Raw genomic sequence first — 110068 nt, 5'->3', positions numbered from 1 at the left:
CTCGTTGCCGGTGTTGTTTTGCAGCTTGTTGATGACGGCAAAACCGCCGTTGTCCAGCACCAGAACAATCAGTTTCTTTTGGCTGAGAACGGACGAATAAAGATCCGAATTCATCATCATGTAGGAGCCGTCGCCGATGAAGACGATGGTGTCCCGATCCGGCTCGCGTTCGCATTGGGCAATGCGAGCGCCCCAGGCGCCGGAGATCTCGTAGCCCATGCAGGAAAAGCCGAATTCCACATCGACAGTGCCGATATCGAGAGTGCGCCAGTTGGCAGTCACCTCGGCTGGCAGGCCGCCGGCAGCAGCCACAACCCGGTCACGCGTGTCACACAAATCGTTCACGACACCGATGGCCTGTGCATAGGAATTGGGGCGATTGCCGTGAGCAACATTGCTGGCGACATAGGCATCCCAATTCTTGCGCTCCTCCTGCGCCTTTGCAGTCCAGTCCTTGGGCGTCGAATACTCCAACGCCGCGCCAAGGATCTGGAGCGACAGTTTGGCGTCACCGACAACAGGCAAGGACCTGTGTTTGCCCGCGTCATGACGAGCTGCGTTGATGGAGATGAAGCGGGCGTCCTTGGAAAATGCGGTCCAGGATCCGGTCGTGAAATCCTGCAGTCTTGTGCCGACTGCCAGGATCACATCTGCGCTTTCTGCGATGGCGTTGGCGCTGTCAGATCCGGTTACGCCGATGGGGCCGATGTTGAGGGGATGGTTTGCAAGCATGTTGGCGCGGCCGGCGATGGTCTCGACCACGGGGATCTGATGTTTCTCGGCAAAGGCAGTGAGCTCTGCAACAGCTCTGGAGTATTGCACGCCGCCGCCGGCGATGATCATTGGCCGCTCGGCGCGTTGCAGCAGCGCGACCGCATCCTTGATTTCTTCAGCGTCAGGGCTGATCCGGCGAATGCGGTGGACCTTTTTCTCGAAGAAGGCGTTTGGATACTCATACGTCCAGCCTTGGACATCCTGCGGCAAGCCAATGAAGGCTGGGCCGCAATCGGCTGGATCCAGCAGTGTGGCGAGGGCAGCGGGCAGCGATTGAATGACCTGAGCCGGATGGGTGATGCGGTCCCAGTAGCGCGACACAGGCTTGAAGGCGTCATTTACGCCGAAGGTCGGGTCGCCGAAGTTTTCCATCTGCTGCAGAACCGGATCGGGCAGGCGCGTCAGGAACGCATCGCCGCAGAGCATCAGCATGGGCAACCGGTTGGCATGGGCAAGACCGGCTGCTGTCAGAAGGTTTGCCGTGCCGGGACCCGCGCTCGCGGTGCAGAACATGAAGCGCTGACGCAGCCATTGCTTGGCATAGCCTGCTGCAGCAAATCCCATACCTTGCTCGTTCTGGCCGCGGTAAAGCGGCAGCACGTCCTGAACCCCGTAGAGCGCCTCACCGAGGCAGGTCACATTGCCATGGCCGAAGATACCGAAGCCGCCCCCGCAGACACGCATTTCCCGACCGTCGATCTCGATGAACTGGTTGGAAAGCCAACGGATTATGGCTTGAGCCGTGGTTAGACGGATGGTGTCAGCTGTTGTCGTCATATCAAATCCAACCCTGTGGGACTCTCGTCTGTTTTGCTGAATGCAGCTTGCGAGATTTCGATTCACACGATACAACGTTTGCAACCGGTTGCAAACCGTATTTCAAAAATTGGGACCGCGTATCAATGGCTCAGATCGGAATCGGCATTCTTGGTGGTGGCTATATGGGCAAGGCCCATGCAGTTGCCATGTCCGCAGTTGGTGCGATTTTCAACACGGCTCTGCGCCCGCGTCTGGAGATGGTTTGTGCTTCATCGTCTGAGAGCGCCGAACGCTATCGCGTTGCCTATGGCTTTGAACGGGCGACAGACGACTGGCGTGTTCTCGTCCAGGATCCGAAGGTGGAAGCGATCATCATCGCGTCGCCTCAAGAGACGCACCGGGAGGTCGCCGAAGCTGCGTTTGCGCTTGGGAAGCCTGTTTTTTGTGAAAAGCCCTTGGGGGCATCACTGGCAGACAGCGCGGCGATGGTTGCGGCCGCCGAATCCTCCGGCTGCGTGAATATGGTGGGCTTCAATTATATCCGGACCCCGGCGAGCCAGTTTGCACGCAAACTGATCGCCGAGGGTGAAATCGGTGATGTCACCTGGTTTCGGGGTGAGCACACTGAAGACTTTTATGCCGATCCTGAAGCCCCGGCGACCTGGCGCACGACCGGTGATGCCAATGGCACCATGGGTGATCTTGCCCCGCATATGATCAATGCAGCGCTGGCCCTGCTTGGCCCGGTCAACCGGGTGATGGCAGAGGTGGAGACGGTTCACGCCAGCCGCCCTGGAGGTGAGGTGACCAACGACGATCATGCGCAGATGATGTGCCGCTTTGAAAACGGTGCCATGGGGCACATGTATTTCAGCCGCGTCGCGACCGGTCGAAAGATGGGCTATGCCTATGAAATCACGGGTACAAAAGGCGCCATTCGGTTCGATCAGGAAGATCAGAATGCGCTCTGGTTTTACCGAATGGACGAGCCTGAGGCGACGCGGGGTTTCCGCAAGATCCTGACCGGCCCGGCGCATCCCGACTACCTGCCGTTCTGTCAGGGACCGGGACACGGGACGGGCTATCAGGATCAGATCATCATTGAAGCCCGCGACTTTCTGCGCGCAATCGAAACCGGAAAGGCCATCTGGCCGACTTTCCGTGATGGCCACGACGTCAACCGCGTGATCGCGGCGGCCATGACTTCATCAGGCAGCAAGACCTGGCAAGACATCAAAGCTTTTTGAGCATTAGTGAGGAAAACCATGTCAATCAGAATTGGCAACGCGCCCTGTTCGTGGGGCGTCGAATTCGCGCAGGATCCGCGCAATCCGTCCTGGCAGTCGGTTTTGAAGGACTGTGCCGAGGCGGGTTACAAGGGGATCGAGCTGGGGCCTGTCGGTTTCATGCCCGAAGATCCGGCCGTTCTGGCGGACGCATTGGCTGAACACGATCTGGAGTTGATCGGCGGCGTGGTGTTTCGGGCATTCCACGACCCTGCGGCCTGGGAGGATGTGCAAGATGGTGCGGTGCGGACCTGCAAGGCGCTCAAGGCACATGGTGCAAAACACCTCGTTCTGATCGATTCCATCTCTCCCCGGAGGGCGCCGACAGCCGGACGCGCCAATGAAGCGGAACAAATGGACCTTGCCGAATGGACAGCCTATCGCGACCGGATTGCGACGATCGCAAAGATGGGCGCCGAGGACTACGGGCTAACCGTTGGCATTCACGCTCATGCGGCCGGTTTCATGGACTTTGAACCCGAGCTTGAGCGGCTGCTCGATGATGTCGATGAGACGATTCTGAAAATCTGTTTTGATACAGGACATCATTCCTTTGCCGGATTTGATCCGGTGGCCTTCATGAAGCGCCATATGGAACGCATTTCATACATGCATTTCAAGGATATTGCGCCGGATGTTAAAGCGGATGTGATCGCCAAGCGGACAGGGTTCTACGATGCCTGTGGCCAGGGGATCTTCTGTAATCTTGGTGACGGTGATGTGGACTTCCCTGCGGTCCGGCAGCTGCTTGTGGACTCCGGTTTTGAAGGCTGGTGCACTGTCGAGCAGGACTGTGACCCGCTGCTTGACCCCGATCCGCTGGGTGATGCGCGCAAGAACCGTGAATACCTTGAATCCATTGGCTTTAACTGAGGGCTGCAGCGATGGCTAAATTGAGATGGGGCATGATCGGCGGCGGCGAAGGCAGCCAGATCGGACCCGCCCACAGGTTGGGTGCGCAGGCCGATGGTCTGTTCGAATTGACGGCGGGGGCGCTGGATCATCGGGCCGATGTTGGCCGTGAGTATGCACAGCGCCTGGGCGTTGCTGAAGATCGGGCCTATGGCGACTGGCAGGAAATGCTGGTTGGCGAGAAGGATCGCGAGGATCGAGTCGATCTGGTCACCGTTGCGACACCGAACTCCACGCATTTCGAAATCACCAAGGCTTTCCTGGAGGCCGGCTTCAACGTCCTGTGCGAAAAGCCGATGACCATGAACGTTGAAGAGGGTGAGGAGATCGTTCGGATCGCGGAGGCGACCGGAAAGGTCTGTGCGGTGAACTATTGCTACTCGGCCTACCCGATGATTCGGCAGGCGCGGGCCATGGTGCGCGCCGGAGAAATTGGCAAGGTAAGGCTGGTGGTGACGAATTTCAGCCATGGGCATCACGGTGATGCAGGCGATGCAGACAACCCGCGGGTTCGCTGGCGCTACGACCCTGCAATGGCCGGTGTTTCAGGGCAGTTCGCCGATTGCGGCATTCATGCTCTGCACATGGCGAGCTTCATCTGCAACGACCAGGTGGAAAAACTGTCGGCCGACTTTGCCTCGACCATTTCCAGCCGGGAGCTGGAAGACGACGCCATGGTCAACTTCCGCCTGTCCGGCGGGACTGTTGGCCGGCTTTGGACTTCGTCAGTCGCCATCGGGCGTCAGCATGGGTTCGATATTCAGATCTTCGGAGAAACGGGTGGTTTGCGTTGGGCATCCGAGCAGCCGAACCAGCTGATTTACACGCCTGTCGGCGGTCGCACCCAGATCATCGAAAAAGGTGAGGATGGTTTGCACGAGGACGCGCAGCGTCTGTCTCGTGTTGCGATTGCGCATCCGGAAGGTTTCCCGCTGGCGGTCGCCAACATCTATTGCGATCTCGCCGATGCCATTCGTGGGGAGGCGAGGGACGGGTTGCCCAACGCGGAGGATGGGGTGCGCTCCATGGCGGCGGTGCACATGGCTGTTGCCTCGGCGAAGGAAAATGGGGCCTGGGTTGACGCCCGCCCGCCGATTTTCCGCACGTGAGCGTAAAAGGAACCGGGCGTTCAGCCCGGTTCTCATGACCTTCACGGTTTATGTCGTGATGGGCTTCAGCGTGCCGCGTTCCACGACCGAGCAGGGGAAAATCCGAGCCTCAGGATAGCGGTCCGGTTCGTCGAGCATGGCGACCATGAGCTCAATGGACGACGTGATGATCTGGCGGATCGGCTGATGAATTGTGGTCAGGTTGATGTTTTCCCAGCCGGCCATTTCCATGTCATTCAGTCCAAGGATGCCGATGTCGTTCGGTACGCTCAAGCCGCGCTCCCTGATTGCCGAAAGTGCACCAATGGAAAGAACGTCATCGCCGCAAAAATAGGCTTCCGCGTGGGTCGGTTGTTCCAGAAGGCGGAGCATCTCGTGACGGCCTGCCTCAAATGAATAGGCATTTGCATAGGAGTAGGCCGCCTTGATCTGGGGATGCTGAGCGACCTCCTGCATGAAGCCCGCCAGACGATCCTGCGTTGATGTCGCCGTTTCAGGCCCCCCCAGAAACGCGATTTTCCTGTGGCCCCGGGCGGCCAGTTCCCGCACAGCAATGCGACCGCATTCCATATTGTCGATGCCGACCACATGAACCTGGGGCGCGCTTGAGTACCGGCCAAAAGAGTGAACCACCGGAACCTGTGCGTCGCGAAAGGCCTTGGCAAAGCCTGGCGGCAGCGTGGAGGATGCGACCACGACACCATCAACAGAATACTGGCGCAGCATCCGAACCGAGTTTTCCGGATCGGTTTCGTCGGTCAGATTGACCAGCAGTGGTCGCAAGCCCCGATCCTGCAGGCCGCGGGTGAAGAGGTCGAAGACTTCCAGGAAGATCGGGTTATGAAAGTTGTTCGAGACCAGGCCGATCAACTTGGTGCGTCCCGTGGTCAGGGACGAGGCTAGGGCGTTCGGGCTGTAGCCAAGTTCCCGGGCCGCCTTCTCCACCTTTCGGCGCATCTTGTCGGAGACGGAAGCGCCGTCGGTAAAGGCTCTGGACACGGCTGAGCGTGAAACGCCCGCCCGTTCTGCAACCTCTTTCAATGTCACTACCATTGTCGTCCGATCCCCAGATCCGCCCTTCGGATCTTTTAGCCAGTTTCTCGCATCAGCGCAGCATCAAACCTTAACAGAAGATTTGCAACCGGTTGCAAAAACTCGGCAGGTGTGTTTTAGTCAGACTCGAAGTGACGGGGAGGAGCCGTTCTTCCGCCACATCCTGGCGAATTCTGGGAGGATTATAATGACATCACTAATGAAGAAGATGGCGTTGGCGCTGACTGTTGCCGCTGCGCCGCTGATGGCAGTTTCTGGCGCCTCGGCCGAAGGCGAGAAATACATTCTGGTGAGCCACGCACCTGACAGTGACAGCTGGTGGAACACCATCAAGAACGGTATCGCGCTTGCAGGTGAGCAGATGGATGTTGAGGTCGAGTACCGCAACCCGCCGACCGGCGACCTTGCCGATATGGCGCGCATCATCGAACAGGCTGCTGCGAGCGGCCCGAACGGCATCATCACCACGCTCAGCGACTATGACGTTCTGTCCGGCCCGATCAAGGCCGCAGTGGACGCTGGTATTGACGTGATCATCATGAACTCCGGTACCCCTGACCAGGCCCGCGAAGTCGGCGCCCTGATGTATGTGGGTCAGCCTGAATATGACGCAGGTCATGCCGCCGGTCTTCGCGCAAAGGGCGATGGCGTTGAGAGCTTCCTGTGTGTCAACCACTACATCAGCTCGCCGTCTTCCACTGAGCGCTGTCAGGGCTTTGCGGATGGTCTCGGTGTAGAGCTGGGCAACCAGATGATCGATTCCGGCCAGGATCCCTCGGAAATCAAGAACAAGGTCCAAGCTTACCTTTCGGCCAATCCGGAAACAGATGCAATCCTGACGCTCGGCCCGACGAGTGCGGACCCGACGCTTCTGGCACTGGATGAAACCGGGCTGGCTGGTGACATCTACTTCGGCACGTTTGATCTGGGCGAGGAAATCGTCAAGGGCATCAAGGCCGGTGTGATCAACTGGGGCATCGACCAGCAGCCGTTCCTGCAGGCCTATCTGCCGGTTGTCGTCATGACGAACTACCATCGCTACGGCGTTCTTCCGGGCAACAACATCAACTCCGGCCCGGGTTTCGTGACCGCGGACGGACTTGAGATGGTCGAAAAGTTCGCGGGCGAATACCGCTAAGAACCTGCCAATTGTGGGCGGCCAGAGCATATCTGCCGCCCTTTTTCCATGTTGAACCGGACCAGCTAAGGCAATCACCATGTCTGAAGTTCAAGCCCCCACAACCGTCGAGGACGAGCGGGTCATCCAACGCTCACGCCTTCGCGAAAGTCTGATTCGCCCGGAGCTGGGCGGGATCGTGGGTACCGTCATCGTCTTTACCCTGTTTGCGCTGTTTGCTTTCGACAGCGGCATGTTCAACAGCCAGGGTGTCATGAACTGGAGCCAGGTCTCGGCGCAGTTCATGATCATCGCCGTCGGGGCCTGCATGCTGATGATCGCCGGTGAGTTTGACCTGTCGGTCGGCTCCATGATCGGCTTCTCCGGCATGATGATCGCGATTTTCAGTGTCACCCTTGGCTGGCCGGTCTGGCTGGCCATCATCGTGACCTTCGCTCTGGCTCTGTCCATTGGTGCGCTGAACGGGATCATCGTGGTGCGCACGGGACTGCCCAGCTTCATCGTCACCCTCGCGTTCCTGTTCATCTTGCGCGGCTTTACGATCTTCTTCCCGCAGACCATCGAGCGGAAGACCATCATCGGCGGCATCAAGGACGCGGCAGAGGGAGATTGGCTGGCGCCTGTGTTCGGCGGCAAAATCCTGACCGGCCTGTTCCAGTGGATGGGCGAGGCGGGCATCATCGCGGTGTTCGAACGTGGGACCCGTCAGGGAATGCCTGTGGTTGAAGGCGTTCCGATGCTCATCGTCTGGGCTCTGGTTCTCGTTGTTTTTGGTCATGTGGTTCTGACCAAGACGCGGTTCGGCAACTGGATTTTTGCGGCGGGAGGAGACGCTCAGGCAGCACGCTATGCAGGCGTTCCGGTGAACCGGGTCAAGATCCTGATGTTCATGTTCACCGCTTTCTGCGCCACTGTTTTCGCGACCTGTCAGGTTATGGAATTTGGGTCGGCGGGGGCTGACCGCGGGCTGCTGAAGGAGTTCGAAGCGATCATTGCGGTGGTCATCGGCGGCGCGCTGCTGACGGGTGGCTACGGCTCGGTAATTGGTGCTGCGCTCGGGGCGTTGATCTTCGGCGTGGTCCAGCAAGGCCTGTTCTTTGCCGGAGTGGAGAGTTCTCTCTTCCGCGTGTTCCTGGGTGTGATCCTGCTCTTCGCGGTGATCCTCAACACCTATGTTCGCCGCATGATCACCGGGGAGAAATAAGATGACGACGGAACATGCGCCCATCGTTCAGATGAAGAACATCGAGAAGCATTTCGGCTCGGTTATTGCGCTCGCCGGCGTCTCGGTTGAAGTCTTTCCCGGTGAATGTCATTGCCTGCTTGGCGACAATGGTGCGGGCAAATCAACCTTCATCAAGACCATGTCCGGTGTGCATAAGCCGACCAATGGCGACATTCTTTTCGAAGGCACACCGATGAATTTCGACCGTCCGCGCGACGCGATGACGGCCGGAATTGCGACAGTCTATCAAGATCTTGCGATGATCCCGCTGATGTCTGTCAGCCGCAATTTCTTCATGGGCAATGAGCCCTTGCGCAAGTTCGGGCCGCTGAAGTTCTTCGACCATGATCACGCCAATGAAGTGACCATGGCCGAGATGCGCAAGATGGGGATCAACCTGCGTGGTCCCGATCAGGCTGTCGGGACGCTCTCTGGTGGCGAACGTCAGACAGTGGCGATTGCCCGTGCTGTCTATTTCGGTGCCAAGGTGCTGATCCTGGACGAGCCGACTTCCGCGCTCGGTGTTCGCCAGACAGCCAACGTTCTGGCCACTATCGACAAGGTTCGCAAGCAAGGGATTGCGGTCGTGTTCATCACCCACAACGTCCGCCATGCGATGGCGGTGGGGGACAGGTTCACAGTGCTGAACCGGGGCAAGACCCTCGGCACGGCGCAGCGTGGCCAGATCACACCGGAAGAGTTGCAGGACCTGATGGCGGGCGGTCAGGAATTGGTCGCGCTGGAAGGCAGTCTCGGCGGAACCGTCTAGACTGCTGCAAGACTGAAAACAGAACACTTACCGGAGTTGCCCTGATCGGCAGCTCCGGTTTTCCTGTTCAAGGCACTTCAGAAGGTACTGCTCGCATTTCAAGAGTTTCGAATTTGGCCCGTCATTTGATCTATGTCTGCGTCGGGCTTTCGTGCGGCGACTAAGTTTCTCGTCATGACCGCCGTATTGCCATTATGAGCTGGCGTTTCATCGGCATGGGCGGTGTTGCGCCCCAGATCAAAGAGCGAGACTGAAATCATGGTAGATGCACGAAAAATTCTTCAGGACCTTGAAACGACGCGCGACGAGATACGCCTCAAGATCCATCTCGGCAGCATGGAAGCCCGACAGGAGTTCGAGGAGCTGGAAGAGAAATTCCAGAAGTTCAAGTCGGAGGCACGTCTGGATGATGCAACCGAGGATGTCGGGGAGGCAGCCAGCGATCTTGCGAGCGAGATTTCAAAGGCCTACGCAAACATCAAGAAGGCGCTCTAGGCGCTCCTCGCATGCGAACGGCGACGGCGGCAGGTGTCTTGTTCGTGGGACCTGTCACCGTCTTGAAGTTTCAGTCCTTTTTCTTGCTCATGGACTTGATGAGCAGCGTCAGGATCGGCGTCAGCAGCCCGGCGAGAGCGCCGTCGAGCGGGTTTTTGGCAAAGGACGTCAGGCTGTTCTTGAGGCCGATCAATTCGTCTCGTGTCCGCTCGATTTCGTCCTGAAGATCCTCGGCTTTTGCCTCCAGTTCTTCAAGACCGGCATCGCGTACTTCCTTTGCAAGTTCGAGTTCCGGGCCGGTTTTCAGTCCCGATGCCCACAGCAGAAGGATGACGGCCACGAGAAAATCGACGCCGGCGACAGCAAGAGCGGCGTAGCTTGGGCCCCATACCTCTTCCAGCGCAAAGAAACCGGCGACATTCAACATCGCCAAACCGAAAACGAGCACCAGACCGGCAAAGGCCGTGGCGCCGATCTTTTTGGCGGCGACCTGAAGCTTCGCCTCGATGATCAGAAGTTCGGCGCGCCAGATGATGCGCAGGTTGCGAACGGTGCTTTCCATGGTGCGCTCCTATCGGCGTAATGTGGCCCCAACGATGATCCCGAGCGCAAAGGCGCCCAAAACCACACGGACGGGATGTTCCTGAATTTCGTGCTCTGCACTTTCGACGAGCGTGCTGAGCTGTTCCGACAGTTGCGTCAGATCCAGATGAGCAGCTGATGTCTCTTCGGCTACGGCTGCGGCCGACGCCTCGATATATGGCGCGTCAGATGCCTGAGTGGCAGTTTGTGCCGTGTCTTCGGTGACAACTTCACCCGTGGGCGGTGCCGCTTTGGACGCCGCCTTGGCTGCTGGCTGGCGCTTGCGGCGGCGCTTGGGTTTCGTTGTTTCCGCCTTCAGGGCGTGGATTTCGTCTTGCAAGTCACGAGACATCGCCATTCGAAACCTCCTTGATTGCACGTGTTGATTTCTTGGCCGCATGAACGCACAAAAATGGCCCCGGCGCGAGGGAAATTGAGGAACGCCGGAGCCTGTTGAATGCAGACGAAGAGGCAAAAGGAAAGGTCATCACCAGACCTGTCCCTCGTGCATCCTTGCTTTATGCGCCAAATATGTCGGTGGTGATGCCCTTGTACCAGCCAACTGATTCCTCGTAGGTTTCCTGCCGGACCCCGCTGTCTTCCCCGGTCTGGCTGATGAATTTCGAGGTCGAGGCGATCTTCTCGTCCGTTGCCGCATATTGCGCGCCGACCTTCACGCCGTCATTGCTTTCAATCAAACTCCAGCAAGTGTTTGAATATTTGGCGGGAAAGACCTTGGAGCCGATGAGGTCGCCGCGCACGGCCATGGCCGCCACCTTCGCCTGGCTGTTGGCGGAGAAGCCGGATTTCGGCATGTCGCCGGCAATACAGGCATCACCAATCACGAAGACATTGTCGTCGACCCTGGACCGCATTGAATAGGGATCGATGGCGCAAAAGCCGCTTTCGTTGGCAAGACCGGCGCTGGCCGCGATCATACCGGCCTTTTGCGCCGGAATGACGTTGACCAGATCGCCCTGGAACGTGTCGAGATCCGTCTCGACTTGCCCGCTCGCCGGATCCACACTGGCGATGCCGCCATGAACGTCCGGTCCGTACCATTCGATCATGCCTGGATAATGCTTGTCCCAGCCTTCCTGAAACAGGGCCTGTTTCGAGAATTTCGATTTGGGGTCAATGATGGTGATCTTGCTGTCGGTGAAGCCCTTTTCCTTCAGCACATGGGCGAACATGGAAACGCGCTCATAGGGGCCGGGAGGGCAGCGATACGGATTGGGCGGGGCGACCATGACGATCTGCTGACCGTTTTCGATCGCGTCCAGCTTTGCCTTGAGCAGTTTGGTCTGCGGGCCTGCCTTCCAGGAATGGGGCATGACTTCAGCGGCTTCTTCCGAATAGCCGGGCACGCTGTCCCAGATCAGATCGATGCCGGGGGCAACGATCAGCCGGTCATAATCGACCTTGGAGCCATCGGCCATCGTCACGGTTTTCGCCTCACGGTCGATGGTCTGGGCGTAGCCGTTTACGACAGTTATGCCGTAGTTGGAGGCGAGTTTGTCGTAACTGTGGGTGATTGATTCAAATGTGCGGTAGCCACCCAGATAGAGGTTGGAGAAGAAACAGGTGGTGTAGGTCGCGTTGGCCTCGATCAGGGTCACGTCAATGGCGTCGCCTGCGTCCTTGGCGATGTAACGCGCTGCAGTTGCGCCACCAGCGCCGCCGCCGATGATCACGACCTTGGGTTTGCCCTGGGCACGGGCGTAAAGGGGCAGCGCGAGGGATGCGGCTCCTGCGCCTGCGAACAATCCAAATGTACGTCGGGAAATTTGGGTCATCACGTTTCCTTCCAGTTTTCGATTATTGCGGATCTATGGAGCCGAAGTAGGCCGCAAGGGCCGCTATTTCCTCATTGCCGAGGTTTGCGGTCATGTTCTGCATGACCTGATGGCTGCGGACGTTGGTCTTGTAGTCGAAGAGGGCCCGGATGAACGCAGCCTTGGGCCAGCCGATGATGGAGGGAATGCCGTCTGCACGTCCGGACAACTGATGGCAGGTCACGCATTCGCTTGAGAGATATTCGCCGTAGTCGGGGTCCCCGGTGAGGGCCATCGCCTCGGCGCCGATTTCAGGATGGGCCGGCTTTGGAATGTCCGGATGTGCGGCCGGGTCGCGGTCGGAGGCCTCGCGGAGATAAGCAATCAGGTCATCACGGTCCTGCTGCTTTTTCATGCCGCGGTAGGACATGCGAGTGCCGCCGACAAAGGCGCGTGGTTTTTCCAGGTAGGCGTCGAGGGTTTCCTGCGTCCATTCAAGACCGGCGCCGCCCCGGATGCGCATGACGGAAGAATACTTGAAGTTCTCGATGGAGCCAGCAGTGCGGCCGAACAGTCCGTCCAGATGGGGGCCGACGCCGTTGCGGGCGTCTACGCCGATTTCGTGACAGGCCTTGCAGGCTCGGTAGAGTTTCTGGCCACGCTCGGCATCGGCAGGTTGTTCTGCGAGGGAAGGCGTCGTCAGCGTTGCCAAGGCGCACAGAAACGCGAGGGCGAAAATGGAGATCGGTCGATGCCAAGCTGGAACACGCCGGTTCAGACGGTGGTCGCCCACCGTTCGCCGGTTCTTCGTTTGAGTTCCCGTTTCTGCCATCGTCCGACCTCCCTTCGGTCCGCTGCAAGTTTTCGCGCCGGATCCTAATCCACGGTACCGGCTCCGGCATTGTCATCGCCGCTGCCCGGTGTCACATCCAGGATGAGGGCATGCATGGTGATCTCGACAGGCTTGTCGGTGCAGTTTTCCATGCAAGGCTCTCCCCTGGAGGCGAAATGCGCTTCGGTCTCACGGCCATCTGTAATGAAGTTTTCTTCATTTGGCAGGCGTACTTCGAGAAAATTCTTGTCAGATAACTCGAAGCCTTCATCGTCCACCAGATCATTGAGATAGAGCAGGTAGGCGGTGATGGCATAAACGTCGTCGTCGGACAGGGAGCGGGCGTTGCCATAAGGCATCGCGCGGCGCACGTAGTCATAGACCGTTGACAGATAGGGCCAGTAGGAGCCGATGGTCTTTTCCGGGCGTTCTTCCGTCAGCGTGTCCTGTCCACCTGCCAGCACCGGCCAACGCCCCACACCTTCACCAAAGTCGCCGTGACAGACCGCGCATTGGTCGGTGAAGAGCTCTTCACCAACTGCGACAGTGCCGGAACCGACAGGAAGACCGGCGCCATCCGGACGGATGTCGATGTCCCAGGCTGTGACTTCCTCATTGGTCGCCACACGACCCAGGCCAAAGACCTTGCCCGCGCCTGCTGCGGAGACTGTTGCGGCCGTCGCTGGTTTGGAAACAGCAGCCGTTTCGGTTTTTTCCGGAACTGGCGCTGCTGCGCTGTCGTCTGAGGGCGCGCTGGCCGGGGCCTCGGCAGAGAATGTCGCCAGATAGGCGATGACGTTGTCGAGGTCCTTGTCCTTGCGCAGTCCGGCAAAGGCCATCTTGGTGCCCTTGATCATGGCCCTCGGTTTTTTGAGGTAGGTCGCCATGGTTTCATTGTCCCAGACGAGGCCTTCCTCTCCGGTCTTGATCATGGCCTTGGAGTATTTATAGCCGTCGAGACCGCCGGCCGTGCGGCCGAAGATGTCGTTAAGTTGCGGGCCGACCTTGTTTTTCGCGCCGTCGCCAACTGCGTGGCAGGCCGCGCATTTCTTGAACACCTTCTTGCCGGCGACCGCGTCACCTTCGGCCAGAGCCGATGTGGCAAGGACGGGCAGGGACAGAAGGGCTGCCGTCAGGGAGAGAGATTTAAGCAACTTCGACATTTTCAACCGTCCCGTCTCCTTTGACATGCCAGGTCTGGATGCCGTTGTTGTGGTAGATGGAGTTTTCGCCGCGGGCGATGCGCAGCTCGTCCTTCGTGGGCTGGAAGAAACCTTCCTCATCCATGGCGCGGGACTGGAGCAGCAGCTCCGAACCGTCCCAGTCGATGTCCAGGTAGAAGCGGTGCATCGCCTTTGGCAGGCTCGGCCCGTCGAGACGTGCGGTCTTCCAGTTCCGGCCGCCATCGATGGAAACATCGACGCGGGTGATCTTGCCGTTGCCGGACCAGGCGACGCCGGAAATGACCAGCGGACCCTTGCCGTGGGGGATCGGCGCCTGCGGGCTCGGGTTGGTGACAACGGACTTGGCATCCATGACCCAGGTGAAGCGCCGGGCTTTTCCGCTGGCCAGAAGATCCGTGTATTTCGACGTTTCTTCCCGCTGGTGCCAGGGCTGGTCGCCGACTTCGAGCCTGCGGAGCCACTTGACCCACATGTTGCCTTCCCAGCCAGGAACGACGAGGCGGAGCGGATAGCCTTGCTCGGGGCGCAGGGCTTCGCCGTTCATCTTGAAGGCGACCAGACAGTCGTCCAGTGCCTTTTCCATCGGGATAGATCGGGTCATTGCGGAGGAGTCTGCACCCTCGGGCATCACCCATTTGCCGGTGGTTTTGACGCCGGCTTCCTCAAGCAGGTATTTCAGCGGCACGCCGGTGTACATGACGCAGTGGATCATGCCGTGGGTGTATTGGCAGCCGTTCAGCTGCGCGCCGCGCCATTCCATGCCGGAGTTGGCTGCGCATTCCAGGAAGTAGATCCGATTTTCGCGTGGAAACCGCTTCAGGTCCTCCATGGTGAAGACCAATGGCGTGTCGACCAGGCCGTTGATCATCAGTCGATGGTCAGCCGGGCTGATCTCGGCAACGCCGCCGTGGTGGCGCTCGAAGCACAGGCCGTTCGGCGTCAGGATCCCGTCGAGCTCATGAAGCGGTGTGAAGTTGATCGAACTTTCGGTCGAGGCGGTCAGCCACTCCACATCGCGGCGAACCACATGAGACTCGAATTCCGACGGCATGCCATAGGGATTGGCCTGAACGCCATCGCCCAGGTAGCGGTTCCAGTCCTGGATCTCGGTGATCAGGCGATCGCTGTCGGCCATGGCTGCGCCGGAGAGGGCGGCTGCGCTGGCGGCGGCACCACCGGTGGCAAGACCTGCTTTCAGCAGCGTCCTGCGGTTCATGTCCGGACCGCTGTCCTTGGGAGGCTGTCCCGAAGCCTTTTTGTCACTCATCTCAATTCCTCGGGTTACTGGCAAATGTCATGCTGGTTCTTTGGTGGTCTCAGATAGGCCCAGGTTCAGCCGACCACTTTCACGGACTGATTGTCCGGGAGCTTGACGGTCGGGTGCTTGCTCAGGTGGTTTTCGACGACGTCCCAGATCGCGGGACCTTCGGTGTCTTCATTGACCGAGGCCCAACCGGCGACCGTGTAATCCTTCGCCGGATCAATAGCTTCGCCTGTCGCCAGCAAGGTCATGCCGGAGATGCGCTCTCCGATTTCCTTGTTGGGGTCGATCGTGTAGCCCATGCCGCCGACGCGAACCATGTCGCCGCCCTGCTGGTAGTAGGGATCCTTGTTGAAGAGGTTGTCGCCAACGTCTTCCAGGATGTCCTTGATGGTCTGACCGCTCATCTGCGAGCGGTAGGCTGACGGATAGGTCATGGCGCAGGCGTTGTGGAGATCCTCGACGGTGATGTCCTGGCCCGGCAGAAGGCTCGTGCCCCATCTGAAGCCGGGCGACAACGAGATCTGGGCGTCGCGCTCTTCCAGCAGTGCCTGGCAGATCAGGTCATCGAAGGTGCCGTTGAAATTGCCGCGGCGGTACAGAAGGCTCTCGGTCGTGCCGATCTTGCGGGAGAGTTCGTCCGCAAAGGGCGCACGCACCTCGTCGATCAGCGCCGCCATGTCCGCATCAGGCGTAATGACATCGGAGAAGACCGGGATGAGGCGATAGCCATAGCCGGTCACCTTGCCGTCTTTCACGTCGAGGTCGACACGGGAGACGAATTTTCCGTTTGAACCCGAAGCAATCACCAGCGTGCCGTTGACGATCACCGGTTCGGGCAGGGCATCGTGGGTGTGGCCCGTCAGGACCACATCGATACCATCGACGCGCGAAGCGAGCTTACGATCCACATCGAACCCGTTGTGGGAGAGAAGCACGACGATTTCCGCCCCTTCGGAGCGGGCTTCCTCCACATGCTTGGCAATGTCTTCCTCGCGGATGCCAAAGGACCAGCCGGGGATCATCCAGCGCGGATTGGCAATCGGCGTATAGGGGAAGGCCTGACCGATCACGGCGATCTTGGATCCGCCGCGCTCGAACATCTTCCAGGCCTCGAAGGCCGGTTCGTCCCATTCGTTGTCGTAGATGTTGGACCCGAGGAAGGCGAAGGGCAGGGCGTCGATGACTTCCTGAACCCGGGCCGTGCCGAAGGTGAATTCCCAGTGGCCGGTCATGGCGTCCGGCTCCAGGGCGTTCATGACGGTGATCATGTCTTCACCGAGGGTCTTGTTTGCGGTGTAGCTGCCCTGCCAGGTGTCGCCGCCGTCCAGCAGCAGGCAGTTGTCGGCCCCGCGCTCTGAGCGGATGCGCTTGATGATCGTCGCGACCCGGTCCATGCCGCCCATGCGGCCATAGGTCTTGGCAAGGGAAACAAAGTCTTCCGACGTCAGGGCATAGGCATCGGGCGAGCCGGGCTCGATGTCATAGAGCTTCAGGAAGTCCGCGCCTGTCACATGGGGGGGAAGACCGTTGACGTCGCCAATGCCCAGATTGATCGAGGGCTCGCGAAAATAAAGCGGCTTGAGCTGGGCATGGATATCGGTGATGTGCACAAGGGTCACATTGCCCGTCGGCTCCATCGACAGCAGCGTGTCCTCGCTCAGGCCTTGCTGGGCCATGAGCTTTGACCAGCCGCCGGCCATGCCGGAACCGAGCAGGGCGCTCGTTGCGGTTGCGGCCATCAGGAACTCGCGACGTGAAAACATGTCTACCTCCAGCTCATCGGCAGATGCGTTGGCACCAGCAGCGATCAGGCAAGGTTATCCCGTTGGCACACGACGACCGTGCACCGGAGCCTGGCTTGCCGATGATATTAAAATCGTGGGACGTCTTACTTCGTCCCGGTAAAAAGGTGCGGCGATCACCCGCCGCACCTGGTCTCATGCGTCGCCGCTACTGGCGAACCGCAGGTGTCTCGACCGACAGGCCGGTGCCGCGCCAGGTCACATAGACCTCCAGAGCCATCAGCTCGTCGGAAAATGCTGCCGGGAACTCGGCGCGGGTGTCGCGAATGCACCCTCGGAAACGATTGTGCAGGGAGACCATGGCCGACTGCTTGAGCCGGTAGGTCGGGAAGCCGTTCACATTGCCCTGGCTGAGGTGATCAGCGCGTATATAGTTACCGTTGTAGTCCTCATGGCAGGTCGCGCAGGCAAGGTTCAGCTGACCGGTGCGGGTGTAGTAGGTTTCCTCACCCTTCTTCCACCACTCCTGCATCTCGCCCTGGGTCAGATCGATCTCGACCGGCATGCCTATGGACTGATGCTTGATGTAGGTGACAAGGGCCTTCTGGTCTGCGGCATCGAACTTGTAGGGCTCGGCCTGCATGTTCGCTTCGCGGCACTGGTTGACCTGAAGCTCCAGGTTGAACGGCTTGTTCGCGTCCGCATTCCACTTGGGATAGTTCGCGCCGATCCCCTTGAGGAATTCCTCGCCGTCACCATGACAGGACGCGCAGGACTTGCCGGCATCGCCTTCCACGGTATTCCAGATTTCCTCACCGCGCTCCACATAGAGCATTCCCGGATTCTGGAAGCTGTCAGCTTCCAGTTCCCGCGTTTCCTTGGTGCGATAGTGCCAGCCGGAAATCACTTCATCGAGCGGATGCCCCTCGGGAGCCGCCGTCCGCGTAATGATCTCAAGCTCCTCATCGATCACCAGCTTTTCGTCCACTGGTCCGCCGGCAAGGGCCGCGCTGCTCATGCCCGCGGTCAGCAGGCCGGCAAGCAGTACGCCTGTCTTATGTATCTTGGCCAAATCGTCTCCTCCCGATTTGCGCGATTGCGGATTGCTCCGGCTATCGCTTATTCGACCGCAAGCTTCTTTTCGGTGGTGTAGACGCTGCCGTCATCGTCCACCCAGGTGAACTTGAACGTGCCGCTGTCCTCCACCTTGGCGGTGAACTCCAGGTAGGGGTTCGCCGAGACGGCCGGGTCCATGTCGCATGAAAAGACGACCTGTCCGTTGTATTCGCAGGTGAACTTGTTGATGATCTTGCGCGGGATCGGGTTGCCCTGCTTGTCCTTGCGCTGACCGGATTCCATCGGGTGGCTGATCAAAGTCTTCAGCGTGACCACTTCGCCCTTGGAAGCCTTTTTGGGGACCTTAACGCGCGGTTTCGGTGCTGCCATTGTGTCTATCCTTCTGCCCGATCAGCCGCCGCAGCCGCCGATGGTGACCTTGACTTCTTTCTTGTCCATGAATGTCGTGCCGTCGCTCATTTTGGCGACCGCAATCACATTCTGCGTCTTGGCAAGACGGATCCGCGTCTTGGCAGCCGCTTCGCCGCTCATGGCTGTGAAGTGGAATGTGGCAACGGCCGGGCTGGGGTTGCCCTCGGCCAGAATGAGAACCGATTCAACATAGTTGTCGGCGGTCATCGGACTGTCGACGGAGACAGAAACGGGAACCGTATTGCCGTTTTCTGCAATTTCCGGCGCATCCAGGCTGATCTTGCCGCTGGCGGGCATCGATCCGCCGGAAAAGGCCTTGATGGCTTCCTCCGTTTCGGCAGCTGCTGCATAGGCAAGCTGTCCGCCGAAGGTGATGAAGGCAGCGGCGCCTGCGGTCAGGCCGAGCGCTTCGCGTCTGGTAAGGGACATCCCTTTCTCCTTGGTCTTGAAAGGCTATTCGGTAAGCGTCGTGAGATAGGCGACCACATCTTCCACGTCCTGAGCGGACAGAATGGTCTGGCCCTTGTGCTTTTCCGCGACGTTGACCCCGACCTTCATGGTGTAGAAGCCGGGCATGATGCTCTGTTCGCCGAAGACCTCCTTGCTGTTGATCACGATCGCGCGCAGTTCCTGCGCGGTCCAGCGATCACCAACCCCGTCAAGGGGAGGGCCGACTTCACCGTGGAACAGCTGGTCGCTGAGATCCGCGTTGACGTGGCAGGCAAGGCAGTTGCCTTTCTTGCGATCAGCGAATGTCTCTCGGCCGATGGTCGCGTCGCCCGGTTTTCCGGTCAGGGAGGCGGTGACCTCCATGTCGACGATCTCGACGTCGTCCGGTGCGAGCGTCTCGGCAAATGCCGATCCGGCAAGCGCGAAAGACGCAGCCGCAAATATGATTGTTAAGCCCTTGGTCATCGCGTCGGCTTTCCTCCTCTTTCGGAACCGGTGGGCCCGGTCCTCAAGCCGGAACGTTTTGGCGTTCCGACCTCCTCCTCGAAAAAAATATATGATTTTCTGCATGTGTTGCCAATAGGTCTTTTGCAAGACATTCAAAACATCACTTGATTTCACGCCTCCTAGTCATTTCCGAGACGGCCGGATTCTCGTAAGTCATTGATGATACGAGCATGATACTTCTGAAAATGCTCATCGCCGGCGTAGCCTTTTTCCTGGACCCAGCGGAACATGTTCAAGAAAGTCCACTTGCCGAAGGCTCCGGGCATGGTGGCGACAGCGGCTTGAGCGACCGTTTTGCCCTCCGGAACGGATTCGGGCAGGAACACGATTGTCGGGGTGAAAACGTAGTCCCATTTGCGGGCTGCCGATTTTTCGGTGAGCGTGTCACCGTCCAGATCGATCACTTCCTCATCACCGAACATGTTGTATTGAACAACCATGAAGTTCGCCTTGATGTAGTCGGCGACCTCCGGGTCGGAGAGGATCTTCTCGTGCATCGCGCGACAATAGATGCAGCCGCGCTGTTCAAAGATGATCGCGAGGCGTTTTCCTTCATCGGTGGCGGTCTCTATGTCTTCTGCCATGTCGCGGAAGGTGATGGTGAACCAGTCCTGCTTGTGCAGCCCGTCTTCGCCCACTTCGGCAGCGAGTGTTACAGGCGCCGAGAGCACTCCAAGAAGCCCAACCAGAACGAGGGATCTGAGTAATCTGATCATGATGTCCTCCATGTATGTGCCACCCTCTAGCCGATCTGGCTGAAGACGGGGAATGCTTCCAGGAGCCAGAAGGCGATTGTCGACATCTGGCCGGTGACGAAGAGAAGGCCGGTCAAAACGAGGAATGCACCCATGACTTTCTCGACGGTGCCCATATGCTTTCGAAACCGCGAGGCCCATCCGAGGAACTGGCTGGCGAAGGCAGCGGCCAGAATGAAAGGGATGCCTATGCCAAGAGCGTAGGCGGCGAGCAGCAGCCCCCCTTGACCCGTGCTGCCTGTGGATCCGGCCATGAACAGGATTGCTGCCAGAACCGGACCGACACAGGGCGTCCAGCCAAAGGCAAAGGCGAGCCCCATGACAAAGGCGCCCAAAAGACCGGGCGGTTTGCGCTCCACCTGGACGCGGGCTTCGCGAAACAGCAAGGCAATCCGGAAAAGGCCAAGAAAATGCAGGCCCATGATGATGATGATGATCCCGGCGATGATCGACAGGGTGTCGAAGTAGCGGGCAATCGATTGACCGATCACGCTGGCGGTCGCGCCAAGTGCGACGAAGACAACCGAGAAGCCAAGCACGAAGGCGACGGACGACAACACGATGCGGCGACTTGTTGCTGCCGTGGCCGTTTCACCCTTTAGCTCGGCGACGCTGACACCGGCCAGATAGCACAGGTAGGGCGGTACGATTGGCAGGACGCAGGGGGAGACAAAAGACAGCAAGCCGGCCAAAAAGGCGGCGCCGATCGACACGTCGAGCATTTCTCTCCTCCCTCTGGGCGATGCCTGGATCCTGGCTCCTCCCATGATCCGTTCACCGACTGGTGATTTAAAATATTCAAAACTTGATATATATTGCAATCAGAGAATTTGATGAGGTGACGGGTGCGCACGAAAATCACAGTGCTTATGAGACGTCTGGCCCCAGCTTTGATGCTGGCCCTGACGATGCTGAGCGCGCTTTTTGCTGCTGAATTGCCTGCGCGGGCAGCCGAACTGGTGATGCTTGAACAGCCGGGCTGTTCCTGGTGCAAGCGTTGGAACGAGGAGATCGGGACGGCCTATCCGAACACGCAAGAGGGCCAGCTTGCGCCTTTGCGCCGGGTTGATATCACCCAGGGGTGGCCGGCTGATCTTGAGCGGGTTCCCCGCGGACGTCTGACGCCGACCTTCATTCTGGTGGAGGATGGCGAAGAGGTGGCCCGGCTGCGCGGCTACCCGGGTGCGCATTTCTTCTGGCCGGTGCTCAACGACATGCTCTCGAAATTGTCATCGACATCGATCAACTGAGATCAGCCGCCGCTTTCATTGCGGGCTAATCTGGTATAACTGCGGCCAACGTGGCCACACAGTCTTTCAAACGGGAATGCAGACGATCATGAACCTTCCGATCCTGACAGCAGGAACCGATCCGGAGGAATTCCAGCTTCTGGTCGAGCAGGCACGCAAGGCCAGCGATCTGCTGAAGTCGCTGTCTCATGAAGTGCGCTTGCTGATCCTTTGCCTCTTGTCCGAGGGTGAGAAATCGGTGTCGGAGCTTGAAGAGATTCTGACCATGCCTCAGGCCGCTGTTTCCCAACAATTGGCGCGTTTGCGTTCGGACGGGCTCGTTGCGTCGCGCCGTGAGGGGCGGATGATTTTCTACAGCCTGACCGACAGCGAGGTCCGCGATATCATCGCCGCGCTTTACAACTTGTTCTGCAAGGACGCGCGCCCGGATCAGGACTAGGAGCGCCGGATCAGCAGTTTATCAGTCTTGGTGAAGGTCAGCGGTTTCATCCGGGACCGTTTTTACTCTAGGCTGACAGAAAGCTGGCAAAGACCAGCACATATGGCTTTGGGAGGAGAAAGCCGATGGGAGACCTGGATCCACTGGTTCTCTTGCCGTTCCTCGGGCTTGCAGCTGGTGCAGTGCTCGGGTTCGTGGCAAGGGTGAACCGTTTTTGCACCATGTCGTCGCTCGAACGCTATTGGTATGCAGGCGATGCCACGGGCTTGCGGACGTGGGTGCTTGCGGCGACCACCGCGCTTGCCCTGACCCAGGCGTTGAGTGCCACAGGACTGGCCGCCATCGACCAGTCGTTTTATCTGGATGCTTCCTTGCCCTGGACGGGCGCAATTCTCGGCGGCACTCTCTTCGGGCTTGGCATGGCTCTCGTCGGAACCTGTGGCTTTGGTGCGGTTGTCCGCCTTGGCGGTGGCAGCCTGCGGGCCCTAGTGGTCCTGATTGTGCTCGGCCTTTCGGCCCTGGCGGCACAGCGCGGACTGATTGCGCAGGGCCGGGTGTTCATTGTCGATAACCTTGCGCTCGACCTTTCCTTTGCAGGAGACCAGTCGCTCGGCAGTCTGATCTCTGCGTTGGTCGGGGCGGATGTGCGCGCACCTGTCGTCCTGGCTGTTCTCGCTGCGCTGCTGTTCTGGATCTTTCGTAATTCTCATTACCGCCGTAACAGCCTTCAGATTGTGACTGGCGTTGTCATCGGCGTGGCCATTGCTTTTGGCTGGTGGGCAACGACATTGGTCTCCCGCGAGGCGCTTGCCCCGGTTCAGATCGAGGCGGGGTCGTTCGTCGTGCCGGTCGGCGACACGATCCTGCAGTTTGTGACCTATACGGGTACGTTGCCGGACTATGGCGTCGGCCTGATCCTGGGAACCTTGCTGGGTGCGATCGCCGGCGCGCGGTGGCGGAAGGACACCCGGTGGGAAGCCTGTGACGATGCGCGGGAACTCTCCCGCCATCTTTTGGGCGCTGCGCTCATGGGCGTGGGGGGCGTTTTTGCCATGGGCTGCACCGTAGGGCAGGGCATCACGGGATTTTCGACCCTCGCTGTGTCCGTGCCGTTGGTGATGGTGTCCATGGCCTTTGGTGCCCGTATCGGCCTTGCGATCCTGGTTGAAGGGTCGGCCCTTGCCGCCTTCCGTCGGAACGATGTCGGGTCCGGCGGACGGACGGCTGGCTAGCCTTCGGCGACAAACCTGTAGGCGTTTCCAGCCCTTTCGGCGCGGCCAATGCCTGGATGGGACAGGTGATAGCCGATGATCCTGGTGTGATCTCCGGCGATCCGGTCCAGCAACGCCTTGCGGGTCGCCACGCCTTTATCGCGGTCCTGATCGGCGCCGGAGCGCCACTCGGGCTTTTCAAAAGAGATAACCGCGTTGGCAAGGGCGTCGCCGACCACCAGCATGGTTTCAGAGCCGCCATGGAGCACATAGGACATGTGACCTGGCGTATGACCGGAGGTGTCGATGGCCTCGACGCCGGAGATGACTTCCATGCCTGGCCGGATCATCTCGACCTGGTCGGCGATGGCGTCAAACCGGCTCTGCGCGCCAACGACAAAGCTTTTGCGTTCCTCCGGCGTGTTCGCCAGGGTGTCATCGGCGCGCCAATAGTCCCACTCTGCCTGCGGTAACCAATATTGGGCTTCTGAAAACAGCGGGTCATCGAAGTCATCCAGAACGCCCCATAGGTGGTCGGGATGGCCGTGCGTGAAGATAACATCGGTGACCTCTGTGGGATCTATGCCGGCGTCTTCAAGATGTCCGACCAGATCCCCCGCGCTGGGCTGAAAGTTTGCGCCGGCGCCGACATCAAACAGAACCAGCCGGTCGCCCGTGCGATAGAGGGTAACATTGCAATCGGGAGCATATGTGTCGCTCGCCAGTCCGTGTGGTTCCAGGAGTGTCCGGATTTCTTCCGGGCTCTGTTCCGGCAGAACGAAGTTCATCGGAAGGCTCAGGTTGCCGTCGGACAACACCTGAACCTCTGCATTGCCGAGCTTGACCGGGTTCGCCTGCGCGGCCTTGGCGACAAGCCCCGTGCCAAGGGAAAGGGCCAATGCGGCGGAGCCCTTCAGGACGGAGCGGCGTGATGGATCGGCCAGCAGAACGGACGGTCGTGACATGATTTTCCTCCACATATGCAATTTTTTGAATTTATCCTCTCTTCCTTGAGCAACGTCAATGCGCGAGTGCGTCAAGCCACGCGAGGACTACCAGCGAAAAGGCCCGAAAATCGGGAAAATTCCTGCTGTCCAAGCAGAGAGGGAGACGTGCCATGGACCTGAGCTTTCTTCTCGAGCGCGTGCCCGAACCGCTGATCCTCGCGACGGGTGGACTTCTGGTGGGCATGATGTTTGGCGCATTCGCACAGCAAAGCCGGTTTTGCCTGCGGGCTGCGGCGCTGGACTTCGCACATGGCATTTTCGGCGTGCGGTTGTCAGTCTGGCTGTTCGCCTTTTCCGCCGCGCTGGTGGCGACGCAAGTTCTGGCTGGCCTCGGTCAGGTGCAGACCAATGAGGCGCGCCAGCTGGCCTCGCCCCAAAGTCTTTCCGGGGCGGCTATCGGCGGTCTTTTGTTCGGGTCGGGCATGGTGCTGGCACGTGGTTGTGCCAGCCGCCTTCTGGTGTTGTCGGCGACCGGCAATCTCCGTGCGTTGCTGTCCGGCCTCGTCTTTGCGGTGATCGCCCAGGCAAGCCTCAGAGGCATTTTGAAACCCGGTCGTGAGTGGATTGCAGGCTGGGTGACGACTGCGGATGTCGGCGGCAATGATCTGGTGGCGATGCTCGGCGCATCTAGCGCGGCGACGTTCGGTTTCGGACTGCTCTGGTTGGCTGCAGCGCTCGTTTTTGCGATCAGGTCTCGTGCGTCGATCTGGCAAATGGTGGCGGCGGCCGGGACAGGGCTGGCGATACCGCTCGCGTGGTGGTTCACCTCTTCCATGGCCCGCCAGGCCTTTGAGCCGGTGCAGGTGGAAGGTGTGACCTTTACCGGTCCGTCCGCAGACACCTTGATGTTGTTTCTGTCGCCTCCGGGTTCGCAGCTCGACTTCGACATCGGTCTGGTGCCAGGTGTTTTTCTCGGGTCCTTTCTGGCCGCGTTCCTGACGCGCGAACTGGCGCTTCAGGGGTTCGAGGGTGGCAAGTCCATGGCGCGGTACATCGTTGGCGCGGCCATGATGGGCTTTGGCGGTATGCTGGCAGGAGGCTGCGCGGTCGGTGCGGGTGTCACCGGAGCCTCGATCTTTGCTCTCACCGCATGGATTACCCTGACGGGCATCTGGCTGTCTGCGGCCCTGACCGACAAGGCTCTGTCTTTCACTTAGAACAGAAACGGTGCTGCCGGACCAACAGTCGTTCAGGAACATCCCTGCATTGCGGGCAACATTCAGATCGGCAAATCGCGGCTGTCGGCGATGGCCTCCATGGTCATGTAAGAGGTCACGGTTTCCAGATCGATCTTGTCGATCAGCTTCTGATAGATCCGGTCAAAGGCGTTCATGTCCTCGGCCATGATCTTCAGCATGTAATCATAGTCTCCAGCGACCCTGTAGAAATCGATTACGTTGGGAATGGACGACACCTCCTGGCGGAATTGTTTCAGCCATGTTCTGGAATGGTGCCGTGTGCGGATCATGACGAAGACCGTCAGGCCGAGGCCAATGTCGGCGGGATCCAGCCGGATCGTGTGGCCCTTGATCAGGCCGCTTTCGCTGATGGCCTTGAGCCGACGCCAGCAAGCATTTTGCGACAGACCGACTCTATCCGCGATTTCTCGCTGCGATCGGCGAGAGTCTTCCTGCAGCTCTTTCAGAATTTTTCGATCAATACTGTCCAATTTATAGGTCATATTCGTTCATATGACACATTTTGGCAGCCTTGGCGATGGATTCAGGTGAGGTAATCCCATCGCTGCCTGTCATAGCATTCTCCCGAGCCCAGATGTTCTGATCCAATCGGGAATGAAAGATGACCAGAGACCGTGCCGCCTTCGAGGATTTTACAAGCTGTCTGCAAGGACCGGATTCGGTCGATCGGTTGCGTGCAGGGCTTATCGGCGAGGGGGCAATGATCGAAGGCCCATTTGGTGCCAAGCCATTGATCTATGCAGATTATGTCGCCTCGGGTCGGGCCTTGCGGCAGATCGAGGACTTCATTCTTACCGAAGTGCTTCCCTATTATGCCAACAGCCATACGGAAGCGTCCTGGTGCGGGTCGCACATGACCCGGCTGCGGGCGGCCGCCCGTTCTGAGATCGCACGGCTCTGCGGAGCGAAAGAAGGATTTGCAACCATCTTTGCAGGATCGGGCGCGACGGCCGGGCTGAACCGCCTGGTGCACCTCCTTGGCGTTTCAGATGCCGTAAGTGAGGAAGGCCTGAAGCCGCTGGTTCTGATTGGGCCCTATGAACATCATTCCAACATTCTGCCCTGGCGGGAAAGCGGTGCGGAGGTGATCGAAATCGGCGAAGCTGCCCACGGTGGACCTGACCTGGAAGACCTTGAAGCCGTGCTGCGTGAGCAATCAGCCGACCGTCTGACGATCGGGTCGTTCTCGCTCATGTCAAATGTGACCGGTATCGTCACCGACGCAGATCAGGTCACCCGGATCCTGAAGCGCCATGGCGCACTGGCGGTCTGGGATTGCGCGGGCGGTGGTCCTTACCTGCCGATTGACATGAAAGCTGGCACCGACGCTGAAAAGGATGCGATTGTGGTCTCACCGCACAAGTTCATCGGTGGACCCGGCGCATCCGGCGTGCTGATCGTGCGTGAAGGCGCGGTAAGGAGGCGTGTGCCTGTGCATCCGGGAGGCGGCACAGTGCGTTTCGTCTCGCCTTGGGGCCATGACTACAGCGATAGCCTTGCTGCACGTGAAGAGGCTGGCACCCCCAATGTGGTTGGCGATATTCGCGCCGCGCTTTGCTTTCTGGTCAAGGATGCTTTGGGTCAGGCGTTTCTGGATGAGCAGCATGAGGCCCTGCGCCAGGCGGCTATCAGCCGTTGGCGAGAGAACGAAAACATCGAAATCCTGGGCAATCCTGATGCGATCTACAAGGTGCCGATGTTCTCTTTCAGGGTCCGCGACCGGCTGAAGGGGGGCTACTTGCACCAGCAACTGGTCACCCGCATGCTGTCGGATCTTCACGGCATTCAGGCGCGTGGCGGATGTGCCTGCGCCGGGCCTTATGCCCATCGGCTGCTGGGTTACGATCAGGATACGTCAAATGCCATGCGCGCCAGCATCCTGGCTGGCGAAGAGCTGGAGAAACCGGGCTGGACCCGGCTAAATCTCTCTGCGTTGATGAGCCCGGAAAAGGTCGAGATCGTGCTAAAGTCCGTCGACGATCTGGCGCGCAATCCCTATCCCATGTGCGAGGCCTATCAATGTGATGAGACTACAGCTCGCTTCAAGGCACAGGGGGAGGCTGCCTGATGTGCCGTTGGGCTGCCTGGAGCGGTGCGCCAAAGTTTCTGGAAGAGCTGATCTGCGATCCGGAACATTCGCTTATCCATCAAAGCCGCAATGCCTTTTCCTGCAAGACGCAGGTCAATGCGGACGGGTTTGGACTTGCCTGGTACGACAGCCGCAAGGAGCCTTGCGTCTACAAGGATGTGCGCCCTGCCTGGGCTGATGCCAATCTGTTGCAGCTGGCCCATCATGTGCGCTCGCCCTTGTTTCTGGCCCATATTCGTGCCTCGACAGGTACGGCGACCAGTCATGACAATTGCCACCCCTTTACTCATGGCCGCTGGAGTTTCATGCACAATGGCCAGATCGGCGGCTACGGCCTGATCCGCAAGCGGCTCGATGCGATGATCCCCGATCACCTCTATCAATACCGAACGGGTGCGACAGACAGTGAGGCCTTGTTTCTGATCGCTGTCGGATACGGTCTCGAGCATGATCCGGTGGGGGCAATGCGCCGTGCCGTTCTGGAGGTGGAAGACGTTGCGCGGAGACATGGTCAACTTCCCTACATGCGCTTTGCGGCGGTTTGGTCAGATGGCCGGCATCTGTTTGCCGCGCGCTACGCCTCTGACAATCGCGCGCCCAGCCTTTTCTACCGGAGCTTTGTCGATGGCACCTCGGTGGTGTCCGAACCCCTGGATGAAGCGCCCGAGGCCTGGACGGAAGTAACGTCCGGCACGATGATCCAGCTTGCCGATGGTTCCATGGAAGAACAGCGCTTCAACACTTCAATTGTGTCTGCGGCCTGACGTTGCTTCCAGAGAGCCGATTTTGAAAAAAAGGTCCGCAAACGCGGCCCTTTCTGCGTTTGGACCTCCGGTTTGGATCCGAATGATTGATCCTGCTCGGTAGATTTGTGAATTTTAAACTCAAGAAAGTTAAGCTGCGCTGGAACCAATTCCAGCGAGCCACGTTATCTTCTTGCGCCCCATTGCGTCGTCTGGTGTGATTGACTGGACGCATGATTGTCTATCTCGTTTTGAGGACCCAAGCCAAATTGCAACGGAACATCGACCAAGCCCATGCAAACAAGCAATGGCCATCGCGCTGCGGGCTTCGGCTGCAAGGCGAAAAATGATCATGTCAGAAACTGTTCAAAAAACTTCGCCTGTTCGCTTTTATCTGGCAGAGCAAACAAGGGCCTCACACGAGGGGGTGGACAAGCGCGCAGAGGCGTTTGATCTGACGCTCGCAGAGGGGGTGACCCAATTTCTTCGATTTATGTATCGTGGTATCTCGGCCATTGAAGCGGGCCTGGATGAAAGCCAAACAGCACGCATCTTCCCGCTCTGGTCAGAGCGTAAACGGGCCGCGATGATTGGTGCTGAGTTGGCTGAAACAGCGCTGGCGTATTCTGAAGACGAGGCGACGCAGCAGGCGTTGGACTTTCGCTCTGAAGCAGAGGTCTGGGGGGCGCTCTACGTGCTGGAGGGCTCCCGGCTGGGCGCGCGCATTCTGGTCAACCGCAGCGAACTGATGAGCAAATCCGACTTCTTTCAGGAAACCGCGCGCTGTCGCTATTGGCCCGAATTTCTCGTGCAACTTGAGCAGGCGGATATGCGGCTGGATGATCGTGTCGGGATGGCGGAGGGCGCGTGCCGGGCGTTCGCTGCGTTTCCTGGATGAGGCCCGGAAAACCGGGTTTCGCATCTAAAACCGTCGGAATTTGGCCTGCGCTGGGCTGGCGAAATTTGGTTTGAGTCTTGGTAGATAATCGCAGATATTTGGAATTGCGACAATTGACAGCACTTAGGGGAGTCCTGTCGGCAGTGACGGTGAATTTGAGCGTTCGGGATGTTTTGGGCGCATCCAAGCGGCGCATCACCTTCCCGCCAGCAGCCCCCTTCGAAGAACAATCAGCCGCTTTTGGACGACGTGTCCGGGCTAAGACGCGTGTTAGAGTAACGGAAACTCATGACAACTGTAGACCTCACCAATTGTGACCGGGAGCCGATCCAGTTTCTGGGCGGCGTTCAGGCGTTCGGCTGTCTCCTTGCCTTTTCCAACGATTGGTTGTTGGCACATGTAAGCGAGAATTGCGTTGCCTTCACCGGCCGGACACCTGAGGAACTTTCGGGCGTTCAGGCGGTCCACCTTCTGGGCGCCTACGCTTTTCAGGAGATCCGTGGACGGCTGCAATGGCTGCAATACAGCGATGCGACCGAGCGTCTGTTTGGCCTGGACCTTTTTGGCGACGGCAAGAGCTATGACGTTGCCCTGCATCGCTCCGGGGATTTGATCATTCTGGAGTGCGAGCCCTCCGAGATGACGAACCGCCTCGATGCGATCTCTGCGGTCCGTTCCATGATGGCCCGGATCGATGCGGCCGAGGAGTTTGACGAGTTTCTGTCGGACGCTGCGCGGCAGGTCCGCACGGTGACCGATTTCGACCGGGTCATGGTCTATCGCTTCATGGACGATGGGTCGGGCCAAGTGGTTGCCGAAAGCCGCGCTCCTGGCGTGGATTCCTTCCTCGGTCTGCGGTATCCGGCAAGTGATATTCCGGTCCAGGCGCGCCAGCTCTACATCCGCAACCAGTTTCGCATCATCAGCGATGTGAACGGAAAGGTGGCGCGGATCGTCCCGGCGATTACGACCACCGGAGAACCTCTGGATCTGTCGCTCAGCGTGCTGCGTTCGGTTTCGGAAATCCATCTTGAATACCTTCGCAACATGGGCGTTGGCGCCTCTCTGTCAATCTCGATCATTGTGGATGGAAGACTCTGGGGCCTTTTCGCCTGCCATCACTACAGCCCGAAGCAGATGAGTTTTGACCGTCGGACCACGGCTGAACTGTTCTCACAGATGTTTTCGCGGGATCTGGCCAGGCGCCTTCAGGATGAGGTGCTCAATCATGAAGAGCGCGCGCGGGTTCTGCATGATCGGATCATGTCGTCGATCTCGGTCGAGGGTAGTGTTTTTCAGAACCTCTCCAGCTATATGGAACCCTTCATGGATGTGGTCTCCTGCGATGGTGTGGCGGTGCTGGTGGATGGTCAATACACCAGCCTCGGTCTTGCTGCCCGCGAAGGGGAACTGGATGAATTCGTGCCGTTTTTGAACCGGACCGCCGCCAGCAAGCTTTTTTCGACACACATGTTTTCGAAATTCCTGGGCGAGAGCGATTTCACCAGGCGCATTCCCGGCTTGCTTGCCATTCCGGTTTCGCGGCGACCGCGCGACTATCTGCTGTTTTTCCGTGGCGAGGTGGTGCAATCCGTCACCTGGGCGGGCAATCCGGAAAAACCGGTTGAGCTTGGGCCAAACGGGCCGCGCCTGACACCGCGCAAGAGTTTCGAAGCCTGGAAACAGGACGTTGTTGGTCAGTCGGCCAAATGGACCGCCGCCGAGCTGAAAATCTGCGAGTCCCTGCGCACCACGCTTCTGGAGGTCATTCTGCGCTCGGTGGATGTCAACGAGAAGCTTCAAAAGGAAGCGAATGAGCGCCAGGACACACTGATTGCCGAGCTGAACCACCGGGTTCGCAACATCCTGACCCTGATTCAAGGGCTTGTCTCGCGCACCATGGAAACCGCTGAGAGCACCGAGCATTTTACCAAATTGCTGGATGGGCGGATCAAGGCGCTGGCGCGGGCACACGATCAGATCACGCAAGATCAGTGGTCTCCGGCGCCGCTGAAGTCGCTCTTCACCAATGAGCTCACGGCTTTTTCCCCGACCTACGGTGACAGCGCGCGCCTTCTTGGGCCACATGTGATGATCGCGCCACTCGCCTTTTCGACGATGGCGCTGGTGGTCCACGAGATGGTCACCAACTCGGCCAAACACGGTGCTTTGTCAGCGTCAGGCGGTTTTTTGACCGTCGAATCGACGCCGACACCGGAGGGGGATCTGGAGATCAGCTGGGTTGAAGCCGGTGGACCACCGGTGGTGCCGCCAAGCCGGCGCGGGTTTGGCTCGACCATCATTGAACACTCCATTCCCCATGAGCTGAATGGGGAGGCCGCCATCGAGTATCTGCCGGAGGGCGTTCGTGCGTCCTTCCGGATTCCGGCGGATTACGTCGAGCTGGACAAGCTTCCAAAGCCGCCGACCATTGTACGTCCCGTGAGGCGGAACGCGGTTCAGGTGCCTCGGTCCAAGGCGTTACTCGTTGAAGATAACATGATCATTGCTCTCGACAATGAGGACATGTTGCGCGAGATCGGTTTCGTCGATGTGGCGTTGGCGAAGGACGTTGAAACCGGTCTGGAGGCGATCGCGGCTGACAAGCTTGATTTCGCCCTGCTGGACATCAACCTTGGCCGGGAAAACAGCATTCCGATTGCGCAAAGGCTCAGGGACATGGGCGTGCCCTTCATCTTTGCAAGCGGCTATGAAGACACATCGCTGCTGGATGAAAGCTTCAGGGATGTGCCGGTCGTCATCAAGCCGTTCAGCAGGGAAAAACTTGAAGAGCTTGTCAGTCTGAAGATGGACGACGTTTAAGGGTGATACGCATCGCTCCAAGAAAAAAGCCCGCCGTCCGGCGGGCTTTTCGTTTTCGGGGGCAGCCTGGAATATGACCGCTCAGACCTGTTCCAGAGCCTGATCAAGATCGGCAATGATGTCCGCGGCGTCTTCAATGCCGATGGACAGGCGAACCACTTCCGGTCCTGCGCCTGCAGCCGTTTTCTGTTCGTCCGTCAGCTGGCGGTGTGTCGTCGACGCCGGGTGAATGATCAGGGAGCGTGTGTCACCGATGTTGGCCAGGTGGGAAAAGAGCTGGACGTTCGACACCAGCCCGACACCGGCGTCATAGCCGCCGTCCAGACCGAAGGTGAAGACCGCGCCGGCGCCCTTTGGACTGTACTTCTGCTGAAGCGCATGGTTCGGATCTTCCGGCAGCGCTGCATAGGAGACCCAGGACACTTTCGGGTGAGCCGACAGATGCAGGGCCACCTTCTTGGCATTGTCGCAATGGCGCTGCATGCGAAGGGGCAATGTCTCGATGCCGGTGAGGATCTGGAACGCGTTGAAAGGCGAAATCGCCGGACCCAGATCGCGCAGGCCAAGCACGCGGCAGGCGATTGCAAAGGCAAAGTTGCCGAAGGTCTCATGCAGGACCACGCCCTGATATTCGGGCCGCGGCTCGGACATCAGCGGATAGCGACCGTTCGCGGACCAGTCAAAGCTGCCTGCATCAACGATGATGCCACCCATGGAGTTGCCGTGGCCGCCCATGAATTTTGTCAGGGAATGAAGAACAACATCAGCGCCATGCTCGATCGGGCGGCAGAGGTAGGGCGTTGCCATGGTGTTGTCGACGACCAGCGGAATGCCCTTTGCCTTGGCGATGGCGGAAATGCCGGCAATGTCGACGACAATGCCGCCAGGGTTCGCGAGGCTCTCGATGAAAATCGCCTTGGTGTTCTCGTCAATCGCCGCCTCGAAGGTCGACAGATCGTCCGGATTTGCCCATTTGACGGCCCAGCCGAAGCTCTTGAACGAATGGTTCAGCTGGTTGATGGACCCGCCATAAAGCTTGTTGGCAGCGACAATGTTGTCACCCGGCTGCATCATTGTGTGGAAGGCGAGAAGCTGGGCCGAATGCCCGGAGGCCGTTGCCAGTGCTGCCGTGCCACCTTCAAGCGCTGCGACGCGTTCTTCAAGCACTGCCGTCGTCGGGTTGGTGATGCGGGTGTAGATGTTGCCGAAGGCCTGCAGCCCGAAAAGGGAGGCTGCATGGTCCACATCATCAAATACGAAGGATGTGGTCTGGTAGATCGGTGTGGCGCGCGCGCCCGTGGCTGGATCCGGCTGAGCGCCTGCGTGAATCGCCAGTGTCGAAAATCCCGGTATGCCGTCGCTCATTTGAGCCTCCTCCAAGTCAGTTTTGCGCATACTGGCGGAAGGCTGCGAAGGCGTAAAGGCAAGATCTTGCGTTCGCGGTTCGGTTTGCCAAAAGGCGTTTCAATGCCCGCGCGCTGGATGCAACGCTTGCAGTGTCCTGCTACGGTTCGGCCAGCACAAAACTCGCCGCAGGATATCTCCCCGGCGTTTTGGCTGTTCGGTTTCCCGCCAGAGACGGGATGGCAGGCGCTCCGGACTTGCCGGGAACGGTTGGGAAAGTGGGATGTGCAAGGCCGTCACGCCTGCCCAGGTTCCGTGTCCCAAGTGACTGAGCGTGCGCCTTTCTCTTTTCTGCGCGCCGGAAGTAGAGCGTCCTCCGGTTTGCCAGATACGAGACGCACCTGAGAGAAGCGGCGTCACTCCCCGCTGCAGGTTCAGGCTGCCAGTCACCGGACGAAGGCACGGTCCGTTACACCGAACTTCATCCTCGAAACCCGGTCCCCACCACCGCGAACGGACGGTCCGCACTCGGCCCCGTGATGGCAGGAACACCATGGATGATACGACAGGTTCCGAAGGGGAGGATAAGTTTCGGCTATTCATAGGCGGTGAGTGTGTTTTCAATGCCTTGAGAGGGGTCTATCCCCACCGAAATGAGGGATTAGCTCTGTTTAACGCTCGGCCCTACCACACCCACCGCCGTCATCCTCGGGCGTGTCCCGAGGATCCATAGCGTGGGTCTCTACCGTGCGGCTCTTTGGATTGCCGGGACAAGCCCGACAATGACGAACGCGGGGGTCTGGTCAGCGGGACTGGGTAGTGATCGCTAGCCTCAGCCCTCCGTCGTCATCGCATATTTTGAATTCACTTCCCCCCCTCGGTCGTCATTGCAGGACCGGATCCTGCAATCCATGCCGTTTCGTGTCTTCAGATCGAGGTGGTCCTGCGTGGCAAGGTCACGGCATGGATGCCATGGTCAGGTCATGGCATGACAGAGGGGACGATAGGTTTAGCCTTTGGCGGCTGCTGCATATCGGGTGTGGGAAGAGCATGGCGGTGCCGCTCTCGGCCTTCGCTCCGTAGGCAGGGATTCCCTAAATGCAGCTGGACCTGCGCAGGGCGCCTTTCCTAGCTTTTCAACCCCCGGCGCTGGAAGCCGTCGCGGAGGGTGGGGCGCTTGGAGGAGAGGGTGCGGGAATTGACGCCGGCCCAGCCGATTTCGCCGGAAAGCCTGCCGTATTCGATCTTGGGGCAGCGGTCCATGACGACCTTGATGCCGGCGGCTTCTGCACGGGCGGCGGCTTCGTCATTGCGGACAGACAATTGCATCCAGATTGCCTTCGGCAGATTATTGGAGGCGATTATATCGTCCACAATCTTGGCGGCTGCGTTGGAGTTTCGGAAGATGTCGATCATGTCCGGAGGCTCTGGCAGGTCCTCCAGGCTGGCGTATGTCATCTGACCGAGGATTTCCTTGCCTGCATGACCCGGGTTGATCGGCCACACACCATAGCCTTTCGACAGCATGTATTTCAGGACGAAGTAGGACGGGCGCACGGTGTTGGCGCTGGCGCCGACCATGGCAATGGTCCGGGTCTCGTCCAGAATGCCCTTGATGTAGGCGTCAGAATAGCTGTCGTGGTTCATGGGTCCCCCGATTGGACTGCTCGCCTGGCACTGACACTGGATGCGGCGTTGAGCGCGTGAACTGGCTTTTTACCTAGTCGTCCAGGGGCACGTTGGCAAGCTGGACACCTGGCCCAGCCTGCCATGGTTTTTCGAGCCTCAGGCGGCCTTGCCGGCGTGGACGGCGCCTTCATGCATAAAATAGGTTTTCGAGAAGAGCGCGAGATCGACGGGGTTCGGCAGGCGAACGTCTGACAGGTCGGGTATCTCCCGGCAGGCAGCCTCAAAACGGCGGTCGATCTGAGACAGCATAATGATGATGAGGCCTTGTTGACCAGCCCATGCCTTGAGTGATTGCAGCTGAGTATCCAAATCCGGGTGCGCTCGCTTCTGGTCCAGAAGCTGGAGGTAATCAACGACCACGAGCGTCCCGGCTGGTGCACTCGATGTTTGCTCGATGATGTGATCTGCGCAGATCAAATCGGATGTGTCGATCAACAGGTCGCAGGGACCTTCGAGAGCCGAAGTGCCCAGCTTTTTCAGACGTTCCGCTGCCCCGTCTTCGGTGTATTCCAGCGTGAAGAAACAGCCCATTTTGCCTTCGCGAATTGTCTCTAGCAGAAGCTCGAGTGCGAACAGGGTTTTGCCATGCCCGGGCCTGGCGCCCAACAGCACCAGTTCGCCGTGTTTGAGAGTGGGCAGGAGACGTTGTGCAGGGCTCAGCCGGGCGAATTGGGCCGCCAGATGGCTCCAGGTGGCGTAACCTTCGTCGCGCGCAATTTTGTCAAGCGCCACACTCAGAGGCGATCCGGTTTCGTCAGCGAGCTGGCGTGCGCGGCGTTTCAGGGTGAATATGGGGGCTGTGAGTTTCATGTGACTTGCCTTGTATCCAGGGCGAGTGCCGCAATCCCTCCTGATGCGTTTGCCCTGAAAATACCAGGTTCACAAGATGACTGCCCTGCATGTCGATTGCTTCCCCGAGTGGAGGGAGGAAGCTTGGGCAAAGCCTTCCAGGAAGCGTATGGAAGCGGAACGCGATTCGCAAGTGAACGGCGTTGGCTGCCCGCCGAGAGGCGCGCGCCTCTGCAGGTGGATCTGCTTCTCGTTGGCGTGGTTTGTCGCAGAAGACCAATGGCCGGGGCAGGTCCGCAGCGGCATGTGCGGCTCCCTTTGCCGTTGTGCGGGGTCCGGGTGGTTCCCCTACCAATCCGTGCCATCGGGATATTCGGCAGGGCCCTTGATCTCGATCTTGTTGCCGAAGGGATCCCGGACATAGAACGAATGCCCCATGCCCCGGGCGCCGCCGTGCATGGCCTCGCGGATGATCTCGACGTGGTGGCTTTTCAGATGGGATCGCAACTCGTCGTGGTCGAAGGGGCTTGTGGCAATGCAGATGTGATCGACATTGCGTCCGCCGGGAACTGGTGGAACCGCGTCCTTCGCGCCCGGGTGCGTTATGTCCCACAGAACGATCAAGGCTGCGCCGCACCAGACTTGTTCCATGCCGAGCGTCGGATAGAAATAGCCGCGCTGGCAACCCAGGACGTCCTGGTAAAAACCGAGTGCCTTTTCCATGTCGTCGACAATGAAAACCACATGGTCGATCCCGACGAGCGAGAAGGGAATTTCTGTTCCTGCCATGGATCAGTCGTCCGTCCATTCGGGTTTGCGCTTCTGAAGGAAGGCGTTGATGCCTTCCTGCGCGTCGTTTGCCATCATGTTGTCGACCATGGTCTGGGCGGCGAAGTTGTATGCTTCCGACAGGGGCATTTCGAGCTGACGGTAGAAGGCTTCCTTGCCGATTTTAAGCGTGTGGGCTGATTTTGAGGCGATGACCTCCGCGTATTTCTGCACCACCTGATCAAGATAATCGCGCGGCACGATGCGGTTGATCAGGCCGAAATCCTTGGCAGTGGATGCGTCGATGCTTTCGCCGGTCAGAAGCATTTCCATGGCCTGTTTGGGGGCGACGTTTCGGCTGAGGGCGACCATGGGCGTTGAGCAGAACAGGCCGATGTTGACGCCGGGTGTACAGAAGGTCGCCGTGTCGACGGCCATGGCCAGATCGCAGGAGGCGACGAGCTGGCAGCCGGCGGCTGTGGCGACGCCTGTGACGACGGCAATGACCGGCTTGGGCAGGCGGACAATCTGCTGCATCAGGTCCGAGCATTGGCGCATAACGGCTTCATAGGTGGCCTTGCCGCCATCCGCTTCCGCGCGGGCTGCTGTCAGCTCTTTCAGGTCATGGCCGGCACAAAAGACCTTGCCTTCCGCACCTAGTACGACGACGCGCACGTCCGGATCTTCAGCCGCCTTGGTCAGTTCGGCAGACAGTGCGCTCATCATCTCGCGGGAAAGCGCATTCATTTTCTCCGGGCGCTGCATGACGATCCGGTAGACACCCTGATGCAGGAGCGTTGCAAGCAGGGGCTTGCTGTTGGCGTCGGAGGCTGCGGTTTCTGGCGTGGCGGAGGCGGACATGGCGTTTTCCCGGATGTGATTACCAAATGGCTTTTGGGCTCGGTTATCTCCGAGCCTTGCACTCAGCCGATCAGTACAATGTCCGGGCGGCCGCCTCCAGCCGAAATGCGATGCCTAACTCAGCAATTTGTCCAATTTTGCCGCGCAGATGAAGTCGTTGCCTGTCAGGCCGCCCAATTCGTGGGAGGTGAAGACAAGGGTGCAATAGCCCCAGCCAAAGCTGACGTCCGGGTGATGGCCCTGCTGGTCCGCGAGAAAGGCAGCCACGTTGGCGGTGTAGACGGCCTTGGCGAAGCCCTTGAAGCGAAGGGTCCGCGTGATTGCAGTGGCGTCGTCATTCAGCGACCAATCCTCGTGCAAGGAGGCCATCTGGGCCGTGGCCTCTTCCACGCTCAAGGTGCCGCCGATGCCCTGACAGGGCTCACAGGTCATATCGGCCAGGGTCTTTTTTTCGGTGCTAGAGGACGTCATGGCTCAGGCTTCCTGTTTTTCTGGATAAAGCGGGGCAAAGAGGCCCTTGGACTGTGCGGTTCGGATGTCGGCGACAAGATCGCGCTGCGCAGCCTCGAACAGGTCGTCGACCTTGTCGAGGACGAAATAGACCGGTTGGTGGATGTCGATCCGATAGGGAGTCCTGAGAATGTCGATGACGTCGAAGGGGCGACGCAGGGCGTCCGGGCTTTCAACGCTGTAGGGAAGTTCCGTGGGCGATGAGGCAAGGCCGGATCCGAGGGCCTTGTAGGTGTCATCTTTCCGCGTCAGGCCGAACTCGATGGTGAACCAGTAGAGCCGGATCAACCAGGAAAAGTCGCGCGGCTCAAGCTTTGCGCCGGCTTCGCCGATGGCTTTCGAGAAATTGGCGAAACGCTCGTCAGTCAACAGCGGCGTGTGGCCGAAGATCTCGTGAAAGATGTCCGGTTCCTTGATGTAGTTGAAGTCCTCGCGGCTGCGGATGAACGACGCGGCCGGAAAGGTCCGGTCGGCGAGCATGGCGAAAAAGCGGGAAAAGCCGATCAGGGCCGGAACCGGTTCAACGCGCCAGCCGGTCAGGCTGCCGAGAACCTCGGAGATCTCGGCGCATTGGGGAACGTGGTCTGACGGCAGGGCGAGGCGGTCGAAGCCTGCGATGTATTCGGGCGCGGACCATTTGCGGATGTTGGGCTCCTGCTGGGCGTAGAGATCGCGCCAGACCAGGTCCTCGGAGCTGCTGTAGGTGATGCGGCCGTCGGGGCCGGGGGTCTTTGCCGTATAGGCGCTGGTTTTAGCCATGGTCTTCTCCTCCTGAAGAAAGATTACGACCGTATGGCGGGAATTAACGTTCCATTTGTTCGATATTTCTGCAAATCTGGCAAAGAAATTGGCTTATTTAGAATTCAATGGGAAGAATCATCCAATGACCTTACCTGCCGCGATCGATTCAACCGACCGGAAGCTTTTGGAACATTTGCAAAAGGATGGCCGGATCAGCACCAAGGATCTGGCAGAGGCTGCGAATATGTCGGTGTCACCCTGCTGGCGGCGGGTGAAGCGTCTGGAAGAAGTCGGCGTCATCGAGAAATACGTTGCGGTTCTCAACCGCAAGCAGCTCGGGCTGAATGCCATGGCCTATGTGCATGTCTCTCTGGTGGATCACACGCGCGACACCATCGAGGCCTTTGACGGTCTGGTGCAGAGTGATGATCAGGTGATCGAGTGCAGTTCGATCACGGGTGAGAGTGATTACGTGCTGAAGGTGGTGGCGCGGGATCCGGAAGAGCTGGAGACCTTCATCATGAAGCGGCTGCTTGGCCCCGGCCTGGTGCGTGCATCCATGACCAATTTCATCCTGCGCAACACGAAGTCAGGCCTGGCACTGCCGCTGGAGTGAATTCTCAAACCTTTGGAAGATGCGCTGCCATATTGCACTTGGCGATGCTGACGTTTACGTAAGATTTCAGCAAAATAACGAGGCAGGTCAGGGGAGTGGCCTGCCGGCGCAGCAGTCTGGGAGGACAAGCCACATGATACCCGTGATGAATTCGCAGGAGGTCTCGGCGTTTTTGGACGAGGTCTTTCCGCAGATCCATGCGGGTGGGCGAGCCTATGGCGTCGACAGCATCTCGGAGGGCGTCGCTGTTGTCCGTCTGAGCGCGACTGAGATGCATCTGAGGCCGGGTGGCACGGTTTCGGGGCCTGCGATGATGGCGCTGGCAGATCTCGCTGCCTATGTGGCGATCCTGGCTCACATCGGTCCGGTGGCGCTGGCGGTGACCACCAATCTCAACATCAACTTCCTGAGAAAGCCCGAGCCGGGCGATCTTCTGTGCACCTGCCGGATCCTCAAGCTCGGCAAGAGGCTGGCCGTGGTTGATTGTGCGATTGCCGGTGAGGGGGAGGAAGACTACGTCGCCCACGCAACAGCAACCTACTCGGTTCCGCCAAGGTGAGGGTTGGCAAGCGTGTCTGCTCAGGCAGTTGCGCCGGACGCCGGGTCTGGTGAGGTTTCGCCGTCAGCCCTTTCGTCCGGGCGGGAAAAATGCGTCGCCTTTTCGCCGAGTTCGGGCTCATATTCCACTGCCTGGTCGCGGCCGCGCCGCTTGGCTTCATAGACTGCCAGGTCGGCCGCATGAAGGGCGCTGCGTTTTGTGTCTTCGGCTTGTGCCACATAGGCGCCAATGCTGAGGCTGGTGACGAACGCGGTTCCGTGACAGTCGATGGGCCGGCGCACGCTTGCGCGCATTTGCGAGTAGACCGCGCGCAGATCGTCCATGGTCGCCTGCGGGCAAAGCACGAGGAACTCGTCGCCGCCGTAGCGTCCGACCACGTGTACGTCGCCATGACCGTCGCCGGGCAGATTTGCCTTCAGTGCCGCGGCGGTGTGTTTGAGAACCTGATCGCCGCATTGATGGCCGAACCGGTCGTTGACCTGTTTGAAGTTGTCGACGTCGATGAACAGGATGCCCAGACCTGCGGGGTCTTTGCCTGGTCCGAAATGGGTATCGAGCACATCCGATATCGCGTTGCGATTCAAGACGCCAGTCAAGCGATCGAAGCGGTTTAACTCCAGCTTCTGCTTGTCCGCACGGATCACCTGCCAAGCTCGGAAAGCAAAAGCTGCGACCGGCACGAGAACGATGAGCAATGTGCCGACGATAAGATATTCGCCAACTTCATGGAAGGTCATCTCCAGCGATTCCATGAGATGGCTCACGTCGACGTTGACCTGGATCACACCCTGCAGCTCACCAGAGGGCGAATAGGCAGGCAAAAAGGCCTGGGCAAAGGCGTGCGGGATTTCGCCGCTCTCATGCTCGCCAAGATCGCCGTGGGTCTCATGCCCATCACGGGCGTCGTGGGCATCCAGGTTGGCAATCTCTGGCAAATGATCGAGCTCTTCTTGATCAGAATGATCCATGTGAAAGAGTTCAACAATTGGCTGTTGATGCTCAAGCACCTTCAGAGCGTTTTCCGTTTGGGCGCGGCTCGGATCGAAGTTCGAATGGCCGGTCACGAACGTCGGAACGCCGTCCTTGTTGAACAGCTGCAGATGCAAGATCCCTCCCAGAAGAATGGGGTCGCTGATCCGGCGGATGTCCTCTTCCGAGGCTGCGCCCTCGGCGATCATGCTTGTGGCCGATGGGGTCGTGCTGAGAAAGCGGTCTGTCCAATTGAAGGCGTGCGCCTGCGCATTCGCACGAACCGAGGTGGTGATCTTGGATTGCAGCAAGTCCTCGACGGCCGCTGCGAGCAAGAGGGCACTACAAATCATCGCCCCGACAACCGCTGCCGCCGAAAGCCCATGTCTGAGAAAGGTTTCCCTGATCACGACGCTCAAAGTCTGTTCCCTCAACGCACTGTTTCGCGCGTAGTGTCCGGGAAATATGTTTATTTGCCGTAAAGCGGTATCAGTAAAAAATAGTACTTACCCCTCTGTAATTATTGTCAAAAGTGCGGATTATATATCCTAGCGTCAGGTGCGTGTGACCTATCAGTAGGGCACGCTTAGCGCTTGCCGAACTTGCGGGCTGAAACGCGGCGTTGGTTAAAGTTGCAGTGGATTGTCAAAATCCGTAGCGTCTCCTGCAAAAGCTGGAGCACATCGTTAGTTCGCCTTCAACGATAAGCTATAAATAGAAGCCCGTCAGAGGTTGACGGGCTTCAAATGGGTGACGACAGGCTTCAAACCGTCGTTACGCCGCCTTGTAACGGCGGCGCAAAGCTTCCTCGTGGCTACCTATGTGAAGCTTCCCAGTATTTACCTCTGACACGCGGCCCTGATTGGCGCCAAAATGCGCGGCAATGCGACTTTGGTACCAGCCGTCCATAGTCATTAAATGGATCTGCACGGCGTCTTCAAAAGTGAGCTTATAGCTCGTCTGCTTATCAACGGTCATGGTGTTGCCTTTCGACCTATTTAGCGTCGGAAGGCTTGACCACGTGCAAAATTTCTGACCCTATGGCCCGTGTAAGAACTGCCCGTGCCCCGCACCTTCCGACAGGTGAGCGGAGTGCAAGTTTGAAACCGTCGCAATCCTAGCCGGGTGTCGCAATCTTGGCTGGGCGCGGCGGTTTTTCACTTGGTGGAGCAAGTAGGCCGTCATCTGCCGCCAACGTCAAGTGCTCAGCGGTCACGGGAAATAGCTCCGTTAACTGTCTGTTAACAGATTTTGATTTTTCATTCTTTTATTACAAGAGCTTAGCGTCCCTCGTTGCTAACCGATAAATGTATCCTCTCCACGGGTAGCTCAGCCAAGTTATTGCGATTCTGAAGAAAATGCAAAGATGAAATCGAAATGTGGTGGAATCACTCATGTTTCTAGTTGTTGGGTTCTTCTATCGTCAGTGAAATTGGCTGCCGGTAGATCAAATGAGGGTCGCGTCAAATATGATGCTGTTCATATTTTGCGGTAATATAATACCGTTTTTCTAAGCTATTGTTTTTGCTCATTTATTTTTGCTGGTGGATGAATAAACGTGCTTGACCGGCGTTTTTCGCTGGCGTATAAGCTGCCTCGACGAATGTGAAGTCCGTCTTGCCTCCCAAAAAGGGAGTGCGGCGGGCTTTTTGTTTCAAGACCAAATCATGGATCGAACACATGAAGACCTTCTCTGCCAAGCCGGCTGAGGTCGAGAAAAAGTGGATCTTGATCGACGCTGAAGGCATGGTCGTAGGCCGTCTGGCTGCCTACATCGCCAACCATCTGCGCGGCAAGCATCTGCCGACCTACACGCCTCACGTTGACACCGGCGACAACATTGTCGTGATCAACGCCGAGAAAGTGGTTCTGACCGGCCGCAAGTACGACAACAAGAAGTACTACTGGCACACAGGCCATCCGGGCGGCATCAAGGAGCGCACAGCGCGCGCCATCATCGAGGGCAAGTTCCCCGAGCGCGTCCTGGAAAAGGCCGTGCAGCGCATGATGCCGGGCGGTCCGCTGTCCAACAAGCAGCTGAAGAACCTGCGCGTTTACGCCGGTTCCGAGCATCCGCATGAAGCACAGGCGCCGACCTTGGTCGACGTCAAGAGCCTCAACGACAAGAACGACGGCAAGAGGGCTTAACGATGGCTGAGCTGCAATCCCTGGAAGAACTGGGTGGCGCTGTCGAAACCGCCGCTCCCGAAGCGCCTGTATACGTCCAGAAGCTGGACGCACAGGGCCGTGCCTATGCCACTGGCAAGCGTAAGAACGCAATCGCACGCGTCTGGATCAAGCCGGGCACAGGCAAGATCATCGTCAACAAGAAAGAATACGCCGAGTATTTCGCTCGTCCGGTTCTTCAGATGGTTCTGCGTCAGCCGCTTATGCTGACAGATCGCCTGACCCAGTTTGACATCATCGCAACTGTTGTCGGCGGTGGCCTGTCTGGCCAGGCTGGTGCGGTTCGTCACGGCATTTCGAAGGCTCTGACCCACTATGAGCCGGATCTGCGCGCTCCCCTGAAGAAGGGTGGCTTCCTGACCCGCGATAGCCGTGTTGTTGAACGTAAGAAGTTCGGCCGCGCGAAAGCCCGCAAGAGCTTCCAGTTCTCCAAGCGTTAATCGCTGGAAGCAACTGGTTTCAAATTGGAAAACCCGCCGGAACGATCCGGCGGGTTTTTTCGTATTTTGGGGCTGCGGCGCTTGTTTTGACCGAAATGAAGTGCTGTTGAAGGCCTAGGCGCCTTTTCGTGGCTCTCCCGCCACGTAAGTCTCGACCACACTGCGATCATCGCCGAGGGTCTGCAGCAGGAAGAGTTCTTCCGGCAGGGTCTCGACCGTTTCCATTCGCAGCGCCATAGGCTGTGTAGCGCCTGCGTTCAGGACGATGACATCGGCGTCCGTGCCGGCTTCCAGCGTGCCGATACGGTCGGATAGGGACAGCGCCTCGGCGTTGCCCTTGGTCGCCCAGTAGAAGGTTTCGAGCGGATGCAGGCGCTGGCGCTGCAGCTGCAGGATCTTGTAGCCTTCGTCCAGCGTGCGCAGCATGGAATAATTCGTGCCGCCACCGACATCGGTCGCAATGGCGGTGCGAATGCCGGCCCCCTCCAGACGGGCCTTGTCGAACAGACCACTGCCGAGAAACAGGTTCGAGGTTGGGCAGAAGACGGCGATGGAGCCGGTCTCCTTCATCACACCAAGCTCCCGCTCATTCATGTGAATGCAGTGGCCGAGAAGGGTCTTGGGACCCAGCAGACCGAAATCCTCATAAATTCCGAGATAGTCGGCTGCTTTCGGATAGAGCTCCTTGGTCAGCTCGATCTCGTTGTGATTCTCGTTGATGTGGGTCTGCAGATGGCAGTCCGGATGTTCCTTGAGCAGCGCGCCGGCAGCCTCAAGCTGGGCCGGAGTGGAGGTGATGGCGAAGCGCGGGGTGACGGCATAGTGCGCGCGCCCGCGGCCATGCCACTTTTGCAGCAGGGCCTTGCTGTCGTCATAGGAGGATTGTGCCGTGTCGCAGAGCGCGTCGGGCGCATTGCGGTCCATCATGGTCTTGCCACCAACCATCAGCATGCCGCGGTCTTCGGCTTCCTCGAAATAGGCGTCGACCGAATTGGGGTGGCTGGAGCAATAGGCGACTGCCGTCGTCGTTCCATTCGCCAGAAGGGCGTCGTAGAAGCCCTTCGCAATGCGGGCGCCATGGACCTTGTCAGCGAAACTCTGTTCAGCTGGAAAGGTGTAGTCATTCAGCCAGTCGAGCAGCTGATCCGCCCAGGAGGCGATCACCTGTGCTTGCGGAAAATGGATGTGCGTGTCGATCAGACCGGGCAACAGAAGGTGAGGGCGGTGATCGACCTCCTGCGCCGTTGGTGAGGCGGCAGTGAGGACCTCGGCATAGATCCCGCTTGCAACGATCTTGCCGTCACGAATCAGAAGCGCGCCGTCTTCCTCATAAGTATAGGCAGATGTGTCGTCAGGGCCGGAGGGTGCGGATTTGAAGGACAGAACGCGTCCGCGCAGCAGCTTTTCGGTCTTGTTGTCCACGTCGTGGCCCTTTCGGCGCGAGAGGAAGAGGCTGCCAATACGGCAAACCTGCGCGGTTTAAACGGCCTTGGCGGCGAGAGCAAGGTTCTAGGGCTTGTTACTTGAGCGGCCGGGTGCGCTCGGCTTTCCGGCTTTTGCGGCTCGACGCCGGGTGCCGATTTGGAGCAACTTTTGAAACTTGCCGCAGTCCATGTGGGACGGGTGCGGACATTCGGCCACGTGCTTGACGGCTTCGCGCAGCTTTTGCAGGCGCTTGATCTGATCGTCAAGTTCTGCCACCCGTTCGAACAGCTTGTCGCGCGAGATCTTCGGTTGGCCGTTCGCCCCGATCATGCCCTTGATGTCTTCCAGTGAGAAACCAGCGGCCTTGCCGAGCGAAATGAAGGACAGCTTCAGCGCGATGTTCGGCTCGAACAGGCGCTTCAGACCGCGCCGGCCCATGGATTCAATCAGGCCCTGTTCCTCGTAGTAGCGCAGGGTCGACGCTGCCACGCCGGTCTGTCTGGAGACTTCTGCAATATCGAGCAATTTCATCACTTGACCTCAAGTTGACTTGAACTTGTAGCCTACGCTCAACTTTTCAAAACGCAAGAGGTAGAGCTGTGTCGTTTTCCCCATCCACCCATCTGTCGGATACTCCTTCCGCCACGCTTTTGAGGGACCTGCGCACTATCAGTCTGCTTCTGGCAGGCACGCTGGTGATCATGGCCGTTCCGACAATCAGCCCGGCCCTGGCCGGTCTCGAAGCGCGTTTTGGCCACGAACCTCATGCCGCGTTGATGACACGGCTCCTTGTCCCCGCACCGTCGCTCGTTGTGGTGCTGTCGGCGCCGGTGATCGGGTATCTCGCCGACCGGACCGGCAAGTCCCGTATGCTTCTGCTCGGGACGCTTCTCATCGCAATCGCAGGGACCGCAGGCCTCTATCTGCCCAGTTTGTCGCTCATCCTTGCGAGCCGCTTCGTCCTTGGGATTGGCGTGGCGATGATCATGACATCCCAGATTGCCCTGATCGGGGATTGTTTCGAAGGGGAAGCCCGCGCGAAGATCATGGGCTGGCAGATCTCCGCGCGCAATTTTGGCGGCATGATATTTGTGAGCCTTGGCGGGGTGTTTGCCGGATTTGATCCTCAGCTTCCCTTCGCCATTTTCACAATTGCGCTCATATATGCCCCGGTCATCTGGATCGCCTTCGGCATGGCGGGAGAACAAGGCGAAGAGGCGATGCCGCAGGCGGGTATGATGGCTTCGCTCAATGAGGGCTGGTTTTTGCCTGCGCTGGCCTTGTCCGGGTTCATGATGTTGACCGTCGGCGTCTTTTTTCAGATGCCGACGCAGCTGCCGTTTTTTGTCGTATCGCGTGGCTTTGATAGTGCTTCGATTACGGGGGGCGCGATGGCTGCATTGACGCTCGCTGGCGCTTTGGCGGCACTGGCGACGGCCAGCCTGAAGAGGTCGCTTGGCGTCGCCGGCCTTTTCGCACTCGGATATCTGGCGATGGGGGCCGGTTTTGGCACTCTGTCCGTAGACGCCGGATTGCCGTTTCTGCTTCTGGGAGCCATTCTGATCGGCGTCGGATACGCTATTTTGACGCCAGCCTTCACCGGGCTCTTGCTTCAGCTCGTTCCGGCGGATCGCCGTGGTTCAGCCTCGGGGATGCTGACGACTGGCGGGTTTATCGGCCAATTTGTTTCGCCGCTTGTTGCCACGCCTCTGATTGCCACCTTCGGCTATGGCACGGTTTTCCTGACCAGCGGCGGACTTCTCCTGATATTGGGGCTTGGGGCGCTCCTGATGGGGAAGGTAGCCGTCGCTGTCAGGTCCAGTTGAGAAACGCTGTCGTCAATACCGGATTTGCATGTGAAGGCAAGTCCTGGCTTGAGACCAGGCGTTTGCTGGGATAGGCCTTTCTGGTTCGTACCTTTCAAAATGGATCCCTCAACATGTCCGATAGACCCAGCCCAACCGACAATGCCGTTTTCGGAGCTTCCCTGAAGGGTGGCTCGCATGAGCCGACGTATGGCGGGGTCCTCAGCTTCATGCGTCGCCGCTACACGCGGGATCTTGCCGGAGTAGATGCCGCGGTCTGGGGCATTCCCTTTGACGCGTCGGTGTCAAACCGTCCTGGCGCGCGCTTCGGTCCGCAAGGGGTTCGCCGTGCGTCGGCCATCTTTGATGGTGATCCGCAATACCCCTTCAACGCTGACCCTTTCGAGGAGCTGGCGGTGGTCGACTATGGCGACTGCTCTTTTGACTACGGAAAGAACGGCGATATTCCAGGCTGCATCGAGGCGCAGGCCCGCGAGATCCTCGATCAGGATGTACACCTCTTTTCCATCGGTGGAGATCATTTTGTCACCTATCCGCTGCTGAAAGCCCATGTGGCGAAACATGGACCTCTTGCGCTGGTTCAGTTCGACGCGCATCAGGACACATGGGATGACCAGGGCGACCGGATCGACCACGGTACCTTCGTTGGCCGGGCCGTGCGTGAGGGGCTGATCGATCCGGAAAAATCCATTCAGATCGGCATCCGGACCCACGCGCCCGAGACCTGCGGGCTCGAAATTCTCTCTGGTGAAGAGGTCGAGTTGCTCGGCGTCAACGGCGTCGTCGAGCTGATCACCGATCGGGTGGGGGATGCAAAAGCCTATATGACCTTCGACATCGACTGTCTGGATCCGGCGTTCGCCCCGGGAACAGGAACGCCAGTGGCCGGCGGCCTCTCAAGCCGGGAAGCCCTCATGATCCTGCGCCGTCTCGGTGACCTGGACTTTGTCGGCGGCGATGTGGTGGAAGTGGCTCCGGCCTATGACCATGCCGACGTGACCTCTATCGCCGGGGCGACCGTCGCTCAGCACTACTTCGGCCTGCTCGCAGAAAGCCGGGCTGAAGGGCGGGAAGAAGCCGATAACGATTGATTGTCCGTGAGAGGGCTAACCCTCAGGCGGTCTTGGCCTGTTTGGTGTTGTCATTTTCTGGAACCACAGACCAGAACCTGTAGAGCGGGTGGGCATTGCGCATGCGCTCGTAGAGCAGGACCATCCGGTTCAGGAAGGTCAGCTTTCCGGCGTAGGTGACAATGACGCCGGGAACGGCGATCAGGAGGTCATTGGCGTAGGCACCGTACATGGCGGCCATGAAGCCGACACCGGCGAACAGAGAAAGAACAAGTGCCGTCTTCGCTTCGCTCTCGGGGATCGGTACCGACAGCCTGTTGAGCCAGATCCGTTCACCGAAGGTGGCTTTCGACGCCCAGCTCTCGGTTGACTTCGGAGCGGGAAAGATCCGCGGGTTGAGCCAGAGCCAGACCATCACGGCAAAGGTGGCGGTCACCGCAAAACTTGCGCCATACCAAGCGTGGCTCCAGATCGCCAGAACCAGAAGCGGCAAGGTTGCCATGCGCGTGTAGACACTCCACGGCGAGGCGTGGCGCTGCCACACCTTCGGATCCATGCCCAGGGCCTTGAGCTGACCGGCCGGCATGGGCGAGGGCATGGGGCGGGGGCGCTGGATTTTCTGCGCTTGGCTCATTGTCTTCCGTCTTTGACGCTACGCAACTGCACGCAACACTATTTCCAGATCATTCCTGGATGCTATCGCAAAATCGGCCCGCAAACAAAGCACGAAGCCTATGATGCTTTAAAAACCCTTCGGAAGCTCGTGGTTGGCGAACTGCGTCTGTCGTTGCTGTGACTTATAAAAACCTGGGCAATCACGCTTTCATGGTCACATAGGATCCGGGAGCATCGCCAAGGATCTTCATGCGATAGGCGCCGGGCTTTCGTGCCTTGGCAAGGGTTGCATCCTGCGAGCGGATCCAGGTGTCCCAGTGAGGCCACCAGGATCCGGGATGTTCTTCTGCCTTCTGGAGCCAGTCTTCAAGCTGGCCCTCCGGTTTTCCGCCGGTCCAGAACTGGTACTTGTTGCGGCTCGGTGGATTGACCACACCTGCAATGTGTCCGGAGCCTGAGAGGACATAGTCGACCGGCCCGCCGAAACAGCCTGACCCCAGAAAGACCGAGCGGGGCGGTGCGATGTGATCTTCACGAGTGGCCAGATTGTAGATCGGGATCTCGACCTTCGACAGATCCAGCCGTTCACCATCAATCTCCATGCGTCCCCTGGCGAGGTTGTTCTCCAGATAGCAATTGCGCAGGTAGAAGGAGTGGTTTGCCGCCGGCATGCGCGTGGAATCGGAATTCCAGTACAGCAGGTCGAAGGGGAAGGGGTCCTTGCCCTTCAGGTAATTGTTGACGACGTAGGACCAGATGAGATCGTTCGACCGCAACATGTTGAAGGCCGACGCCATTTTCGATCCGTCCAGATAACCCTGTTCGGCCATCTTCTTTTCCAGCATGGAGATCTGTTCTTCGTCGACGAAGACCTTGAGATCGCCTGCATGGGTGAAATCCACCTGGGTCGTGAAGAAGGTCGCCGTCTTGATCCGCTCGTCGCCACGGGCGGCCATATAGGCCAGCGTCACCGACAAGAGCGTGCCGCCTACGCAATAGCCAATCGCGTTGACTTCCTGCTGGCGGGTCGCGCGCTTGATGACATCGAGCGAATTCAGGATGCCTTCCTTCATATAGTGTTCAAAGCTCTTTTGAGCCTGCCGTTCGTCCGGGTTGACCCAGGAAATGACGAAGACGGTGTGGCCCTGGTCGACGGCCCATTTGATGAAGGATTTTTCTGGGGTCAGATCAAGAATGTAGAACTTGTTGATCCAGGGCGGAACGATCAACAGGGGGCGCTTCAGCACCTCTGTGGTGGTCGGCTCATATTGAAGCAGTTGACAGACGTCGTTTTCCGCTATCACCTTGCCTGGTGTCAGGCCGAGGTTCTTTCCAAGGGCGAACTTGGACGTGTCCGTCATGCGGATCTTGACGTCGCCGTGCCCTTCCTTGATGTCCTCGACCAGATGTTGCATGCCCTTGACCAGGTTTTCGCCGTTGCTTTCGAGCGTCAGGCGAAGCAGTTCGGGATTGGTCATGAGGAAGTTGGAGGGCGACAGGGCGTTGGAGATCTGAGTGACGTAGAACTCCGCCTTGTGCCGTGTGTGTTCATCAAGCCCGTTGGCATCAAGAACCAGGTCTTCGGCCCACTTGCTGGTAATCAGATAGAGCTGCTTGATGAAGTCGAAAAACTGGTTTTCGTTCCAATCGGGATCAGCGAACCGCTTGTCGCGGGGCTCAGCCTGAGCGACGGGCAGGGAGTTTTCGCCCATCATCCGCTTCAGGGACGAATTCCAAAGGTCGATGTATCCGGTCATCAACCGCGATTGTGCTTCCACCGCACGCTGGGGATCCGACGTCCAGTATTCCCCGACCTGCGCCAGCGTCTTGATGACATTGGTCAGTTCGTCGGTGCCGTCCTGTTTTACCTCGCCCTTTTCCCGTGGTTCGAGATAGGCTGCAAGCGCCTTTCCGGCGTTTTCAAGTGTCTTGGCGAGGTTGTTGGCGAAAGCTTCCGGATTGTTGATGATGTACTGCAGCATGGGATGCTGGCGGTCGTCGGACATATGGACAGTTTCCTCCGGCTTTCATCATCGCACGTTCGGATCTGGTCCGGACTTGTCGTGCGATCTCCCCCAGCAAACGCAATGGCCGATTTTACGGCTTTTCGTCATTGCGATTGATCAATCTTCGCGTTTGTCTCATTGCGCGGCGTATCCCGGCAATATCAGTAATTTATGACATATCTTCCGCCGCGTCGTCGAACGGGAATTCGCAATGGTCCTCTGTTAAACGGCTTAAAAGGCGTGTTTTGCTCTTCTTTGTGCAATTGCGCAAAAAGGAGGCTTTGCAGTCGGCGTTCTGTCTTGCTAGAAACCTCGCATTGAGTTTTCCGTCCCAAAGGGTTGAATTATTTGCGCTTTCAACTTTTCCAATTGTTGCTGGCATTTTGTCTTTTCCCTGCATTGGCCGGATGCGCAATGGGGCCCGACATGTCTCTTTTCGAGTCTCTTGAGACAGCTCATGACCCTGTGCCGGCCTATGCCAGCTCCAAAGAGCTTGCTGCAGCCGCGCAGATGACATCGACCCACGACGCAGGTGCTTCGGACCCGGTCACCTCGCAGCCCGAGGGAGTGCCACCAACGGGCGGTGTGGGGCTTCTTGACGAGACTGAGCGTGAGAAGACACGGGCTTACCTGTCCGCGCTGATCGCAGCCCGGCAACAGGGCCGGCAACAGGGAAAGAGCACCACTCAGATGTCGGCGGCCGAGCTCTTGAAGCTACATGATACCCATGGGCAAAGCGCGCTTCTGGAAATCGAGACCAAGAGCGGTCTTGAAAATTAGCTGTCTATAGGCCCAAAGACGGGTGCGGAATTGAACCGGTGCTGTTAAAAGGTCGCTGCTGGCCGACAGGGCTTGTGCCCCGGCCTTTGAAGACTTTGACCTGAGGATGATCGCAAGGACCCGCGCCATGGAGGAATTTCACAAGACACGACGGCTTCCGCCATATGTGTTTGAAGAGGTGAACCGTCTCAAGGCAAAGGCGCGAGCGGCGGGTGCAGATATCATCGATCTGGGCATGGGCAATCCGGATTTGCCGACGCCCAAACATATCGTGGACAAACTGACAGAGGTTGTTCAGGACCCGCGCAGCCATCGCTATTCGGCCTCCAAGGGCATCCAGGGGCTGCGCAAGGCTCAGGCGGCCTATTACGGCCGCCGGTTCGGCGTGAAGCTGAACCCTGACACGCAGGTCGTTGCGACGCTTGGATCGAAAGAGGGCTTTGCCAACATGGCGCAGGCGATCACCGCGCCGGGCGATGTGGTGCTGTCACCGAACCCTTCTTACCCGATCCACACCTTCGGCTTTCTCATGGCAGGTGCTGCGATCCGCTCGATACCGGCAGAACCGGGGCCTCAGTTCTTTCACGCGCTGGAGCGCGCGGTCATTCATTCCGTGCCCAAGCCGCTTGCCGTGATCCTTTGCTATCCGGCCAATCCCACGGCCTATTGCGCCGATATCGAGTTCTACAAGGATGTTGTCGCCTTCGCACGCAAGCACGACATTTTCATCCTCTCGGACCTGGCCTATTCGGAAATCTACTTTGGCGACACGCCGCCGCCTTCCGTGCTTCAGGTCAATGGCGCGATGGACGTGACGGCTGAATTCACATCCCTGTCCAAGACCTTCTCCATGCCCGGCTGGCGCATGGGCTTCGCGGTTGGCAACGAGCGACTGATTGCGGCGTTGGCGCGGGTGAAGTCCTATCTGGACTACGGTGCGTTCACGCCGATCCAGGTGGCTGCCACGGCTGCGCTCAACGGCGCTGAAGACTGTATTGTCGAGACCCGCGAGATCTACAAGAAGCGCCGCGACGTGGTGGTCGATGCCTTCGGCCGAGCGGGGTGGGAGATCCCTGCGCCCGAAGCGAGCATGTTTGCCTGGGCGCCGATCCCGGAGAAATTCAGGCCACTCGGCAGTCTTGAATTTTCCAAGCTGCTGCTCGAGAAGGCCGAAGTGGCTGTTGCGCCAGGACTTGGCTTTGGCGAATACGGCGACGATTATGTCCGCATCGGTCTTGTTGAAAACGAACAGCGTCTGCGCCAGGCGGGCCGGAATATCCGCCGGTTCCTTGAAACTGCTGACGAAACACTGCACAACGTGGTCCCGCTCGGGGCTTCTCGCTGATCACGAACAACTGGAATTCACTTCATATGGCTAATGCCTTGAGACTTGGGATTGCCGGCCTTGGAACCGTCGGGGCTTCTGTTGTCAATCTCCTCGCCAAGCATGGAGACGCGATGGGCCGCAAGGCCGGTCGTGCCGTCACGATCAGCGCCGTTTGCGCGCGAGATCCGAACCGCGATCGTGGTATCGACGTGTCTGGCCTCAGCTGGTTTACCGATCCGGTCGAAATGGCCAAGAGCGACGAAATCGATGTCTTTGTCGAGTTGATCGGCGGCGACAACGGTCCTGCCGAAAACAGCGTGCGGGCAGCGCTTGCCGCCGGCAAGCACGTGGTCACTGCCAACAAGGCGTTGCTCGCAAAGCATGGTGTCGAATTTGCTCAGATTGCCGAATCCAGCAAGGTCTCGCTGAACTACGAAGCGGCTGTCGCGGGCGGCATTCCGATCGTCAAGACCTTGCGCGAAAGCATGTCCGGCAACGATGTGTCGCGGGTTTATGGCATCTTGAACGGCACCTGCAATTACATCCTGACCCGGATGGAAGCGGAGGGCATTTCCTTTGAAGACTGCCTGGCCGATGCGCAGCGGCTCGGTTATGCGGAAGCCGATCCAACGTTCGATATCGAAGGCAATGATACTGCCCACAAGCTTGCCATCCTGACGAGCCTTGCCTTCGGTACGAAGATCTCCGCCGATGACATCTATCTGGAGGGCATTACCTCCATCACGACAGCGGACATTCAGGCTGCGGACGAACTTGGCTACCGGATCAAGCTTTTGGGCGTTGCACAGCGTACCGATACCGGTATCGAACAGCGCGTTCACCCGACAATGGTTCCAAAGTCCTCGGCGATTGCCCGGATCGACGGGGTGTTGAACGCCGTTGCGGTTGATGGTGATTTTGTTGGCGAGGTTGTTCTCGTTGGGCCAGGCGCTGGCGGCAACGCCACGGCGTCTTCCGTCGTGGCCGATATTGCCGATGTCATGCGCGGTGACCAGACACCGGTTCTGGGTATGCCGGCGGCAGATCTTGATGACTACACCCGGGCGCGTATGCGCCTGCACGAGGGTGGCTACTACATTCGTTTTTCCGTTGTCGACCGGCCCGGCGCCTTCGCCGAGATCGCCAAATGCATGGCGGATGGCGGCATATCGCTGGAGTCGATCGTTCAGCGTCGCAAGGCAACAGGTACGGGTGCTTCGGAGACGGGCGCGCAGGCCGAACCTCAACCTGTCATACTGATCACTTATGAAACCACGGAAGTTGCGGTTCGCGAGGCCCTTGACGCAATAGCCTCCAAGGGTGTTGTTTCCGGCAAACCGCAAATGATCCGCATCGAGAAATTATCGTGACATATTGGCTGGCCGCTTGCGCTAGAGGCGCAGGCGACGGGCTGGGAGAAATTGGAGAGCTTTATGTCGAAGTCTGACGTTTCCGCCAAAAGTGGTCTGGACCGGATCCTGACTCTTGAGCTGGCGCGCGTCGCCGAGCGTGCGGCTGTCTCGGCTGCACGTCTGCGTGGGCACGGCGATGAAATGGCCGCCGACCAGGCCGCGGTTGATGCCATGCGCCGTGAGCTCAACCGTCTGCCGATCGATGGCACGGTGGTGATCGGCGAGGGGGAACGCGATGAAGCCCCGATGCTTTATATCGGCGAGAATGTCGGAACCAAGAATGGTCCGAAGGTGGACATCGCTCTCGATCCGCTTGAAGGCACGACAATCTGTGCCAAGAACCTGCCGAACTCGCTGGCCGTTATTGCCATGGCGCCGGAAGGTGATCTTCTAAATGCGCCGGACAGCTACATGGACAAGATCGCCATTGGGCCCGGCTATCCGGCTGGCCTGATAGATCTGGATGCGCCGATCGCCGACAACCTCGCAGCTGTTGCGAAGGAAAAGGGCGTCAGCATCAACGAGGTGACCGCCTGTGTGCTCGATCGTCCGCGTCATGCTCGTCTGATTGAGGACATTCGCGCAACTGGTGCGGCGATCCGGCTGATCGGCGACGGTGACGTTGCCGGGGTCATTCACACGACGGATACGGAAGAAACCGGCATCGACCTCTACGTCGGTATCGGCGGCGCCCCTGAAGGCGTTCTGGCGGCTGCGGCCCTGCGCTGCATCGGTGGACAGATGCAGTCGCGTCTGGTGATTACCCGCGACGAGCAGGTCGAACGAGCCCATCGCATGGGCATTGAAGATATCAAGAAAAAGTACACGCTCGAAGAAATGGCCGGTCCGGACGTTTTGTTCGCCGCAACGGGCGTGACCGATGGCAACATGCTGCAAGGCGTTCGCTTTGGCCGCAACCACATCAGCACGCATACAGTTGTGATGCGGTCGTCCACCGGCACGGTTCGCTACATCAAGGCGCAGCACCATCAGCTGGAAAAGTTCCACCTCGACTGAGGAATGAGATGATCATGTTGGGGCACCTCGACCCGGCAGACAGGATGATGCAATGAGCGGCCCGACCGAAGACAGCGGTGCGGGCCGCCTTGTTCTGGGCGTCGCGCGATCGGCCAATGATAATTCTTGGCGAGATCGGCTAAGTGCGGCCGAGGCTCTCAATGCCTTGACCATTTCCCAGCGAAACGGTTTGCCCGACGTTTTGGCGCGGGTCATGGCGGCCCGCGGTGTTGCGCCGGAGCACGCCGATGACTTTCTCACCCCATCGCTCAAGACGCTCATGCCCGATCCTTCGCGCTTGGTGGCGATGGATGAGGCCGTGATGCGTGTGGCTGATGCGGTCGAGAAAGGCACCCGGATCGCGATCTTTGGCGATTACGACGTGGACGGGGCGACCTCATCGGCGGTTCTGGCGAAATACCTGCGCTGGGTAGGCCTTGACCCGGTCATTCACATTCCGGACCGGATCATCGAAGGTTACGGACCGAACGGACCTGCCATTGAGGCCCTTCGACAGGGCGGTGCGGAGCTTCTGATCACGGTTGATTGCGGCAGCACGTCATTCGAAGCCTTTGAAGTTGCCCGCAAGGTCGGGCTTGATGTGGTGGTGATCGATCATCACCAGGTTGGCGAGACGCTGCCGGCCGTCGAGGCGCTGGTCAATCCGAACCGGCAGGATGACTTGTCAGGCCAGGGGCATCTGGCGGCTGTGGGCGTGACCTTCCTGTTTCTCGTCGGTCTGAACCGTGAATTGCGCAGCCGTGGTGCGTTCAACAGTCGACAGGCACCAGACCTGATGGCGCTGCTGGATCTTGTCGCACTCGGCACGGTCTGCGATGTGGTGCCTCTCCAGGGGCTGAACCGGGCCTATGTAACCCGCGGCCTAGGCGTCATGCACAAGCGGCTCAATCCCGGCATTGCCTCTCTTGCAGATGTTGCCCGAGTGGCTGGAAAACCTGCCTCCTATCATCTCGGGTTTCTGCTCGGACCGCGGATCAACGCGGGCGGACGGATCGGCGATGCTGCTCTCGGTGCAAGGCTCCTGACCTGCGATGACCCATCCGAGGCCCGCGCCATTGCGGAAAAGCTGGATCAGCTGAATGCGGACCGTCAGGCCATGGAAGCTGTCATGCTGGAACAGGCCGGGGCGCAGGCCGTGGTTGCCATGGAACAGCATGACCCAGCGGTGCTTCTGACCGGATCGGACGACTGGCATCCCGGCATCGTCGGCCTGATTGCCTCACGTCTGAAAGACGCCCATCGGCGCCCGGCATTTGCCATTGCCTATGACAAGGACGGCAAGGGCACAGGATCCGGACGCTCGATCCAGGGCGTTGATCTGGGCAAGGCGGTCCGCGAGGCGGTTGACCTTGGGCTTCTGGAAAAGGGAGGTGGTCATGCGATGGCAGCCGGGCTTACCGTTTTGCGCGGGAAGACGGACGACCTGAGCGCTTTCTTCAAGGAACGCCTGAGTGCGGATGTGGAGGCCGCAGCGTCCTTGCGTGATCTCAAGGTGGATGCCGCCCTGACGGCCGGGGGCGCGACGCTTGAACTGATGGAACTTCTTGAAAAGGCCGGGCCTTATGGTGCCGGACATTCGGAGCCGGTGTTTGCGTTTCCAGCGCACCGCGTTTCCTTCGCCGATGTTGTCGGAAAAGGGCATGTGCGAGCCAGTATCTCGTCGCCGGATGGTACTGCATTGAAAGCAATCAGCTTCAAGGCGGAAGACAAGCCACATGGCCAGATGCTCCTGACCAGCCGCGGACGCAATCTGCATGTGGTCGGAACGCTGTCCATAGACACATGGCAAGGGTCACCGAAGGTGCAGCTTCGGATACTTGACGTGGCGGATCCGCAAAAAGTCCGCGTTTGAGCCGATTTTATGATTAATCGATTTTAACCAAATGGAAAGTGTCGCCGCCCTAATGTCCTGCAGGTGAAGGAATCGCCGGGGGTGGCCATGTTTGCTCAGGATGAGCTGAAAGAACTGTTTCGCGAGATCGACCAATCAACCGATCGGGCGCTCGATAGCCTCCATGAGGTGCGCAACAGCGCGAAGGTGGAAAGCCTGCCCTCGACCGGGATTTTGTCGACGGTGCAATTCGGCTTTCTGGTATCGCTGATTTCGCTTGTCGGATTCTGGATCATCCGCAGCGGTTTGAGCTGAAAACGCTCTGAATTGAGGCAGTTATCTGCCTTTACCGCTCACGTTAAAGTCGTCATGATTTCGAGCAGGCCATTCGAGCCTGCTTTTTCATGTTTTCGGACCCGATGCCTCAATGACTGACTATTGCCTTGCCCTTTGGGCGATGAACCTCGGTTTTTCACCTGCGCATTCGCAAGCGTTTGCCGATCATGTCGAGGCGCGGCTCGTGGAGGCGAAGGCGGCCGGTGCGAAGCTTCTTGTTCTACCGGAGTATGCGATCGAGGCGTGCCTTGCGTTCAAGCCCGACGGACTGAAACCCACGGAGGAGATGGCGTTTCTCGCCGAGGTTGGTGTGCAGGTGATCGAGCTGCTGCGGCCCTTGCCGCAGGCGCATGGGATCTCGCTTTTGGCAGGCTCAATGCCTGTTGCAGGTGAGGGGGGGCTGACCAACACTGCAATCTTGCTGACCTCCGATGGCCGGGAGAATCGGCAGGACAAGCTGTCGCTTACGCCGGGCGAAATGGATCCGGAGACTTGGCAATTGCAGGGTGGGCGGGAGCTGATGACCTTCGAGCTCGACGGTCTGAAGATGTCAGTGCTGATCTGTCTTGACGTCGAAATGCCGGCGCTCTCCTGTCTCCTGGCGAAGGAAAACCTGGATCTATTGCTGGTGCCGTCCATGACGGAAATGCTCTCCGGCTATCATCGGGTGTTCGATTGCGCCAAGGCACGCGCGGTCGAGCTGATGACAAGCGTTGCAGTTTGCGGAACTGTTGGTCGAACGCCCGGCACCACCCAGATGGAAACCAATGTATCGGGTGCATCGCTCTTCGTTCCCTGCGAGGAAGAGCTCGGCTTCACAGGTGTGGGCGGTACGGTTGCCGCAACGGACGGCATGTCGGGAGAAGAGCCTTTCCTCATCGCCAAAGTGCCGGTCGGTGCAGTGCGTTCCTTGCGCGCAGGTGGGGGCGAGGTTTGGCCAGGCGGCTGGTCGGCCGATCACATTGTCGTAACAAGCACTTCCTGACTGCAAGATTCACCCTGATTTTCGCATAAGTGCACTTTGTGCGCTTTGTTCTGGACTTGGCGACCCTATATCAGCTAAAAGTCCGCTCAATACTGATTCCAACTACGAAACGCATGTCCTCAATCGATTTTTCCTTTGTGGCTGCAAGGCCAATCCTTCGCGATCTGAAAAGCTTGTTTCGGCGACCTGCACGCTTGCAGATCGCCGCGCTTTGCTATCGCGTGCGCAATGGAGAGGTCGAGGTTCTGCTGGTTACCTCGCGTTCTTCGCGCAGATGGATCCTTCCCAAGGGCTGGCCGATCATGAAGCGCCGCGCGCACAAGACGGCGGAGATCGAGGCCTATGAAGAGGCCGGAATCATCGGCAAGGTCGCAAAGACGCCCTTCGGCAGCTTTCCATCCTACAAGGGACACAATGGTGGCCTCAAGATCCGGACGGATGTTGCAGTCTATCCAATCGAGGTGGAACGGCAGCTCGACGATTTTCCGGAGCTTGGCCAACGGGAATTGAGCTGGCTATCCATTGACGATGCCATCGAGGCGGCGGACGAGCCGGGACTGAGCCAGCTCCTGGGGCAATTCAAGAATGAACTTGCGGAAATCGACTAGCTTGCGCCGGCTTAGTATTTGACCTTTTGCAAAGATCCCTTATCGCCATGAGCGCTCTTTCAAAGCTGCCAGGCGGGTGAAACGTCGTCCAGCTGGATATACTGGAACGAAGACCAGACATGAACAGGTACAAGAAGCCGACACTGGACAAGGATCTGGACAAGATCAGCTACATGGAAGAGGCTGCCACCAGCCTTGGCCGTGGTCTGATGGCGCCCGGGGCAGGCCTGCTCTTCATTGTCCTGTGCGCTGTTTTGGCGGGGGCCTATGTGCTTGGAGTGCCGAGTGGTGGCGTGATCGTCGCTGCGTCAGCGATCGGTGCCTATATGGCGCTCAACATCGGTGCCAACGATGTCGCCAACAATGTCGGGCCCGCGGTTGGCGCCAAGGCGATGTCGCTGACGACAGCCTTGGTAATTGCAGCCATCTTTGAGAGCGCAGGGGCGCTTCTGGCTGGAGGCGATGTCGTCGACACCATTTCCATGGGCATCATCGACCCAGCTGCTGTGGCCGATTCCCATATTTTCACCGCGGCAATGATGGCAGCGCTCGTTTCTGCCGCGCTCTGGATCAATATGGCAACATGGTTTGGGGCGCCCGTGTCGACGACCCATGCAATTGTCGGCGGTGTCATGGGCGCCGGCATTGCCGCTTCGGGTTTCTCGTCCGTCAACTGGTTCATGTTGAGCGGCATTGCCATGAGCTGGGTCGTTTCGCCGCTCGTTGGCGGCGTGGTTGCAGCGTTCTTCCTTTGGATCATCAAGGCTTTCATCGTTTATCAGGACGACAAGATTGCTGCTGCCCGCCGTTGGGTGCCTGTCCTGATTGCTGTCATGGCGGGAATGTTTGCCGCCTATCTGGCGGTAAAGGGCGTCAGCCATATCGTCACGATAGAGCTCTCCACCGCTTTGGTGGCGGGTGGTGTGGTTGCCTTGCTGTCATGGATGATCACCCGGCCGCTTATCGCGCGTCAGTCCCGTGGGCTTGAGAACCGGAACCAGTCGCTGCGCAAGCTCTTCGCCATCCCGCTCGTGTGTTCGGCGGCGTTGCTGTCCTTTGCTCATGGCGCAAATGACGTGGCCAATGCGGTTGGTCCGCTGGCGGCCATTGTTCATACCGCCGAATTCGGCGATGTGGCCGAAAGCGTTGCCATTCCCCTTTGGGTTATGGCCGTCGGCGCCCTCGGAATTTCCTTCGGTCTTTTGCTGTTCGGCCCGCGGCTCATCAACATGGTTGGTCGACAGATCACCAAGTTGAACCCGATGCGGGCCTATTGTGTTGCACTGTCGGCGGCGACCACCGTGATCATTGCCTCCGGTTTTGGCATGCCGGTCAGCTCCACGCATATCACCGTTGGTGCGGTCTTTGGTGTTGGCTTTTTCCGCGAATGGTACACAGCGCGGTCTGAGCGCCGGATGGACTTCCTGAACGAGGGCGCAAGCGGCAAGGCCAAGAGGCTGCGGCCTGTGCGAAACCGCGAAGAGCAGGCGCGTCGAAAACTCGTTCGCCGGGCCCATTTGATGACAACACTTGCCGCCTGGATGATCACGGTTCCGGTTGCAGCGCTGCTGTCCGGCGCCTTGTTTTTCCTTACCGCAGCGATTATCCGCTGAGAATTTGTCGGGAAACCGAGAACAGGAGCCACACATGAGAAACGGCGCCTGCGAGGGCGCCGTTTCTCATTTTTTGAGCGACTGATCTGCGGTCAGGTCAGTTGGAGACGCTCGAGCTTGCGTTCGGGAAGAACAGCTGTTCGCCATTGACCTTGAAGGATGCGATTTCCTTCTGGCCTTCAGGACCGGTGAGCCAGTCGATGAAGGTCTGTCCGGCCTCTGCCTTGACCGAGGGATGTTTCTCGGGGTTCACCAGGATAACGCCATATTGGTTGAACAGACGGTCGTCGCCCTGTGTCAGGACAGCAAGGTCGGCCTTGTTCTGGAATGCCAGCCAGGTGGCGCGGTCAGAGATGGTGTAGGCGCCCATGCCCGCTGCCGCGTTGAGGGTCGCACCCATGCCCGAACCCGTCTCGCGGTACCAGGTGCCGGAGGCTTCGTCCGGATTGACGTCTGCCATTGTCCAGAGCGCCTTTTCCTTCTTGTGGGTGCCGCTGTCGTCGCCGCGTGAGGCAAAGAGTGCGCCATTTTCGGCGATCCTGGCCATGGCCGCCGGCGCGTCCGTCATGCCCTTGATGCCCGCCGGGTCGTCCTTGGGGCCGACAATCACGAAGTCATTGTACATGACGTCGAAGCGCTCGACGCCATTACCGGCCGCGATGAATTTCTCCTCGGACGGTTTGGCGTGAACCAGAAGCACGTCGCCGTCACCATTGGCAGCGTTTTTCAGAGCCTGTCCGGTGCCGACGGCGACAACGCGCACTTCAATGCCGGTCTTGTCCTGGAACTTCGGCAGGATTTCGTCGAGAAGGCCGGAATTCTGCGTCGAGGTCGTCGATTGCACCACGATGAAGTCATCTGCGGTCGCTGCCGTGATGTTGGCACCGGCGGCCAGGCCGAATGCCAGTGCGCCTGCAATCATGGACTTGAGGAACGTCATTCTTGGGTCTCCCTTCAAGGTGTTTTTGAAATCAATGGTCAAACGAGTATGTCGCCGGAGAGATAGGCTCTGGCTGCTGTTGATTCTGGGCGGTCAAAGAAGCGCTCTGCGTCGCTGTGCTCCGTGATCTTGCCGTCGTGAAGAAACACGACTTCCTCGCCGAGGCGGCGGGCCTGGTGCTGATCATGGGTGACCAGGATCACCTTGACACCGCGCCGGCTCGCACTTGCGATGGCCTGTTCGATGAAGAGCGTTGAGGCGGGGTCGAGGTTGGCTGTGGGTTCGTCCAGCATCAGCACCTTCGGATCAAGGATGAGCGCCCGGGCAAGGGCCAAACGCTGTTGCTCGCCGCCGGACAGGACACGGGCCTGGCGCTTGGCCAGATGCTCCAGACCAGAGGAAGCAAGAGCGTGCGCCAGCTTTTCTGCGCGCTTTGCAACGGGTCGCAGGCCGAGGGCGAAATTCAGGTTTGCTCTGACCGACCGCCGCAAGAGCACCGGTTTTTGAAACACCAAAGCCTGCTGCCGGCGTAGAGACTTGTCCAGCGGAAGCCCGTTCCAGAGGACCACGCCAAAGGAAGGTGCGAGGAGCCCATGCAACAGTCGCAAAAGAACGCTTTTGCCTGCGCCATTGGGGCCCATCAGAACCGTAAGGGCGTTGCTGTCCAGATCGAGATCAAGGCCCTTGAGGATCGATGTGTGCCCGGCCTGGAATGCCAGATGGCGAACGGAAAGCGGCATGGGCGACGATAGGTTGCTGGGAGCGTTCACTGTGCGCGTCGGGAAGCTGAGGATCTCAGGCATGGGTTGCGCTCCTGTCGACGCCCTTCAGCAGGGAAACCGCGCCATTGACGCTGAGTGCGATCAGCAGGAGCACCATGCCGAGGGCCAGCGCCAGCGCCAGCTCACCGCGCGAGGTTTCAAGCGCAATCGCGGTCGTCATGACCCTTGTGACGTGATTGATGTTGCCGCCGACGATCATGACCGCGCCGACCTCGGCGATCGCCCGACCGAAGCCAGCCAACAAAACTGTCAGAATGGAAAAGCGGGCATCCCAGAGAAGAGCAAGGACCGCGGTATGGCCGGGGACAACGAGGGAGTGAAAGGTCTCGGCATATTCGGCGTTGAGATCGGCGATCACTTGCCGGGTCAGGGCGATGATGATGGGCGTGATCAGGATGCTCTGGGCGATGATCATGGCGGTTGGCGTGTAGAGCAGTTGCAAGACGCCGAGCGGACCAGCGTTGGACAGCAGCATGTAGACCGTCAGGCCGACGACCACGGGAGGCAGTCCCATAAGTGCATTGGCAAGGACCGTCAGCGCAGTGCGGCCCGGAAAACGCGCAACGGCAAGAAGAGCGCCAAGGGGCAGGCCGATGAGCGCGGAGATCACGAGGGCCGATGCGGTCACACGTAGCGACAGGGCCACGATTTCACCCAACTCCGGATCACCGCTGACCAGAAGCTGCCCTGCAAGATAGAAGCTCTGTGCAAAATCCTGCATAAATCTGTAAAATCTCCCAAAAGATCTCCCGTTGGAAAATATATCGCATATATGAGTTGTGTGAAAGGCTGTTTGGGAAGCCTTTTCGGCAAACCGCTTTGCCCGCCAAAAAGCTTGCGGTTCTCTTGGCGATCGGCGGGTGCTGCTGCGGGGATCCGGACACGGCTAGCCGAGCCCGACTGATCTCTCAGACAGAAACAGGGTCCATAGCCATCGAATCGGTGTTTGCGGGCGGAACGTGACGCAGTGTCAGTGCGACAGGGTCAGCTCTGCCCAGACCGGCAAGTGGTCCGATGCAATACGGGCCGTTTGCGACCGATGTACACCGGCTTGTTCAACCGTGAACTCGCGGCTGGTGATGATGCGGTCGAGGCTTGCAAGTGGCATGGGTGAGGGGAAACTCCGGCCCGGGGTCGTCACCTCGAAATGCGGGTCGAACAATTTCAGGCTCTGCGCCGTGTCCCACCATTCATTCAAGTCGCCAACGAGAACGGTCGGCAGGTCGAAAGCGTGGGCGTGGAGCTGTGACATCAGCGAGGCAATCTGGCGCTTGCGGTAGGTGGCCAGCACGCTCAGATGCATTGCGGCCACCCGAAACGTCTGACCATTCAGTCTGATGTCCGCCATGACCGCGCCGCGTGGCTCAAGGGTCGGCAGCTCCAGACGGGAGTGGTCGAGGATTTCGACGGTGTTGCGCACCAGGATGGCATTGCCGTGCCAGCCGATGCTGGCGTCCCTGATGGCGAATGGTACGACCTTGTAGTCGGTGTGTTCGGCAATCCAGTCTCGGGCGAGGGTGGTTTCGCGCGGGCCGAAGCGCTTGTCGGCTTCCTGAAGCGCAATGACGTCGCAATCCATTTCCTGGATCACCTTGAGCGTGCGCTCGGGACGCCGGCGTGCGTCCACGCCAATGGCTTTTTGAATATTGTAGGAGCCGATTTTTAGCATGGGTCGAACTTGCAGCCTTGAGGTCACATGTTCAAGACCCTAGGTGTGAGTTCCAAGAAGGTTGTTCATTCGCATTGAAGGTCTGAGGCTGGTTGGTGACCAAACACAATCAGTTTCAGGATCGATGGAATGAACAACCCGCACAAGAATGCCCGCACGTGTTTTTACAGTCGAGAGCAAATTGTTCTGCGTCACCAGAACGGAGAGGCTGCAGCGACTATTGCGGCGGCTTTCGGGATCTCGGTGCGCACTGTCCACAAGTGGCTGCGCCGGTATCGTGAGGAAGGGCCTCAGGGGCTCGTCCATCGCAGCAGTGCCCCGCGTACGTGCGCCCAGGCCTACATGGCCGGCTGGCGCGACCTGATCTGCAGCTTGCGCCAGTTACGGCTTACGGCGCTGGAAATTTCCGGTCTCCTGAAGTTCCCCAGATCGACCGTCGCTCATGCCTTGAAACAGTGGGGGCTCAACCGCCTCAATCGTCTCACACCTCCCGAACCCGTGCGCCGTTATGAGCGGGCCCGTCCCGGGGACCTCATCCATCTGGACATCAAGAAACTGGGGCGGTTCAACAAGATCGGCCATCGCATAACCGGACATCACAGGCGTCAGCGCTCCCGTGGGCTTGGCTATGACTATGTTCATGTTGCGATCGATGATCACAGCCGGGTTGCCTATGTCGAGGTCCTGCCGGACGAACGAGGGTACACCTGCGCCATGTTCCTCGTACGGGCGACCAGATGGTTCGCTGCCAAGGGTATCACCGTGGAACGCGTCATGACCGACAACGGCGTCGGTTACCGATCAAACCTCTTTGCCGCAACCACACAGCAGCTCGGTGCAAGACACATCCGAACCAGACCCTACACGCCCCAGACGAACGGAAAGGCCGAACGCTTCATCAAAACCCTCCAGGAAGAATGGGCCTACGGCGTGCCGTACAAAAGCTCAGAGCAAAGGAACGCCGCATTGCAACGATGGCTCCATATCTACAATTGCCAAAGGCCACATGGCGGCATTAACTTCAAAACACCGATCAGCCGATTGATCCAAAATCAATGAACAACCTCATTGGAAACCACACCTAGGCGAAATCGGTTTCGCCTTTGTCAACGCGGCGAGCGGTCTGCCGCCGCCGCGTTCGATGCCCGAAAGCCTGTGTGTCAGGCGGCCTTTAGCTCTTGCGCTGCCTCGACGAGCAGACCGGCGACATAGTCGATGAAAGAGCCCCAGGCTTCCGCAACGAAGGTGTCCGGTCCGATCCGCCACAGCATGACTGGAGCCTTGTGGAACAGGGTGCGTGTCACCATGCCGACCGGGAAGGCTTCAAGGTGTAGATCGATCGGAATGCCGCTGTTGAGCAGCCAGGCCGCCTGATCCCCGGTCAACAGCATGGCGTCCTGACGATGGGAGATGTCGACCAGGGCATGAGGCGTGTCGCCAAGGGCGCTCGCCAGGCCTTCCATGGTATCGCTCAGCAGGTCCTCCTGAGCGATGAGCAGCCATTCATCCGGGCCAAGCCAAAAGGCTGCGCGGTCCGTGCCGATCTCGGCGCTCAGGGGCGTGGTCGGCAGGACGACGCCAAAGCCCTTGCCCGCGGCGGCAAGGGCGCCGTCTCTGCCCCGGAAGGACAGGCGGGCCAATGGCGCGGTCTTGAGGATGGAGACATCAGGCAGGGCCAGAAGCGGTTCCTGTCCGGCATCGGGAGCATAGAGTGTCGATACGAGATCATCAGCCATTGAGCCGGTCTCCTTTCGGATCGAAAAACACCGGGCCGGTGACGGTCACCGGAATTGAGCCTTCCGGCATGGGAACATGCAGGGTCTTGCCTTCAAGCGCGCGGCCGTTCTTGACCAAAGCCAGGGCAATAGAACGACCCATGGCGGGGGAATGATAGGATGATGTCACATGGCCGTCCGCCGGTGTGCCCACTGCCGGGTTGGCGCTCTCCGTGATCTGGGCGCCTTCCTCGAGAACGACCGCCGGGTCTGTGGTCAACAGTCCGACCAGTTGCTTGCGATTGTCGGCAACAAGGTCGGGACGCTGCAGGCCACGCTTGCCGACGAAGTCGTGTTTCTTTTTGCCAATGGCCCAGGTCATACCGGCGTCGTCGGGTGTCACCGTGCCGTCGGTCTCCTGACCGACGATGATGTAACCCTTCTCGGCACGCAACACGTGCATGGTTTCGGTGCCATAGGTGCAGCCACCGAGTTTCGCCACTTCATTTTCGAGGGTCTTCCAGACCATCTCGCCGTGGCGTCGAGGGACATTGATTTCGAAGCCGACCTCTCCGGTGAAAGAAATGCGGAACAGGCGGCAGGGAACGCCGCAGAAGGTTCCCGTTGCAACGCTCATATGTGGGAAAGCATCGGGCGACAGGTCAATGCCCTGAACAAAGGGCGCAATGGCTTCGCGGGCCAATGGTCCCTGAACTGCAGCCACGGCATATTGTTCGGTGGTCGAGGTGATCCAGACATCAAGGTCAGGCCATTCGGTCTGGAGATAATCTTCCATCGTTGCAAAGACACTCGGCGCGCCGCCTGTCGTCGTTGTTACATGGAAGCGATCCTCGGCGATGCGCCCGACGACACCGTCATCGATGATGAAGCCGGCTTCATTGAGCATCAGCCCATAACGGCAACGGCCGACGCCAAGCTTCTTCCAGGGGTTGGTGTACATGCGCTCGAGGAACTCGGCCGCATCTGGTCCAACGACCTCGATCTTGCCGAGTGTGGAGGCGTCGAAGAGGCCGAGCTTGTCGCGGACAACGGCGCACTCGCGCGCCACAGCCGCATGCATGTCTTCACCGGCCTTCGGGAAATACCAGGCCCGTTTCCACTGGCCGACGTCTTCGAAGGCCGCATCATTGTTGCTCGCCCACTGATGGGACGGTGTCTTGCGGACCGGATCGAAGAATTCGCCGCGTGACGAGGTTGCGAATGTGCCGAAGGTGGTCGGCGTGAAGGGCTGGCGGAAGGTGGTCAGGCCGACATCGGTGAGTGGCTTGTCGAGAGCTTTCGATGCGATTGCCAGCGCGTTCATGTTCGACAGTCGGCCCTGATCGGTCGCCATGCCTGTGGTCGTGTAGCGCTTGATGTGCTCGATCGAGTGCATGCCTTCGCGCACGGCCAATTTCACGTCCTTGGCGGTAACATCGTTCTGATAGTCAACAAAGGCCTTGACCCTTGATGCATCTCGGTCGACGGGAAGGGTGCCAAGCGTGCCGCCCGTTCCGGCTTCCGCGCCACTGGCAACTGAATAGGTGATCTTGGCGCTTTTGCCTGTGGCGGACTTCGCAGCCTCTTCACCGGCGGCATAGCCATCGGCGAGAACGTCATTGAGTCCATACAGGCCCCTTGAAGAGCCGGCAGAGCGCTCGTTCTGAACGTGGTGTCCCGGCAGGAAGGCTCCGGCTGCTTCGTCCCAGACGACTTTGCCGCGGGATTGGGAATAGAGGCTGACAGTCGGTGTCCAGCCGCCGGACATGAGCAGGCTGTCACAGGCAAGATCCCCTGCAGATGCAACAGAGCCCGATGCGGCAACCCTGCCGAGAAGCGCCTTGTTGATGCGCTTGCGGCCGGTGGTTCCGGTGACGACGCAGGCGGTCTCAACGCGAATTCCGCGTGCCCGAGCTATCGATTGCAAAGCCTCGGGCGGGTTCTCTCGCAGATCGGCGATCGCGGCGATTTTCACGCCTGCGTCGGCCAGATCGAAAGCAGCTTGCCAGGCGGTGTCACAGGCGGTGGCGACAAGAGCGTTGTGGCCGACCTTGACGCCGTAGCGGTTGAGGTAGGTGCGGCCAGCCTCTGCGTTCATGATGCCAGGCCGGTCGTTTTCGGGGAACACCATCGGTCGTTCGATGCTGCCGGCGGCGATGACCACTTCCTTGGCACGAAGCTGCCAAAGGCGCTCTCGCGGCAGATTTGGATCGGGTTCGCTGACGTGATCGGTGATGCGTTCCGCAAGGGCGACGAAGTTCTGCGCGAAATAGCCAAAAGCTGTCGTGCGCGGAAGAAGCGTGACGTTGTCCATGGCCTGGAGTGTGTGGATCGTATCCTCGACCCAATCCACAGGCGTCTTGCCATCGATGGTCGCGGCGGTTTCGCTCAGGAGAGAACCACCAAATTCGGCCTGTTCATCACACAGGATGACCCTTGCGCCGGTTTCTGCGGCGGCCAGTGCGGCCGCAAGACCAGCCGGGCCGGAGCCGACCACCAGCACGTCGCAATGGGCGTAGAGGTTGGCGTAGCGGTCATGGTCGGCGTTCTTTGGCGGTTTGCCGAGACCTGCTGCTGCGCGAATAATCGGTTCATAGACCCGGTCCCAGAAGGAGCGTGGCCACATGAAGGTCTTGTAGTAGAAGCCTGCCGGGAACAGCGGCGACAGGAAGTCGTTGACTGCCCCGACATCGAAACCGAGGGAGGGAAACCTGTTTTGGCTGATCGCCTTCAGACCCTCATAGAGCTCGACCTGGGTGGCCCGCAGGTTCGGAGTCTGGTCACCCTGGCGATAGACGCCGACCAGCGCATTAGGCTCTTCCGATCCCGCGGACAGGATGCCGCGCGGACGGTGGTATTTGAACGATCGGCCGACCATGTGGATGCCGTTGGCAAGCAGGGCGGAGGCGAGCGTGTCGCCCTCATAGCCCTCGAGCTGGTCGCCATCGAAGCTGAAGGTCACCTTTCGGTCGCGATCGATCCGGCCGCCGGCCTCGGTTCTGAAGGACTGGCTCATGCGGACATCTCCTTGGCCAGTGCCTCCAGATCGGGCTTCGGTTCCCCGGTCTTGTAAACCTTGACGAACTTGTCGCTCACGGTTTCGCGTACTGCGTTGAAGAATCGGCCACAGCCGTGAATGTGGCGCCAGCGTTCGGCATAAAGACCCTTCGGGTTCTCACGAAGATACAGAAATTCAGCCCATTGTTCGTCGGTCTGTGTGGACGGATCGGCAGGGCGAATGATGTGGGCTTCGCCGCGGCAGGCAAATTCTGTTTCGGGCCGCTCGACGCCGCAATAGGGACAGTGGATCAAAAGCATTGCAAAACCCTCTAGTGCGCCACGGCGGCGGCGGCAGCTTCATCGATCAGGCGACCGGTGCGGAAGCGGTCAAGCGTGAACGGTGCGTTGATCGGGTGAGGTTCGTCCTTGGCGATCGTGTGGGCGAAAACATGGCCGGAGCCCGGTGTCGCCTTGAAGCCGCCAGTGCCCCAGCCGCAGTTGACGAACAGGCCGGGAACCGGCGTCTTGCCGATGATCGGCGAGCGGTCGGGCGTGTTGTCGACGATGCCGCCCCAGTTCCTGAGCATGCGCATGCGTCGGAACATGGGAAAGAGCTCGCAGATCGCGTCAATCGTGTGGGTGGTGATATGGATGCCGCCGGTCTGGCTGTAGGAAACGAACTGGTCCGTTCCCGCGCCGATCACCAACTCGCCCTTGTCGGACTGGGAGATATAGGCATGGATCGTGTTTGACATGACCACGCAGGGGAATGCCGGTTTCACAGGCTCTGACACGAGCGCCTGCAAGGGATTTGATTCCAGAGGCATCCGCACGCCAACCATGTCCATCAGAACAGAGGTGTGACCAGCTGCGACGACACCGACCTTCTTCGCCTTTATGAAGCCTTTGGCAGTATCGACACCTTCAACGGCACCATCAATGCCGCGCCGTATGCCGGTGACGGCGCAGTTTTGAATGATATCGACGCCCATATCGTCGGCCGCACGGGCGTAGCCCCAAGCCACGGCATCGTGACGGGCCGTTCCGCCAACGCGTTGTAGCGCGGCGCCCATGACCGGATAGCGGATGTTCTTCTCGATGTTGAGCGGCGGACAGTAGTCTCTCGCTTCTTCGGGAGACAACCATTCATTTTGTACGCCGGCGAGCCGGTTGGCATGAATGTGCCGTTTGAAGACCTGAATGTCATGCACGGTATGAGCCAGCATCATGACGCCGCGGGCCGAGTACATGACGTTGTAATTCAGGTCTGTCGACAGGCCTTGCCACAGGTTGATCGCGTGATTGTAAAGCGCTGCACTTTCTTCCCAAAGGTAGTTGGAGCGCACGATCGTCGTGTTGCGGCCCGTGTTGCCGCCACCAAGCCAGCCTTTCTCGATCACGGCGATGTTCTTCATGCCGTGTTCTTTGGCCAGATAATATGCGGTTGCCAGACCATGGCCACCGGCACCTACGATGACGATGTCATATTCGGCCTTGGGCTCGGGTGCACGCCACTGGCGGCCCCAGTTCTGATGCGCGTTAAAGGCGTTTTTCGCCAGTTCCAGAAAGGAAAATCGCTTCACTTGCGGCTCCAGGCAATGGGGCAGACCTTGATCTCGGTCCTTGTCCTTCAAAGGCGTAACGCCGCCCGGTCGCCAGCACAAGGGACCAGACAGCTACTTCGCCATAATCGCCAAAGCTGCGTCGGCTCCCCATCGGTTTCGGTCGCTGACTTGTTCAAATCCGACACAGTGTCATTCTGTCTCACTGGCGGCTTGCAAAGGCAGCAAAACCATGGATCAAATCGTGCCAGGTGCCGGACAGGAAACACTGACGGGTTTCCACATTGATTCATGTTCGCTATCACCGGGTAAGGTGTTTCGGGAGCCTCCCGATTTTGAGTCTTGAGGAGTTTGAGGATGAAGACGCGCGCAGCAGTCGCAATTGGTGCCGGCAAGCCACTTGAGGTCATGGAGGTCAATCTCGAAGGACCGAAGGCGTTCGAGGTGCTGGTGGAAATCAAGGCGACAGGCATCTGTCATACAGATGAGTTCACGCTGTCGGGCGCCGACCCGGAAGGTCTCTTTCCCGCGATCCTTGGCCATGAAGGTGCGGGCGTCGTGGTTGAAGTGGGCCCGGGTGTGACGAGCCTGAAGCCGGGCGATCATGTGATCCCGCTGTACACGCCCGAATGCCGCCAGTGCGAGTACTGTCTCAATCCCAAAACCAACCTGTGTCAGGCCATCCGCACCACCCAGGGGGCAGGTGTGATGCCGGACGGATCCTCTCGCTTTACGACGCTCGACGGCGACCCGATCCTTCACTACATGGGCACATCGACCTTCTCCAACTACACGGTTGTTCCCGAGATCGCGCTCGCAAAGATCCGGGAGGACGCGCCCTTCGACAAGGTTTGCTACATCGGCTGCGGCGTCACCACGGGCATTGGCGCCGTGATCAACACAGCCAAGGTTGAAATCGGCTCTCGCGCCATTGTCTTCGGCCTCGGCGGTATCGGTCTCAACGTGATCCAGGGGCTGCGGCTTGCAGGTGCCGACCAGATCGTCGGTGTCGATCTCAATCCGGCCAAGGTTGAAATGGCGACGCGCTTCGGTATGACCGATTTTGTCAACCCGAGTGAGGTGGACGGCGATCTCGTTGCCTATCTGGTCAACCTGACCAAGGGCGGCGCTGACTACACCTTCGATGCGACGGGCAACGTCAATGTCATGCGCACAGCGCTAGAGGCGTCTCACAAGGGATGGGGCGAGAGCATCATCATCGGCGTCGCACCGGCGGGAGCCGAGATTTCGACCCGCCCCTTCCAGCTGGTGACCGGTCGCAACTGGCGTGGCACGGCCTTCGGCGGTGCGCGTGGCCGCACGGATGTGCCAAAGATCGTCGACTGGTACATGGACGGCAAGATCGAGATCGATCCGATGATCACCCACACCATGCCGCTTGAGGACATCAACAAGGGCTTTGACCTGATGCACGCAGGCGAATCCATCCGCTCGGTGGTGCTGTACTAAGTCATGGCAGAGCTTGTTGTCCGTCCGATGTGTCTGGCGGACAATGAGGAGGGTCCGGACATGCCTTGAAAACAGCGCCGGAGCGCGGTTTCAGGGCCATGCAGTTCAACTTCGTTGTCTCGACGAACACGCGCGCGATCACGATCTGGCAAAGTTACGGCTTTAACATCGTTGGTCGGCTGCCGGGCGCCTTCAAACACCCTTCAAACGGTTATGTAGATGCTCTGGTGATGTTCAAGGATCTGAACCAGGCGTGACCATTTCAGTTTGCCTCATAGAAAGAGCTGATCCATGAAAACTATTTCGGAAAACCGCAGTTTTGGAGGCGTTCAGGGCGTCTATAGCCACGTGTCCGGGGTTTGCGGTGTCGAGATGACCTTTGCGGTCTATATGCCGCCTCAAGCCAGCCAGGGGCCCGTGCCGGTGTTGTGGTATCTCTCCGGCCTGACCTGTACGCATGAGAATGCCATGACAAAGGCCGGGCTTCAGGCTCATGCTGCTGAGTTCGGCGTTGCTGTGGTGTTTGCGGACACAAGCCCGCGCGGCGAAGGCGTTGCCAACGACGATGCCTATGACCTGGGGCAGGGCGCAGGCTTTTACGTCAACGCAACGCAAGACCCCTGGAAGCCGCACTTCCAGATGGAAGACTACATCGTTCAAGAGCTCCGCAAGCTGGTGCAGGGCAATTTTTCTATCACCGAAAGCCACGGTGTGACGGGCCATTCCATGGGCGGGCATGGCGCATTGACGCTGGCGATGCGCAATCCGGAACTTTTCGTTTCCCTGTCAGCCTTTGCCCCGATCGCCAATCCGACCCAGTCGGACTGGGGCCGCAAGCAGCTTGGCGCCTACCTTGGCGATGACGAGAGCCTTTGGTCCGCACATGACGCGACGCTGCTCTTGCATGATAGGGGCTGGAAGGGCGACATTCTTGTTGATCAGGGCGCAAGTGACCAGTTTCTGGATCTGCTGAAACCGGAATCTCTGGCATCTGCGTTGGCCGAAACCAGAACGTCATCCGTGTTTCGCATGCAAGAAGGTTATGATCATTCCTACTTCACCGTGTCGACCTTCGGACGCGATCACGTTGCCTGGCACGCAGAACGCCTGAAACGCTGATCGGAGTGTGTCCCTGCAGGTGGCGAACGCTGGATTGATCCATCGCCTCCTGTCAGGACAGGCTCTTCTCGCATTTATCGTCTCAGGTCTTTTTGAAGTTTGGCGGTAGCCGCAATTCGCCCAGCATGTACCAGTGCTCGATATTCTCCAGAACGATTGGCTCGAAGATATCGTTGAGGGTCTGAAGTGTCTGCTTCAGGTCGTAGCGTTTGCCCTGGTCAGATCCATCTGGTTGCAGCGGCGGCAAGATGTTGAGATCGAAATCCGGACCGTTTTTGCGCTTCAGATAGAACGGTACAATTGTGCCGCCTGCCGCGTTTGCCAGCTTGATTGTGACCAGCGCGTTGCCTTTGTCCGGCATTGGGCGGCCGAATGCTGGCATGTGAACCTGATTGTCCCGGACCTCGTCGATGAAGATCGTCAATGAAGCTGCGTTGCTGCGCAGCAGCTTGTGCAGGCGAATGGCGCTGCGTTGACCGGGTGGAAACAGATACTGGTTTCGCCGTTTTCTAAGCTTGTAGACGATGCGATTTGTGAAACGGTTCGGCTCCGGCTGAAATGGCCCGATGCTTGGTGCAGCCAACCCTTCGTGAATGGCTGTGAACGCTGCTTCCCAGGTTCCCAGGTGCATGGACACAAAGATCAGTGGCTTGCCAAGCTCCTGCGTCCGCTCAAGATTCTCCAGTCCCTGGACCTTCAAGTGGTCCTCACGCCAAAGGTGGTTTGCCTTGGAGAACTCGGCCATTGTGCGGCCGATGTTGCGCCACCAGCGTTTCAATCCGTCCTGCTGTTCCTGATCGTTGCGACCGGGATTTGACGTCAGCGCGTGAAAGTTCCGCTCGATCCGCCGTGCAAAAATGCGTTTCCTGTATCTCAGGCGTGCCAGATCCGCGGTCGAATGGCCGAAGGCCGAGACGAAGCGTGCAGGAAGCCGTGCGAGCAGCGCGTGAAAGACGGTGTTGAGAAGACCGTCAACCGGATGAGTGATCCAGTATCGCCGTGCTGCGGTTCGCTGATGTCCCGCGGGGCCGAAGAGAGCCTGCACCGAAGGGGCGGGGGGCTCTTCCGGCCTGGTTTCGCGGAAGGGAATGTCTTCAAGCCGCAGCCGGCTTCTCAAGTCTGCGTGCGTCTGCTTTGAAGGCGTCATGCGGCCCGGGTTTGCAGCAACATGGGCAGATCCGCTCCTGGACGAAGCGTCAGACGGGCGACCGGCTGCACATCTGTTCCGGGCTTGAGCTTGGGCTCGAACTTTCGAGCAAGTATCGCCAGGCTCAGGATGGCCTCGGTCATGCCGAACTGAAGACCGGCGCAGATCCGTGGGCCGATGGAGAAAGGCACATAGCCGTATTTGTTCGGGCGTTTGGATTTCTGCAGGAAGCGCTCTGGCCAGAAGGCGTCAGGCTTGCTCCACAGAACGGGGTTGCGATGCATGAGCCAGGGAACCACCATGACCAGGGAGCCCTTGGGGATTGCCTTGCCGCCGATTTCGGTGTCTTCCATCGCTTCGCGGGCCAGGATCGGCACGGGCGGATAGAGCCGCAGCGTTTCCTCAATCACCGCCTTGGTGTAGGGCAGGTCGGCCACATCCTTGAAGGTTGGCGTCTTGTCGCCGAGGACCGTGTCGATCTCCAGATGGAGCTTTTGGGCGGTTGCCGGAGATTGGGAGAGGAGATACCACGCCCATGCAAGGGTGTTGGCTGTTGTTTCATGTCCTGCCATGAAGATGACCGCAGCTTCATTGCGGATCGCATCGCGGCTCAGCGGTTCGCCGTTTTCATCGCGTGCTTCCAGGAGACCGCCGATGACGGAAGCCTCGCCAGCGTCCTTTTGGGCGCTATAGCTGTCGATGATCTCGTCTAGAACCTTCAGAATCCGATCCTTTGATTTCCGGATGGCGCGTCCCCGAAACCGAGGCAACCATTCCGGCAAGCCGAACATGGAAATCAGATCAATCTGGTCGATGTGGCGCTGATAGTCCGAGAACCCTTCAACCACTTCGCTGGCATAGTTGGCGCCCAGGTTTCTACCGAAAATGGTGCGTGAGATAATTTCCGCTGTGAGGTGGGCCATTTCCTCCAGCGCGTCTATCTCTGCGCCATTGGGTAGCGCTGCCCACTCATCGCGCTTCTCAATGATGGTATCGACCATAATCGGCGCGAAACCCGGAACACGGGAGCCATGGATGATCGGCGCCACGACTTTGCGCCGCTTGGCCCAAGTGTCTGTGTCGCTTACGAAAAGTCCATCTCCGAGAAGTGGTTCGAGCGCGTGGCGCATCTGAGGGCTTTTGCGCTGCAGGGCGCGGTGGTTGGACTGGAATGCTTCTCGCACGACATCGGGGCGATTGCAGATCACCAACTCACGGGTAAAAACCCGTGTACTTCTCAAACGGCTTTGAAAATCACCCATGCCCCAGATCGACAGGAAGTTCTTTTTTGCCATTCCGATCAGGGTCCAGATCGGCGGCATCTGCTCGTAGCGGAACGGGTAGGGAGGCACAAAAGCCTCTGTTTTCTCGGCGCTTTTTGGCGGTGCGGAAACAGTCAACTGAGTTCCTTTTGAAAGTCCTTCGTCGGCAATTGGCTCAGTCATATCGCCAAACTTCACCGATGGCACCCCTGTTTGTTGGGAGGAGGGCCTTGTTGCTGTCTAGCGCGCCCGTACACGCAGGGCAGAAAGCGCCAAAGCAACCCAGCCCAGGATCAACATCATCCCGCCCGTGGGTGCGGACATGGGAAACAGCCGCTGATCGAGAAAGGCGCGAAACAGAAGGTCGCCGCAAAAGAGGGCAAGACCAATTGCCAATAGAACAACGCCGACGGGTAAAAATGGAATGCGCCGGACCTGAGCCAGCGCGGAGATCGCAAGGAAAACGGGGGCATGGAACAGCAACATCTCGGCTGCCGTGCCTACAAGGCCGGTGGTGTCGATATGGGCAGAAGCCGCCATCAGCATGACACCGGCTGCGCCGAACAGGCCACCAAGAACAAGGGCGATCCGCATGATCGGAGACGTCGGCTCATCTGGTGCGCTGACGGTTCGATGGCTCATTTTCAAGTCCTTGCAGCTTGTCTTGTCCCGGGCGGGGAGCAACGCACGGCTCGCTCTTCGCCCGATATTGCTATCAGTCCCGCATAAAGCCTATGCGGCCAACCCGCGCTTGGTCAAAAGCGCATTGATTTCCGGTGCGCGGCCGCGGAAGGCCTTGTAGGTTTGCGCAGGGTTCGGACGACCTCCAGCAGAGTAGATGTGTGTGTAGAGTTTCTCCGCCGTTTCAGGGTCAAAGATGTCGCCCTTTTCCTCGAAGGCGCCAAAGGCGTCGGCATCCATGACTTCCGACCACATGTAGCTGTAATAGCCGGCAGAATAGCCGTCACCTGCGAAGGCGTGGGCAAAGTGAGGCACCCGGTGGCGCATCGTGATCGCATCCGGCATGTCGATTGCCTGAAGGGTCTTCTTTTCGAAGTTGGTCACATCAAGGTCGCCTGCTTCGGTCAGGAGGTGAATTTCTAGATCGACAAGGGCGCAGGCCGTGTATTCGACCGTTGCGAAACCCTGATTGAAATTCTCGGCTGCCAGCAGCTTGTCCAGCAAGGCTTTCGGCATGGCTTCGCCCGTTTTGTAATGGACTGCAAAGCGCGACAGGACTTCGGGCTCTGACAGCCAGTGTTCGTAGAGCTGTGAGGGCAGTTCTACAAAGTCTCGCGCAACACCTGTGCCGGAGATCATCGGGTAGGTGACATTCGACAAGAGCCCGTGGAGGCCATGGCCGAACTCGTGGAACAGGGTGCGGGCGTCGTCAAACGTGAGAAGGGTTGCTTCGCCGGGTGCGCCCTTGGAGAAGTTCATCACATTCACGATGATTGGGGAGACCTCACCATCCAGTCTATGCTGGGAGCGGAAGGCGCTCATCCAGGCTCCGGAGCGTTTTGAGGCGCGCGCGAAATAATCGCCCAGGAACAATCCGACATGCTTGCCGTCCAGGTCCTTGACCTCGAAGACCCGCACATCGGCATGATAGGTCGGCAGGCCATGCTTTTCCTCAAAGCTCAGCCCGAACAGGCGCGTCGCTGTGTCGAATGCGGCTTCGATGATCTTGTCGAGTTGGAGGTAGGGCTTCAACTCGGTTTCATCGAGATCGAATTCGGCCTTGCGCACCTTTTCGGCGTAGTGACGCCAGTCCCAGGGGGCGATCTTGAAGTTTCCGCCTTCGGACCGTGCCATGTCTGCTAGCTTTGCTTCCTCTTCGCGGGCTCGTTTGAGAGCGGGCGTCCAGACCTTGGTCAGGAGCTCGCGAACAGCGTCTGGCGTTTTCGCCATGGTGTCGTCGAGCTTGAAATGGGCGAAACTGTCGAAGCCGAGCAATTCTGCTTTTTCTGCGCGCAGGGCAACGGTCCTGGAAACAATCTCGCGGTTGTCGGTTTCACCACCGCCTTCTCCCCGGCCGGACCAGGCCTTGAAAGCGGTTTCGCGCAAGGGTCGGTTGGTCGAGAACTGCAGAAAAGGCTCGATGGATGAGCGCGACAGAGTGATGACGTATTTGCCTTCAAGTCCGCGTTCTGCAGCGGCTTCGGCTGCTGCCGCGATCAGGAAGTCGGGCAGCCCAGCCAGGTCTTCCTCGCTTTCGAGGACAAGTTTGTAGTCGGCTTCGTCTTTCAGCACGTTCTGCGCAAACTGAGTGCCGATGCTGGCGAGGTTTTGCGAGATCTCTGCCATGCGGGATTTGCCATCCGCGTCAAGCCCGGCACCTGCACGTTGGAACATGGTGTGGTAGCGCTCCAGGACACGGGCCTGTTCCTCATCAAGGCCAAGCTCGCCGCGCTGACTCCAAAGGGCCGCGATCCGCTGAAAAAGCGCTTCATTTTGAAAGGTTTCCGACCCGTGCTTTGCGAATTTCGGCGCCATGTCACGCTCGATGGCCTGAAGGTCAGGATTGGTATGGGCGCCGCTGAGATTGTAGAAGGTGCGCGCGGCGCGGCTCAGCAACTCGCCAGACGTTTCCAACGCTTGAATGGTGTTGTCAAATGTCGGGGCTTCCGCGTTGTCGGCGATCGCGTTGATTTCAGCGCGGGCCTGCGCCATGGCCGCTTCGAACGCTTCGGTGAAATGGGCCGGTTCGATTTCCGAGAATGGCGGTAGCTCGAACGGAGTGTTCCATTCGGTCAGAAGCGGGTTTGCGGTCATGACATCCTCAAGGGCTTTATTTGAATTTCAATGAGATATGGCGTGGATCGTGGCGTGTTCCAAGGGGAAAGCTCAAGCGTCCACCTGATCAAGTTCATTTAGCAGCATATCAGTTCGCTCAGTGATCGACGTCCTGGGCAGGAGCGTGACTTGATAACCGATAGATTGATAGGAGGACAGGAGGTGCTCATATTCAAGAGTGGCTTCCTCAAATGAAGCCTTGCGCTCACTGTCATTGACGAAAATCTCCTGCCATGGCGGCGTGAGGAAAACGATTTTCGAGTAGGATACAGCGCGCAAGGCTGCACGGAGATTGTCTGGAACTGTGATCCTCTTCATTGCCAGGTAGGCAACGAGATCTACTAGAGAGCGGTCGAGAAAAATGCGGGAATCCTGATCCGGAAGCTTCGCCAGATCCTGCATGTGCAGATCGCAACAGGCGCAACAAAAGGCCTGTGGATCGATCCAGGGCAGGGCGGCTGAATTGGTTTGGAGTGCGTCCGCGACCACTCGCCGTCCAGCTTCCGGCACCACCGTGAAGCCACGGTCTTTCAATTCATTCAGAATGGAAGACTTCCCGCCGCCCGAGCAGCCCGAGAGAATGAAGGGGCTCGGCATAGGCTAGATCCCGAATAGAACCGTATGCATGGTTCGACCAGGCATGAACGCGAAAAAACCGGCTATCAGCAAAGCTCCGGTGTAGAGCAGGAACATGGTCTTTCGATGCTCGCGTATGCCTTTGCGTCGCGCCTCAAGGACGCCGCTGATCAGACCGTAGAGGGTCAGAAGAGAGAGGATATGGATCGGGCTGAACGGTCCCCATAGGCGAATTTCATAGATGAAAAAGCTCGACCCGGCGATCCAGAGCATCAAAATCACCCAGACGTAACCAAGCGTCCTGTGAGGAAGAGTGCCCTTGGGCGATGCCAATTGAACGGCACCAAGCGCGAAAGCTGCGAGGGCAGCAATTGCGTGACTTGCTACCAGCCAACCAGCTTCCAATAACGGGTCAATTGTCATGGCGCACCTTACCACATTGATTGGGCGGCGCGATCCGGCCATTCGTCATCATAGGCCTTGCCGCCGGCTTCGCCGCTCGACATGTGCTCCAGGATTTGCCCAGGGGTGGGGAGGGCAGCCGCGTCGACATGATTGGCACTGTCCCAAAGACCTGCGCGAATGACGGCACGAGCACATTGGAAATAGATCTCCGAGATGGTTATGCGGATCACGCAGCGGGGTTCCTTGCCCTTCATGGCGAGGTTCTTCAAAAGCTCGGGGTCAGTGGTCAACTCGGCCGTACCGTTGATGCGCAGGGTACTGCCAGATCCGGGTATGAGCATCATCAGGGCGATGCGAGGGTCGCGGACGATGTTGGCCAGGGAATCGATACGGTTGTTGCCACGCCGGTCTGGCATCAGAAGCGTTCTTTCATCCTGGATAACGAGACACTGACCGGCGTCACCACGCGGCGAGCAGTCAAGACCCTCCGGGCCTGCGGTTGCCAGGGCGCAGAAGGGGGAGGCCTCGATGAGAGCCCGGTATTGCGTCGTCACCCGATCGGATACCTTTGCGGTGGAGGCCAATCCAGGTGTGCCGTAGAGCTTGTGGAGTTCTTCGGCGGAAGTGATCAGATGGTTCATGGTCGATCCCTGGTTTTCACGTTTTATCTTCAGGCTTGCTTCGGAGCTGGAAGAATCCTGCAGACGCTCTTGTCATTCTTGCGAATGGTCGATTCGACGGCAGCATTTCAGGCGAATAAAGGGTGCGCTGGGCCCATGGGTACAATTCTGAAGCGCTCTTGGGAAAGATGCGTCTTTGACTTTTGGATAAGACGTTTTGGAGATAAATTAGCCGGTTATATCGAGTTGACCATGCTGCGATGCGGTGTCGGTTGTCATTTATCAAATAAAAATAGCCGGATACAGAAATGATGCGCTGCATCATTTCTGTGAGGTGTGTGAATTCTTCCCATGGGTTCAAGTCTTTCCCTGCGGTTTGGCCAACTAGACCACGCCGATAGTCGTATTGCTTGTTTGGTCTGGGCCTTTCTACAGTCGAAACAGCTCGTAGTCCCTGCGGCAATGTGGTCGTTGTTTTGACCGGAATGTGTTGCTCGGGGCCGCTGGCACATCCTGCAAGTGTTTGCAGACATTCGTGTAGGCTTTTGGGCCTTTCTGGGAGGAAAGCATGACCCTTATACGTAAACCACTTAGCCGTCGTTCCCTTTTGCGCGCTGGTGCCGCAGGTGGCATCGGCCTGGCGGCTCCGACGATCTTCACCAGCAACGCATGGTCGGCCGGTTACCTGAACGAACCAACCGGTTCCACTGTGACGCTCGGCTTCAACGTACCTCAGACCGGTCCTTATGCGGACGAGGGTGCGGATGAACTGCGTGCGTATCAGCTTGCTGTCGAGCACCTCAATGGCGGCGGCGACGGCGGAATGTTGAACACCTTCTCGTCGAAGGCGCTGAAGGGCAGCGGTATTCTCGGCAAGAAAGTCGAGTTCGTAACCGGTGACACGCAGACCAAGTCTGATGCTGCGCGTGCTTCTGCCAAGTCCATGATCGAAAAAGACGGCGCCATCATGATCACCGGCGGTTCGTCCTCTGGTGTGGCTGTGGCTGTGCAGGCACTCTGCCAGGAAGCCGGCGTCATCTTCATGGCCGGTCTGACACACTCCAACGACACCACCGGCAAGGACCGCAAGGCCAACGGCTTCCGTCACTTCTTCAACTCCTACATGTCCGGTGCAGCACTTGCTCCGGTGTTGAAGAATGCTTACGGCAGTGACCGCAAGGCCTACCACCTGACAGCCGACTACAACTGGGGTTACACCACAGAGCAGGCGGTCAAGGAATCCACAGAAGCAATGGGCTGGGAAACTGTCGAGACAGTCAAGACCCCGCTGGCTGCGACTGACTTCTCCGCCTACATCACACCGGTCTTGCAGTCTGACGCAGACGTTCTGGTGCTGAACCACTACGGCGGCAACATGGTGAACTCGCTCACCAACGCGGTTCAGTTCGGTCTTCGCGACAAGGTCGTGAACGGCAAGAACTTCGAGATCATCGTTCCGCTTTACTCCCGCCTGATGGCGAAGGGTGCAGGCGCCAACGTTAAAGGCATCTTCGGTTCCACCAACTGGCACTGGTCTCTGACCGACGAAGGCTCTCAGGCATTCGTTCGTTCCTTCGGTCAGAAGTACGGCTTCCCGCCGAGCCAGGCCGCTCACACGACCTATGTTCAGGCGCTGCTCTATGCTGATGCCTGTGAGCGTGCGGGCACCTTCAACCCATGCGCCGTCGTGGAAGCCCTGGAAGGCTTCGAGTTCGACGGATTGGGTAATGGCAAGACGCTGTACCGCGCAGAAGACCACCAGTGCTTCAAGGACGTTCTCGTTGTGAAGGGTAAAGAAAACCCGACTTCCGAGTTCGATCTTCTTGAAATCGTTGAGGTCACACCTGCCGAGCAGGTCACTTACGCGCCGGATCATCCGCAGTTTGCCGGTGGTGCTCTCGGCACCTGTAACCCGGGCGCATAATCTTCAAAAACTGAGGGACAGGGCGATTCTTCCGCCCTGTCCTTATTCCTTGCAATTCGCGCGGCTGGGTGTTGCCGTGACGCGCGCTGATGATCCGAGCTGAGAGCGATGGACGCGATACTTCTTCAAATCTTGAATGGTCTGGACAAAGGATCAGCCTATGCGCTGATTGCCTTGGGGTTGACCCTCATCTTCGGCACCCTGGGCGTTGTGAACTTCGCCCATGGGGCCTTGTTCATGATCGGGGCCTTCTGCGCCGTGACCTTGAGCCGGCTTTTGTCCTTGTCCTTCGTGACAATTGACGAAACGCGCAAGGATTTCCTCGGCAACCCGCTCAAAGTCGAAACACCCTATGTGGAATCATGGTTCGGTCCGGAAGTGGGGGCGGCCATTATCGACTGGTCGGTTCCCCTGGCGATCCTGTTCTCCATTCCGATCATGGCCCTGGTTGGCCTTGTCATGGAGCGCGGCCTGATCAAGCATTTCTACAAGCGTCCGCACGCCGACCAGATCCTTGTGACCTTCGGCCTTGCCATCGTCTTGCAGGAAATCATCAAGTATTTCTACGGCGCGAACCCTATCCCGACGCCTGCGCCGACGGCCTTTGCAGGCAGCTTCGATTTCGGTGCCCTGGTGGGCATGGATCCGAATGTGATCATCTATCCGTACTGGCGTATCGTCTACTTCTTGTTTGCGGCGCTCATCGTCGGCGCAGTGTTTGCCTTCCTCCGGTTCACGACCTTCGGCATGGTGGTGCGTGCGGGCATGGCAGACAGGGAGACAGTCGGCCTTCTGGGGATCGATATCGACCGGCGGTTCACCTTCATGTTCGCATTGGCCGCGGTGGTGGCCGGGCTCGCAGGGGTGATGTACGCCCCGATCAATTCACCCAATTACCACATGGGCATGGACTTCCTTGTTCTGAGCTTCGTTGTGGTGGTTGTCGGCGGTATGGGCTCCCTGCCGGGCGCAGTCGCCGCAGGGTTCCTGTTGGGCATTCTGGAAAGTTTCGCCTCTATGGCCCAGGTCGTTGCGCTGTTCCCAGGCATCAACCAGATCATCATCTATCTCGTTGCGATCGTGATCCTCCTGACCCGTCCGCGAGGTCTGATGGGCCGCAAAGGTGTTATGGAAAGCTAAATCATGCTTGGACTTAACAAAAAAGACACTTCGCTCTTCTTCCTCGTGCTTGCACTCGTGGTGTTTGCTCCGCTCCTGTTGAACCCGTTCCCGGAAGGCTCGGAGCTGGCGCAATTCAATGCAGGCTATCCGGATCTGATGCAGCGTTTCCTGATTTTCGGGATCTTCGCAGTCGGCTTCAACATTCTCTTCGGCCTCACGGGCTACCTCAGCTTTGGCCATGCGGCTTTCCTGGGTGTCGGTTCCTACGCCGGTGTCTGGATGATGAAGCTGCTGACCATGAATGTCATTCCGGCGATCTTCATGTCGGTGGTCTTTGCGGGTCTGTTCTCCCTGCTGGTCGGGTACATTTCCCTGCGGCGTTCAGGCATCTACTTCTCTATCCTGACCCTTGCCTTTGCGCAGATGTCGTTTTCGCTGGCCTATTCGGTCCTTACACCGATCACCAACGGGGAAACCGGCCTGCAACTGGCATTGAATGACCCACGTGTCCTCGGTGTTAGCCAGGTAGACGGTTCGATCCCGGCGGCCAACTTCTTCGGCATTGCAATGCGTGACAGTTTCGAACTGAGCATGGGAGGCTGGCTCTTCACGTTCAATGCCGGCTACTATCTGTGCGCGGTCGTAATGATGGTCGCGTTCTATATCGCAATTCGGATTTTCCGCTCGCCCTTCGGCATGATGCTGCGGGCCGTGAAATCCAACCAGCAGCGGATGAACTTCACCGGCTTGAACTCCAAGCCCTATACGCTGGCGGCCTTTGTCATCTCCGGAATGTACGCCGGGTTGGCTGGTGGGCTTATGGTGGCGATGGATCCGCTTGCAGGTGCCGAGCGCATGCAGTGGACGGCATCAGGTGAAGTGGTTCTGATGACGATCCTTGGTGGTGCGGGGACCTTGATCGGACCGGTGCTTGGCGCAGGCTTCATCAAGTACTGCGAGAACATCTTCTCCAAGATCAATGACAACATTCTCTATGACTGGTTCGCGGGCCTTCCCGAAGGCCTTGCCGACTTCCTGGTGTTCGTCATTCATCCCTTCATCGGCAAGGGCTGGCATTTGACCCTTGGCATCATGTTCATGCTGATCGTCATCTTCCTGCCGGGCGGCATCATGGAAGGCTTCGAGAGGATTGGCCGGCTGTTCAAGCGCAAGCCGTCCTCCGGCGAGAGCGTCAGTGCCAAAACGTCGACCACGCCAGCTGAATAAGGTGAACTGATATGGAAATCCTCAAAGTCGAGGGTGTGAACAAGTCGTTCGGCGGACTGCGTGCTCTCAACAATGTCAACTTCAAGGTGGAAGAAGGCACGGTTCACGCGATCATTGGACCGAACGGTGCTGGCAAGTCGACCTTTCTCAACTGCATGATCGGCCGTCTGGTCCCTGACACCGGAACCGTGATGTTCGGGGACGTCTCCCTGACCGGGATGAAGCCCCACCAGATCAACCAGGTGGGTGTCTCGCGCGTCTTTCAGACGCCGGAAATCTTCGGCGACCTGACCCTGCTGGAAAACGTCATGATCCCCACGCTGGCGAAGCGCGACGGTGAGTTCGCTCTCCATGCCTTCGTCCGTGTCGATCAGGATACGGAAGTGCGCGACAAGGCCCTTCACATGCTCGAGGATGTCGGACTGGCTGAAAAGCGGGAGATGGTCGCCAACAGCTTGTCACGTGGTGACAAGCGGCGTCTTGAGCTGGCCATGTGCCTGTCACAGGACCCCAAACTTCTCCTGTTGGACGAACCCACAGCCGGCATGTCCAGAGCTGATACCAACAACACGATCGACCTTCTCAAGCGGATCGGCGATCGCGGGATCACCAAAGTCGTCATCGAACACGATATGCATGTTGTGTTTTCGCTTGCCCAGAAGGTGACTGTCCTGGCGCAGGGCACAATCATCGCCGAGGGCAAACCGGAAGACATCAAGGGCGACCCGCGCGTTCAGGAAGCCTATCTCGGAGGAGCGCATCTATGAGCGTTATCGACGATCAATTTGCCGGCAAGACTGCGCCGGGCATCAAGCCGGTCAAGCCGCAGGGCGGAGCTCCGGCATTCTTTTCCGCCTGGGACATGCACGCCTACTATGGCGAGAGCTACATTGTTCAAGGCGTCAACTTCGATGTTCGTGAGGGAGAGATCCTCGCACTTCTTGGCCGCAACGGCGCGGGCAAGACCTCGACCTTGCGGACGATTGCGCGCATGGACGATCCGCAGCTGACACATGGCGAGATCTGGCTCGATCACAAGCCGCTTCATGAAATGAAGAGCTTCGAAGCGGCAAGGGTCGGTGTCGGCCTCGTCCCGGAAGACCGGCGGATCATTCCCGGACTGACGGTGCAGGAGAACCTGGAACTCTCCCAGATTGCGGAGCCCAAGGGCTGGTCCATCGAGCGTATCTACGACCATTTCCCGCGCCTTGCCGAACGTCGCAATCAGGAAGGTACGACCATGTCTGGCGGCGAGCAACAGATGCTTGCCTTGGCGCGTGTTCTCGCCCGCGATATCAAACTGTTGTTGCTGGATGAGCCCTACGAGGGGTTGGCGCCGGTGATTGTTCAGGAAATCGAGCGCATTTTGGAGGGGGTCAAGGAGCTTGGCATCACCACCATTATCGTTGAGCAGAATGCCATCGCCGCGCTTCATCTGGCGGACCGGGCGGTGATTCTCGACATGGGCGAGGTTGTTTTTGACGGCGCCGCTCAGGAGGTGCTCGACAATGTGGAACTGAGGCACGAGTATCTGGCGATCTGATCGTCTGTGATTCCGTTGTTGCCAGTCATGAGCCGGCGTCGATCAGACGTCGGCTTTTTTGTGCCAATCAAACCATCCGCTTGAGGACACCCCATGCTGCTGCTTTCGCAGGAAGAAACCCGGAAGGCCCTGCCATTCACTGCGCTGGTTGATGCGCTTGATGCCATGTTCAAGAGCGGTTGTGAAATGCCTGTCCGTCACCACCACGACATGGTGGTTCCGGGGGAGCCCGATGCGACGATGTTGTTGATGCCTGCCTGGGTGCCCGGGGCGTTCGCCGGTGTGAAGATCGTCAATGTGATGCCGGGGAATTCCGATCGAGGGCTGCCTGCGATCTCTGCGGAATACCTTCTGTCAGATGCGCGAACCGGTGAAATGCTCGCCATGATCAATGGCGGTGAATTGACCGCCCGCCGCACGGCCGCCGCGTCCGCGCTCGCGGCTCGCTATCTCGCCCGCAAAAATGCGAGCCACCTTGTCGTGGCCGGGACGGGAAGGGTTGCCTTGAATCTGGTGGGCGCACATCTGGGGGTTCGGCCGATCACGCATGTGACGTTCTGGGGCCGCAGTCTGGACAAGGCGCAAGCACTTGCAGCTGAAGCAGCTGCGCTTTACGGGATCGCAGTTGAGGCCACTTCAGACCTCGAACAAGCCGTGCGCAAGGCTGACATTGTCAGTGCTGCGACCCTGTCGAGCGACCCGTTGATCCTTGGTGAATGGTTGCAGCCAGGAACGCATGTCGACCTTGTTGGTGCGTTCAAGCCCTCCATGCGGGAGAGCGACGATGATGTGGTGCGTCGAGCTGCTGTCTTTGTCGATACGCGTGAGGGCTGCACCAAGGAGGGGGGAGACATTTCCCAGCCGTTGGCGTCCGGTGTCCTGGCCCCCTCAGGCATCAAGGCCGATCTCTATGAACTTGCGCGGGGGCAACATAAGGGCCGTGCAGAAGACGATGAGATCACGCTGTTCAAGTCTGTCGGGGCGGCGCTTGAAGATCTCGCGGGTGCGATGCTTGCCTACCAGACCGCGACGTCTGAAACCGCCTGCTGATGCTGGTTAGCTGAAGGAACATCCGCCATGGGCAGGTGTGCAGCGTCAAGATGGACGCTGCCTGGTCAGGATCCGAGGAGGCTGGCGGTTAGCCCAGTTCGAACGTGGTGATGCCGAACGTTCTCTCGATCGGCAGGGCGGGCGCTTGCCCCTTGTACATTCTGGCGGTTTCGAACACAGGGGACAACTCGTGGCGCTCTGCCAGCTCGAGGGCGGCCTTGTTGGGCTCGGGCGTGTCCAGATAAACTGTCTGTCCCTTCGCCTGTCCTGCCAGCGCGCGAAACAATGTGTCTGCAATGTCAGGGGTGTCGGCAAATAGCGGGCCTACCTTGAAGCCATCATCGCATTGACGGATGACACCGTAGCCCTTGACGCTGCCTTCGTCGACGAAAGCAAAGCCGCGTCGGCTCGGCACCATGGGTGCGCACCAGAGCTTCAGGAAACCGGTTCGATCGCCGCCCGAAAAATCTTGGTCATAGTCGCGGATTGAGGGAAAGATCCCCTGGCCGAGTGGAGAGAGGCGGGGATCCATCGGCGTGTCCGCCATGGAGATGCCGCTCTGTCGGATGTTGCGATGGGCCAGATCAAAGCCGGACGTGCGGTAATTGTCCTGTTGATCGACCACGCCATCAAGCCCAATTGTCCGGTTCCCGAGATAGGCGATCGCGTGTTTCCAGATGGCGATGCCATAGCCCTTGCCGCGGTGTTCCGGGCGGCAGATGTAAAAGCCGATGAAGCCGTAGTCGTCGCCGTAGCGGACACCGGAGATGCAGGCTACCGGTTCGCCTTCGTTCCACGCCATAAAAAGACCGGCGGGATCGGCCGTTCGAAAAGGGTCCAGATCATCCAGACCGGGGTTCCAGCCTTCCTCCGCTGCCCAAGACAGGGCGCGCTCCAGATCGGCTTCGCTCATGACCCGGATATCGAGCGCGGTATCGATCATCAAATGGCTCCTGGAAATTAAAAGGGCGTGAGAACCACACCTGTCCATTGATAGGCGTGCTGCAACGCTCAGGTCAATTGAGGAAACACGTCAGATCGCCTCGATATCAATCAAGGGTAGAACCGATTACCTGAAAGGAGAGGGGAGAGTGGTACGCCCAAGGGGAATCGAACCCCTGTTTTCGCCGTGAAAGGGCGACGTCCTAACCGCTAGACGATGGGCGCACAAACAACGCAGTCGCGTCGTGGGAAGGCTTATAGGCAGATTTTTCGGTCGCTGCAAGTGACATTTGGTACAAAATGCACAGGCCCGGAATTTCGGGCCTGTGCCGATTTAACGACAGGGCAAAGCTATGCCGTCTTACCACTCGCCAGTGTTGGGCATGGAGGCCCAAGGTTCGGCCTTTTCAAGCGATTCACCCTTCTGCAACAGCTCGAAGGAGATACCGTCCGGCGACCGCACAAACGCCATTCGGCCATCGCGCGGTGGGCGGTTGATGGTCACGCCATTGTTCTGAAGATGGGCGCAGAATTCGTAGATGTTGTCGACTTCATAGGCCAGGTGACCGAAGTTGCGGCCGCCACTGTATTCTTCGGGATCCCAGTTGTAGGTGAGTTCCAGAAGTGGCGCGCTCACAGCCTTTCCGCTTTCAACGTCTTCGGACCCGGCCAGGAAGATCAGCGTGAACCGCCCTCCTTCGTTTTCAATGCGGCGGGTTTCAATCATACCCATCTTGTTGCAGTAGAAATCGAGCGAAGCGTCGACGTCGGTGACGCGGACCATGGTGTGCAAATAGCGCATGGACTGTTCCCAGTTGATTTGGCGTGGTTGAAATCTGAAGGATAGGATCGCCACTATGACAGAAATAACAGAACTTTCCACCGCCCGGTCCACGTTGGCCGATCTGTTGAACGGAGAAACCAACCGGCTGGTGGTGCTGACGGGCGCCGGTATCTCGACCGAATCCGGGGTACCCGATTTTCGCTCGCCCGGCGGTATGTGGTCCACAATGGAACCGATTCAATATGGAGATTTTGTCTCAGACGCCGATCAACGGGCTGAGGACTGGCGGCGGCGCTTTGAAATGAAGCGGATCTTTGATGAAGCGTCGCCGAATGCGGCCCATAAAGCTTTGGCTGGCTTGGCGCAATCGGGCCGCCTGTCCCTGTTGATCACGCAAAATGTGGATGGGCTGCATCAGCGCAGCGGTGTTCCGGAAGTGCTCCTGGTTGAGCTTCATGGCAACAGCACCTATGCGACCTGTCTTGAATGCGGAGCGCCCGCAGACCTTGAACCGCAGAAGAATATTGTCGATGCTGATGAGACACCGCTTTGCACGGAATGCGGCGGGCTCCTGAAGGCCGCCGTGGTCAGTTTTGGACAGGCCATGCCGGCAGAGGCAATGGAAGAGGCGGCCCAAGCGGCCCGCAAGTCAGACCTTTTTCTGGTTGTCGGTTCTTCGCTTCTTGTTCACCCGGCGGCACAGCTTCCGGTCCTTGCTGCTCATGCAGGCGCGAAGCTGTGTATTTTGAACAGGGATGAAACGCCGCTCGATGCACTTGCCGATGTTTTGATCCGAACACCAATTGCCGAGACTTTCGAAGGTCTTATCTGATATTGCGTGGCCGCCTGTGGAAATCGGCTGTGGTTAGTTGGACAATTTCTCTTCTCGCTTTGGGGCAGGGTGTTATCCTTTCGTTAGGAATCAACCGCTCGCTGAGTCGCTTTTGGAGCGCTGGCGGGTTGAAAGATGCGGACCAGACACGGGGCAATAGGCTATGGGGGGCAAAATCTTTACGGATCCCCGCGCGATCGATGCGGCAGAGGATGTTGCCGTTGACGTTATCGAGGTTGCGGGCTCTATAAAGTGGTTCGATGTTGCCAAAGGATATGGCTTCATTGTCCCGGACAGTGGTGAGGGAGACATCCTCCTTCACGTGACTTGCCTGAGAAGAGACGGTTATCAGACCGCCTACGAGGGAGCGCGGGTCGTCTGTGAAGTTCTCGACAGGCCGCGCGGCCTGCAGGCATTCAGAATTCTCTCGATGGATGAAACGACAGCGCTCCATCCCTCTCAGCTGCCTCCCTCCAGAACGCATGTTCAGGTGGTGCCTGAGGGCGGGTTTGAGGCTGCGACCGTGAAGTGGTTCAACCGCGTCAAGGGATTCGGGTTTCTCACCCAGGGCGAGGAAACCGAAGACATCTTCATTCACATGGAGACCTTGCGTCGTTTCGGAATCACCGAACTCCGCCCGGGGCAAGAAGTTCTTGTTCGCTTCGGAATGGGCCCGAAAGGCCGCATGGCGGCCGAGATCAGGCCATCAGGCACGAGCGGTGTTCATATTCCCTCGTCTCACTAGGGCGCGTTTCAACGCAGGCGTTATTGGACCGAACGAGCGTCCAGATTCTAAGGTCGGATTTGTCCGGCCTTTTTCTTTGGCCACTCGGATACTCTGGGTCAACGGGGCATCAATGCGTGGAGAAAATACATGCCGAACGTTCGAATGACTCCGGGTCTTCTCATTGGCACCCTGGGTGCTGGGCTTCTCGTTTGTCTCTTGTCATTCTTTTCGAGTGCGGGATCAAACGCCCAGAGCACCGTCGATCTACCGGTCCAGGACCTGAAGGTGATCAGTGGCGCGGAGAGCCATGCCTTCCGCGTCGAGGTTGCCAACACAGACGTCCAAAGGGCACAGGGACTGATGCACAGGGAGCAGATGGATGCCGATCATGGCATGTTGTTTGTCTTTGATGCTGCGGGAGCGCGCTATTTCTGGATGAAAGATACGCCGCTGTCGCTCGATATCATTTTTGCGGCCGCCGACGGCAGGATCATTCGGATCGCCGAACGGACGACGCCTTTCTCAGAAAAAATTATTCCTTCGCGCGGAAATGCACGTTTCGTGCTCGAGCTTGTCGGTGGGACGAGTGAAAAGCTAAAGATATCAACAGGTGATCGTTTGGTCTCGCCAGCGATTTTCCCGGAGGAATAGGCGCTTTTGGAGCATGTAAGGCTGCTGGATGGGATCCGATCGTGGAATCATGTCGCTCTTCTTTGAAATGGCATCTTGAACTCGCCAGCAAATTCAGTATACCGGGCTTCAGATGTTTCATCGACCCGTCGGGGCATAGCGCAGCCTGGTAGCGCATCTGGTTTGGGACCAGAGGGTCGCAAGTTCGAATCTTGCTGCCCCGACCACTTCTCTCTCTGAACATTGGAAATTGACAAGGTCGGGCGACCGGTTTGGTTCGCCGCGATATGTGTCACATTGTTTCTGCTTGTCGTTGTGCCTGGCAGTGCTTTCTTGCCGAATTTCCTGTTTCCATTCCGTCGTTGAAGAAAATTCGCCGAAATACACTTTATCATGCAAGTTTTACGCGAATTTTCCCGGAATTAATGTGGCAATGTATGCGAAATCGCTCTGTGCTGATTTTGAAAGCGCGAAATACCCAGCGTCATTCATCTATTTCGTTGAAGCATATCGCATTTTGACAATTACGGCTTTTCTAGTGGCGCGAAGTTGAGCAACATGGCTGTCTGTGTTGCAGTATGAGTTGCGTGGGGTAGTCTGGGGCAGATGTACGTTGATCAGATGGGCGATGAGACGCTGGAAGTCACTCAGGCCGTTGGGCTGCTTCAGGACAAGATCAGGTCTGCAGGGCTGCGCCTGAAGGAAAGCACGGACTTTTCCCTGTTCGAAGATACCATCCGAGCGACCGATGATCGCTATCTGATGGAAGATTTTTCGAGCAAGTTCTTTGACTTGCATGGGACCAGCGCGTTCTGGATCGGGGCTTGGGACAGGCAAGGCGAACCGGTTTCAGTTCAGGCGGCCAAGATTGAAGACCTGCGTGACCGGAGCTTGGGCCAACACTGGCAGCAGCAGCAGCGCAGAATGTTCGTTGATCCGACACCCGAAGCGGAGCTGGGCGAAGATCATGCCCATGACGCGTTTTTCATGCGGGGGCGGATCGTCTATCACGGCAACCTGTGGCTTCGAAAGGATGCCAGGGGGCAGGGGCTCGCAGAAGCGCTCACCCAGCTCGGGTTTTTGATTTCCCTGCTGAAGTGGTCGCCGGACTATCTCTACGGTCTGATGGCGTCGCGCAATGCGATGAAGGGGTTTGGCCTTCGCGTCGGCTATCGCAGGTTTGCGCCGCGTGGAACCCATTGGATAACGCCGCCCGAGCACATCCGGGCAGACGACTGGCTGGTCTATTCCAAGCGCAATGACCTGATCACGCTTGCGCGGACTATAGCTGCTGAAGGTCCTGGATAACGCCAAAGTAAGCGCAGAAACGCCGATCAGACTTCGGCGAGGGGCGAAGTGCGATGATCAACCGCTCAAAGGCAATATCCACGACCTTGTCTTCCATGTGGATGGAAGTGCGAGCATAGCCGTAGTAGGGGCGTTCTTCCAGGGCTGCGCGATAGGCGGCTGCCGAAGCTTCCTCGAGATCAGGGTCCGGTGTGCGAAGCTCCTGGCCCTGTTGCATCGCCCAATCTTCGCCAAAGAGGTGGCGCTGGCTCGAACGTCGCCCGACATAGAAGATTGGCGGCGGACCGTTGCCTTCGAGCTTGTCTGAGCAAAGGCTCAGATAAGGCATGTGTTCGCGCAGCTTCTCCGAAACGAGTCCGGAAGAAGACATCATACTTTCATAGAAAGCGGAGAGTTGCGGGTCAGCGAGACCTTTTTCAATCGCTTCTGTGCCCAACTCTGTGAATACTGTCCTGTCCTTGGTCAGCAACGCGAGAAACACCCCTGTTCGTTAGGTCGCCATTCACTTCGTAAACGCCTTCAGCAGGAGAGAAATGATACAGCAGAACTCTTCCCGCGTCTCTGAACTTAACTCACGAACGTTAGCAACCTGATAATCCAGCATCAGGATCATATCCCACATATCGGTAAGATTGTGTTTATCTATCTCGGCCTTCAGTTTTACGACGTTATCGGCGCGGGGCTTCAGCTGGCTGGGGACATGGATCTCGCTGATTATGAAGGGCGGTGTCTGCATGTTTTCTTGTCTTCTTCGCATTGCCCGTAACGGGCGTCCCGAGTTTTGCGTCCGGTGAGCAGAAGCTCAGGAGCACCCGATTGATCAGCCTACTGTTCAAATGTCTTGAGAGCTACAAATCGCATGGTCTATTCAGGGTTGTATATATCGACTTGTAAAAACCTGCCGAGCTGGTTAACGGACGATTTCGATTGTTGGCTTTGAGTGGTTGAATGCGATCGGCTGTTGACTTCGCCTCAAAAGCCGGGAAAAAGCTGTGATAGACTTTGGCAGTGCCGATGCGTCGGCGCCTTTGCCTTTTGAACGCGGGGAACGAGCAGCATGGTTGCGCGTATCTACAGACCGGCCAAAACGGCCATGCAGTCCGGGAAAGCAAAGACCCAGCGCTGGGTTCTGGATTACGAGCCGGAGGTTCCGCGCACCGTCGAGCCTCTGATGGGTTACACATCGTCGTCTGACATGAAACAGCAGATCAAGCTGTATTTCGAGAGCAAGGATGATGCGGTCGCCTACGCCCGGCGGAACGGAATTGCGCATCGGGTGGAAGAGCCGCGCGAGCGTGTCATCCGCGGCGCGTCCTACTCGGACAATTTCAAGTTCGACCGGTTGGCGCCCTGGACCCACTGATGGGTTGGTATTTCAAACCGTAACGTGCCCCTCTCAGGATCGTCAAAACAGAACAAGTTAGGTCTTCCAAGGCTTGATTGTACGTTGTAAGTGAACGCAATACGGCCCCGTAGCTCAGCTGGATAGAGCACTCGCCTTCTAAGCGAATGGTCACAGGTTCGAATCCTGTCGGGGTCACCACTTTTAAGCTAGTAAGCTGTTATATAACGGCAAATCAGGATATTCCCCGCACTTTTGGGCCTAGGTGCGGGGAGTTTGTTCTAGCTTCGGTCCAAAAGACCGCCTGTTTCCAGGCCCATTTTTTTCCGGTCAGCCCTCTTTGTGTAGAGGCTCGCCATATCGTCGCTGGTCCAGCCAAAGACGGCTTTTAGTTGGGATACTGTTGCGCCGCGTTCGGCGGCGAGAACAGCACCAGCCTTACGAAGACCGTGCGCTCGACCTGGTACGCCGGCTTCAACACATCGATCCCGAAACCAATTCCCGAAGCTTGCAGGGCTGGAGAAGGGTTTACCCCTTGATGTGAGCAGAAGCGTCATGTCTCCGGCTTCCGATGCGTCAATTGATTTCTGCAGCGGCGGAACAATCGGCAGGTAAACCCACTCATCATTTTTGCTCGCCTTGAAATGGATCTGCCCATTTTTGATGTGTTGCCTGCCGATCATGCTTGCGTCCTGCCTGCGAAGTCCGGTGTAAGTCATGATATCCAAGGCGAGGCGGGCCATTGTTCCAAGCGGGTGACGGTTTTCGAACTGCTCGATTTCCTCCGGCGTCCATGTGTGGAATCCATCTGTTTTTGAGATCAGCTTTTTCACGTCTTTGGTTGGGTCCATGTCGATCAGCCCGGAATCAACTCCCCAAGCGAACGCAGCCTTCATGGTCTTCAGGAAGTTGTTCGCAGCCTCCGGAGTCTTGGCTCGCCGTTCTCGGCCTTTGCGCACCACCTTTGGCGTGATGTCGGAAAGCGGGGATGTCCCTGCGTTCGAAACAATTCCTTTGATGATATATGCCCTGGCGCGACGCGTCCCTACCGCCAAGTCTGCGAATTTGGCACTCTGCTGATAAACATCGAAAAGCCAGCCAAGCGTTTCTTTCTTGTACCGACTTTTCGGCTTGGTCTTGATGACCCGACCTTCCATTGCGGCGTTATAGGCCTGCATGAAATCTGACGACGGGTCAGTGCTGTACTTGTCCGGGAGCCGAACACGTGGGCCTTTGCCAACGCGAAAGAACCACTTCACGCGGCCATGGCGAGATCTTTCGCGTGACAAGTTTGGAAGGCGGGGGCGCGGCATGGAACGCATTAAAGTTCGGGCTCTTGTCTGTTTTCAAGTTCATTTTTCTGACTGGTCAAAACCCTGATGGTCCCTTCGCGGGTAATCTCCACGCCATCCACAGGCAAGCCGGCGTCGACAACGGCTCTAAGGGCGCGCTTTACATCTACTTGCTTGAAGTTGGCCTGGGTGTTCATGTTAGCCCCTCGGATTGAGGCCGATATGGCCAAGTCGGTTTTCAAGTTCTTCGCGGGCCTTGTCCTGGCCCCATGGCCGAATGGTTCTTGGGAAAGGTTTTGTGTTCGCCCAAATCGTCGGCGCAACTGTTGCCTGCATCAGGTCGCGGGCCTCTGTCGCCTGCAGCTTTCGCGACAGGTGGTTGAGGGCAGCTCTTTCTTCTGCGTAGGCGCCGGTACTCTCATCTGCTTCCGGAATGCCTGCGGCACGGAAAATGGCATCGTCCAGTTCATCGCGAGCCAATTCTCTTGCCTCGGCAAGGTCTGTCGGATGCGCCGCGTAGGCCTGTAAGGTTGCTTCGGCCGACCAGGTCAGCTCCCCGAGAAAGGCCTTATGGAAATTCTTGACCAGCGCCGCTGGCTTTAGGTCCGTATCAGCGTGGTCGTACATCAGGCAGCAATGCTGAGCGACGGTATAGGTCACGCCATAGGTCGCACCGCCGAACCGGGGCAATTTGACCAGGTTCTCGATGAGGTCCGGCCAGTGGATTTCCTCAGGCATGGGATGTGTCAGGTTGACGAGCCGTCCGGAGGCCATGGCGAAGAATATGTCAGGCCGACGCGTGTCCGTCGTCTGGAAATGGGCAGTCATTGGCGTTCCTATCAGATCGACTTGATGGTTCGGCATGCGGTTAGCTCCCGGCCATGCCCAGAGCGTGGAGGTAAAGGTCCAGGACGGCTCCTTCCTCGTCGCGCTCATGTGGCTGCTTCTTGCGCAGAGAGACGACCTTGCGGAGGATCTTGACGTCGTAGCCGTTGGCCTTTGCCTCCGCATAAACGTCCTTTATGTCATCCGAGATGACCTTTTTCTCTTCCTCGAGCCGCTCGATACGCTCCACGAAAGCACGGAGTTGGTCGCCTGCGACGCCACCTTGATCTGTCATTTGGGTGTCTCTTCCTTTGGTTTCTGGGTCTCCGGGCGGAATTCCCCGTATCCGGTCTTCTGTGCCTGGTGATTGGGCCTTGCACAATTCTGGTCTGCCGGTTGCTGGGCGATGATCTCAGTGCTCGCGAATGGATCTCCAAAGAGAGTCAGAGCCGCCTCATGGGCCTCGCGTTCCGTGTATCCGGCGACCTCAAAGTCCAGCGCAGCGGACTGATATCCGTGCATGTTGTTTTGAGTGCGCACGGTGAACATCTGCAGCGTCGGGAAAGGCAGCTTTATTCTGATTTGATCCGCGATTTCACGGACGGCGCGTGCCTCTGCATCAAGGCAGGCGCTGGAGAGGCTGGCGGCTACTTTAGACATTTCATCCAGAATGCCGGTCACGACATGCCCTCCGGATAAAGAAGAAAGAGACCGTGACCAAACGCAATGGCGAAGGTCACGGCCAAGGTTGCCCTTTCTGCGACTGTCGGCAGTGCTGACGGCACGCAGGGCTCGGGCTCGGGGAGGTTCGCGGATTTTTTAGTTTCAACGGGAGGGAAGTCACCGAAGGTGCGCCGACCATAGCGGTGAGAGTTTCGAGCCTTGCCCTTTGCTAGCGTGAGAAGCGCCAATGTGACCGTCGGTGCGACAAGACAGATAACAAGCGCTGCAATTCTCACATGGTCGAGGAAACCGCCTTGGCCGAAGGTGAAGAGGTCTGACATGGATCTGCTTCCTCAAACCTCGTCAGCTGAGCTGTAAGTGCAGCGATGGCTTCTGGTGAGCCGTAGACTATGTGCGGCGAGTTCGTTAATGGCAGGGACGCAAGCTCCATGGCCGAAACTGGCCGGTGTGTTCCGTCCGGATCCTGAACGATCATCCTGCGCAAGGGGCTTTTGATCCCCTCGTAGAATTCGACTTGTGCTGCAAGGCTTTCCAGGCATTTGCCGACTACATCGGCCACGGCAGAAACACGTGGATGGCCAAGCGCGTCGAGCGATTGCTTGAGTAAAGTCATGGCCCGGCGGGCATTGCCGGTTGATGCTGTCATAAAAGTTCCTCCTGACTATCTGCGGGCCTGACTCTAACAGGCGCGTTTGAAAGACGGGAGATGTCGAGCGGCGCGTCTCTTGTACGATCGTGATATTGCCGAACATGATTTTCCTGACATTGCTAATATCGCAATTAGCATGCATTAATCGCATGATTGGTCAAGCCAAAATAGCATTTAATCAAGTGGTCGCCGATGGTAATGAATAGTCAAAGTCGATTCTTTGGGGGTTCTCTTGCTTGTGCCTGTGGTCAACAAGGCGGTTTTCTATCGCGCAGTCTCCAATCTCTTGAAGCAATTTGACGCGGCGGGGCTTCGCGTTCGAAGGGGGGAGAAGTTTGAAGAGCTTGAGGCGCTGGTTGAGCGTGATGGTCTGAAGCATCAGCTAACCGAGCATTTCAAAACCGCTCTTAATACTTTTACCCCTGCGACCGCTTTTTGGCTTGCGCTCGAAAATGATCATGGTTGTCTAGTTGCGATTATCGCCGCGCGCCTAGATGATTTAGGGCACATGTCCTTGAGGGGGTGGTGGGAGAAATACTGGCGCCGTTGTTACCCTGGGCTGAACGATGAACTGCTGGTGATGGCAGCGGATCAACCGACCTTCGCCGAGTGTATTTCTGGACGAATTGTTTATTTGGGCGAGCTTATTGTCGCCGAGCCGCTGCAGAGCGGAGGTATCGGTGGCGCTTTAACACAGCTTGCGCAGCTAGATGCGCTTCAGGAGTGGCGGCCTGACTATATTTACGGCTGGGTGCGTCCTGCTGCAGGCGCTGAGCGCGGACGGCGGGCATGTGGCTTTCGGAGGGAGTATCCGCAGCCTATACGGTGGGTTAACCCCCCTAAGACGATAGACGGCGATCTGTCAGTTGTGCTGAATTCGTATCATGAAACGTTGGACTTGATGGCCGACACGGCCAGGTAACGCGTCGCTCAATAGTATAGCAAATCAGGTAAGGAATTCCCATGCGGTTCTTAAACGGGATCAGTAAACGTTCGTAAATGAGCTCCGGGTGTCCCTTGCCGAGCAAAGTGCCTGTGCCAATAATGTCAAAATATGGTGAGCCTTCAGAAGCTGCGCGGTAGCCTTTGATGACAGCCTGTCTATATTCCCGTGCGAGTGCGTACTTCGCGTTCTGGTGATCTTGCTGAGAAGACGCAAAGTATCTCGCAAACAGAGTTTGATTGCCCCAGAATAGTATTTCTGGGCTGTCATCTGCCGTTCCGAAGTCCTGAAACGCAATAAAATTGGGAGACAGAACATTCAGTTCTCGCGAATTCAATAGATATCCTTGGTTTCGTCTAAATTCCTGCAAAAGGAACTGCGAGGCTGCGTCAGCGCCGCCACGCTCTACCTGTGCAAGGTTTAACTCCTCAACAAAATGAGTCTTCATTAAACTTGGCTCGCGCTAGGGCGATACCCGCATCGTAGCGCCCTGGTAAAGATTGCTTCTCGCGCCTCTTCATGCAGTTGCATTTGCTGTGTGCGGTCAAGTTTTGTTAGTCGATCATGGCCATAGAGTTTAATACACTCCCACTCTATGAATTCAATGCAGTCGTATCGGGCGGCGATTAGTAAAAGCCCTAGAAATTGCTCATCCTCCCAAGTCAGGTCAATGGTTTGACTAGATTGACCGTGAACATATTCCATTAAGCGCTCCGTTTATTAGTTTTATGCCGGTTTGTTTCTTTTTTCTAATCGCTCAAATGTGAAATACACACGATCTAGATACTGTTTATTTGAGAGGCGGCTATCAGATTTTGCCAATTGCTCGTCGACATAGCGAAAGGCGGTTTTGAGCAAGTCAGCTTCTGCGTCAGTCTGAGGCGGCGGCGTGAGGCGGCTATTGTCATTGGAGCGGGCCTCTTTGCTGGCTTGACCTATGCCGGGGATGAGAGGAAGCGGGGTGTCATAATAGGCCGCTGCGATCAGAAGCTCCTCAGCCGTGATTTTTCGCTTTCCTTGAATGATTTTACTCACCGCCGACGGGTCTAGGCCGAGCAAATTCGCAAGGGCGGCTTGCGAACTCTCATGTTCGTCGATGGCTTGTTTGAGCCATTTAGCGATCAGGTCTTGAGTATTTAATGTCATAGCGTGCGAAGTTTGCACGCTTGTGAAGTGACTGTCACGGGTCAATTTAGCAACATTTACAGATGGATCACACTTGCCAAATAAGCAAGATCGTGCGATTACGGCATGATTCATCGAATATCTCATTGTTGGTAGTAGCTGATGCACCTCGAACCGTCTGCAAGTCTATTGATCAAATTAGGTGGTGCTCCAAGGGTTGCGTGTTTTCTTGGCGTCGATGCGACCACTGTTCGCCGTTTTCGATACTCAAAGGAAAAGGGCGGGACTGGTGGACTGGTTCCTTTGCAATATCTCTTCGCCATTTGTCGCCTTTGCAGGAGAGAAGGTATCGATTTGCCGCTCGAGGAGATGGTGTTTTCTCCCGAGGAGCGTGCTGAACTAAGCGCACTTTCCCAGACCGCTGGTGTCGGGTCACCCCGCAATGCGCATGCAAATTGCGGGGTGGTTAAATGAGCCTCCCGAGACAGACTACAGATGAGCAGCGGCGGCTGCTGAAGTTGGCTACGCGCCGAGCAGTGAAGTTAGGTGGCGGTCAAGAGGCCGTGGCGGCGATCACACGTGTCACTCCCCAGACTATTAATGACTACACCAATAGCCAAAACCAGCGGCATAACGATACATTCGTGCCGCTTGACGTTTTGATGGACTTGATCCTGGACGCGGCAGACGAGGCGGGGCGAGTTTCCCCCATTCTTGAGGAAATCTGCAGGCAGTCAGGGGGATCTTTTGTCCCGCTTCCTAAGGCGCAACGCACATCGGCACCTTGGCATCAGGAATTGTCTTGTGCCGTCAAGGAGGGCGGCGAAGCGGCTGCAAAGATCTGCAGCGCTCTTGCCGACGACGGGCAGGTGTCCGCTGAAGAAATTCGCGACGGCGAACTATTGCGAGAGTTGCAAGAAGCGATTGATGCCTATGCAGTGATCTTTAACCATTGCAAACATGTGCTGGAGGGCGGGGAATGAGCCAAGTGATTTCTTGCGCAACACCACCTCTAGATAGCCTGCTAGCGGCGCTGCACTCTGCCTATCCAGATGGCCCGCCGTATGCCTCGATGAAAGATATTTTTGAGCCGGTTGGAAAGCGGCCTGAGCTGGTTTCACCGCAGTTGCATATTCTCAAGCTTTTGGTTTTTGGACGCGCCTGGGCGGATGGTCATGTGTTGGATGACGGCAAGGTCGATGCAAAGGAAGTCGCCCTATCTGCTTATGTCCGACCGGATCAGATCGAAACTTTGTTTGATCATCGCCCGCCCGGGGCTGACGGTATGCGCAAGCTGCTTGCCTATGTAGATGTGACCGCAGCCGATCTCGAGGCGCGGGCTTTCCGGTTGGCTCTTCAAGATGCGTCGGTTTCTCAGACCCAGCAGGCCGAGGCTGATCGCAAGGAAAAACTACAAGCAGACGTCAGCGATCAAGTGGAACGCTTGTGCTTAGCTACGGGAGGGGCGGCATGAAGCGTCTTGATCGTATCGCCCTTGGAAGGGCGCTGTTTCTTGCCCGGGAGGCCCTACGCCTCACAACGAGGGAGATCGCAGCCCGGACTGGTGTCTCTGCCGCGACAGTTAGCCGGGCAGAGAGGGCGCATCCGGATATCTATCAGAGCGCGGAAAGCGTGCTGCTGCTTTGCGACCACTTCGACGTCGATCCCTTTGCCTTCCTTGTGACGGTCGGTGGTGGTGAGTTTTCATCCGGCGATGTGTTTCACGAGAAAACACCCATGAAACAAGCGGGGAGGGGCGCATGAGCCGGGGCAACGGCCAGCGCGCCGTCATGGCTTCTCGGTTGGAAAATGCCCAATCTCCCGACTTCTTTCCAACACCGCCCTGGGCTACGCGAGCGCTGTGTCACGAACTTCTCGAGCTTGAGCCCTGTTCAGATTTAGCAGTCTGGGAACCCGCCTGCGGTGCGGGGCATATGGCCGTGCCGCTGGCAGATTATTTCACGGACGTCTTTGCATCCGATCTGTTCGACCGCGGGTTTTCCAATCATCACGGCCCGATGTGGGATTTTCTATCCCTGCTGCCCGATGATCAACATCCGAAAGGTGCCTTTGACTGGATCATCACCAATCCGCCTTATGGAGACTTGCCGCAAAGGTTTGTCGAGCGGGCATTCGCGCATCAGCCGCGACAAGGCATTGCCGTCTTTGTCCAGCTCCGCTGGCTGGAGACGCTCGACAGAACGCGGGAACTCTTCTTGCCGCGACCACCGGCAATGGTTGGTGTGTTTGCCGAGCGGGTGCCGCTGACCAGGGGCGTATGGGACCCGGATGCGGGCACCGCGACCGCCTATTGCTGGGTCATCTGGCGCACGGACAGGCCGAAAGGAGATCCCGTTTTGAAATGGATCCCACCCGGTGCGGCAACCCGTCATTCGCGTTTGAGCGATCTTTCCCTTGCTGATGTGAAAACGGCGACTGCTGATGCCGGGCCGTTGTTTGGGGAGGTTGTGGAGTGAGTAGGCTCGTCGAACAGTCGGTCATTGGCGGTAGATATGTCCCTTCGGTTTACTCGCGGAGACGTCACTATGAGCGGGGTGGTTCCCGCATTCGCTTAAATAGTTCCTCGCTTGAGCTCGGGTTACTCGCCGTCGTTGGCTGCGAAATCCGGGTCAAACGGTGTGTTGCAAAAGGGATGCCCGGCCATGAGGGCAGCGAGGTCGGTTTCAAGATCGCCCCAGTCCAGCAGCTCAAGAGCAGTTCGGAAGTAGGCTTCTTTTTCGGTGTAGGTTCCGGTGAAGTCGGGTGGGAGAACGATCGGCCATTGCTTCGGATAGAATGTGTACTTGTTGAGAGGTGCAACGGGCATTTTGGGCCGAACGACAGTGAGTTTTTTGGGCGGGTTATCTGGGTGAAAATAACACTCACTTATTTCCCAGTATTCTTGCAAATATATGAAAGCATTAGAGATGTTGCACTTACTGCCGATCATGCCACTTCCATATACGGATTTAATCTCACAATCGGTAAGATCGCAATTCGTGATTGTGAACTCGTTGCACCAAGAATAAGCAAATTTAGTATCTCTCAAGTTATAATTGGCCAATTCTACGAATTCAAAACTAGTGTCGCTCAAGTCATATTGGATCGGCGCTTTAAAAATGGGAGGTTGATTAAGCGTCGTGCGCAACCGAAAAAGTGCATTGAGCGCAAATACTACGTCACTGTTTGTTTGGTCGACAAGGCCACGGCTGTGCTTTTCTTGCAAAAAAACTTTGTTTATTCCTGTATCAAAGAATTCTCTATTATTTGCTTTGGTTCGTTCCCGCACGTAGTCCATGAAACAATAGGAAACCTGTTCGAACAGGATCTCGGGATCTTCGCTTGCCAAGGTTTCGAGTGTTCGCAATCCGGCCAATTTGCATTGTTGGTCCTTTTCAACACCAATCATGTCCAGCGCCTTCTGGAACCGCTCTATCTGCATCCCGTGGCGGGCGATCTTTGTCTGGGCATTTGCAATTACAGCTTGTTTGTTCGCTGTATCAGCCTGTTTGGTGGCGGCTTGAGTGCGCTTCATGGCGAACGTCAGCGTCACAATAGCGCCCACAAAGAACACGATTGCCTGGACTATTTGAAATGGGGTCTGCCCTCCTTCTGCTACTGGTGTTCCCCAGTAGGCTGCATCTGTTCCCAATACCAGCACGCAGCCAGCGGAAAGGCCCAAAAGTCCGCTGCTAATGCAGAGCATCAGTATGTGTATCCAGAGGCGGTCGTCCCATTTCATCAAGTTGTCCCTTATCAATCTCGCAACTTGATGAGATTCCCTAATCAGCGCAACATTCTTTGCGGAGTTCAAAGCTCTTCCGAACGAACATATCTCTCGACAGTTTGCTGTATTTCTGTACGCGAAATTCGCGCGCGTGCGCCTAAGGCAGGGGTCTGTAGAAAACAAAGCTGGTTTGCCGGAAATAGTCGTGTGCATCTTTCCTGGGGTGTGCCCCCCCTATGCATTGTGATTTCGAAAGCTCTCTGTTTTCGGTGTCAGTACGCGAGCAGAGAGGGCTATGAGATATCCGCTGATGCTACGGCAAGTGTGTCCAATAACACACCAAAATCCGCACGAAACTTAACCTCTCTTGAATACTTGCTGCGGCTTCAAATGCAAACCTTTGAGCCAAAATGGGAGGTCGGGGATCTGTCCCATGTGCCGCGGATAGGCGGGAATCTCGGCGCGAGCGCTTCAGTAACCCTGACCGAGTCGATGTCGGTCAAAGTGCACAACCTGCGAGATCGGATCTCTAGCGTTGGGAGGGCAGCGTAATGTCTGTTTGTCAAAGGTCCCGACAGGCTGTTACAGCCCGAACAGATACGCGGCAGCGCGCAAAGAGGTCAATCGGTCGGGGAGCTGGCATTGGCTCACTATTGAGCGCGCTCACCGAGAATGCGGTTCCAAAATCTAATCTTGTCTTCACCCGTTCTGCGCAATGCCAGTGCATTGGAAAATCCATATGGTGTTTTTTTTGGCGGATTGTCGACAAACGCCCAAATGCCGACCAAATATGCATTTTCAGAATGGAGCACATCTTCCAAAATAGCGCCACTTACATTGCAGGCTTGGAAATCGGTATTGGACAGATTCGCGGCCCAGAGATTAGCTCCCTGCAGACTGCTTCCAGACAAATTTGCTCGCGTGAGATTCGCACCCCAGAGGCTGGCGCGGTTCAAGTTGCTCTCAATAAGTATCGCATCGGTGAGGTTAGCACCGCGGAGGATCGCGCGGCACATATTTGTGTTTGCGAGGTTTGCGCCCGTCAAGTTGACGTCAAGAATGTTAGCTCGGCTCAAATTAGCGCCTCGGAGATTTGCCTTCCAGCCTATATTTTTTGCCTTCTCTGTAGCAAAATGGAGCTCTCCGCGCAAAAGGCTCGTGATTTTGAGTGCCTCGGCCAAATCCGCTGGGAATGGGCCATAGTCTTTGTCGGGTTCCCCAATATTGGCCAAATCTATGGAAGGCGGAATGGTGGGGCGGTTTTTGGATTTTTCTCTTACAAATGCGTAGAGAACATCAAGCACCGTGAACAATTCGTTCGGGGAATTGATAGCCAGGTCGCGAAGAACGAAAACACCGGAGATGCGTACCGAAAGATCTTTGCTTTCGAGCATCTGGGCGCCTTTTTGGAACCGGTCGATGATGAGGCCGTTTTCGGACAATCGGTGCTGTTGATAGGCGATGACCGAGCGCGAGATGGCCAATGGCAGGCCGATCAATCCGAGCAGAACCAGACCGATGTTTCTAAGGTCGGCAAAAAGATCCTTGTTCGGCGTTGTTTGCAACGTCTCGGTATAGGCGAGGGGGCCAAGCGTCCAGAGCTTCGAGACGAGTGCATAGCCATGTACCAGAAAAATTGCGAGGGGTGGACCGGCCAAGAACAGCGCCGTCACGCCAACTGCGACCCAAAGCAAGATCTTGCTGACCGGAGCTGCGATGAGTGCCTTTCGCGCCCATATGTAGAGGCTGTTCAGAAACAATTTCATGGCCCTGCTTTGACTTTTCAACGGCGGCACGGCGCACGGGGCCAGTCCTTCGGTGCGCGACTTGGCATTTACCGCTTCCAGCTTGGCAGTGAAGTCCGAATAGCGCTCCGTCAAGGTATTTGTGGCGGGCGTCTCAGGCTCCGGCAATTGCGGTCGGTCCATGCGGCAGGCTCTCAAAGGGCTTTATGCAACAGCGCCATAAAACCAGAGGTGGCATTCCTCCACAAGGGGAGGGCTGTGGCGTGAAGCGGATTCCCGAGGTGGAGTTGGAGCGGATCCGGGCTGCTGTCGATCTGCATAGGATTGTCGAGCGCCATGTGGATGGCTGGTCGCGGTCTAAGTCGAATTTTGCGCGTGGCGACTATTGGGCCTGTTGCCCGTTCCATGGCGAGACAACCCCGAGCTTTCATGTTGATGATGGCAAGGGGCGTTATAAGTGTTTTGGCTGCGGTGCCTCAGGTGATCATTTCAAGTTCCTGATGGAAAAGACAGGCTGCAGCTTTGTCGAAGCTGTTGAGCAGCTTGGCGGTCGGTCCGAGCCGGAGCCGATGACACCGGAACAGATCGCTGCCGACCAGGAGGCTCGCGCGCGCAAAAGAAACGAGCGTGAACGCAAGGCCGAGACCTTTCGGGCTGATGAAATCCGCAGGTCGGCCAAAATCATGGATGCGGGCGGACGCGTCGGAGGCACGGAAGGCGAGGCTTATCTGCGCGGCCGGGGGCTCTTGCCATGTCCGGTGCGCCTGCCTCTGCGGTTTTTGACGCATTACCAATACTGGCACCAACGCGATGTGCCTGGGCGCAAGAAGCCTGAACCTTATGTGCTGATGTCCGCACCGGCCATGCTGGCGCCGATCACCGGCCCGGAGGGCTTTCAGGGTGTGCATATTACCTGCATCGATCCTTTGTTTCCCGGCAGGAAGCTTGTCATCGAAGATCCTGAACATCCGGGCGAGGTTCTTCCGCCCAAGAAGATCCGGGGCAGCAAGCGCGGTGCGGCAATCAAGCTTTGGACGCCTGAGCTGTTCGATCGGCTGGTGATCGGCGAAGGCATCGAGACGGTGCTGTCTGTTCTCGTGGCCGAGCTTGAAACCGACCGCTTTTCGCGCACAGCCTATTGGGCCTCGATCGATCTGCAGCATATGGGCGGCAAGGCCGTCGAAAGCGTTGCGCATCCTACTGCGAAGGACAAGGCCGGCCGGCCGCGCCGGGTGCCTGGACCCGTGCCTGACATGGATGATCGTGACGCTCTTTTGATCCCGGATCACGTGAGTGAAGTTTTGCGTCTGGGTGATGGCGACAGTTGCCGCTTTACCGCCGACCAGGTCATGGCCCGGTCCAAGGCGAGATGGGCCCGGCCGGGGCTGAAGGACCGGACGGTCTTTGCGCCTGTCGATCAGGACTTCAACGATATTCTCATGGGGGTGTCATGAGCGACAAGCCGAATGAAGGCGATACGCCCCCCAGCGTGCATGACCGGCTCAAAGCCGAGTTGTCGGCCCGGAAAACGGGGGCCGTGGGAGATCAGGGCCAAAGGGGTAAAGCCAGTAAGGCGAACGACCCAAAAGCGAAGGTTCTCGCGATAATCGACGCCGCCACGCAGGCGCCCGAAGTTGACCACTCTGAGGACGGGTGCGCCGAGCACACCGGAGGATATGAGCGCGACGATGCTTCGGTCGATGACCTTGGCGGGACTGGCCCTTTGCCGCAGGATTGGGGTTATTCGCTCGAGACACTCAACAGCGAATGGTCTCTCGTTTTGATCGGCTCGAAGGCGGTCATGGTGCGTGAGCAGCCGTGGGCCAAGATCGAGGACCGGGTCCGCGTCGTGCAAATTGATGCATTCCGGCATCTCTTATCGAACACGAGGACGCAATACATGGGGTCGGACGGCAAGATCAAGACGGTCACCTGGGCCAAGCGATGGGAGGGGGAGCGGTGGCGCCGGCAATATGACGGCATCGAATTCCATCCTGATCCGCAAAAGGGCGAGGGCACAAAGGGGTATCTCAATCTGTGGCGCGGGTTTTCCTATCAGCCGGACCCGCAGGCCGGCTCATGGGCGATCTTTCGCGATCACATGCTGACCAATATTTGCAGCGGTGATGAGGCCCTTTTCAAGTGGGTGTTTGGCTGGTTCGCTCACATGTTCCAGCGACCGCGCGAGCGGCCGGGCACCGCAATTGTCGTGCGCGGCCTGATGGGCACGGGCAAGTCGATCATGGGCGAGGTGATGGGTGATCTGATCGCTGCCCATTATTTTCAGGTCGATGATCCACGGTATATCACCGGGCAGTTCAACGCGCATATGAGCGCTTGTCTTCTGCTTCAGGCAGAGGAGGCGGTCTGGGCCGGTGATAAGGTTGCCGAGGGACGGCTGAAAGGGCTCATCACCTCCAAGACGCAGATGATCGAAAGCAAGGGCGTCGATCCCTATCGCCTTGATAACTATGTCCGCGTGCTGATGACCTCCAACGAGGATTGGGTGGTTCCAGCCGGCAAGGATGAACGGCGCTATTGCGTGCTGGACGTTGCTGACACGGTCAAGGAAAACCACAGTTATTTCAGGGAAATGTTCGAAGAATTGGACAATGGCGGTCGCGCGGCCTTGCTTGACGCTTTGCTCACGTTCGACCTCAGTCAGGTCAATTTACGTCAGATCCCGCGTACGGGTGCGTTGTTGCAACAGAAGCTGAGGTCGCTGGATAGCGTCGACGCCTATGTCTACGAGCGCCTTTGTGAGGGGACGTTGCTGCGAGCGGATGCAACGTGGAGCCCTGACGCATTCGTCGTCCGGCAGATGCTCTATGACGAGTATCTGACCTGGGCCGACAAGGTCGGGATCAAGCGGCGGGCTGATCTCAATCAGTTTGGCAGGTCCATCAAGAAGCTCATACCCCATCTTCAGGACACGCGCCCACGCGATGGAGGCACGCGCAAACGCGCCTATGTGTTCCCGCCACTGCCCGATTGCCGGGCGAGCTTTGAGGCAGCTGTCGGTCAAGGCGTGGACTGGCCGCTGGATGACCCGGGCTGGGCGCAGCGTGATGAGGCGAATTCAAGCCATGGAGAGACAGGATGGTAGGGGGAAAGGCGCGTGTGGTGCGCTACGGTCCAGGCTTTGTGTGGACCACTCGCCCTTGAGTGGACCGAATTACCTCAATGATTTCAAAGGCTGGTCCATATGGTCCACGTGGTCCACACGAATTCGACCCTCGCGCGCGCATGAAGGGCGATCTACCCCTCCAGCCCTGTTCTCTCCGGAGCCAAAATTGCGTGGACCAACTGGACCATTGTTTCAAGTTATTGAAAAGGCGATGAAAAAGGCGGTCCATATAGTCTTTTTCTTGACTGGACCAGTGTGGACCAACTGGACCAGCGCTACTTTCACTCACACTCCACCAAAACCGGCAGGTGCGGCATGACGAAAAAGACGATGGATATCGAGGCGCTGCTCAAGTGGGCCTATTGCGAGGAACTGCCCAGAGCCGATGCGAATATGGGCGGCGGAGGGGGCATGGCCTCTGGATGGTCGTCAGTCGAAAGCTATGCTCAGCTGCTGACCGTCATCGATGACAATCGCTATGGTGTCTTGCCTGCTCTTTCCATCGACCCGGGCGAACCACATGCCGATGCCGTTGCAGTTCACATTGCGGTTTTGGAGTTGGATAAGCTGGATCTGGATCTCCCGGACGATTGGTCTCCAATGCCTGAGCTGAATGCTCTGGGTGCGCATGGCTTGATGGCGATCCGGTCCGCCTTGGACGGGTTGACCATCGTTGATGGGGATGGACACAGGCGGCTAAGGCGTAAGCCGTCCGACCTTGTGCGACGGCTGGCGATCATCGGTGTTGTGCCTGATGGCATGGGTGAGCCTCCAGCTCTCAAGATGCTGACCAATGCCGCGGGCCAACCGCGATGGTTTCGCCGTCATGTCGAGCAGGATGTCGATTGCTTTGGCGCGCCGGTGGAGCGGTCATTCGAAGTTGAGGACGGTTGGGACTTCTCCCGCAAACGGGCCAAACGCGGGGCCTATCCGAAGCAATACCTCGATCCGGATCCTGTTTCCGTTCTCTCAGAACGCGGCGAATACGACATTCTTCGCGCTTGTCTGATGGCGCTATGCGATGAATTGAACGGGAAAATGGTCGATCATACGGTCAGTCCCTGCAGCTGGGACGTCTCGCCATGGGAACAGGAGAACGCCCGCGCCACGCGGTCGGAGCGGCGTGTTCTAAGGGCCGGTTGAAAAAAGTCTTGACTGCAATCTTCGATTTGACATAGCGTCGCCATACACAAAAAGGTTCAAAGCTCCGCAGCGCTCGCTCCGGGGCTTTTTTATTGGGCGAAAGGACTGGCATGGGCGAACTTGGCATGCGCTGGTCCGACGTGTCCGGCCTGAAAATCATGGACCAGGCCATGCGCGACCTTGATCCACTCAAGGTGCGGCGGGCAGGGGCCATGGCGCTGAACCGGGCAGGGTCGCAGGGCGTTACGCAAACCCGCCGAGCCATGGCGCGGCAGACGGGACTTCCGCAAAAGCTCCTGAAGCGAGCAATGAAGCCAATCCGGGCGAGCGCTACCACGCTGGAATTCCTGATCCGCGCGAAAGGCGGCGATATCTCGCTGAAGTACTTTCAGGCGCGGGAGACACAGCGCGGGGTTTCGGCCAAACCATTCAACCATCGGCGGGTCTTTGCCGGATCGTTCATCAAGGGCGGCCGCTTTCCGGGCCGTGTCGACCTTCGCATGAATGGTCACGTCTTTAAGCGAACCGACGCGGACCGGATGTCGATCAAGAAGCAAAGGTCGGGTGTCATCATCCCATCCGAAATGGTCAGGGACGAAAGCGGCAAGGCATGGCGGCAGACCGTCGGTAAGGTGCTACCGGTGCGCATGCAGCACGAACTTAAACGCCTGACCGGGCGGGCCTTCAGCTGAGCTCGGATCTTTAGGGACCGTATAGAGCCTTAGCCCGCCTGCGGGCAGAAAGCTCCCGGGATTTCGCCAGTCTGAGCGGAATTTGAAAGCCTTAAAAGCTTAAAAGCCGACTTAAAAGGACACTTAAAACGGTGGATGCGGACCTTGCGGAAGAGACTGTTGTCTCAAAGAGCGAGTTTGCCCGCAGGATCAACGTGTCCGCTGCTCGGGTCTCGCAATACATCAGCGAGAACAAGATAAGCCCTGCAGCGATGGTCGGCACGGGTCGCGCCGCGAAGATCCGACTAGAGGTGGCCTGCCGGGATCTAAACCATGTTCTCGATATCAGCCAGCGGATAGGCAATGGCCTGGAGACCCAGTTGGATCTGCCGGCAAAACCATCTGCTGCGCAGGAAAGTCAGCCTGGACTGGCGCGGCATGCTCAGCAATCGGCATTGCCAGATGCGAATTCGCCAGAGGCGCAAATCAAACAGGAGCGGCTGCGGTCGCTCCAGTTCCAAAATCGGAAGGCTGCATCGGAAGAGGAAGCTGCCAAAGGGCGCTTCATGCTCACATCCGATGCACGCAATCAAATGACAACGATCACGGCTGGAATGTTGCAGGGCTTCGAAGGATCGTTGGCCGATTTCGCGGCGGCGCTATCTGCGAAGTTCAAGATACCGCACCGGGACGTTTTGCATTTGCTCAAGAGTGAGTTCCGGAAAGCCCGGTCTAAGCATGCTGAGCAGGCACGGAAGCGGGCAAGCGATCGTCCGGACACCGTTGAAACGATCATTGAGGTAGACGCCTAAACCATGTCGCACATGATGATTCAAACCGCCGATGCCGAACGTGTCGCGTTTGAAGTCATGGCTGAAGCCTGGTCACCACCGCCGCCGGTCGACTATTTGAGCTGGGCAGAAGGGAACATCTCGTTTTCGGAGCGGGAAAGTCCTTATCCCGGGCCCTATAACCGAGACTTGTTTCCGTACTTTGATGAGATCCTTCGGGCTCTTTCGCCAGAGGATCCCTGCCGTATCGTGACGCTCAAGAAGAGCGCGCAAATCGGCGGCACGGTGGTCGCGAATATCTTTACCGGCGGTTCTATCGATATGGATCCGGGTGACCTTCTGTATGTCCACCCGACTGAATCGAATGCGCAGCGCTGGTCCAAGATGAAACTTGCGCCGATGCTGAAAGGCACAACGACGCTCAATAGATTGTTCCCGCAAAAGGCGCGCGATGGTCACGACTCCCTTCTCTACAAAGAGCGGATAGATGATCGCGGTGCCATTCAGATCACGGGAGCAAATTCGCCGGCGTCTTTGTCTCAGGTCACTATGAAAAGGCAGGTCCAGGATGATCTGTCCAAATGGGAAAAAAACTCGGCGGGGGATCCTGAGGCGCAGGCAGACAGCCGAAGCCAGGCACATGAGTTTGCCAAGATCCTGAAAATCTCGACGCCGCTGATCATGCCGGGATGCAAGATCAGCAAGAACTTTGAGGAAGGCAGCCAGGAGTTCTTCTACCTGCCGTGTCC

113 protein-coding genes, 3 tRNA genes and 2 pseudogenes (1 of these 118 cut by a window edge) are annotated in these 110068 nt (G+C 58.1%); 58 read left to right on the top strand and 60 right to left on the bottom strand.

The window, feature by feature from the left end; translation table 11 throughout:
* On the bottom strand, nt 1–1551 hold the 5' portion of the coding sequence (gene iolD / locus ABJZ52_RS11585; RefSeq protein ID WP_348188809.1) for a 3D-(3,5/4)-trihydroxycyclohexane-1,2-dione acylhydrolase (decyclizing). 318 nt of this gene lie to the left of the window's left edge; only the first 1551 of its 1869 coding nucleotides appear in the window; the start codon lies at nt 1549–1551; its stop codon lies beyond the left edge, outside the window.
* A gap of 125 nt (nt 1552–1676) precedes the next feature.
* Between iolD and ABJZ52_RS11580 the strand changes: the two genes are divergently transcribed.
* The 3 genes from ABJZ52_RS11580 to ABJZ52_RS11570 are packed head-to-tail and all read left to right on the top strand — an operon-like array spanning nt 1677 to nt 4840.
* Nucleotides 1677–2780 (top strand): Gfo/Idh/MocA family oxidoreductase, encoded by a 1104-nt coding sequence (locus ABJZ52_RS11580; RefSeq protein ID WP_348188811.1) that lies wholly within the window; start codon nt 1677–1679, stop codon nt 2778–2780.
* An 18-nt stretch (nt 2781–2798) separates the two neighbouring features.
* Nucleotides 2799–3692 carry a TIM barrel protein gene (locus ABJZ52_RS11575; RefSeq protein WP_348188813.1) on the top strand — a complete coding sequence of 298 codons (894 nt, stop codon included), beginning with the start codon at nt 2799–2801 and terminating at the stop codon, nt 3690–3692.
* A gap of 11 nt (nt 3693–3703) precedes the next feature.
* A complete protein-coding gene (locus ABJZ52_RS11570; RefSeq protein ID WP_348188815.1) occupies nt 3704–4840 on the top strand; it encodes a Gfo/Idh/MocA family oxidoreductase in 1137 nt (378 codons plus the stop codon).
* Nucleotides 4841–4888: 48 nt separating this feature from the next.
* On the opposite strand, the gene ABJZ52_RS11565 is transcribed toward ABJZ52_RS11570, so the two are convergent.
* The gene (locus ABJZ52_RS11565; protein WP_348188817.1) at nt 4889–5893 is read right to left on the bottom strand and encodes a LacI family DNA-binding transcriptional regulator; all 1005 of its coding nucleotides are present in this window, start codon (nt 5891–5893) and stop codon (nt 4889–4891) included.
* Between the two features lie 187 nt (nt 5894–6080).
* Here ABJZ52_RS11565 and ABJZ52_RS11560 point away from each other — a divergent pair, with 187 nt between their 5' ends.
* From ABJZ52_RS11560 to ABJZ52_RS11545, 4 genes are all read left to right on the top strand, one after another.
* A complete protein-coding gene (locus ABJZ52_RS11560; protein ID WP_348188819.1) occupies nt 6081–7031 on the top strand; it encodes a sugar ABC transporter substrate-binding protein in 951 nt (316 codons plus the stop codon).
* Nucleotides 7032–7110: 79 nt separating this feature from the next.
* Nucleotides 7111–8235 carry an ABC transporter permease gene (locus ABJZ52_RS11555; protein ID WP_348188821.1) on the top strand — a complete coding sequence of 375 codons (1125 nt, stop codon included), beginning with the start codon at nt 7111–7113 and terminating at the stop codon, nt 8233–8235.
* 1 nt (nt 8236) lies between these two features.
* Nucleotides 8237–9025 (top strand): ATP-binding cassette domain-containing protein, encoded by a 789-nt coding sequence (locus ABJZ52_RS11550; protein ID WP_348188823.1) that lies wholly within the window; start codon nt 8237–8239, stop codon nt 9023–9025.
* 258 nt (nt 9026–9283) lie between these two features.
* Nucleotides 9284–9520, top strand: coding sequence for a hypothetical protein (locus ABJZ52_RS11545; RefSeq protein ID WP_348188824.1), 237 nt, complete (start codon nt 9284–9286; stop codon nt 9518–9520).
* A gap of 70 nt (nt 9521–9590) precedes the next feature.
* Here ABJZ52_RS11545 and ABJZ52_RS11540 read toward each other — a convergent pair whose 3' ends face one another.
* The 13 genes from ABJZ52_RS11540 to ABJZ52_RS11480 form a co-directional block, all read right to left on the bottom strand.
* Complete coding sequence (locus tag ABJZ52_RS11540; protein WP_348188826.1) at nt 9591–10082, bottom strand: phage holin family protein; 492 nt, start codon at nt 10080–10082, stop codon at nt 9591–9593.
* Between the two features lie 9 nt (nt 10083–10091).
* Nucleotides 10092–10460, bottom strand: coding sequence for a hypothetical protein (locus ABJZ52_RS11535; RefSeq protein WP_348188827.1), 369 nt, complete (start codon nt 10458–10460; stop codon nt 10092–10094).
* Nucleotides 10461–10620: 160 nt separating this feature from the next.
* The gene (locus ABJZ52_RS11530; RefSeq protein WP_348188829.1) at nt 10621–11898 is read right to left on the bottom strand and encodes an NAD(P)/FAD-dependent oxidoreductase; all 1278 of its coding nucleotides are present in this window, start codon (nt 11896–11898) and stop codon (nt 10621–10623) included.
* A 22-nt stretch (nt 11899–11920) separates the two neighbouring features.
* The gene (locus ABJZ52_RS11525) at nt 11921–12709 is read right to left on the bottom strand and encodes a c-type cytochrome (RefSeq protein WP_348188831.1); all 789 of its coding nucleotides are present in this window, start codon (nt 12707–12709) and stop codon (nt 11921–11923) included.
* Between the two features lie 44 nt (nt 12710–12753).
* A complete protein-coding gene (locus ABJZ52_RS11520) occupies nt 12754–13872 on the bottom strand; it encodes a c-type cytochrome (RefSeq protein WP_348188833.1) in 1119 nt (372 codons plus the stop codon).
* Entirely contained in the window at nt 13856–15160 is a 1305-nt protein-coding gene (soxC, locus tag ABJZ52_RS11515) for a sulfite dehydrogenase (protein ID WP_348188835.1), read from the bottom strand. Before soxC ends, ABJZ52_RS11520 begins: the two co-directional genes overlap by 17 nt.
* Before the next feature lie 65 nt (nt 15161–15225).
* Nucleotides 15226–16920: a thiosulfohydrolase SoxB gene (soxB, locus tag ABJZ52_RS11510; protein WP_348188837.1), complete on the bottom strand. Its 1695-nt coding sequence runs from the start codon at nt 16918–16920 to the stop codon at nt 15226–15228.
* Between the two features lie 187 nt (nt 16921–17107).
* Nucleotides 17108–17917, bottom strand: coding sequence for a sulfur oxidation c-type cytochrome SoxA (soxA, locus tag ABJZ52_RS11505; protein WP_348189005.1), 810 nt, complete (start codon nt 17915–17917; stop codon nt 17108–17110).
* Nucleotides 17918–18018: 101 nt separating this feature from the next.
* Nucleotides 18019–18345, bottom strand: a complete 327-nt coding sequence (soxZ, locus tag ABJZ52_RS11500) for a thiosulfate oxidation carrier complex protein SoxZ (protein WP_153768758.1) — start codon at nt 18343–18345, stop codon at nt 18019–18021.
* Nucleotides 18346–18366: 21 nt separating this feature from the next.
* The gene (gene soxY / locus ABJZ52_RS11495) at nt 18367–18816 is read right to left on the bottom strand and encodes a thiosulfate oxidation carrier protein SoxY (RefSeq protein WP_348188839.1); all 450 of its coding nucleotides are present in this window, start codon (nt 18814–18816) and stop codon (nt 18367–18369) included.
* Between the two features lie 24 nt (nt 18817–18840).
* Nucleotides 18841–19302 (bottom strand): sulfur oxidation c-type cytochrome SoxX, encoded by a 462-nt coding sequence (soxX, locus tag ABJZ52_RS11490; RefSeq protein WP_348188841.1) that lies wholly within the window; start codon nt 19300–19302, stop codon nt 18841–18843.
* A gap of 161 nt (nt 19303–19463) precedes the next feature.
* A complete protein-coding gene (locus ABJZ52_RS11485; protein ID WP_348188843.1) occupies nt 19464–20060 on the bottom strand; it encodes a thioredoxin family protein in 597 nt (198 codons plus the stop codon).
* Nucleotides 20061–20086: 26 nt separating this feature from the next.
* On the bottom strand, nt 20087–20821 hold the full coding sequence (locus tag ABJZ52_RS11480; RefSeq protein ID WP_348188845.1) for a cytochrome c biogenesis protein CcdA: 735 nt from the start codon (nt 20819–20821) through the stop codon (nt 20087–20089).
* A gap of 147 nt (nt 20822–20968) precedes the next feature.
* Between ABJZ52_RS11480 and ABJZ52_RS11475 the strand changes: the two genes are divergently transcribed.
* The 3 genes from ABJZ52_RS11475 (at nt 20969) to ABJZ52_RS11465 (ending at nt 23020) form a co-directional block, all read left to right on the top strand.
* Entirely contained in the window at nt 20969–21349 is a 381-nt protein-coding gene (locus ABJZ52_RS11475) for a transcriptional regulator (protein ID WP_348189007.1), read from the top strand.
* Nucleotides 21350–21437: 88 nt separating this feature from the next.
* Entirely contained in the window at nt 21438–21788 is a 351-nt protein-coding gene (locus ABJZ52_RS11470) for a metalloregulator ArsR/SmtB family transcription factor (RefSeq protein ID WP_348188847.1), read from the top strand.
* A 125-nt stretch (nt 21789–21913) separates the two neighbouring features.
* Entirely contained in the window at nt 21914–23020 is a 1107-nt protein-coding gene (locus tag ABJZ52_RS11465) for a YeeE/YedE family protein (protein WP_348188849.1), read from the top strand.
* On the opposite strand, the gene ABJZ52_RS11460 is transcribed toward ABJZ52_RS11465, so the two are convergent.
* Nucleotides 23017–23964: an MBL fold metallo-hydrolase gene (locus tag ABJZ52_RS11460; protein ID WP_348188851.1), complete on the bottom strand. Its 948-nt coding sequence runs from the start codon at nt 23962–23964 to the stop codon at nt 23017–23019. The genes ABJZ52_RS11465 and ABJZ52_RS11460 overlap by 4 nt on opposite strands.
* A gap of 152 nt (nt 23965–24116) precedes the next feature.
* On the opposite strand from ABJZ52_RS11460, the gene ABJZ52_RS11455 reads away from it, so the two are divergent.
* The gene (locus tag ABJZ52_RS11455; RefSeq protein WP_348188853.1) at nt 24117–25163 is read left to right on the top strand and encodes a YeeE/YedE family protein; all 1047 of its coding nucleotides are present in this window, start codon (nt 24117–24119) and stop codon (nt 25161–25163) included.
* Nucleotides 25164–25225: 62 nt separating this feature from the next.
* Here the strand turns inward: ABJZ52_RS11455 and ABJZ52_RS11450 are convergent, their stop codons facing one another.
* Entirely contained in the window at nt 25226–25687 is a 462-nt protein-coding gene (locus ABJZ52_RS11450; protein ID WP_153768768.1) for an Lrp/AsnC family transcriptional regulator, read from the bottom strand.
* Between the two features lie 119 nt (nt 25688–25806).
* On the opposite strand from ABJZ52_RS11450, the gene ABJZ52_RS11445 reads away from it, so the two are divergent.
* The 4 genes from ABJZ52_RS11445 to ABJZ52_RS11430 all read left to right on the top strand — a co-directional run bounded on the left by ABJZ52_RS11445 (nt 25807) and on the right by ABJZ52_RS11430 (nt 31758).
* Nucleotides 25807–27273, top strand: coding sequence for an aminotransferase class V-fold PLP-dependent enzyme (locus tag ABJZ52_RS11445; RefSeq protein WP_348188855.1), 1467 nt, complete (start codon nt 25807–25809; stop codon nt 27271–27273).
* Nucleotides 27273–28058 carry a class II glutamine amidotransferase gene (locus ABJZ52_RS11440; protein WP_348188857.1) on the top strand — a complete coding sequence of 262 codons (786 nt, stop codon included), beginning with the start codon at nt 27273–27275 and terminating at the stop codon, nt 28056–28058. The genes ABJZ52_RS11445 and ABJZ52_RS11440 overlap by 1 nt, the downstream gene beginning before the upstream one ends.
* Before the next feature lie 286 nt (nt 28059–28344).
* On the top strand, nt 28345–28935 hold the full coding sequence (locus tag ABJZ52_RS11435; RefSeq protein WP_348188859.1) for a biliverdin-producing heme oxygenase: 591 nt from the start codon (nt 28345–28347) through the stop codon (nt 28933–28935).
* 288 nt (nt 28936–29223) lie between these two features.
* Complete coding sequence (locus tag ABJZ52_RS11430) at nt 29224–31758, top strand: HWE histidine kinase domain-containing protein (protein WP_348188861.1); 2535 nt, start codon at nt 29224–29226, stop codon at nt 31756–31758.
* An 81-nt stretch (nt 31759–31839) separates the two neighbouring features.
* Here the strand turns inward: ABJZ52_RS11430 and ABJZ52_RS11425 are convergent, their stop codons facing one another.
* The 7 genes from ABJZ52_RS11425 to ABJZ52_RS11395 form a co-directional block, all read right to left on the bottom strand.
* On the bottom strand, nt 31840–33123 hold the full coding sequence (locus ABJZ52_RS11425) for an O-acetylhomoserine aminocarboxypropyltransferase (protein ID WP_348188863.1): 1284 nt from the start codon (nt 33121–33123) through the stop codon (nt 31840–31842).
* Nucleotides 33124–34230: 1107 nt separating this feature from the next.
* On the bottom strand, nt 34231–34749 hold the full coding sequence (locus tag ABJZ52_RS11420; RefSeq protein WP_348188865.1) for a CoA-binding protein: 519 nt from the start codon (nt 34747–34749) through the stop codon (nt 34231–34233).
* Between the two features lie 138 nt (nt 34750–34887).
* Complete coding sequence (locus ABJZ52_RS11415) at nt 34888–35601, bottom strand: DNA helicase (RefSeq protein WP_348188867.1); 714 nt, start codon at nt 35599–35601, stop codon at nt 34888–34890.
* A gap of 327 nt (nt 35602–35928) precedes the next feature.
* A complete protein-coding gene (locus ABJZ52_RS11410) occupies nt 35929–36369 on the bottom strand; it encodes a VOC family protein (protein ID WP_348188869.1) in 441 nt (146 codons plus the stop codon).
* 3 nt (nt 36370–36372) lie between these two features.
* On the bottom strand, nt 36373–37209 hold the full coding sequence (locus ABJZ52_RS11405) for an enoyl-CoA hydratase (protein ID WP_348188871.1): 837 nt from the start codon (nt 37207–37209) through the stop codon (nt 36373–36375).
* A 114-nt stretch (nt 37210–37323) separates the two neighbouring features.
* Nucleotides 37324–37680, bottom strand: coding sequence for a 4a-hydroxytetrahydrobiopterin dehydratase (locus ABJZ52_RS11400; RefSeq protein ID WP_348188873.1), 357 nt, complete (start codon nt 37678–37680; stop codon nt 37324–37326).
* A 3-nt stretch (nt 37681–37683) separates the two neighbouring features.
* Nucleotides 37684–38478 (bottom strand): phenylalanine 4-monooxygenase, encoded by a 795-nt coding sequence (locus ABJZ52_RS11395; RefSeq protein WP_348188875.1) that lies wholly within the window; start codon nt 38476–38478, stop codon nt 37684–37686.
* Nucleotides 38479–38602: 124 nt separating this feature from the next.
* Here ABJZ52_RS11395 and ABJZ52_RS11390 point away from each other — a divergent pair, with 124 nt between their 5' ends.
* Together ABJZ52_RS11390 and ABJZ52_RS11385 are read left to right on the top strand one after the other, a co-directional pair.
* Nucleotides 38603–39076 carry an Lrp/AsnC family transcriptional regulator gene (locus ABJZ52_RS11390; protein WP_348188877.1) on the top strand — a complete coding sequence of 158 codons (474 nt, stop codon included), beginning with the start codon at nt 38603–38605 and terminating at the stop codon, nt 39074–39076.
* 133 nt (nt 39077–39209) lie between these two features.
* Nucleotides 39210–39635 (top strand): PaaI family thioesterase, encoded by a 426-nt coding sequence (locus ABJZ52_RS11385; protein ID WP_348188879.1) that lies wholly within the window; start codon nt 39210–39212, stop codon nt 39633–39635.
* Nucleotides 39636–39655: 20 nt separating this feature from the next.
* On the opposite strand, the gene ABJZ52_RS11380 is transcribed toward ABJZ52_RS11385, so the two are convergent.
* Together ABJZ52_RS11380 and ABJZ52_RS11375 are read right to left on the bottom strand one after the other, a co-directional pair.
* Nucleotides 39656–41014, bottom strand: coding sequence for a GGDEF domain-containing protein (locus ABJZ52_RS11380; RefSeq protein WP_348189009.1), 1359 nt, complete (start codon nt 41012–41014; stop codon nt 39656–39658).
* A gap of 364 nt (nt 41015–41378) precedes the next feature.
* Entirely contained in the window at nt 41379–41582 is a 204-nt protein-coding gene (locus ABJZ52_RS11375; RefSeq protein WP_348188881.1) for a hypothetical protein, read from the bottom strand.
* Nucleotides 41583–42284: 702 nt separating this feature from the next.
* Here ABJZ52_RS11375 and rplM point away from each other — a divergent pair.
* Together rplM and rpsI are read left to right on the top strand one after the other, a co-directional pair.
* The gene (gene rplM / locus ABJZ52_RS11370; protein WP_153768780.1) at nt 42285–42752 is read left to right on the top strand and encodes a 50S ribosomal protein L13; all 468 of its coding nucleotides are present in this window, start codon (nt 42285–42287) and stop codon (nt 42750–42752) included.
* A gap of 2 nt (nt 42753–42754) precedes the next feature.
* Nucleotides 42755–43231: a 30S ribosomal protein S9 gene (rpsI, locus tag ABJZ52_RS11365; protein ID WP_153768781.1), complete on the top strand. Its 477-nt coding sequence runs from the start codon at nt 42755–42757 to the stop codon at nt 43229–43231.
* A gap of 114 nt (nt 43232–43345) precedes the next feature.
* Here rpsI and guaD read toward each other — a convergent pair whose 3' ends face one another.
* Nucleotides 43346–44653: a guanine deaminase gene (gene guaD / locus ABJZ52_RS11360; RefSeq protein WP_348188883.1), complete on the bottom strand. Its 1308-nt coding sequence runs from the start codon at nt 44651–44653 to the stop codon at nt 43346–43348.
* 87 nt (nt 44654–44740) lie between these two features.
* Nucleotides 44741–45187: a helix-turn-helix domain-containing protein gene (locus ABJZ52_RS11355; protein ID WP_153768783.1), complete on the bottom strand. Its 447-nt coding sequence runs from the start codon at nt 45185–45187 to the stop codon at nt 44741–44743.
* 68 nt (nt 45188–45255) lie between these two features.
* Between ABJZ52_RS11355 and ABJZ52_RS11350 the strand changes: the two genes are divergently transcribed.
* Together ABJZ52_RS11350 and speB are read left to right on the top strand one after the other, a co-directional pair.
* Nucleotides 45256–46482 carry an MFS transporter gene (locus tag ABJZ52_RS11350; protein ID WP_348188886.1) on the top strand — a complete coding sequence of 409 codons (1227 nt, stop codon included), beginning with the start codon at nt 45256–45258 and terminating at the stop codon, nt 46480–46482.
* 113 nt (nt 46483–46595) lie between these two features.
* On the top strand, nt 46596–47573 hold the full coding sequence (gene speB, locus ABJZ52_RS11345; protein ID WP_348188888.1) for an agmatinase: 978 nt from the start codon (nt 46596–46598) through the stop codon (nt 47571–47573).
* A gap of 22 nt (nt 47574–47595) precedes the next feature.
* Here speB and ABJZ52_RS11340 read toward each other — a convergent pair whose 3' ends face one another.
* Together ABJZ52_RS11340 and phaC are read right to left on the bottom strand one after the other, a co-directional pair.
* Nucleotides 47596–48186, bottom strand: coding sequence for a DUF6653 family protein (locus tag ABJZ52_RS11340; protein WP_348188890.1), 591 nt, complete (start codon nt 48184–48186; stop codon nt 47596–47598).
* A 181-nt stretch (nt 48187–48367) separates the two neighbouring features.
* On the bottom strand, nt 48368–50173 hold the full coding sequence (gene phaC / locus ABJZ52_RS11335; protein WP_348188892.1) for a class I poly(R)-hydroxyalkanoic acid synthase: 1806 nt from the start codon (nt 50171–50173) through the stop codon (nt 48368–48370).
* Between the two features lie 426 nt (nt 50174–50599).
* On the opposite strand from phaC, the gene ABJZ52_RS11330 reads away from it, so the two are divergent.
* From ABJZ52_RS11330 to ABJZ52_RS11290, 9 genes are all read left to right on the top strand, one after another.
* Nucleotides 50600–50953 (top strand): hypothetical protein, encoded by a 354-nt coding sequence (locus tag ABJZ52_RS11330; protein WP_348188894.1) that lies wholly within the window; start codon nt 50600–50602, stop codon nt 50951–50953.
* 127 nt (nt 50954–51080) lie between these two features.
* Nucleotides 51081–52298: an LL-diaminopimelate aminotransferase gene (locus ABJZ52_RS11325; protein ID WP_348188896.1), complete on the top strand. Its 1218-nt coding sequence runs from the start codon at nt 51081–51083 to the stop codon at nt 52296–52298.
* Nucleotides 52299–52324: 26 nt separating this feature from the next.
* Nucleotides 52325–53650 carry a homoserine dehydrogenase gene (locus ABJZ52_RS11320; protein ID WP_348188898.1) on the top strand — a complete coding sequence of 442 codons (1326 nt, stop codon included), beginning with the start codon at nt 52325–52327 and terminating at the stop codon, nt 53648–53650.
* A 63-nt stretch (nt 53651–53713) separates the two neighbouring features.
* A complete protein-coding gene (gene glpX, locus ABJZ52_RS11315; RefSeq protein WP_348188900.1) occupies nt 53714–54709 on the top strand; it encodes a class II fructose-bisphosphatase in 996 nt (331 codons plus the stop codon).
* Nucleotides 54710–54761: 52 nt separating this feature from the next.
* Complete coding sequence (gene recJ / locus ABJZ52_RS11310; protein ID WP_348188902.1) at nt 54762–56582, top strand: single-stranded-DNA-specific exonuclease RecJ; 1821 nt, start codon at nt 54762–54764, stop codon at nt 56580–56582.
* Nucleotides 56583–56669: 87 nt separating this feature from the next.
* Complete coding sequence (locus ABJZ52_RS11305; RefSeq protein WP_348188904.1) at nt 56670–56876, top strand: hypothetical protein; 207 nt, start codon at nt 56670–56672, stop codon at nt 56874–56876.
* 112 nt (nt 56877–56988) lie between these two features.
* Nucleotides 56989–57882: a nitrilase-related carbon-nitrogen hydrolase gene (locus ABJZ52_RS11300; protein ID WP_348188906.1), complete on the top strand. Its 894-nt coding sequence runs from the start codon at nt 56989–56991 to the stop codon at nt 57880–57882.
* A 113-nt stretch (nt 57883–57995) separates the two neighbouring features.
* A complete protein-coding gene (locus ABJZ52_RS11295) occupies nt 57996–58490 on the top strand; it encodes an NUDIX hydrolase (protein WP_348188908.1) in 495 nt (164 codons plus the stop codon).
* A gap of 119 nt (nt 58491–58609) precedes the next feature.
* On the top strand, nt 58610–60103 hold the full coding sequence (locus tag ABJZ52_RS11290) for an inorganic phosphate transporter (RefSeq protein WP_348188910.1): 1494 nt from the start codon (nt 58610–58612) through the stop codon (nt 60101–60103).
* A gap of 97 nt (nt 60104–60200) precedes the next feature.
* Here ABJZ52_RS11290 and ABJZ52_RS11285 read toward each other — a convergent pair whose 3' ends face one another.
* The 4 genes from ABJZ52_RS11285 to ABJZ52_RS11270 all read right to left on the bottom strand — a co-directional run bounded on the left by ABJZ52_RS11285 (nt 60201) and on the right by ABJZ52_RS11270 (nt 63494).
* Nucleotides 60201–61043: a substrate-binding domain-containing protein gene (locus ABJZ52_RS11285; RefSeq protein ID WP_348188912.1), complete on the bottom strand. Its 843-nt coding sequence runs from the start codon at nt 61041–61043 to the stop codon at nt 60201–60203.
* A 38-nt stretch (nt 61044–61081) separates the two neighbouring features.
* A complete protein-coding gene (locus ABJZ52_RS11280) occupies nt 61082–61846 on the bottom strand; it encodes an ATP-binding cassette domain-containing protein (RefSeq protein WP_348188914.1) in 765 nt (254 codons plus the stop codon).
* Nucleotides 61839–62546: an ABC transporter permease gene (locus ABJZ52_RS11275; protein WP_348188916.1), complete on the bottom strand. Its 708-nt coding sequence runs from the start codon at nt 62544–62546 to the stop codon at nt 61839–61841. The genes ABJZ52_RS11280 and ABJZ52_RS11275 overlap by 8 nt, the downstream gene beginning before the upstream one ends.
* Before the next feature lie 249 nt (nt 62547–62795).
* A complete protein-coding gene (locus ABJZ52_RS11270; RefSeq protein ID WP_348188918.1) occupies nt 62796–63494 on the bottom strand; it encodes an endonuclease/exonuclease/phosphatase family protein in 699 nt (232 codons plus the stop codon).
* A 129-nt stretch (nt 63495–63623) separates the two neighbouring features.
* Here ABJZ52_RS11270 and ABJZ52_RS11265 point away from each other — a divergent pair.
* Nucleotides 63624–64579: pseudogene (locus tag ABJZ52_RS11265) on the top strand (IS481 family transposase).
* 75 nt (nt 64580–64654) lie between these two features.
* On the opposite strand, the gene ABJZ52_RS11260 reads toward ABJZ52_RS11265, so the two are convergent.
* From ABJZ52_RS11260 to ABJZ52_RS11245, 4 genes are read right to left on the bottom strand one after another with little or no spacing between them, the layout of a single operon-like run.
* Nucleotides 64655–65230: a sarcosine oxidase subunit gamma family protein gene (locus ABJZ52_RS11260; RefSeq protein ID WP_348188920.1), complete on the bottom strand. Its 576-nt coding sequence runs from the start codon at nt 65228–65230 to the stop codon at nt 64655–64657.
* Complete coding sequence (locus ABJZ52_RS11255; RefSeq protein ID WP_348188922.1) at nt 65223–68225, bottom strand: sarcosine oxidase subunit alpha family protein; 3003 nt, start codon at nt 68223–68225, stop codon at nt 65223–65225. The genes ABJZ52_RS11260 and ABJZ52_RS11255 overlap by 8 nt, the downstream gene beginning before the upstream one ends.
* Nucleotides 68222–68527, bottom strand: coding sequence for a sarcosine oxidase subunit delta (locus tag ABJZ52_RS11250; RefSeq protein WP_348188924.1), 306 nt, complete (start codon nt 68525–68527; stop codon nt 68222–68224). Before ABJZ52_RS11250 ends, ABJZ52_RS11255 begins: the two co-directional genes overlap by 4 nt.
* Before the next feature lie 11 nt (nt 68528–68538).
* Nucleotides 68539–69792 carry a sarcosine oxidase subunit beta family protein gene (locus ABJZ52_RS11245; RefSeq protein ID WP_348188926.1) on the bottom strand — a complete coding sequence of 418 codons (1254 nt, stop codon included), beginning with the start codon at nt 69790–69792 and terminating at the stop codon, nt 68539–68541.
* 336 nt (nt 69793–70128) lie between these two features.
* On the opposite strand from ABJZ52_RS11245, the gene ABJZ52_RS11240 reads away from it, so the two are divergent.
* The 3 genes and pseudogenes from ABJZ52_RS11240 (at nt 70129) to fghA (ending at nt 72360) form a co-directional block, all read left to right on the top strand.
* Nucleotides 70129–71241 carry an S-(hydroxymethyl)glutathione dehydrogenase/class III alcohol dehydrogenase gene (locus tag ABJZ52_RS11240; protein WP_348188928.1) on the top strand — a complete coding sequence of 371 codons (1113 nt, stop codon included), beginning with the start codon at nt 70129–70131 and terminating at the stop codon, nt 71239–71241.
* 59 nt (nt 71242–71300) lie between these two features.
* Nucleotides 71301–71498, top strand: a pseudogene (locus ABJZ52_RS11235) (GNAT family N-acetyltransferase); the annotation flags it as partial.
* 34 nt (nt 71499–71532) lie between these two features.
* Nucleotides 71533–72360, top strand: coding sequence for an S-formylglutathione hydrolase (gene fghA / locus ABJZ52_RS11230; protein ID WP_348188930.1), 828 nt, complete (start codon nt 71533–71535; stop codon nt 72358–72360).
* A gap of 82 nt (nt 72361–72442) precedes the next feature.
* Here fghA and ABJZ52_RS11225 read toward each other — a convergent pair whose 3' ends face one another.
* From ABJZ52_RS11225 to ABJZ52_RS11195, 7 genes are all read right to left on the bottom strand, one after another.
* Complete coding sequence (locus tag ABJZ52_RS11225) at nt 72443–73507, bottom strand: lysophospholipid acyltransferase family protein (protein ID WP_348188932.1); 1065 nt, start codon at nt 73505–73507, stop codon at nt 72443–72445.
* Entirely contained in the window at nt 73504–74952 is a 1449-nt protein-coding gene (locus tag ABJZ52_RS11220) for a cytochrome P450 (protein WP_348208028.1), read from the bottom strand. The genes ABJZ52_RS11225 and ABJZ52_RS11220 overlap by 4 nt, the downstream gene beginning before the upstream one ends.
* A 57-nt stretch (nt 74953–75009) precedes the next feature.
* On the bottom strand, nt 75010–75411 hold the full coding sequence (locus ABJZ52_RS11215; RefSeq protein ID WP_348188936.1) for a DUF423 domain-containing protein: 402 nt from the start codon (nt 75409–75411) through the stop codon (nt 75010–75012).
* A gap of 90 nt (nt 75412–75501) precedes the next feature.
* Nucleotides 75502–77544: a M3 family metallopeptidase gene (locus ABJZ52_RS11210; RefSeq protein WP_348188938.1), complete on the bottom strand. Its 2043-nt coding sequence runs from the start codon at nt 77542–77544 to the stop codon at nt 75502–75504.
* Nucleotides 77545–77616: 72 nt separating this feature from the next.
* Nucleotides 77617–78162, bottom strand: coding sequence for an AAA family ATPase (locus tag ABJZ52_RS11205; RefSeq protein WP_348188940.1), 546 nt, complete (start codon nt 78160–78162; stop codon nt 77617–77619).
* Nucleotides 78163–78165: 3 nt separating this feature from the next.
* Nucleotides 78166–78564, bottom strand: a complete 399-nt coding sequence (locus ABJZ52_RS11200; RefSeq protein WP_348188942.1) for a DUF2306 domain-containing protein — start codon at nt 78562–78564, stop codon at nt 78166–78168.
* An 8-nt stretch (nt 78565–78572) separates the two neighbouring features.
* Nucleotides 78573–79187: a pyridoxamine 5'-phosphate oxidase family protein gene (locus ABJZ52_RS11195; RefSeq protein WP_348188944.1), complete on the bottom strand. Its 615-nt coding sequence runs from the start codon at nt 79185–79187 to the stop codon at nt 78573–78575.
* 547 nt (nt 79188–79734) lie between these two features.
* Between ABJZ52_RS11195 and ABJZ52_RS11190 the strand changes: the two genes are divergently transcribed.
* The 6 genes from ABJZ52_RS11190 (at nt 79735) to ABJZ52_RS11165 (ending at nt 86032) form a co-directional block, all read left to right on the top strand.
* Complete coding sequence (locus ABJZ52_RS11190) at nt 79735–81090, top strand: substrate-binding protein (protein WP_348188946.1); 1356 nt, start codon at nt 79735–79737, stop codon at nt 81088–81090.
* A 108-nt stretch (nt 81091–81198) separates the two neighbouring features.
* On the top strand, nt 81199–82230 hold the full coding sequence (locus ABJZ52_RS11185; RefSeq protein WP_348188948.1) for a branched-chain amino acid ABC transporter permease: 1032 nt from the start codon (nt 81199–81201) through the stop codon (nt 82228–82230).
* A gap of 3 nt (nt 82231–82233) precedes the next feature.
* Nucleotides 82234–83439: a branched-chain amino acid ABC transporter permease gene (locus tag ABJZ52_RS11180; RefSeq protein WP_348188950.1), complete on the top strand. Its 1206-nt coding sequence runs from the start codon at nt 82234–82236 to the stop codon at nt 83437–83439.
* An 11-nt stretch (nt 83440–83450) separates the two neighbouring features.
* On the top strand, nt 83451–84206 hold the full coding sequence (locus tag ABJZ52_RS11175) for an ABC transporter ATP-binding protein (RefSeq protein WP_153768816.1): 756 nt from the start codon (nt 83451–83453) through the stop codon (nt 84204–84206).
* On the top strand, nt 84203–84982 hold the full coding sequence (locus ABJZ52_RS11170; protein ID WP_348188952.1) for an ABC transporter ATP-binding protein: 780 nt from the start codon (nt 84203–84205) through the stop codon (nt 84980–84982). Before ABJZ52_RS11175 ends, ABJZ52_RS11170 begins: the two co-directional genes overlap by 4 nt.
* 93 nt (nt 84983–85075) lie before the next feature.
* Entirely contained in the window at nt 85076–86032 is a 957-nt protein-coding gene (locus ABJZ52_RS11165) for an ornithine cyclodeaminase family protein (protein WP_348188954.1), read from the top strand.
* Nucleotides 86033–86120: 88 nt separating this feature from the next.
* On the opposite strand, the gene ABJZ52_RS11160 is transcribed toward ABJZ52_RS11165, so the two are convergent.
* The 3 genes from ABJZ52_RS11160 to ABJZ52_RS11150 all read right to left on the bottom strand — a co-directional run bounded on the left by ABJZ52_RS11160 (nt 86121) and on the right by ABJZ52_RS11150 (nt 87776).
* On the bottom strand, nt 86121–86975 hold the full coding sequence (locus tag ABJZ52_RS11160) for a GNAT family N-acetyltransferase (protein WP_348188956.1): 855 nt from the start codon (nt 86973–86975) through the stop codon (nt 86121–86123).
* A gap of 149 nt (nt 86976–87124) precedes the next feature.
* Nucleotides 87125–87199: transfer RNA gene (locus ABJZ52_RS11155), tRNA-Glu, on the bottom strand.
* A 136-nt stretch (nt 87200–87335) separates the two neighbouring features.
* Entirely contained in the window at nt 87336–87776 is a 441-nt protein-coding gene (locus ABJZ52_RS11150) for a VOC family protein (protein ID WP_348188958.1), read from the bottom strand.
* Nucleotides 87777–87831: 55 nt separating this feature from the next.
* Between ABJZ52_RS11150 and ABJZ52_RS11145 the strand changes: the two genes are divergently transcribed.
* From ABJZ52_RS11145 to ABJZ52_RS11125, 5 genes are all read left to right on the top strand, one after another.
* Nucleotides 87832–88590 carry a Sir2 family NAD-dependent protein deacetylase gene (locus tag ABJZ52_RS11145; protein ID WP_348188960.1) on the top strand — a complete coding sequence of 253 codons (759 nt, stop codon included), beginning with the start codon at nt 87832–87834 and terminating at the stop codon, nt 88588–88590.
* 163 nt (nt 88591–88753) lie between these two features.
* Nucleotides 88754–89335, top strand: coding sequence for a cold-shock protein (locus tag ABJZ52_RS11140; RefSeq protein ID WP_348187791.1), 582 nt, complete (start codon nt 88754–88756; stop codon nt 89333–89335).
* A 129-nt stretch (nt 89336–89464) separates the two neighbouring features.
* A complete protein-coding gene (locus ABJZ52_RS11135; RefSeq protein WP_348187789.1) occupies nt 89465–89968 on the top strand; it encodes a DUF192 domain-containing protein in 504 nt (167 codons plus the stop codon).
* Between the two features lie 129 nt (nt 89969–90097).
* A tRNA-Pro gene (locus tag ABJZ52_RS11130) sits at nt 90098–90174 on the top strand.
* A gap of 379 nt (nt 90175–90553) precedes the next feature.
* Complete coding sequence (locus tag ABJZ52_RS11125; RefSeq protein WP_348187786.1) at nt 90554–91255, top strand: hypothetical protein; 702 nt, start codon at nt 90554–90556, stop codon at nt 91253–91255.
* Here the strand turns inward: ABJZ52_RS11125 and ABJZ52_RS11120 are convergent.
* A complete protein-coding gene (locus tag ABJZ52_RS11120; protein ID WP_348188963.1) occupies nt 91230–91625 on the bottom strand; it encodes a hypothetical protein in 396 nt (131 codons plus the stop codon). The two genes, ABJZ52_RS11125 and ABJZ52_RS11120, sit on opposite strands and share 26 nt — an antisense overlap.
* A gap of 132 nt (nt 91626–91757) precedes the next feature.
* Nucleotides 91758–91991: a hypothetical protein gene (locus tag ABJZ52_RS11115; protein WP_348187780.1), complete on the bottom strand. Its 234-nt coding sequence runs from the start codon at nt 91989–91991 to the stop codon at nt 91758–91760.
* 321 nt (nt 91992–92312) lie between these two features.
* Here ABJZ52_RS11115 and ABJZ52_RS11110 point away from each other — a divergent pair, with 321 nt between their 5' ends.
* Both ABJZ52_RS11110 and ABJZ52_RS11105 read left to right on the top strand, forming a co-directional pair.
* The gene (locus ABJZ52_RS11110) at nt 92313–92618 is read left to right on the top strand and encodes an ETC complex I subunit (RefSeq protein ID WP_348187778.1); all 306 of its coding nucleotides are present in this window, start codon (nt 92313–92315) and stop codon (nt 92616–92618) included.
* A 103-nt stretch (nt 92619–92721) separates the two neighbouring features.
* Nucleotides 92722–92798 (top strand) — tRNA-Arg (locus ABJZ52_RS11105).
* An 80-nt stretch (nt 92799–92878) separates the two neighbouring features.
* On the opposite strand, the gene ABJZ52_RS11100 is transcribed toward ABJZ52_RS11105, so the two are convergent.
* From ABJZ52_RS11100 to ABJZ52_RS11070, 7 genes are all read right to left on the bottom strand, one after another.
* A complete protein-coding gene (locus tag ABJZ52_RS11100) occupies nt 92879–93493 on the bottom strand; it encodes a tyrosine-type recombinase/integrase (protein ID WP_348188965.1) in 615 nt (204 codons plus the stop codon).
* A 425-nt stretch (nt 93494–93918) separates the two neighbouring features.
* Nucleotides 93919–94086, bottom strand: coding sequence for a hypothetical protein (locus tag ABJZ52_RS11095; RefSeq protein WP_213215333.1), 168 nt, complete (start codon nt 94084–94086; stop codon nt 93919–93921).
* 1 nt (nt 94087) lies between these two features.
* Entirely contained in the window at nt 94088–94753 is a 666-nt protein-coding gene (locus ABJZ52_RS11090; RefSeq protein WP_348187771.1) for a hypothetical protein, read from the bottom strand.
* A 4-nt stretch (nt 94754–94757) separates the two neighbouring features.
* A complete protein-coding gene (locus ABJZ52_RS11085; protein ID WP_348187768.1) occupies nt 94758–95009 on the bottom strand; it encodes a DUF2312 domain-containing protein in 252 nt (83 codons plus the stop codon).
* Nucleotides 95006–95395: a hypothetical protein gene (locus ABJZ52_RS11080; protein WP_348187766.1), complete on the bottom strand. Its 390-nt coding sequence runs from the start codon at nt 95393–95395 to the stop codon at nt 95006–95008. Before ABJZ52_RS11080 ends, ABJZ52_RS11085 begins: the two co-directional genes overlap by 4 nt.
* Complete coding sequence (locus ABJZ52_RS11075) at nt 95392–95718, bottom strand: hypothetical protein (protein ID WP_348188968.1); 327 nt, start codon at nt 95716–95718, stop codon at nt 95392–95394. The genes ABJZ52_RS11080 and ABJZ52_RS11075 overlap by 4 nt, the downstream gene beginning before the upstream one ends.
* Nucleotides 95670–96044, bottom strand: a complete 375-nt coding sequence (locus tag ABJZ52_RS11070) for a hypothetical protein (RefSeq protein ID WP_348188970.1) — start codon at nt 96042–96044, stop codon at nt 95670–95672. The genes ABJZ52_RS11075 and ABJZ52_RS11070 overlap by 49 nt, the downstream gene beginning before the upstream one ends.
* A gap of 235 nt (nt 96045–96279) precedes the next feature.
* On the opposite strand from ABJZ52_RS11070, the gene ABJZ52_RS11065 reads away from it, so the two are divergent.
* Nucleotides 96280–96969: a hypothetical protein gene (locus ABJZ52_RS11065; protein ID WP_348188972.1), complete on the top strand. Its 690-nt coding sequence runs from the start codon at nt 96280–96282 to the stop codon at nt 96967–96969.
* 747 nt (nt 96970–97716) lie between these two features.
* On the opposite strand, the gene ABJZ52_RS11060 is transcribed toward ABJZ52_RS11065, so the two are convergent.
* The gene (locus tag ABJZ52_RS11060; RefSeq protein WP_348188974.1) at nt 97717–98250 is read right to left on the bottom strand and encodes a helix-turn-helix transcriptional regulator; all 534 of its coding nucleotides are present in this window, start codon (nt 98248–98250) and stop codon (nt 97717–97719) included.
* A gap of 335 nt (nt 98251–98585) precedes the next feature.
* On the opposite strand from ABJZ52_RS11060, the gene ABJZ52_RS11055 reads away from it, so the two are divergent.
* The 4 genes from ABJZ52_RS11055 to ABJZ52_RS11040 are packed head-to-tail and all read left to right on the top strand — an operon-like array spanning nt 98586 to nt 100592.
* Nucleotides 98586–99098 carry a phage regulatory CII family protein gene (locus ABJZ52_RS11055; RefSeq protein ID WP_348188976.1) on the top strand — a complete coding sequence of 171 codons (513 nt, stop codon included), beginning with the start codon at nt 98586–98588 and terminating at the stop codon, nt 99096–99098.
* A complete protein-coding gene (locus tag ABJZ52_RS11050) occupies nt 99095–99589 on the top strand; it encodes a hypothetical protein (protein ID WP_348188978.1) in 495 nt (164 codons plus the stop codon). The genes ABJZ52_RS11055 and ABJZ52_RS11050 overlap by 4 nt, the downstream gene beginning before the upstream one ends.
* Nucleotides 99586–99879, top strand: coding sequence for a helix-turn-helix transcriptional regulator (locus ABJZ52_RS11045; RefSeq protein WP_348188980.1), 294 nt, complete (start codon nt 99586–99588; stop codon nt 99877–99879). The genes ABJZ52_RS11050 and ABJZ52_RS11045 overlap by 4 nt, the downstream gene beginning before the upstream one ends.
* On the top strand, nt 99876–100592 hold the full coding sequence (locus ABJZ52_RS11040) for an SAM-dependent DNA methyltransferase (RefSeq protein ID WP_348188982.1): 717 nt from the start codon (nt 99876–99878) through the stop codon (nt 100590–100592). Before ABJZ52_RS11045 ends, ABJZ52_RS11040 begins: the two co-directional genes overlap by 4 nt.
* Nucleotides 100593–100714: 122 nt before the next feature.
* On the opposite strand, the gene ABJZ52_RS11035 is transcribed toward ABJZ52_RS11040, so the two are convergent.
* Complete coding sequence (locus ABJZ52_RS11035; RefSeq protein ID WP_348188984.1) at nt 100715–101857, bottom strand: hypothetical protein; 1143 nt, start codon at nt 101855–101857, stop codon at nt 100715–100717.
* Nucleotides 101858–102492: 635 nt separating this feature from the next.
* On the bottom strand, nt 102493–103770 hold the full coding sequence (locus ABJZ52_RS11030) for a pentapeptide repeat-containing protein (RefSeq protein ID WP_348188985.1): 1278 nt from the start codon (nt 103768–103770) through the stop codon (nt 102493–102495).
* A gap of 80 nt (nt 103771–103850) precedes the next feature.
* Between ABJZ52_RS11030 and ABJZ52_RS11025 the strand changes: the two genes are divergently transcribed.
* The 6 genes from ABJZ52_RS11025 to ABJZ52_RS11000 all read left to right on the top strand — a co-directional run.
* Nucleotides 103851–105041, top strand: a complete 1191-nt coding sequence (locus tag ABJZ52_RS11025; RefSeq protein WP_348188987.1) for a CHC2 zinc finger domain-containing protein — start codon at nt 103851–103853, stop codon at nt 105039–105041.
* Complete coding sequence (locus tag ABJZ52_RS11020) at nt 105038–106693, top strand: primase-helicase family protein (protein ID WP_348188989.1); 1656 nt, start codon at nt 105038–105040, stop codon at nt 106691–106693. The genes ABJZ52_RS11025 and ABJZ52_RS11020 overlap by 4 nt, the downstream gene beginning before the upstream one ends.
* 336 nt (nt 106694–107029) lie before the next feature.
* Nucleotides 107030–107857 (top strand): hypothetical protein, encoded by an 828-nt coding sequence (locus ABJZ52_RS11015; RefSeq protein ID WP_348188991.1) that lies wholly within the window; start codon nt 107030–107032, stop codon nt 107855–107857.
* A gap of 110 nt (nt 107858–107967) precedes the next feature.
* Nucleotides 107968–108549: a phage tail protein gene (locus ABJZ52_RS11010; RefSeq protein ID WP_348188993.1), complete on the top strand. Its 582-nt coding sequence runs from the start codon at nt 107968–107970 to the stop codon at nt 108547–108549.
* A 131-nt stretch (nt 108550–108680) separates the two neighbouring features.
* Nucleotides 108681–109340 (top strand): hypothetical protein, encoded by a 660-nt coding sequence (locus ABJZ52_RS11005; RefSeq protein ID WP_348188995.1) that lies wholly within the window; start codon nt 108681–108683, stop codon nt 109338–109340.
* Between the two features lie 3 nt (nt 109341–109343).
* A partial coding sequence (locus tag ABJZ52_RS11000; RefSeq protein ID WP_348487759.1) for a phage terminase large subunit family protein occupies nt 109344–110068 on the top strand: 725 nt, incomplete at its 3' end.

Source organism: Roseibium sp. (assembly GCF_039982295.1).
Lineage (GTDB): Bacteria > Pseudomonadota > Alphaproteobacteria > Rhizobiales > Stappiaceae > Roseibium.
The sequence above is the reverse complement of the archived record's forward strand: the minus strand, read 5'-3'. Positions and strand labels throughout refer to the sequence as shown.

Bases quoted from the DNA above. Each gene is read 5' to 3' on its own strand.
- ABJZ52_RS11565 (WP_348188817.1), bottom strand. From the start codon at position 5,893: ATGGTAGTGACATTGAAAGAGGTTGCAGAACGGGCGGGCGTTTCACGC.
- speB (WP_348188888.1), top strand. From the start codon at position 46,596: ATGTCCGATAGACCCAGCCCAACCGACAATGCCGTTTTCGGAGCTTCC.
- ABJZ52_RS11010 (WP_348188993.1), top strand. From the start codon at position 107,968: ATGGGCGAACTTGGCATGCGCTGGTCCGACGTGTCCGGCCTGAAAATC.
- ABJZ52_RS11215 (WP_348188936.1), bottom strand. From the start codon at position 75,411: ATGAGCCATCGAACCGTCAGCGCACCAGATGAGCCGACGTCTCCGATC.
- soxZ (WP_153768758.1), bottom strand. From the start codon at position 18,345: ATGGCAGCACCGAAACCGCGCGTTAAGGTCCCCAAAAAGGCTTCCAAG.
- ABJZ52_RS11240 (WP_348188928.1), top strand. From the start codon at position 70,129: ATGAAGACGCGCGCAGCAGTCGCAATTGGTGCCGGCAAGCCACTTGAG.
- ABJZ52_RS11125 (WP_348187786.1), top strand. From the start codon at position 90,554: ATGTACGTTGATCAGATGGGCGATGAGACGCTGGAAGTCACTCAGGCC.
- ABJZ52_RS11470 (WP_348188847.1), top strand. From the start codon at position 21,438: ATGAACCTTCCGATCCTGACAGCAGGAACCGATCCGGAGGAATTCCAG.
- ABJZ52_RS11435 (WP_348188859.1), top strand. From the start codon at position 28,345: ATGGCCATCGCGCTGCGGGCTTCGGCTGCAAGGCGAAAAATGATCATG.
- ABJZ52_RS11095 (WP_213215333.1), bottom strand. From the start codon at position 94,086: ATGAACACCCAGGCCAACTTCAAGCAAGTAGATGTAAAGCGCGCCCTT.
- ABJZ52_RS11145 (WP_348188960.1), top strand. From the start codon at position 87,832: ATGACAGAAATAACAGAACTTTCCACCGCCCGGTCCACGTTGGCCGAT.
- ABJZ52_RS11395 (WP_348188875.1), bottom strand. From the start codon at position 38,478: ATGGCTAAAACCAGCGCCTATACGGCAAAGACCCCCGGCCCCGACGGC.
- ABJZ52_RS11420 (WP_348188865.1), bottom strand. From the start codon at position 34,749: ATGAACCACGACAGCTATTCTGACGCCTACATCAAGGGCATTCTGGAC.
- soxY (WP_348188839.1), bottom strand. From the start codon at position 18,816: ATGTCCCTTACCAGACGCGAAGCGCTCGGCCTGACCGCAGGCGCCGCT.
- soxA (WP_348189005.1), bottom strand. From the start codon at position 17,917: ATGAGCAGCGCGGCCCTTGCCGGCGGACCAGTGGACGAAAAGCTGGTG.
- ABJZ52_RS11530 (WP_348188829.1), bottom strand. From the start codon at position 11,898: ATGACCCAAATTTCCCGACGTACATTTGGATTGTTCGCAGGCGCAGGA.
- ABJZ52_RS11405 (WP_348188871.1), bottom strand. From the start codon at position 37,209: ATGTCCGCCTCCGCCACGCCAGAAACCGCAGCCTCCGACGCCAACAGC.
- ABJZ52_RS11540 (WP_348188826.1), bottom strand. From the start codon at position 10,082: ATGGAAAGCACCGTTCGCAACCTGCGCATCATCTGGCGCGCCGAACTT.
- ABJZ52_RS11550 (WP_348188823.1), top strand. From the start codon at position 8,237: ATGACGACGGAACATGCGCCCATCGTTCAGATGAAGAACATCGAGAAG.
- ABJZ52_RS11170 (WP_348188952.1), top strand. From the start codon at position 84,203: ATGAGCGTTATCGACGATCAATTTGCCGGCAAGACTGCGCCGGGCATC.
- ABJZ52_RS11135 (WP_348187789.1), top strand. From the start codon at position 89,465: ATGCCGAACGTTCGAATGACTCCGGGTCTTCTCATTGGCACCCTGGGT.
- ABJZ52_RS11175 (WP_153768816.1), top strand. From the start codon at position 83,451: ATGGAAATCCTCAAAGTCGAGGGTGTGAACAAGTCGTTCGGCGGACTG.
- ABJZ52_RS11295 (WP_348188908.1), top strand. From the start codon at position 57,996: ATGTCCTCAATCGATTTTTCCTTTGTGGCTGCAAGGCCAATCCTTCGC.
- ABJZ52_RS11055 (WP_348188976.1), top strand. From the start codon at position 98,586: ATGAGCCTCCCGAGACAGACTACAGATGAGCAGCGGCGGCTGCTGAAG.
- ABJZ52_RS11190 (WP_348188946.1), top strand. From the start codon at position 79,735: ATGACCCTTATACGTAAACCACTTAGCCGTCGTTCCCTTTTGCGCGCT.
- ABJZ52_RS11355 (WP_153768783.1), bottom strand. From the start codon at position 45,187: ATGAAATTGCTCGATATTGCAGAAGTCTCCAGACAGACCGGCGTGGCA.
- glpX (WP_348188900.1), top strand. From the start codon at position 53,714: ATGTCGAAGTCTGACGTTTCCGCCAAAAGTGGTCTGGACCGGATCCTG.
- ABJZ52_RS11320 (WP_348188898.1), top strand. From the start codon at position 52,325: ATGGCTAATGCCTTGAGACTTGGGATTGCCGGCCTTGGAACCGTCGGG.
- soxX (WP_348188841.1), bottom strand. From the start codon at position 19,302: ATGACCAAGGGCTTAACAATCATATTTGCGGCTGCGTCTTTCGCGCTT.
- ABJZ52_RS11375 (WP_348188881.1), bottom strand. From the start codon at position 41,582: ATGACCGTTGATAAGCAGACGAGCTATAAGCTCACTTTTGAAGACGCC.
- ABJZ52_RS11415 (WP_348188867.1), bottom strand. From the start codon at position 35,601: ATGAAACTCACAGCCCCCATATTCACCCTGAAACGCCGCGCACGCCAG.
- ABJZ52_RS11275 (WP_348188916.1), bottom strand. From the start codon at position 62,546: ATGCAGGATTTTGCACAGAGCTTCTATCTTGCAGGGCAGCTTCTGGTC.
- ABJZ52_RS11030 (WP_348188985.1), bottom strand. From the start codon at position 103,770: ATGGACCGACCGCAATTGCCGGAGCCTGAGACGCCCGCCACAAATACC.
- ABJZ52_RS11060 (WP_348188974.1), bottom strand. From the start codon at position 98,250: ATGAATCATGCCGTAATCGCACGATCTTGCTTATTTGGCAAGTGTGAT.
- ABJZ52_RS11180 (WP_348188950.1), top strand. From the start codon at position 82,234: ATGCTTGGACTTAACAAAAAAGACACTTCGCTCTTCTTCCTCGTGCTT.
- soxB (WP_348188837.1), bottom strand. From the start codon at position 16,920: ATGTTTTCACGTCGCGAGTTCCTGATGGCCGCAACCGCAACGAGCGCC.
- ABJZ52_RS11575 (WP_348188813.1), top strand. From the start codon at position 2,799: ATGTCAATCAGAATTGGCAACGCGCCCTGTTCGTGGGGCGTCGAATTC.
- ABJZ52_RS11520 (WP_348188833.1), bottom strand. From the start codon at position 13,872: ATGTCGAAGTTGCTTAAATCTCTCTCCCTGACGGCAGCCCTTCTGTCC.
- ABJZ52_RS11340 (WP_348188890.1), bottom strand. From the start codon at position 48,186: ATGAGCCAAGCGCAGAAAATCCAGCGCCCCCGCCCCATGCCCTCGCCC.
- ABJZ52_RS11140 (WP_348187791.1), top strand. From the start codon at position 88,754: ATGGGGGGCAAAATCTTTACGGATCCCCGCGCGATCGATGCGGCAGAG.
- ABJZ52_RS11305 (WP_348188904.1), top strand. From the start codon at position 56,670: ATGTTTGCTCAGGATGAGCTGAAAGAACTGTTTCGCGAGATCGACCAA.
- ABJZ52_RS11580 (WP_348188811.1), top strand. From the start codon at position 1,677: ATGGCTCAGATCGGAATCGGCATTCTTGGTGGTGGCTATATGGGCAAG.
- ABJZ52_RS11465 (WP_348188849.1), top strand. From the start codon at position 21,914: ATGGGAGACCTGGATCCACTGGTTCTCTTGCCGTTCCTCGGGCTTGCA.
- ABJZ52_RS11115 (WP_348187780.1), bottom strand. From the start codon at position 91,991: ATGCAGACACCGCCCTTCATAATCAGCGAGATCCATGTCCCCAGCCAG.
- ABJZ52_RS11400 (WP_348188873.1), bottom strand. From the start codon at position 37,680: ATGACGTCCTCTAGCACCGAAAAAAAGACCCTGGCCGATATGACCTGT.
- ABJZ52_RS11070 (WP_348188970.1), bottom strand. From the start codon at position 96,044: ATGACAGCATCAACCGGCAATGCCCGCCGGGCCATGACTTTACTCAAG.
- ABJZ52_RS11210 (WP_348188938.1), bottom strand. From the start codon at position 77,544: ATGACCGCAAACCCGCTTCTGACCGAATGGAACACTCCGTTCGAGCTA.
- ABJZ52_RS11485 (WP_348188843.1), bottom strand. From the start codon at position 20,060: ATGATCAGATTACTCAGATCCCTCGTTCTGGTTGGGCTTCTTGGAGTG.
- fghA (WP_348188930.1), top strand. From the start codon at position 71,533: ATGAAAACTATTTCGGAAAACCGCAGTTTTGGAGGCGTTCAGGGCGTC.
- ABJZ52_RS11290 (WP_348188910.1), top strand. From the start codon at position 58,610: ATGAACAGGTACAAGAAGCCGACACTGGACAAGGATCTGGACAAGATC.
- ABJZ52_RS11085 (WP_348187768.1), bottom strand. From the start codon at position 95,009: ATGACAGATCAAGGTGGCGTCGCAGGCGACCAACTCCGTGCTTTCGTG.
- ABJZ52_RS11020 (WP_348188989.1), top strand. From the start codon at position 105,038: ATGAGCGACAAGCCGAATGAAGGCGATACGCCCCCCAGCGTGCATGAC.
- ABJZ52_RS11330 (WP_348188894.1), top strand. From the start codon at position 50,600: ATGTCTCTTTTCGAGTCTCTTGAGACAGCTCATGACCCTGTGCCGGCC.
- ABJZ52_RS11535 (WP_348188827.1), bottom strand. From the start codon at position 10,460: ATGGCGATGTCTCGTGACTTGCAAGACGAAATCCACGCCCTGAAGGCG.
- ABJZ52_RS11480 (WP_348188845.1), bottom strand. From the start codon at position 20,821: ATGCTCGACGTGTCGATCGGCGCCGCCTTTTTGGCCGGCTTGCTGTCT.
- ABJZ52_RS11225 (WP_348188932.1), bottom strand. From the start codon at position 73,507: ATGACGCCTTCAAAGCAGACGCACGCAGACTTGAGAAGCCGGCTGCGG.
- ABJZ52_RS11440 (WP_348188857.1), top strand. From the start codon at position 27,273: ATGTGCCGTTGGGCTGCCTGGAGCGGTGCGCCAAAGTTTCTGGAAGAG.
- ABJZ52_RS11015 (WP_348188991.1), top strand. From the start codon at position 107,030: ATGACGAAAAAGACGATGGATATCGAGGCGCTGCTCAAGTGGGCCTAT.
- rpsI (WP_153768781.1), top strand. From the start codon at position 42,755: ATGGCTGAGCTGCAATCCCTGGAAGAACTGGGTGGCGCTGTCGAAACC.
- rplM (WP_153768780.1), top strand. From the start codon at position 42,285: ATGAAGACCTTCTCTGCCAAGCCGGCTGAGGTCGAGAAAAAGTGGATC.
- ABJZ52_RS11450 (WP_153768768.1), bottom strand. From the start codon at position 25,687: ATGACCTATAAATTGGACAGTATTGATCGAAAAATTCTGAAAGAGCTG.
- ABJZ52_RS11460 (WP_348188851.1), bottom strand. From the start codon at position 23,964: ATGTCACGACCGTCCGTTCTGCTGGCCGATCCATCACGCCGCTCCGTC.
- ABJZ52_RS11285 (WP_348188912.1), bottom strand. From the start codon at position 61,043: ATGACGTTCCTCAAGTCCATGATTGCAGGCGCACTGGCATTCGGCCTG.
- ABJZ52_RS11445 (WP_348188855.1), top strand. From the start codon at position 25,807: ATGACCAGAGACCGTGCCGCCTTCGAGGATTTTACAAGCTGTCTGCAA.
- recJ (WP_348188902.1), top strand. From the start codon at position 54,762: ATGAGCGGCCCGACCGAAGACAGCGGTGCGGGCCGCCTTGTTCTGGGC.
- ABJZ52_RS11270 (WP_348188918.1), bottom strand. From the start codon at position 63,494: ATGCTAAAAATCGGCTCCTACAATATTCAAAAAGCCATTGGCGTGGAC.
- ABJZ52_RS11545 (WP_348188824.1), top strand. From the start codon at position 9,284: ATGGTAGATGCACGAAAAATTCTTCAGGACCTTGAAACGACGCGCGAC.
- ABJZ52_RS11570 (WP_348188815.1), top strand. From the start codon at position 3,704: ATGGCTAAATTGAGATGGGGCATGATCGGCGGCGGCGAAGGCAGCCAG.
- phaC (WP_348188892.1), bottom strand. From the start codon at position 50,173: ATGTCCGACGACCGCCAGCATCCCATGCTGCAGTACATCATCAACAAT.
- soxC (WP_348188835.1), bottom strand. From the start codon at position 15,160: ATGAGTGACAAAAAGGCTTCGGGACAGCCTCCCAAGGACAGCGGTCCG.
- ABJZ52_RS11100 (WP_348188965.1), bottom strand. From the start codon at position 93,493: ATGAAGGCTGCGTTCGCTTGGGGAGTTGATTCCGGGCTGATCGACATG.
- ABJZ52_RS11200 (WP_348188942.1), bottom strand. From the start codon at position 78,564: ATGACAATTGACCCGTTATTGGAAGCTGGTTGGCTGGTAGCAAGTCAC.
- ABJZ52_RS11390 (WP_348188877.1), top strand. From the start codon at position 38,603: ATGACCTTACCTGCCGCGATCGATTCAACCGACCGGAAGCTTTTGGAA.
- ABJZ52_RS11075 (WP_348188968.1), bottom strand. From the start codon at position 95,718: ATGTCAGACCTCTTCACCTTCGGCCAAGGCGGTTTCCTCGACCATGTG.
- ABJZ52_RS11050 (WP_348188978.1), top strand. From the start codon at position 99,095: ATGAGCCAAGTGATTTCTTGCGCAACACCACCTCTAGATAGCCTGCTA.
- ABJZ52_RS11040 (WP_348188982.1), top strand. From the start codon at position 99,876: ATGAGCCGGGGCAACGGCCAGCGCGCCGTCATGGCTTCTCGGTTGGAA.
- ABJZ52_RS11425 (WP_348188863.1), bottom strand. From the start codon at position 33,123: ATGAGCGACGGCATACCGGGATTTTCGACACTGGCGATTCACGCAGGC.
- ABJZ52_RS11110 (WP_348187778.1), top strand. From the start codon at position 92,313: ATGGTTGCGCGTATCTACAGACCGGCCAAAACGGCCATGCAGTCCGGG.
- ABJZ52_RS11250 (WP_348188924.1), bottom strand. From the start codon at position 68,527: ATGCTTTTGATCCACTGTCCCTATTGCGGCGTCGAGCGGCCCGAAACA.
- ABJZ52_RS11220 (WP_348208028.1), bottom strand. From the start codon at position 74,952: ATGACTGAGCCAATTGCCGACGAAGGACTTTCAAAAGGAACTCAGTTG.
- ABJZ52_RS11195 (WP_348188944.1), bottom strand. From the start codon at position 79,187: ATGAACCATCTGATCACTTCCGCCGAAGAACTCCACAAGCTCTACGGC.
- ABJZ52_RS11455 (WP_348188853.1), top strand. From the start codon at position 24,117: ATGGACCTGAGCTTTCTTCTCGAGCGCGTGCCCGAACCGCTGATCCTC.
- ABJZ52_RS11260 (WP_348188920.1), bottom strand. From the start codon at position 65,230: ATGGCTGATGATCTCGTATCGACACTCTATGCTCCCGATGCCGGACAG.
- ABJZ52_RS11045 (WP_348188980.1), top strand. From the start codon at position 99,586: ATGAAGCGTCTTGATCGTATCGCCCTTGGAAGGGCGCTGTTTCTTGCC.
- ABJZ52_RS11525 (WP_348188831.1), bottom strand. From the start codon at position 12,709: ATGGCAGAAACGGGAACTCAAACGAAGAACCGGCGAACGGTGGGCGAC.
- ABJZ52_RS11205 (WP_348188940.1), bottom strand. From the start codon at position 78,162: ATGCCGAGCCCCTTCATTCTCTCGGGCTGCTCGGGCGGCGGGAAGTCT.
- ABJZ52_RS11035 (WP_348188984.1), bottom strand. From the start codon at position 101,857: ATGAAATGGGACGACCGCCTCTGGATACACATACTGATGCTCTGCATT.
- ABJZ52_RS11300 (WP_348188906.1), top strand. From the start codon at position 56,989: ATGACTGACTATTGCCTTGCCCTTTGGGCGATGAACCTCGGTTTTTCA.
- ABJZ52_RS11475 (WP_348189007.1), top strand. From the start codon at position 20,969: ATGAGACGTCTGGCCCCAGCTTTGATGCTGGCCCTGACGATGCTGAGC.
- ABJZ52_RS11255 (WP_348188922.1), bottom strand. From the start codon at position 68,225: ATGAGCCAGTCCTTCAGAACCGAGGCCGGCGGCCGGATCGATCGCGAC.
- ABJZ52_RS11560 (WP_348188819.1), top strand. From the start codon at position 6,081: ATGACATCACTAATGAAGAAGATGGCGTTGGCGCTGACTGTTGCCGCT.
- ABJZ52_RS11165 (WP_348188954.1), top strand. From the start codon at position 85,076: ATGCTGCTGCTTTCGCAGGAAGAAACCCGGAAGGCCCTGCCATTCACT.
- ABJZ52_RS11555 (WP_348188821.1), top strand. From the start codon at position 7,111: ATGTCTGAAGTTCAAGCCCCCACAACCGTCGAGGACGAGCGGGTCATC.
- ABJZ52_RS11185 (WP_348188948.1), top strand. From the start codon at position 81,199: ATGGACGCGATACTTCTTCAAATCTTGAATGGTCTGGACAAAGGATCA.
- ABJZ52_RS11120 (WP_348188963.1), bottom strand. From the start codon at position 91,625: ATGTCTTCTTCCGGACTCGTTTCGGAGAAGCTGCGCGAACACATGCCT.
- ABJZ52_RS11325 (WP_348188896.1), top strand. From the start codon at position 51,081: ATGGAGGAATTTCACAAGACACGACGGCTTCCGCCATATGTGTTTGAA.
- ABJZ52_RS11410 (WP_348188869.1), bottom strand. From the start codon at position 36,369: ATGGCAGGAACAGAAATTCCCTTCTCGCTCGTCGGGATCGACCATGTG.
- ABJZ52_RS11430 (WP_348188861.1), top strand. From the start codon at position 29,224: ATGACAACTGTAGACCTCACCAATTGTGACCGGGAGCCGATCCAGTTT.
- ABJZ52_RS11160 (WP_348188956.1), bottom strand. From the start codon at position 86,975: ATGATCGATACCGCGCTCGATATCCGGGTCATGAGCGAAGCCGATCTG.
- ABJZ52_RS11150 (WP_348188958.1), bottom strand. From the start codon at position 87,776: ATGCGCTATTTGCACACCATGGTCCGCGTCACCGACGTCGACGCTTCG.
- ABJZ52_RS11090 (WP_348187771.1), bottom strand. From the start codon at position 94,753: ATGCCGAACCATCAAGTCGATCTGATAGGAACGCCAATGACTGCCCAT.
- ABJZ52_RS11385 (WP_348188879.1), top strand. From the start codon at position 39,210: ATGATACCCGTGATGAATTCGCAGGAGGTCTCGGCGTTTTTGGACGAG.
- ABJZ52_RS11280 (WP_348188914.1), bottom strand. From the start codon at position 61,846: ATGCCTGAGATCCTCAGCTTCCCGACGCGCACAGTGAACGCTCCCAGC.